At 63.1% G+C, this 115,343-nt stretch carries 100 protein-coding genes, 1 pseudogene and 1 riboswitch (2 of these 102 cut by a window edge); of the genes and pseudogenes, 36 read left to right on the top strand and 65 right to left on the bottom strand.

What is annotated here, in order from left to right; genetic code table 11:
• The 3 genes in view from NY08_RS00250 to NY08_RS00260 are tightly spaced (at most 16 nt apart) and all read left to right on the top strand, a layout consistent with a single transcriptional unit that may run on beyond the window.
• Window positions 1-1,360: the 3' portion of an Eco57I restriction-modification methylase domain-containing protein gene (locus NY08_RS00250; RefSeq protein WP_045194211.1), read on the top strand. 3,395 nt of this gene lie to the left of the window's left edge; only the last 1,360 of its 4,755 coding nucleotides appear in the window; its start codon lies off the left edge, out of view; its stop codon occupies window positions 1,358-1,360.
• Window positions 1,360-7,743: a DEAD/DEAH box helicase gene (locus NY08_RS00255; RefSeq protein ID WP_045194213.1), complete on the top strand. Its 6,384-nt coding sequence runs from the start codon at window positions 1,360-1,362 to the stop codon at window positions 7,741-7,743. The genes NY08_RS00250 and NY08_RS00255 overlap by 1 nt, the downstream gene beginning before the upstream one ends.
• A gap of 16 nt (window positions 7,744-7,759) precedes the next feature.
• A complete protein-coding gene (locus NY08_RS00260; protein WP_235387038.1) occupies window positions 7,760-10,000 on the top strand; it encodes a 3'-5' exonuclease in 2,241 nt (746 codons plus the stop codon).
• 185 nt (window positions 10,001-10,185) lie between these two features.
• Here NY08_RS00260 and NY08_RS00265 read toward each other — a convergent pair.
• Window positions 10,186-11,339, bottom strand: a protein-coding gene (locus NY08_RS00265) for an IS3 family transposase (protein WP_144407431.1) whose coding sequence is annotated in 2 segments (ribosomal slippage) — window positions 10,186-11,057 and window positions 11,057-11,339 — 1,155 coding nt in all. Because the reading frame shifts where the segments join, the coding sequence is not laid out codon by codon here.
• A 74-nt stretch (window positions 11,340-11,413) separates the two neighbouring features.
• On the opposite strand from NY08_RS00265, the gene NY08_RS25385 reads away from it, so the two are divergent.
• Window positions 11,414-13,297: an AAA family ATPase gene (locus NY08_RS25385; RefSeq protein WP_144407286.1), complete on the top strand. Its 1,884-nt coding sequence runs from the start codon at window positions 11,414-11,416 to the stop codon at window positions 13,295-13,297.
• 624 nt (window positions 13,298-13,921) lie between these two features.
• Here NY08_RS25385 and NY08_RS00280 read toward each other — a convergent pair.
• Window positions 13,922-14,185 (bottom strand): hypothetical protein, encoded by a 264-nt coding sequence (locus NY08_RS00280; protein ID WP_045194223.1) that lies wholly within the window; start codon window positions 14,183-14,185, stop codon window positions 13,922-13,924.
• A 181-nt stretch (window positions 14,186-14,366) separates the two neighbouring features.
• Here NY08_RS00280 and NY08_RS00285 point away from each other — a divergent pair, with 181 nt between their 5' ends.
• A complete protein-coding gene (locus tag NY08_RS00285; protein ID WP_144407287.1) occupies window positions 14,367-14,969 on the top strand; it encodes a hypothetical protein in 603 nt (200 codons plus the stop codon).
• A 498-nt stretch (window positions 14,970-15,467) separates the two neighbouring features.
• Here NY08_RS00285 and NY08_RS00290 read toward each other — a convergent pair whose 3' ends face one another.
• The 7 genes and pseudogenes from NY08_RS00290 to NY08_RS00320 all read right to left on the bottom strand — a co-directional run bounded on the left by NY08_RS00290 (window position 15,468) and on the right by NY08_RS00320 (window position 24,239).
• On the bottom strand, window positions 15,468-16,289 hold the full coding sequence (locus tag NY08_RS00290; protein ID WP_045194227.1) for an ABC transporter permease: 822 nt from the start codon (window positions 16,287-16,289) through the stop codon (window positions 15,468-15,470).
• Window positions 16,289-17,113, bottom strand: a complete 825-nt coding sequence (locus NY08_RS00295; RefSeq protein WP_045194229.1) for an ABC transporter permease — start codon at window positions 17,111-17,113, stop codon at window positions 16,289-16,291. Before NY08_RS00295 ends, NY08_RS00290 begins: the two co-directional genes overlap by 1 nt.
• The gene (locus NY08_RS00300; protein WP_045199442.1) at window positions 17,110-17,874 is read right to left on the bottom strand and encodes an ABC transporter ATP-binding protein; all 765 of its coding nucleotides are present in this window, start codon (window positions 17,872-17,874) and stop codon (window positions 17,110-17,112) included. Before NY08_RS00300 ends, NY08_RS00295 begins: the two co-directional genes overlap by 4 nt.
• Window positions 17,875-17,949: 75 nt before the next feature.
• Entirely contained in the window at window positions 17,950-18,939 is a 990-nt protein-coding gene (locus tag NY08_RS00305) for an ABC transporter substrate-binding protein (protein WP_235387039.1), read from the bottom strand.
• A complete protein-coding gene (locus tag NY08_RS00310) occupies window positions 18,936-20,399 on the bottom strand; it encodes an amidase (protein WP_235387041.1) in 1,464 nt (487 codons plus the stop codon). The genes NY08_RS00305 and NY08_RS00310 overlap by 4 nt, the downstream gene beginning before the upstream one ends.
• Window positions 20,345-22,161 (bottom strand): annotated as a pseudogene (locus tag NY08_RS26675) (hydantoinase B/oxoprolinase family protein). The gene NY08_RS00310 and the pseudogene NY08_RS26675 overlap by 55 nt, the downstream one beginning before the upstream one ends.
• Window positions 22,158-24,239 carry a hydantoinase/oxoprolinase family protein gene (locus NY08_RS00320; RefSeq protein ID WP_045194233.1) on the bottom strand — a complete coding sequence of 694 codons (2,082 nt, stop codon included), beginning with the start codon at window positions 24,237-24,239 and terminating at the stop codon, window positions 22,158-22,160. Before NY08_RS00320 ends, NY08_RS26675 begins: the two are co-directional and overlap by 4 nt.
• Window positions 24,240-24,552: 313 nt before the next feature.
• On the opposite strand from NY08_RS00320, the gene NY08_RS00325 reads away from it, so the two are divergent.
• The 6 genes from NY08_RS00325 to NY08_RS00350 all read left to right on the top strand — a co-directional run bounded on the left by NY08_RS00325 (window position 24,553) and on the right by NY08_RS00350 (window position 30,593).
• On the top strand, window positions 24,553-25,287 hold the full coding sequence (locus NY08_RS00325; protein WP_045194235.1) for a FadR/GntR family transcriptional regulator: 735 nt from the start codon (window positions 24,553-24,555) through the stop codon (window positions 25,285-25,287).
• Window positions 25,288-25,418: 131 nt separating this feature from the next.
• Window positions 25,419-25,982, top strand: coding sequence for a MaoC family dehydratase (locus NY08_RS00330; protein ID WP_045194237.1), 564 nt, complete (start codon window positions 25,419-25,421; stop codon window positions 25,980-25,982).
• On the top strand, window positions 25,979-27,196 hold the full coding sequence (locus NY08_RS00335; RefSeq protein ID WP_045194239.1) for a CaiB/BaiF CoA transferase family protein: 1,218 nt from the start codon (window positions 25,979-25,981) through the stop codon (window positions 27,194-27,196). The genes NY08_RS00330 and NY08_RS00335 overlap by 4 nt, the downstream gene beginning before the upstream one ends.
• Window positions 27,193-28,563 (top strand): MmgE/PrpD family protein, encoded by a 1,371-nt coding sequence (locus NY08_RS00340; RefSeq protein WP_045194241.1) that lies wholly within the window; start codon window positions 27,193-27,195, stop codon window positions 28,561-28,563. The genes NY08_RS00335 and NY08_RS00340 overlap by 4 nt, the downstream gene beginning before the upstream one ends.
• Before the next feature lie 39 nt (window positions 28,564-28,602).
• Entirely contained in the window at window positions 28,603-29,766 is a 1,164-nt protein-coding gene (locus NY08_RS00345) for an acyl-CoA dehydrogenase family protein (RefSeq protein WP_045194243.1), read from the top strand.
• Window positions 29,763-30,593 (top strand): HpcH/HpaI aldolase/citrate lyase family protein, encoded by an 831-nt coding sequence (locus NY08_RS00350; RefSeq protein WP_045194245.1) that lies wholly within the window; start codon window positions 29,763-29,765, stop codon window positions 30,591-30,593. The genes NY08_RS00345 and NY08_RS00350 overlap by 4 nt, the downstream gene beginning before the upstream one ends.
• A 65-nt stretch (window positions 30,594-30,658) precedes the next feature.
• Here NY08_RS00350 and NY08_RS00355 read toward each other — a convergent pair whose 3' ends face one another.
• Complete coding sequence (locus NY08_RS00355; RefSeq protein WP_235387045.1) at window positions 30,659-31,351, bottom strand: SDR family oxidoreductase; 693 nt, start codon at window positions 31,349-31,351, stop codon at window positions 30,659-30,661.
• Window positions 31,352-31,441: 90 nt separating this feature from the next.
• Here NY08_RS00355 and NY08_RS00360 point away from each other — a divergent pair, with 90 nt between their 5' ends.
• Complete coding sequence (locus NY08_RS00360) at window positions 31,442-32,281, top strand: LysR family transcriptional regulator (protein WP_045199444.1); 840 nt, start codon at window positions 31,442-31,444, stop codon at window positions 32,279-32,281.
• Between the two features lie 49 nt (window positions 32,282-32,330).
• Here the strand turns inward: NY08_RS00360 and NY08_RS00365 are convergent, their stop codons facing one another.
• Both NY08_RS00365 and NY08_RS00370 read right to left on the bottom strand, forming a co-directional pair.
• The gene (locus NY08_RS00365; RefSeq protein ID WP_045194249.1) at window positions 32,331-32,708 is read right to left on the bottom strand and encodes a DUF6941 family protein; all 378 of its coding nucleotides are present in this window, start codon (window positions 32,706-32,708) and stop codon (window positions 32,331-32,333) included.
• Complete coding sequence (locus tag NY08_RS00370) at window positions 32,705-33,526, bottom strand: hypothetical protein (protein ID WP_144407289.1); 822 nt, start codon at window positions 33,524-33,526, stop codon at window positions 32,705-32,707. Before NY08_RS00370 ends, NY08_RS00365 begins: the two co-directional genes overlap by 4 nt.
• 273 nt (window positions 33,527-33,799) lie before the next feature.
• A riboswitch (SAM riboswitch) is annotated at window positions 33,800-33,918 on the top strand.
• Between the two features lie 151 nt (window positions 33,919-34,069).
• On the opposite strand from NY08_RS00370, the gene NY08_RS00375 reads away from it, so the two are divergent.
• Window positions 34,070-34,375 (top strand): mandelate racemase/muconate lactonizing protein, encoded by a 306-nt coding sequence (locus NY08_RS00375; protein WP_235387047.1) that lies wholly within the window; start codon window positions 34,070-34,072, stop codon window positions 34,373-34,375.
• A gap of 39 nt (window positions 34,376-34,414) precedes the next feature.
• Here the strand turns inward: NY08_RS00375 and NY08_RS00380 are convergent, their stop codons facing one another.
• Window positions 34,415-34,879, bottom strand: coding sequence for a nucleoside deaminase (locus NY08_RS00380; protein WP_045194251.1), 465 nt, complete (start codon window positions 34,877-34,879; stop codon window positions 34,415-34,417).
• Between the two features lie 93 nt (window positions 34,880-34,972).
• Here NY08_RS00380 and NY08_RS00385 point away from each other — a divergent pair, with 93 nt between their 5' ends.
• A complete protein-coding gene (locus NY08_RS00385) occupies window positions 34,973-35,374 on the top strand; it encodes a PPOX class F420-dependent oxidoreductase (protein WP_045199450.1) in 402 nt (133 codons plus the stop codon).
• A gap of 43 nt (window positions 35,375-35,417) precedes the next feature.
• Here the strand turns inward: NY08_RS00385 and NY08_RS00390 are convergent, their stop codons facing one another.
• The 13 genes from NY08_RS00390 to NY08_RS00450 all read right to left on the bottom strand — a co-directional run bounded on the left by NY08_RS00390 (window position 35,418) and on the right by NY08_RS00450 (window position 47,734).
• A complete protein-coding gene (locus NY08_RS00390; RefSeq protein ID WP_045194252.1) occupies window positions 35,418-36,641 on the bottom strand; it encodes a type II toxin-antitoxin system HipA family toxin in 1,224 nt (407 codons plus the stop codon).
• Window positions 36,638-36,898, bottom strand: coding sequence for a helix-turn-helix domain-containing protein (locus NY08_RS00395; protein ID WP_032395135.1), 261 nt, complete (start codon window positions 36,896-36,898; stop codon window positions 36,638-36,640). Before NY08_RS00395 ends, NY08_RS00390 begins: the two co-directional genes overlap by 4 nt.
• A gap of 259 nt (window positions 36,899-37,157) precedes the next feature.
• The gene (locus NY08_RS00400) at window positions 37,158-38,261 is read right to left on the bottom strand and encodes an alcohol dehydrogenase catalytic domain-containing protein (RefSeq protein ID WP_045194253.1); all 1,104 of its coding nucleotides are present in this window, start codon (window positions 38,259-38,261) and stop codon (window positions 37,158-37,160) included.
• A gap of 10 nt (window positions 38,262-38,271) precedes the next feature.
• The gene (locus NY08_RS00405; protein WP_045194255.1) at window positions 38,272-39,231 is read right to left on the bottom strand and encodes an ROK family protein; all 960 of its coding nucleotides are present in this window, start codon (window positions 39,229-39,231) and stop codon (window positions 38,272-38,274) included.
• On the bottom strand, window positions 39,228-39,896 hold the full coding sequence (locus NY08_RS00410) for an HAD-IA family hydrolase (protein ID WP_045194257.1): 669 nt from the start codon (window positions 39,894-39,896) through the stop codon (window positions 39,228-39,230). Before NY08_RS00410 ends, NY08_RS00405 begins: the two co-directional genes overlap by 4 nt.
• Window positions 39,893-40,780 carry a TIGR03619 family F420-dependent LLM class oxidoreductase gene (locus NY08_RS00415; protein ID WP_045194259.1) on the bottom strand — a complete coding sequence of 296 codons (888 nt, stop codon included), beginning with the start codon at window positions 40,778-40,780 and terminating at the stop codon, window positions 39,893-39,895. The genes NY08_RS00410 and NY08_RS00415 overlap by 4 nt, the downstream gene beginning before the upstream one ends.
• Window positions 40,777-41,574, bottom strand: a complete 798-nt coding sequence (locus NY08_RS00420; RefSeq protein ID WP_045194261.1) for a VOC family protein — start codon at window positions 41,572-41,574, stop codon at window positions 40,777-40,779. The genes NY08_RS00415 and NY08_RS00420 overlap by 4 nt, the downstream gene beginning before the upstream one ends.
• The gene (locus NY08_RS00425) at window positions 41,571-42,470 is read right to left on the bottom strand and encodes an NADP-dependent oxidoreductase (protein ID WP_045194263.1); all 900 of its coding nucleotides are present in this window, start codon (window positions 42,468-42,470) and stop codon (window positions 41,571-41,573) included. The genes NY08_RS00420 and NY08_RS00425 overlap by 4 nt, the downstream gene beginning before the upstream one ends.
• Complete coding sequence (locus NY08_RS00430) at window positions 42,467-43,285, bottom strand: SDR family NAD(P)-dependent oxidoreductase (protein WP_045194265.1); 819 nt, start codon at window positions 43,283-43,285, stop codon at window positions 42,467-42,469. Before NY08_RS00430 ends, NY08_RS00425 begins: the two co-directional genes overlap by 4 nt.
• Window positions 43,278-44,273 carry a zinc-dependent alcohol dehydrogenase gene (locus NY08_RS00435; RefSeq protein ID WP_045194268.1) on the bottom strand — a complete coding sequence of 332 codons (996 nt, stop codon included), beginning with the start codon at window positions 44,271-44,273 and terminating at the stop codon, window positions 43,278-43,280. Before NY08_RS00435 ends, NY08_RS00430 begins: the two co-directional genes overlap by 8 nt.
• Entirely contained in the window at window positions 44,270-45,460 is a 1,191-nt protein-coding gene (locus tag NY08_RS00440; RefSeq protein WP_045194270.1) for an MFS transporter, read from the bottom strand. The genes NY08_RS00435 and NY08_RS00440 overlap by 4 nt, the downstream gene beginning before the upstream one ends.
• 4 nt (window positions 45,461-45,464) lie before the next feature.
• Window positions 45,465-46,502, bottom strand: coding sequence for a ketoacyl-ACP synthase III family protein (locus NY08_RS00445; protein ID WP_032395031.1), 1,038 nt, complete (start codon window positions 46,500-46,502; stop codon window positions 45,465-45,467).
• Window positions 46,499-47,734, bottom strand: a complete 1,236-nt coding sequence (locus NY08_RS00450; protein ID WP_045194274.1) for a sedoheptulose 7-phosphate cyclase — start codon at window positions 47,732-47,734, stop codon at window positions 46,499-46,501. Before NY08_RS00450 ends, NY08_RS00445 begins: the two co-directional genes overlap by 4 nt.
• A 169-nt stretch (window positions 47,735-47,903) precedes the next feature.
• Here NY08_RS00450 and NY08_RS00455 point away from each other — a divergent pair, with 169 nt between their 5' ends.
• Window positions 47,904-48,509, top strand: a complete 606-nt coding sequence (locus NY08_RS00455; RefSeq protein WP_045194280.1) for a TetR/AcrR family transcriptional regulator — start codon at window positions 47,904-47,906, stop codon at window positions 48,507-48,509.
• Window positions 48,510-48,521: 12 nt separating this feature from the next.
• On the opposite strand, the gene NY08_RS00460 is transcribed toward NY08_RS00455, so the two are convergent.
• The 9 genes from NY08_RS00460 to NY08_RS00500 are packed head-to-tail and all read right to left on the bottom strand — an operon-like array spanning window position 48,522 to window position 57,841.
• A complete protein-coding gene (locus NY08_RS00460) occupies window positions 48,522-49,850 on the bottom strand; it encodes an aspartate aminotransferase family protein (RefSeq protein ID WP_052683679.1) in 1,329 nt (442 codons plus the stop codon).
• 1 nt (window position 49,851) lies between these two features.
• Complete coding sequence (locus tag NY08_RS00465) at window positions 49,852-50,796, bottom strand: choline kinase family protein (RefSeq protein ID WP_045199454.1); 945 nt, start codon at window positions 50,794-50,796, stop codon at window positions 49,852-49,854.
• 7 nt (window positions 50,797-50,803) lie between these two features.
• On the bottom strand, window positions 50,804-51,739 hold the full coding sequence (locus NY08_RS00470) for a phosphotransferase family protein (protein WP_045194282.1): 936 nt from the start codon (window positions 51,737-51,739) through the stop codon (window positions 50,804-50,806).
• A complete protein-coding gene (locus NY08_RS00475; protein WP_045194284.1) occupies window positions 51,736-53,145 on the bottom strand; it encodes an amidase in 1,410 nt (469 codons plus the stop codon). The genes NY08_RS00470 and NY08_RS00475 overlap by 4 nt, the downstream gene beginning before the upstream one ends.
• 10 nt (window positions 53,146-53,155) lie before the next feature.
• A complete protein-coding gene (locus NY08_RS00480; protein ID WP_045194285.1) occupies window positions 53,156-53,947 on the bottom strand; it encodes an SDR family NAD(P)-dependent oxidoreductase in 792 nt (263 codons plus the stop codon).
• 13 nt (window positions 53,948-53,960) lie between these two features.
• Window positions 53,961-55,229, bottom strand: a complete 1,269-nt coding sequence (locus tag NY08_RS00485; RefSeq protein ID WP_045194286.1) for a M20 family metallo-hydrolase — start codon at window positions 55,227-55,229, stop codon at window positions 53,961-53,963.
• Complete coding sequence (locus NY08_RS00490) at window positions 55,229-56,791, bottom strand: sodium:solute symporter family protein (protein ID WP_045194288.1); 1,563 nt, start codon at window positions 56,789-56,791, stop codon at window positions 55,229-55,231. Before NY08_RS00490 ends, NY08_RS00485 begins: the two co-directional genes overlap by 1 nt.
• A 1-nt stretch (window position 56,792) precedes the next feature.
• Window positions 56,793-57,071, bottom strand: a complete 279-nt coding sequence (locus NY08_RS00495) for a hypothetical protein (RefSeq protein WP_045199456.1) — start codon at window positions 57,069-57,071, stop codon at window positions 56,793-56,795.
• Window positions 57,072-57,076: 5 nt separating this feature from the next.
• Complete coding sequence (locus NY08_RS00500) at window positions 57,077-57,841, bottom strand: inositol monophosphatase family protein (protein ID WP_045194289.1); 765 nt, start codon at window positions 57,839-57,841, stop codon at window positions 57,077-57,079.
• 244 nt (window positions 57,842-58,085) lie between these two features.
• Between NY08_RS00500 and NY08_RS00505 the strand changes: the two genes are divergently transcribed.
• A complete protein-coding gene (locus tag NY08_RS00505) occupies window positions 58,086-58,856 on the top strand; it encodes a GntR family transcriptional regulator (protein ID WP_045199458.1) in 771 nt (256 codons plus the stop codon).
• 46 nt (window positions 58,857-58,902) lie between these two features.
• On the opposite strand, the gene NY08_RS00510 is transcribed toward NY08_RS00505, so the two are convergent.
• The 7 genes from NY08_RS00510 to NY08_RS00540 form a co-directional block, all read right to left on the bottom strand.
• The gene (locus NY08_RS00510) at window positions 58,903-60,852 is read right to left on the bottom strand and encodes a primary-amine oxidase (protein ID WP_045194291.1); all 1,950 of its coding nucleotides are present in this window, start codon (window positions 60,850-60,852) and stop codon (window positions 58,903-58,905) included.
• Complete coding sequence (locus NY08_RS00515; RefSeq protein ID WP_045194292.1) at window positions 60,849-61,226, bottom strand: hypothetical protein; 378 nt, start codon at window positions 61,224-61,226, stop codon at window positions 60,849-60,851. The genes NY08_RS00510 and NY08_RS00515 overlap by 4 nt, the downstream gene beginning before the upstream one ends.
• Window positions 61,227-61,326: 100 nt before the next feature.
• On the bottom strand, window positions 61,327-62,952 hold the full coding sequence (locus NY08_RS00520; protein ID WP_045194294.1) for a long-chain fatty acid--CoA ligase: 1,626 nt from the start codon (window positions 62,950-62,952) through the stop codon (window positions 61,327-61,329).
• A 68-nt stretch (window positions 62,953-63,020) separates the two neighbouring features.
• Window positions 63,021-64,100: an alpha/beta hydrolase gene (locus tag NY08_RS00525; protein WP_045194295.1), complete on the bottom strand. Its 1,080-nt coding sequence runs from the start codon at window positions 64,098-64,100 to the stop codon at window positions 63,021-63,023.
• An 87-nt stretch (window positions 64,101-64,187) separates the two neighbouring features.
• The gene (locus NY08_RS00530) at window positions 64,188-65,072 is read right to left on the bottom strand and encodes a tagatose-bisphosphate aldolase (RefSeq protein ID WP_032395041.1); all 885 of its coding nucleotides are present in this window, start codon (window positions 65,070-65,072) and stop codon (window positions 64,188-64,190) included.
• A 71-nt stretch (window positions 65,073-65,143) separates the two neighbouring features.
• Window positions 65,144-66,499, bottom strand: coding sequence for an FGGY-family carbohydrate kinase (locus NY08_RS00535; protein WP_052683681.1), 1,356 nt, complete (start codon window positions 66,497-66,499; stop codon window positions 65,144-65,146).
• Window positions 66,500-66,509: 10 nt separating this feature from the next.
• The gene (locus NY08_RS00540) at window positions 66,510-67,514 is read right to left on the bottom strand and encodes a LacI family DNA-binding transcriptional regulator (RefSeq protein WP_045194299.1); all 1,005 of its coding nucleotides are present in this window, start codon (window positions 67,512-67,514) and stop codon (window positions 66,510-66,512) included.
• A gap of 102 nt (window positions 67,515-67,616) precedes the next feature.
• Between NY08_RS00540 and NY08_RS25025 the strand changes: the two genes are divergently transcribed.
• Window positions 67,617-68,171 carry an AAA family ATPase gene (locus tag NY08_RS25025; RefSeq protein WP_052683682.1) on the top strand — a complete coding sequence of 185 codons (555 nt, stop codon included), beginning with the start codon at window positions 67,617-67,619 and terminating at the stop codon, window positions 68,169-68,171.
• Here NY08_RS25025 and NY08_RS00550 read toward each other — a convergent pair.
• On the bottom strand, window positions 68,156-69,163 hold the full coding sequence (locus tag NY08_RS00550) for a LacI family DNA-binding transcriptional regulator (protein WP_045194301.1): 1,008 nt from the start codon (window positions 69,161-69,163) through the stop codon (window positions 68,156-68,158). The two genes, NY08_RS25025 and NY08_RS00550, sit on opposite strands and share 16 nt — an antisense overlap.
• Before the next feature lie 31 nt (window positions 69,164-69,194).
• Complete coding sequence (locus NY08_RS00555) at window positions 69,195-69,920, bottom strand: SDR family oxidoreductase (protein ID WP_032395045.1); 726 nt, start codon at window positions 69,918-69,920, stop codon at window positions 69,195-69,197.
• Window positions 69,921-70,325: 405 nt separating this feature from the next.
• Here NY08_RS00555 and NY08_RS00560 point away from each other — a divergent pair, with 405 nt between their 5' ends.
• The 4 genes from NY08_RS00560 to NY08_RS00575 all read left to right on the top strand — a co-directional run bounded on the left by NY08_RS00560 (window position 70,326) and on the right by NY08_RS00575 (window position 74,804).
• Window positions 70,326-71,105 (top strand): ATP-binding cassette domain-containing protein, encoded by a 780-nt coding sequence (locus NY08_RS00560; protein WP_032395046.1) that lies wholly within the window; start codon window positions 70,326-70,328, stop codon window positions 71,103-71,105.
• A complete protein-coding gene (locus NY08_RS00565; RefSeq protein WP_082073654.1) occupies window positions 71,102-72,199 on the top strand; it encodes an ABC transporter permease in 1,098 nt (365 codons plus the stop codon). Before NY08_RS00560 ends, NY08_RS00565 begins: the two co-directional genes overlap by 4 nt.
• A 53-nt stretch (window positions 72,200-72,252) precedes the next feature.
• Window positions 72,253-73,224: an ABC transporter substrate-binding protein gene (locus NY08_RS00570; protein ID WP_032395047.1), complete on the top strand. Its 972-nt coding sequence runs from the start codon at window positions 72,253-72,255 to the stop codon at window positions 73,222-73,224.
• Window positions 73,225-73,328: 104 nt separating this feature from the next.
• Window positions 73,329-74,804 (top strand): mannitol dehydrogenase family protein, encoded by a 1,476-nt coding sequence (locus NY08_RS00575; RefSeq protein ID WP_045194303.1) that lies wholly within the window; start codon window positions 73,329-73,331, stop codon window positions 74,802-74,804.
• Here the strand turns inward: NY08_RS00575 and NY08_RS00580 are convergent.
• Both NY08_RS00580 and NY08_RS00585 read right to left on the bottom strand, forming a co-directional pair.
• Window positions 74,792-75,583 carry an acyl-CoA thioesterase gene (locus NY08_RS00580; protein ID WP_045194305.1) on the bottom strand — a complete coding sequence of 264 codons (792 nt, stop codon included), beginning with the start codon at window positions 75,581-75,583 and terminating at the stop codon, window positions 74,792-74,794. The genes NY08_RS00575 and NY08_RS00580 overlap by 13 nt on opposite strands.
• Before the next feature lie 79 nt (window positions 75,584-75,662).
• Complete coding sequence (locus NY08_RS00585; RefSeq protein ID WP_045194306.1) at window positions 75,663-76,712, bottom strand: SDR family oxidoreductase; 1,050 nt, start codon at window positions 76,710-76,712, stop codon at window positions 75,663-75,665.
• An 88-nt stretch (window positions 76,713-76,800) separates the two neighbouring features.
• Here NY08_RS00585 and NY08_RS00590 point away from each other — a divergent pair, with 88 nt between their 5' ends.
• On the top strand, window positions 76,801-77,118 hold the full coding sequence (locus NY08_RS00590) for an ArsR/SmtB family transcription factor (RefSeq protein WP_045194308.1): 318 nt from the start codon (window positions 76,801-76,803) through the stop codon (window positions 77,116-77,118).
• On the opposite strand, the gene NY08_RS00595 is transcribed toward NY08_RS00590, so the two are convergent.
• Complete coding sequence (locus NY08_RS00595; protein WP_045199465.1) at window positions 77,102-78,583, bottom strand: restriction endonuclease subunit M; 1,482 nt, start codon at window positions 78,581-78,583, stop codon at window positions 77,102-77,104. The two genes, NY08_RS00590 and NY08_RS00595, sit on opposite strands and share 17 nt — an antisense overlap.
• An 82-nt stretch (window positions 78,584-78,665) precedes the next feature.
• Here NY08_RS00595 and NY08_RS00600 point away from each other — a divergent pair, with 82 nt between their 5' ends.
• On the top strand, window positions 78,666-79,169 hold the full coding sequence (locus tag NY08_RS00600) for a DUF1648 domain-containing protein (RefSeq protein WP_045194310.1): 504 nt from the start codon (window positions 78,666-78,668) through the stop codon (window positions 79,167-79,169).
• A 1-nt stretch (window position 79,170) separates the two neighbouring features.
• Here NY08_RS00600 and NY08_RS00605 read toward each other — a convergent pair whose 3' ends face one another.
• From NY08_RS00605 to NY08_RS00615, 3 genes are all read right to left on the bottom strand, one after another.
• Complete coding sequence (locus NY08_RS00605) at window positions 79,171-80,562, bottom strand: outer membrane protein assembly factor BamB family protein (protein ID WP_082073655.1); 1,392 nt, start codon at window positions 80,560-80,562, stop codon at window positions 79,171-79,173.
• On the bottom strand, window positions 80,559-81,794 hold the full coding sequence (locus tag NY08_RS00610) for a hypothetical protein (RefSeq protein WP_052683683.1): 1,236 nt from the start codon (window positions 81,792-81,794) through the stop codon (window positions 80,559-80,561). The genes NY08_RS00605 and NY08_RS00610 overlap by 4 nt, the downstream gene beginning before the upstream one ends.
• A gap of 161 nt (window positions 81,795-81,955) precedes the next feature.
• Window positions 81,956-83,203, bottom strand: a complete 1,248-nt coding sequence (locus NY08_RS00615; protein WP_032395055.1) for a TetR family transcriptional regulator C-terminal domain-containing protein — start codon at window positions 83,201-83,203, stop codon at window positions 81,956-81,958.
• A gap of 173 nt (window positions 83,204-83,376) precedes the next feature.
• Between NY08_RS00615 and NY08_RS00620 the strand changes: the two genes are divergently transcribed.
• Window positions 83,377-83,637, top strand: a complete 261-nt coding sequence (locus tag NY08_RS00620; RefSeq protein ID WP_045194314.1) for a LuxR C-terminal-related transcriptional regulator — start codon at window positions 83,377-83,379, stop codon at window positions 83,635-83,637.
• A 4-nt stretch (window positions 83,638-83,641) separates the two neighbouring features.
• Here NY08_RS00620 and NY08_RS00625 read toward each other — a convergent pair whose 3' ends face one another.
• Window positions 83,642-84,295, bottom strand: coding sequence for a DedA family protein (locus tag NY08_RS00625; RefSeq protein WP_032395057.1), 654 nt, complete (start codon window positions 84,293-84,295; stop codon window positions 83,642-83,644).
• Window positions 84,296-84,382: 87 nt separating this feature from the next.
• Here NY08_RS00625 and NY08_RS00630 point away from each other — a divergent pair, with 87 nt between their 5' ends.
• The gene (locus NY08_RS00630) at window positions 84,383-85,402 is read left to right on the top strand and encodes an SMP-30/gluconolactonase/LRE family protein (protein WP_045194316.1); all 1,020 of its coding nucleotides are present in this window, start codon (window positions 84,383-84,385) and stop codon (window positions 85,400-85,402) included.
• Between the two features lie 61 nt (window positions 85,403-85,463).
• Here NY08_RS00630 and NY08_RS00635 read toward each other — a convergent pair whose 3' ends face one another.
• From NY08_RS00635 to NY08_RS00645, 3 genes are read right to left on the bottom strand one after another with little or no spacing between them, the layout of a single operon-like run.
• On the bottom strand, window positions 85,464-85,949 hold the full coding sequence (locus NY08_RS00635; RefSeq protein WP_045194318.1) for an SRPBCC family protein: 486 nt from the start codon (window positions 85,947-85,949) through the stop codon (window positions 85,464-85,466).
• A 4-nt stretch (window positions 85,950-85,953) separates the two neighbouring features.
• On the bottom strand, window positions 85,954-86,295 hold the full coding sequence (locus tag NY08_RS00640; protein ID WP_032395060.1) for an ArsR/SmtB family transcription factor: 342 nt from the start codon (window positions 86,293-86,295) through the stop codon (window positions 85,954-85,956).
• Window positions 86,296-86,328: 33 nt separating this feature from the next.
• Window positions 86,329-86,958 (bottom strand): TetR/AcrR family transcriptional regulator, encoded by a 630-nt coding sequence (locus tag NY08_RS00645; RefSeq protein WP_045194320.1) that lies wholly within the window; start codon window positions 86,956-86,958, stop codon window positions 86,329-86,331.
• Window positions 86,959-87,056: 98 nt separating this feature from the next.
• Here NY08_RS00645 and NY08_RS00650 point away from each other — a divergent pair, with 98 nt between their 5' ends.
• The 4 genes from NY08_RS00650 to NY08_RS00665 all read left to right on the top strand — a co-directional run bounded on the left by NY08_RS00650 (window position 87,057) and on the right by NY08_RS00665 (window position 90,234).
• Window positions 87,057-88,391, top strand: coding sequence for an alpha/beta hydrolase family protein (locus tag NY08_RS00650; protein ID WP_235387050.1), 1,335 nt, complete (start codon window positions 87,057-87,059; stop codon window positions 88,389-88,391).
• A gap of 109 nt (window positions 88,392-88,500) precedes the next feature.
• Window positions 88,501-89,190 carry a DUF998 domain-containing protein gene (locus tag NY08_RS00655; RefSeq protein WP_082073946.1) on the top strand — a complete coding sequence of 230 codons (690 nt, stop codon included), beginning with the start codon at window positions 88,501-88,503 and terminating at the stop codon, window positions 89,188-89,190.
• Between the two features lie 65 nt (window positions 89,191-89,255).
• Window positions 89,256-89,825: a DUF3558 domain-containing protein gene (locus tag NY08_RS25030; RefSeq protein WP_052683684.1), complete on the top strand. Its 570-nt coding sequence runs from the start codon at window positions 89,256-89,258 to the stop codon at window positions 89,823-89,825.
• Between the two features lie 13 nt (window positions 89,826-89,838).
• Entirely contained in the window at window positions 89,839-90,234 is a 396-nt protein-coding gene (locus tag NY08_RS00665; protein ID WP_158462492.1) for a hypothetical protein, read from the top strand.
• 60 nt (window positions 90,235-90,294) lie between these two features.
• Here the strand turns inward: NY08_RS00665 and NY08_RS00670 are convergent, their stop codons facing one another.
• The gene (locus NY08_RS00670; protein ID WP_045194324.1) at window positions 90,295-91,668 is read right to left on the bottom strand and encodes a dicarboxylate/amino acid:cation symporter; all 1,374 of its coding nucleotides are present in this window, start codon (window positions 91,666-91,668) and stop codon (window positions 90,295-90,297) included.
• A 320-nt stretch (window positions 91,669-91,988) separates the two neighbouring features.
• Between NY08_RS00670 and NY08_RS00675 the strand changes: the two genes are divergently transcribed.
• Window positions 91,989-92,666 (top strand): SanA/YdcF family protein, encoded by a 678-nt coding sequence (locus NY08_RS00675; RefSeq protein ID WP_045194325.1) that lies wholly within the window; start codon window positions 91,989-91,991, stop codon window positions 92,664-92,666.
• 188 nt (window positions 92,667-92,854) lie between these two features.
• Window positions 92,855-94,450, top strand: coding sequence for an ABC-F family ATP-binding cassette domain-containing protein (locus tag NY08_RS00680; protein WP_045194327.1), 1,596 nt, complete (start codon window positions 92,855-92,857; stop codon window positions 94,448-94,450).
• A gap of 9 nt (window positions 94,451-94,459) precedes the next feature.
• On the opposite strand, the gene NY08_RS00685 is transcribed toward NY08_RS00680, so the two are convergent.
• The 8 genes from NY08_RS00685 to NY08_RS00720 all read right to left on the bottom strand — a co-directional run bounded on the left by NY08_RS00685 (window position 94,460) and on the right by NY08_RS00720 (window position 104,522).
• Entirely contained in the window at window positions 94,460-96,076 is a 1,617-nt protein-coding gene (locus NY08_RS00685; RefSeq protein WP_045194329.1) for an AMP-binding protein, read from the bottom strand.
• A 20-nt stretch (window positions 96,077-96,096) separates the two neighbouring features.
• Window positions 96,097-97,209, bottom strand: coding sequence for a DUF2786 domain-containing protein (locus NY08_RS00690; RefSeq protein ID WP_144407292.1), 1,113 nt, complete (start codon window positions 97,207-97,209; stop codon window positions 96,097-96,099).
• 277 nt (window positions 97,210-97,486) lie between these two features.
• The gene (locus NY08_RS00695) at window positions 97,487-98,296 is read right to left on the bottom strand and encodes a hypothetical protein (RefSeq protein ID WP_045194332.1); all 810 of its coding nucleotides are present in this window, start codon (window positions 98,294-98,296) and stop codon (window positions 97,487-97,489) included.
• A 184-nt stretch (window positions 98,297-98,480) separates the two neighbouring features.
• Window positions 98,481-100,079 carry an FAD-dependent oxidoreductase gene (locus NY08_RS00700; RefSeq protein WP_052683686.1) on the bottom strand — a complete coding sequence of 533 codons (1,599 nt, stop codon included), beginning with the start codon at window positions 100,077-100,079 and terminating at the stop codon, window positions 98,481-98,483.
• Window positions 100,080-100,126: 47 nt separating this feature from the next.
• The gene (locus NY08_RS00705; RefSeq protein ID WP_045194336.1) at window positions 100,127-101,146 is read right to left on the bottom strand and encodes an AurF N-oxygenase family protein; all 1,020 of its coding nucleotides are present in this window, start codon (window positions 101,144-101,146) and stop codon (window positions 100,127-100,129) included.
• A 93-nt stretch (window positions 101,147-101,239) separates the two neighbouring features.
• The gene (locus NY08_RS00710; RefSeq protein ID WP_052683687.1) at window positions 101,240-102,541 is read right to left on the bottom strand and encodes a T3SS (YopN, CesT) and YbjN peptide-binding chaperone 1; all 1,302 of its coding nucleotides are present in this window, start codon (window positions 102,539-102,541) and stop codon (window positions 101,240-101,242) included.
• A 91-nt stretch (window positions 102,542-102,632) separates the two neighbouring features.
• On the bottom strand, window positions 102,633-103,799 hold the full coding sequence (locus NY08_RS00715; RefSeq protein WP_052683688.1) for a hypothetical protein: 1,167 nt from the start codon (window positions 103,797-103,799) through the stop codon (window positions 102,633-102,635).
• A gap of 48 nt (window positions 103,800-103,847) precedes the next feature.
• A complete protein-coding gene (locus NY08_RS00720) occupies window positions 103,848-104,522 on the bottom strand; it encodes an NUDIX hydrolase (protein WP_094647322.1) in 675 nt (224 codons plus the stop codon).
• A gap of 61 nt (window positions 104,523-104,583) precedes the next feature.
• Between NY08_RS00720 and NY08_RS00725 the strand changes: the two genes are divergently transcribed.
• Together NY08_RS00725 and NY08_RS00730 are read left to right on the top strand one after the other, a co-directional pair.
• Entirely contained in the window at window positions 104,584-105,510 is a 927-nt protein-coding gene (locus NY08_RS00725; RefSeq protein ID WP_045194339.1) for an ADP-ribosylglycohydrolase family protein, read from the top strand.
• Window positions 105,507-106,016 carry an O-acetyl-ADP-ribose deacetylase gene (locus NY08_RS00730; protein ID WP_045194341.1) on the top strand — a complete coding sequence of 170 codons (510 nt, stop codon included), beginning with the start codon at window positions 105,507-105,509 and terminating at the stop codon, window positions 106,014-106,016. The genes NY08_RS00725 and NY08_RS00730 overlap by 4 nt, the downstream gene beginning before the upstream one ends.
• 6 nt (window positions 106,017-106,022) lie before the next feature.
• Here the strand turns inward: NY08_RS00730 and NY08_RS00735 are convergent, their stop codons facing one another.
• Both NY08_RS00735 and NY08_RS00740 read right to left on the bottom strand, forming a co-directional pair.
• Window positions 106,023-106,598: an excalibur calcium-binding domain-containing protein gene (locus NY08_RS00735; protein ID WP_052683689.1), complete on the bottom strand. Its 576-nt coding sequence runs from the start codon at window positions 106,596-106,598 to the stop codon at window positions 106,023-106,025.
• 301 nt (window positions 106,599-106,899) lie between these two features.
• Complete coding sequence (locus NY08_RS00740; RefSeq protein WP_045194344.1) at window positions 106,900-107,250, bottom strand: VOC family protein; 351 nt, start codon at window positions 107,248-107,250, stop codon at window positions 106,900-106,902.
• Between the two features lie 146 nt (window positions 107,251-107,396).
• Between NY08_RS00740 and recC the strand changes: the two genes are divergently transcribed.
• The 3 genes in view from recC to recD are tightly spaced (each overlapping or abutting the next) and all read left to right on the top strand, a layout consistent with a single transcriptional unit that may run on beyond the window.
• Window positions 107,397-110,672, top strand: coding sequence for an exodeoxyribonuclease V subunit gamma (recC, locus tag NY08_RS00745; RefSeq protein WP_045194346.1), 3,276 nt, complete (start codon window positions 107,397-107,399; stop codon window positions 110,670-110,672).
• Window positions 110,669-114,010, top strand: coding sequence for a UvrD-helicase domain-containing protein (locus NY08_RS00750; protein ID WP_045194348.1), 3,342 nt, complete (start codon window positions 110,669-110,671; stop codon window positions 114,008-114,010). The genes recC and NY08_RS00750 overlap by 4 nt, the downstream gene beginning before the upstream one ends.
• A protein-coding gene (gene recD / locus NY08_RS00755) for an exodeoxyribonuclease V subunit alpha (protein ID WP_045194350.1) crosses the window boundary here: on the top strand, window positions 114,007-115,343 show its 5' portion. The gene runs 526 nt beyond the window's last position; only the first 1,337 of its 1,863 coding nucleotides appear in the window; its start codon is at window positions 114,007-114,009; its stop codon lies off the right edge, out of view. Before NY08_RS00750 ends, recD begins: the two co-directional genes overlap by 4 nt.

Here is a 115,343-nt window from a genome sequence, read left to right on the forward strand (position 1 = left end):
AAAAGACGAGGACGGCAAGTGGGAGTTGCGTCCTCATGCGGGACGCATTGTAACTGTCGACACGACCGTTCTGTCCTCATGGAAAGATGTTCTGGAGGATTCTGATACGCCTGTGCTTGAAACGCGGATGGTCTATACAGTAAACCGTTCGGCCGCGAGTGTCTTGCGTAAGATTGCCGAATCAAAACGGGTTGGCGAAGTAGGGCTCCATTTTTCCAGGGGGTGGGACGAGTCAATTGACCGCAAGAAGGGATACTTTGACTCGAAGTGGGGCGCTCCTGCGTCTTGGGATGACGTAATTCTTCAAGGTCCTCACATTCATGTGGCGGTCCCGTTCTACAAATCGCCAAATTCGACAATGCGATCTAAAGGAGACTGGTCGGATGTCGATTTAGAGGCGCTTCCGGTCGACTCGATTCCGGTCACTTCCTATAAGCCAAAAGGTGAAAAGGGGCGATACGACTTGGCCTATTCCTCTTGGCAGATGAACAGTAGCGACGGTGTTGTGGAATCGGTGTCAGCTCGCGATTGTTATCGTCTGGCATGGCGGGCAATGGCCGCGAATCCTGGTGAAAGAACTCTCATAAGTTCCTTAATACCTCCGGGTGCTGCGCACATAAATGCCGTGTTTAGCGTCGGAATATCGAAACACAGGATCGCGGACTTAGTCTTAGTCGCGGCGGCAATGTCGTCTCTGATTGCCGACTTCGGCGTGAGGGTTGCTCCAAAGTCGGGAATTTATCAAAGTGTGTTCTATAGACTCCCATTCGTCCGCGATGAGCGGTTCGCAACCGCACTACGAGTGCGTGCGCTGCGGCTAAACTGCCTGACGGAAAGCTACAAAGGCTTGTGGGAAGGCTGTTTTCAGGAGTCCATGTTGAGCGAAGAATGGACTGGTGGCTTTCGGTATAGTGGAAGAGCGCCGCTTGGCGAAGTTCCGAGGATTTGGACAGCGTCTATACCACTTCGCAATGCCGCCGACCGCCGTCAGGCGTTGATCGAAATCGACGCCCTAGTCGGTCTAGGATTGGGAATTTCGGCAGATGAGTTGTGCACAATTTATCGAACGCAGTTTCCGGTGCTTTTTGCAAACGACCGGGGCCGAGGGCCGAAGACCCAGTACTATAAAGTGTTCGACGCGAAGGGTCGAGCAGTGCCACTCAAGGTGCACGCACTCTGGAGGAAGAATGGAAATGAGCTTTCATCTGATGAGCGCACCGCAACTAACCCGTCCGGCAATACCTACACATACGAGCTGCCGTTCCAATTCCTCGACCGCGAAGCAGGCATGCGCGAGGCGTACGCAGAATTCGAGCGGCGGCTCGGAATTCAAGGCGGAACACGCTTGGAGACACACTGATGGCTTCAGAACTTCTGCCCCTCGCTCAGGCGGAGCGCATCACGGCGAGCTTACTGGACTACCTCGGTACTACCTTTGCTCTCGCTGACCCTGACGCCCGTCGCGCCCTCGATACTTTTCTCGCGCATACAACAACCGGAATGTTCCGAGGGCCTTATCTGCGTCTCCGGATGCCGTTTCGACCAGCTGAACCCGGCTGGCAGCAGTCGTTGGCGTGGGTCGGCGGTCTGACACCCTATGGCCACCAGGCCGCGGCCTTCGAGCGACTCAGCAGCGCAAATCTCGGACCGGACAAGTTGCGGCCGCTACCGACGCTCGTCACCACGGGCACCGGATCTGGCAAAACCGAAGCATTTCTCTACCCAATTCTCGATCACGTTCTTCGCTCGAAGCGACAGGGCGTCACAGGTACCAAGGCAATCATCCTGTACCCGATGAATGCTCTTGCCAACGACCAGGCGCAACGCCTCGCCGCATTGATCACGCAACACAAGGAGCTCGGTGGCATCACTGCCGCGCTGTATACCGGTGAAAAAGGCTCGACCAGAACAATTGTGAGCAGTGACGGACTTATCACCGACCGCGACGTGATTCGTAGCGTAGCGCCGGATGTTCTACTCACCAACTACAAGATGCTCGACCAACTACTCCTACGGCATGCCGATGCCGACTTGTGGCGTCAGAGTGCAACCAGCCTGCAGTATCTGGTTCTGGACGAGTTTCATACTTATGACGGTGCTCAGGGCACCGATGTGTCGATGCTTCTTCGCCGCCTGGGCATGACGCTGAAGAGCCATTGGTCTGACGATGATCCGGAAGTATCCCCCGAGGATCGCGCCCGCCCGCTGGGGCGAGTTACGCCTGTCGCTACGTCGGCGACACTCGGTGACGGTAATGATCCGTCGACGATGCTCGAATTTGCACGCACGGTTTTCGGCGACGAGTTCAGCGATGACGCTGTGGTCACCGAATCCCGCGAAATTCTGTCCGAGTGGGCTGCGGGCGCGGAATCGAGGCTCGCCGACCTTGAGATCAGCCCGGCCGCAATCGACGAGGATCGCGTTCTGCGGCTCGCGGTCGCTTCACCCGGTGACGATAAAGATCCCGCCGAGGTTGCACGCGCGGTATTTCGTGCGTTGTTCACGCACCCTTATAGCCTGACCGACAATCAGATCGATGAAGCGAGTCTGGATCTAGTCAAGGCGCATCCAGTTTTTAGCCGTTTGATCCAACGATGTGAAGCCGCTGTTGTTATTGCTGAGCTGGCAGACCCGGAACTGTTCGCCGAAAACGATGTTGCTGCGTCAACTGATCTGGCTCGTGTCGATCCACATGTACTTACCAACGCGCTTCGCTCGCTAGTGACCACCTTGAGCCACGTTCGTGCCGTGTCCGGTCGCACTGCTCCGTCTGTGGATGTACACCTGTGGATACGAGAGCTCACCCGGCTCGACCGCGCAGCGTCCGGTGCACCCCACTTCGCCTGGGGTGATGACGGTCTGGTCATAGACGATGCAGATGCCGAGGGACCGACGGCACCCTTCCTGCCGGCGTTGTATTGTCGGCACTGCAACAGGTCGGGCTGGGGCGTCTTGCTTGCTCCCACCGGTTCGGACCTCGACGTGGACGACACCACTATCCGTCGCCGGAAGCTAGGAGACGACGACAGATTCCGGGCACTGATTCACGCCCCTTCTGAGGGAGATGACGTCGCCGAATCAGCGTCTCCGTCAACATCTTCGACCACCAAGCCGGTCTCTGGTTCCGAGCTGAACTGGCTTGCGGTCGATGATCGCTGCCTCTCGTCGCAGCGTCCAGCCGAATCAGTGGTGGCGGAGGGGGGCGCGTTGCCGGTTTTGGTCAACGTCGGCGATACCGCCGGTGAGGACTCGGTGCGCGACGTCTGCCCGTCCTGCCGGCAGCGCGATGGGATTCGATTCCTCGGATCCGCGATAGCGACGATGCTGTCCGTCTCGCTGTCCACGTTGTTCGGGACGCCGGGGCTGGACCCGCGGGAGAAGCGAGCACTTGTGTTCACCGACAGCGTGCAAGACGCCGCGCACCGCGCCGGATTCGTTCAGGCACGGTCGAGGGCGCTCACGCTGCGCACGCTGATCCGGCAAGCGCTCGCCGACGGCGATATGAGCCTCGACGCGCTCGCTCACAAAATGGTGACCATGGCCGGTAACGATCGCGCAAAACGTTACCGGCTACTCCCGCCTGAACTGGCGGATCGCGACGACTTCTCGAAGTTCTGGAGCACGGCACGGTTGGGACGATCGTCGACGACATTGACTGGCTTCGTCACTCAGCGACTGCAACTCGACATCGAGATGGAATTCGGCCTTCGCTCCGGCGTCGGTCGAACGTTGACGAGAACCGGCACAGCTGTTGCTGAAGTGGACATCTCGCGCGCCGTTCTTTTGTCGTGCGCCAAAGAAGTTCTCGATGGGCAGGACGTCCAGCTGACTACCGACACCATCGGCGATGCGCAGCTGATCAGGTGGGTTCGAGGGACTGTCGAGCGAATGCGGAACCGAGGCGCGATCGCCCACGAGTGGTTCGAGAAATACCGAACGGACGACGGCAACCGGTGGTGGATCACCGGTGGTCGCAAGCGGAGTCAAGGAATGCCGGGCTTCGGTCGTGGGACATCGGCCCCGGGGTTCCCGATGCTGGGGACCACGAACCGTCGAGACAGCGATTTCGAGCCGATCGCGTCGGCGCGAGGTTGGTATGCGAGTTGGGCGGCCAAGACTCTTGAGGTCACACCTGCCGAAGGCGCAGTGCTGAGTCGCCTACTGTTCGAGCGGTTACGCCACCGCGACGTGATCGGCGAACTACCGGGTGGTGCTTCGACTCGGACGTTCCATCTATCGCCGGCATCGATAGTGGCCCGTGCAGTTATCAGCGCTGATGCCGTCGCGTTGGTGTGCTCGCATTGCGGCGATTCCATTGTGAGCGGGCAGGAAACCATCGACCAGCTCAAGGGCGGCCCGTGCCTGACTGTCAACTGCACCGGCAAGCTGGAGCAGTCGCTAATAGCCGCGAACTTCTATCAACAGATGTACGCCGTCAACGACATCCGCCGAGTCGTTGCCCGCGAACACACGTCCCTGCTGCCGGATGAGAAAAGGTTGGAGTACGAGTCTCAGTTCAAGGAGACGAATCCGCCTCCGAACGCGCCGAATGTCCTTGTCGCCACCCCCACGCTCGAGATGGGCATCGATATCGGCGATCTGTCCGCCGTGATGCTTTCCTCACTCCCGCGGACGGTAGCGTCGTACCTCCAACGGGTGGGCCGCGCCGGCCGACTCACCGGAAATGCGTTGGCGCTGGCCTACGTCACCGCACGCGGAGATCAGTTGCCCCGCTTCGCCGATCCCAATGCCACCATCAACGGAGCGGTACGTCCGCCCGCCACTTACCTCGACGCGGAGGAGATTCTTCGACGCCAGTTCCTGGCATCGGTCGCCGACCGTCTTGCTCGTCAAAAGAACGCACCTCATCCGAGGACGACACCAGACGCTTTGGCTGCCGCCGGACCAACCACCTACCTGGGCACGCTGATCGCCGATGCCGAGGTCAATTCGGCACTGTACGTCGACGAATTCGTCGCTGGTTTCTCCACGCTTGCCTCTGATGTAGCCGAGCGGTTGCGCGCTTTCACTACGCCGCAGAGTGGTTCCGAGAGCAGTGAATTGGCATCTCGTTGCCATGCAGCGTCAGTGGAGTGGACGCACCGGGTTGAGACGTTGCAGCATCGTCTGAAGGCTGTCGAAGCTGCTATCCCAGAGTTGCTGACGGCCTTCAACACTACGGTTGCGACCGAGGAAGACAAGGTGGCGTACCGGACCGCGCTCGCGGCGCAACGACTGGTGCGTAACCAACTCGCAGAACTCCGGTCCGAGTACTGGATCAGCGCACTCGAATCGTTCGGACTCTTCCCCAATTACACGCTGCTGGACGACTCTGTGACCCTGTCGGTATCGGTCAACTGGATTCACCCTGAGACCCAGGAGTTCGAACACACCGAGTTCGAGTTGAGCCGAGGTTCAGCTCAGGCACTGCGAGACTTCGCACCCGGATCAACCTTCTACGCAAGCGGATTCGCCATCGCTATCGATGCAGTGGACCTCGGTGCGGATGGAGACGCCGTTCGCGAGTGGGCATGCTGTCCCGAATGCGGTTTCGTCGCCGATCTCGGAGAAGGCGGCGTCGCGCCGTCGCAGTGCCCCCGGTGTGGAACTGTTGCGATAGCCGACATCGGCCAACGGTTACCCGTTGTCGAGCTGTCGAGCGTCTCGGCTGTCATTCGTCGCGAAGAGGCATCCATCGACGACGGGCGAGAAGAGCGGCTACGTACCCCGTACACCATCATCACCGCAGCCGATATCGACCCGAAGTCGTTCACCCGGCGCTGGTTCGTCGACGGTCTCGGCTTCGGCGCAACTCACCGTCGTTCGATGACGATCCGATGGATCAATACTGGTGGGAGCCGGGGTGGCGGTTCGTCGCGGTTGCTGGCCGGAGGTGAAATCGAATCCGCAATGTTCCGTGTGTGCTCCGAATGCGGGAAGCTCGACACTGATACTCGACGAAACTCGGCCGGCGAGCACCGACCTTGGTGCTCGTATAGAAAGGCGCTCGAAGAGTCGACTGTCTCGGTCGCACTGGCGCGCTCGTTGACCACGGAAGGCCTTGTCCTTCGGCTGCCGCCCTCGGTGACGTGGGGAGATTCTTTTGCTATCCCCTCACTGTCTGCCGCGGTGCTACTCGGGTTACGAGAACGGATCGGTGGAGATCCTGATCATCTGCAGATTGTTTCTGTCAGCGACCCATCTCTCAACGGGGACAACCGGCCCGGTCTCTTACTGCATGACATAGTTCCTGGTGGAACGGGTTATCTGTCGGATCTCGCTGATCCACAAGCGATCTGGGACGTACTTCGGCTCGCACATGATGTCGTAGCTTCGTGCGAGTGCCAGTACGCCGGGAAGCTGGCCTGCGAAAAATGCTTGCTGCCCTTCGCATCGTTCCCCGATGTGAAGTTCACGTCGCGAAGCGCTGCCGTACGCCATCTACGAACTCTGTTGCTGGGTCGCGAACTGCCTAGCGACGACGAGTCACCGATCCCGGACACAATGCCATGGCCGATCACGGCCGACGAGCCTCCGTCAATCGACCACGAGTCCAATCTGGAACGTCGGTTCCGGGTGGTCTTCGCCGAAAGGCTGAAAGCTCTGGGCGCGACCATCGTGGAGAAACCAACCGATAGGGGAGTCGCTTGGGACGTCGCGCTCGGGTCGTCCAACAGGTGGAGTCTGCGGCCTCAAGAGAACATCCTGGGCAGTAAACCCGACTTCGTTCTGACATCGGCGACACCCGATGTCCCGCCAACTGCAATATTCACGGACGGTTGGCAATTCCATGCCAGCCCGGCGACGAACCGACTGGCGGACGACGCCGAGAAGCGACGCAATCTCCGCGATGGCGGATATCAGGTAGTCGCTATCACTCACCAGGACTTGGAGGGGAACCCGTCGACGTCCACGGTTCTGAACGCGGATCACATTCCGAACCTCTTGAAGATGGCGGGCGATCAACTCGCGAAAGGCTCGATAGACCTGGTCTTTGCGACGAGCATCGACCTTCTCCTGGCGTGGATGCAGAGCCCGCAAGCCCACCCTCGTCGAAACCTTGCTCATTGGCTGCCGGTCATGGCAATCATGGGGATGGGTACTTCTGCGACACGCACCGGCGGTGCGGCACCGGCAGAACTTGCACTGAGTCTCATCGACGGGAACGTCGTCGAGAAACCTGCGGGCGACACGCTCGTATGGCGTGACCAGGGCTTCGCAGTGTCGGTGCGAGTCCCAGAAGGCAAGTCACTCGGCGAGGCCGAAATTGCCATCGTCATCGACGACAATGACGCGGCATTGTCAGTGGAGACGCGCGATCAGTGGAGAGAGTGGCTTCGTTGGTCCAACCTGCTCGAACTGCGTCCACTCACCGCCGTTGTTACCACACGGCGGCACCTGAGCTCGGCGTCGATGAGCATCGCACCTGCCGATACGCCCGTTCAACCTGTTGCGGCCGATAGTGATGCATTGAGTGGACCATGGCGCGAGGTCTACGACGGAGTGATCGGCCCCGTACAGGCGTTGGTGACTGCCCTTGCAAAGTTGGGTGTTCCGGTGCCGGAGGTTGGGGAAGAAGTGTCGGGGCTGCCGGTGGAGATTTCGTGGCCAACGTTGCGCATAGCAGTCGATCCCACGCTCGACGGGACAGATCAGCAGGAATTGTCGGAGGCAGGGTGGACACTGTGTGCGGCTGATGCCGAGTCAGTAGCAGAAGCGATTCAAGCTGCAGCGTTGCGCTAGAGCTCATAGTTCACCGTTGGTTCAGAAGGAAGGCGACTCAGTGCCCCAGATTGTGATCGGTCGTGGGCTGGACAAGATCGATGGAAGTCTTCACAAAGCGACCTACGCATTCCTTGCGAAGTTGTCAGCGAACGACGACAACAAGAGTCTGCACATCGAGCCGATCAACAACTCAGCTGATCCTCGCGCGCGAACTGGCCGCGTGGACCTGTCCAACCGAGCAGTGTTGTTCAAACTTCAGGGGAGTGGACAGGAGGCGTCCTACGTCTTCATCGGAACGTTTCAGCACGACGAGGCAATCAAGATTGCTCAAACTCGCCGAATGACGATCAACCCGCGCAACGGTGTGGCTGAACTGTTGCCGGTAGAAGAGCTTCCGCCCGTTTTCGTCGCTCCCACGGTGACGGCTGCACGGGCGGAAGCGCTGGAGCTTCCTGACTCCCACGCAGAAAAAACGTTGCGGGAAAGGGAATTCACGGTAGAGCATCTGGCCGATCTGGGGATGGATCACGATTTTGCCGCGGGTGCATTGGACATCAACGACCCGGACGCGCTACTGGAGTATGCCGAGTCGGCACCCGCGACCTGGCAAGGCACCGCCCTCGTGGATATCTTCACGGGTACGTCTCTGACCGACATCAAAGACAAGTACACACTCGACACCGATACTTCGGACGAGGGCACCGATGACGACAAGCTGCTCAAGGCACTGCGGCATCCCGCCGCACAGATGGAGTTTGCCTTCATCGAGGACAACGACGAGCTTCGCGAAGCGATCGAGCGGCCGGATTTCGCGGCGTGGCGTATCTTCCTACACCCGGAACAGCGAACCTACGCGGGCCGTGACACCAACGGGCCATTCCGCCTGACGGGTGGAGCAGGAACTGGCAAGACTGTCGTCCTCCTGCATCGCGCACGTGAGCTCTATCGAAAGAACCCGGCAGCGCGGATTGTGCTCACCACCTACGGTTCAACCCTTGCCGAAAGCCTGCGAACACAATTTGGTCAACTGGATGCGTCGGTTCCTCTAACAACCGATTTGGGTCAGTCCGGCGTGTTCATCTCGGGAGTCGACTCCATCGCGACCCGCGTGCTCCACAAGTACGAGGCCGCGCTCGGAGGCAAAGCCTCCGGGAACGGTGCAGTCGCAGGGGTTCTCGGCCCCCGCACTGCGGAGGTCTTCAAGAGCCAGGCCCAGGATGCGTGGAAGCAGGCGATCGCGACATACGGCGTCGATCTGCCAAGCGATCTCAAAGTGGACTGGTTCTTCGAGGCCGAGTACAGCCTCATCGTGCTGCCGAACCTTGTGACCACTCGCGACGACTATCTACGTGTGAAGCGAGCAGGACGAGGGGTGTCTCTGAACCGAGCGAAGCGAAATGCTGTGTGGGACGTCATCGCTGGTTACCGAGCATCCTCCGCCGCGTCGGGTTCGACTGATTACGAGGAGCGCGCCGCGATTGCTTCGACTGTGTTGCGCGACGACACGAATGATTTGGCGGACCACGTACTCGTCGACGAAGCGCAAGATCTGAGCCCAAGTAGGTTTCTGCTACTGAGAGCTCTCGTACCCGAGGGCAAGAACGACCTCTTCTTTGCCGAGGACACTCACCAGCGAATCTACGGGCAGCGGGTAGTTCTCGGGCGTTACGGAATCAATATCGTGGGCCGCTCGCGGCGGCTGACGCTGAACTACCGCACCACTGAGCAGAACCTGCATTTTGCGCTGGGAATCCTTGCGGGATCTGAGTTCACGGACCTCGGGGACCAGATCGAGTCGTCGGAGGGGTACCGGTCGGCCCGCACCGGGCCGAAGCCGAACCGACTGGAGGTCTCCAACCTCACCGAGCAGTATCAGGTTGTTGCCGAGCTCGTCGAGGACTGGATCGAGACCGGTACAGATCCGGAGTCGATCGGACTCCTCGTATCGACAAAGAAGGAAGGGCAGTCGCTTCCGCGTGCACTCGGTGAACGAAACGTGCGGGCTACCTTCGTCGATCGGGGTTCCGCCTCTGCGAAGGGAACTCCCCAGGTCATGACAATGCACCGCGCCAAGGGCATGGAGTTCGCAAAGGTAGTCCTGGTGGGAGTCGGCGAGAACTCGGTTCCTCGTTCTTACATCATCGACTCCTTGCCCGAGGGGGAGCGAGAGGATGCCTTGCAGCGTGAGAGGTCTTTGCTCTACGTCGCAGCTACTCGCGCGAGAGACGAGTTGGTCGTGGTGTGGACCGGTAAAGCAAGTTCACTGTTGCCCTGAGCAGTAACGGTGTTCGAGCAGTAGGGATTAGCCGTGTGCACTTGCTTGCGGGTGGCTCCAGGATGCGAACCTTCGTGTGGCGGTGCCGAACGTCCGCGATACCTTCTGCTATCTTGGCTGTCAAGCTGCCGAACTTAGGGGATCGGGACTGCCCCGACTTCAGTTGACTAGTGGGGTTGAGCGATTCAGGCCGCGTGTGCGGTCCGGTTGATTGTCTCAAACTCGATAGGGGTGAGCTTGCCGAGGCGCCGTTGACGGCGTTTGCGGTGATAGGTCTTTTCGATCCATGTCACGATCGCCAGCCGTAGTTGCTCGCGGGTCGACCACCGCTGGCGGTCGAGGACGTTCTTCTGCACGAGTGCGAAGAACGACTCCATCGCGGCGTTGTCACCGCACGCCCCGACCCGCCCCATAGAACCTCGTAACCCATTGCGCGACAGTGCATGTACGAACTTCCTGGATCGGAATTGGCTACCGCGATCCGAATGCACGATAGTCCCCTCCGAGCCTCTTTGCGCCACAGCATTATCCAATGCTGACACCGCTAACGAGGCCTTCATCCTGGAGTCGATCGAGTAGCCGACGATCCTGTTCGACCAGACGTCCTTGATCGCGCAGAGATACAGTTTGCCCTCGTCGGTGCGGTGTTCGGTGATGTCGGTCAGCCACAGCTCGTCCGCGGCCCGTGCGGTGAACTGACGGTCGACGAGGTCGTCGTGAACCGGCGGGCCGGCCTTCCTGTTCAGGCCTCGCTTCTTCGAGAACACCGACCAGATGCGTTCTTGTGAGCACAACCGCGCGACCCGGTTCTCGCTGGCGGTGATCCCGCGGTCGGGTAGTTCGTCTGCGATGAAGCGGTAGCCGAATGCGGGGTCGTCGTCGTGGATCTCACGAGCAATGTTGATCAGATGCGCATCATCCCAATCTCGTTGCGTGACTGGCTGTTTCTTCCATTTGTAGAACGCTTGGGTTGAGAAACCGAGAACCCGGCAGGTCACTGTGACGGGTACTCCGTCGCCAGCAAGGTCGAGGACCAGCGGGTAGATCATTTTGGGAGTATGTCTCGACTCAGATAGGCGGCGGCTCGCCGCAGAACGTCGTTTTCCTGCTCGAGCAGCCGGTTGCGCTTTTTTAGCTCCCGCAGCTCAGCGGACTCGTCACCAGGGTTCTGCCGGCCGTCACGGACGACGCCGTCTTCACGATCGGCAATCTTGAGCCAGCGGTGCAGGCAACCTTCGGAGATTCCGAAGTCCTTCGCGATCTGACGCAACGGGGCCTCGCCCTTGCGTGCGACGGCGATGACGTCGCGGCGGAACTCCTCGGGAAATGCTTTCGGCATGGTGAACATCCTTCCACCGTGAGGAGCGATCCTCACAGATCAGATGTCAACCAAAGCTGGGGCAGTCCCATCTGTTGTCAGAAGATGCTGGTCTTGAGGACACTCCTTCAGAGGTCCTATTTAAGAAGTTCGGCCACAAATCGGTCGAACCGGTACTAACAGAAATGCGCTTTCCTCACTACAAGTCACTCGCTGCGGACTTGACGATTAGTTTTTCGTTTCCGATAACAGCATTGGTTGGCGCAAACGGTACAAACAAGTCCTCGATTCTCCATGCAATCCAGGCGGCTCCAGAAGGCCGCAGCGTTGGCGATTTTTGGTTCTCAACTGCGGTGGATAAAATTGAGCGAAGGCGTCTTATAGGATCCGACAGGCATCGCTTTATCTACAAGTATCGGACCCGCGTAGGAAATAAATTAGTCCAACCCGAATGCAGAAAATCTCGCGTAACCCGCGACTATCGGTCGACTGTTCCGAAATCGTTGGAGGGTCAGCGAGACCCCGACGTATGGGAGCCTACTAAACTTGCCTTCAAAGCGGACCGGATGACCCCGCCGCCACCAGAAGGCGGCCCCGCAGATGATCTATTATACGATTCGCGACAGCGATGGAAGCTTATAGACAAGCCGGTCGTGTACTTAGACTTTAGGTCTGAATTGTCGGCTTTCGACAAATTTTTCTACCACTCTCCGTTTACGCAATGGTCACCGAACCGCGCCCGGAAGAAGCTTACTCTGGTCGTACGGTCCAACGGTTTGGCGACAGCTTTTAATAGCGAGAAGCCTAAAAAGGTCGACGAAGGCAAGGTGAAGGAGCGGCGCGAGCTATCGGCGGAATCAATTCTGGCTGTGAGCAAAATTCTTGGCAAAAATTTCACTGAGATTCATCTAATCCGTCACCAATTCTACTCCGCGGTTGGGTTCTCGGCTCGAATGACCCTAAAGGGGCGTACTTACTCAGAAGCGCACGCAGGCAGTGGTGAATTCGCGATAGTCAGGCTTGTGGACGAAGTGGTTGAAGCAAGACCAAAATCGTTGATAATTCTCGACGAACCAGAAGTATCGCTACATCCCGGCGCTCAAAGGAACCTGATCAGATTTCTAAAAAAGCAGTGTCTTGCAAACGGGCACCAGATTGTGATGTCTACCCATTCCCCTACCATCATCAGCGAGCTTCCGCCCGATGCTGTCAAGCTGCTTGGCACCCGAACCGGTGAGGGTGAAGTGCGGTTGCTATCTGACAGGACATTGCCGGGAGAGGCATTTTTCCATTTAGGTCACTTCACTGACGGTCCGGGACAAAAAATCGTTGTCGAAGATGAGCTGGCGGCGGAAATAGTCTCGCGCGCAATCCGTGTTTTCCATCCCGAGTACTTATCTGTTATTAGGCCATCAATATTTCCTGGTGGCGGTGATGGAATTCTTAAGAATCTTCTGCCAGCACAGGCGCTCGTTGCATCGACGGACGTAACTATATTGCTCGACGGGGATAAATGTCAGTGGGACGCCGACTGGACGCAAAATGCAGTTACAAATCCAGAGCAGGCCGAAATTGATTGGGTTGGGCACCTGAAGCGGAATCTGGGATTGGAGCCAGAGCTGTTTCCTGATGGAGCCGGAGGAAAAGCCGACAATCTTAGCAGATCCCGAAACGCCAAGATCGTCGCTAAGTGGGCTAAATCTGAGCTATTTCATCTGCACGGTTTGTCGCCTGAGTCGGCACTGCTCTATGAGATGCAGGCGGCAGAATTTTTGGTTGGGCCTTTCGTCAGTGCAGAGGTTGGTAAGCGATACTTCATTAGTCAAACCCGGAAATTTCACGGCAAAATCGACTCCGAACCGGTGACAGCCGCAGAAATCTTTGGATATCAGAAACACGAGATTTCTAAGCTCGATTCTAGGAGTGCCTTGATCTGTTCGGCGAACCGCGCAGTTGAGCGTGCGATATCCAAGATGTAGCGGCGTTAGCGAGTCATTCAATGAAACTAATCGCTGACTCTGCTTCAAATCTCTACAAGCTTCGGATCCCACACTGTACTTTCTCCAGGCCTAATTTATGTCAGGTGCCGGTATGGCTGCAGAGGGTTTCATTAACGCTGTCCCATTCGGAGCGCACTCAACGGTGACCGGGCTCTTTAGCGTCAGTCAGAATCTCACTCTGAACTGGAGAAGCCTGCGAGTCTTTGCGTCCACGCGGCACCCTTTCGTCGCGGTCCAGTCCTTGAGCGGCGCTGGCGTCGCGAACTGCGAACCGCAAGCGCCCGGTAAACCGCCCAGCTTGCGTGGCCCCAACTGAGACTAGAAGCGGCTGATCCGACCCCGCGGTCATCGGCAGTCCCTGGGCGGCTACTTGGTCGACGCCCGATGACATCGCTTTGGCAGCGTGATGGGGGTCGAAAACTACGAGACGAACGAGAAGGCGCTGATGGGGTTGGCCATTTCGACGTTTTCAGTCTGGACATCCGGTCTATGGCTTTCTTGTCGCAATCGGTGAATGTTCCTCCGGACCGGATGTGCTCGCTGCCGAAGAGAGGCTCCGGAGATCAGCCCGATGGGATCCACGCTCGCCACTTACACCGGATTCTAATGCAGCGATGCGGTATCGACTGCGTCGGCGCGATCATCTACGTCCTTTCGATCTATGATTGCGCCGCGCAGAGACCGGGTGAAACGCGTTCTTAGCGGCGGTGCGAGGAAGCTCATGTTTGCCCCTGTCATCGCTGCTTGTTCGAGAGCGTAGATGTGGCCGTGGTCGCGGGCCATCGCACCGATCGCGTCGGCCGCGGTGTGATGACAAGCGATGGTGATGACGATGTCGGTGGCATCTGTCCTATGAACCTGAGCCATGCCCCTCGCAGCACAATGGAGTTCGGGCGGGGACCGAGGAGCAGGTGCCGTGATATAAGATCGGCGCTTGTCGGCAGATGACCGGGGTCAGTGGGGAGTTTCGATGAGCGCCGTCGTCCTCGCCACCAGATGATGTAGCTTGCGGTGGCGTGCAACCCTTCTTATCTGGAAGGATGAAATTGTGGCCAACCAAACGCTCGATATACAGATACTTAGCTGTGGCGGAATGACCGATCTGATGAGTGAGCAAGAGGCGACGTTCTTAAACAATTGTTTGCCTCTGTTTCGCAATGAGGTCAGTTTTGGACGGGCGACGCCTAGGGCGCGCACTAGTATGGTCAGGGCTTACAAACCTGACCACCTGCTCACTGCGGTCGGCGACCACTATGATCTACTCCATCTGATCGCCCACGCAGATCAAACGAGTCTGCAGGTGGGCAAGAATCACGTAGATGCGAGTACTCTATATGGGCTCGCATCTCAGGGGAAGAGATTTCCAAAAATTGTAGTCTCGACCGCTTGTAAATTTGACAGCGCGACTTGGCGAAAGACGCTTGCTGAGTTGGGGGTCGAAATTCTGATCGCGGCCAAGGCTGATGTGACTCCCGCTAATTTAGCGGCATTCGACATGGCGTTCTACTCTGCGCTCCTATGTCGGGTATATAAAGGAAAGTCTGATATCGAGCGCGCGATCTTGGCGTTCGAGCAGGCCGATTCGTACTATCGATCGATACACGCAATGGGCGCAACGTTTGCCAAGTTCTCGTGTACGCCTCTGCTCTAGCTCTATCCAGAGACGTTTCGGATATGGGCGATAGTGGGTTTCGGGTCATGCACGAAAAAAGACGGAGTAGTGAAGTCATAACGTAGAATTTTAGAATCGGGAGAGGACGTGGGTAGATACTGCGTCCCGGGTTTTGTCTGTTGTTGAGATTTTACAGGTCGATGCATACACTGGTAACGCCTAATTGAACTGTCGTTGACGGCTTCTTGTGGCTCGGTCGGATTTCGGTGTTCAAGTGAAAAGGTGGAACGGTGATTGCAGTTTTCCTCAGCCTTGGGATCCGATCGACCTGCCGGGGATTAGTCTACGAGATCTCGACAATCTCTTCAGTATCCGCGCTCGTGCCGATCTAACTATATCGGAGGCGAGCGTAGGATGTTCACTCGTCAGCCGGTTGCTGCTTAAAATTGTATCGTTAAGACTTGGTCATTCTTGGGTAGGAATGTAAAATGTACTTGATTGCGCTGCGCAGTTATTTAGCCTTTCGATTTTTAATGTTCACCGACCACCGTATTTCGAGTTGATGCGAGTTTCCAACCACTGCAGGGCGATGGTGGGCGGCAGTGCCATCACGAGGATCAATACAACCGTGCCCATGATGTTTTCCATCCGTACCAGGCTGACGTTGCGCAGAAGTTCGTATCCGATGCCGCTGGAGGACGAGAACATCTCGGCCAGAAGCAGACCCAGGAATGCCAGGCCGAACGTCATGCGCATTCCCGTCGCCAATGCCGGGAGCACTGCGGGGATGACTATCTGACGGATCAACCTGGGCCAGCTCACCTGCAATGATGCCGCCATCTTGAGGTGGATTCGTTGGACCGATGCGGTGGCCTCGATGGCGACGAGGAACATCGGGATGAAGGCGGCGTAGAAGGAGAAGCCGAATCGGCTCAGTGCACCGATCCCGAGGAAGGACAGAAAGATCGGGTACAGCACGATTTTCGGGATGCTGTTGATCGAGTAGACGATCGGGGCGATGGTTCGGGTCCAGAACGGACTCAGTCCCAGCGTCAGACCCAGCAGGGAACCCACGACGGTGCTGGCGAGGAACGCGAGCACGAGGATGCGGAGCGAATCACCGACGTTGGCTCGGAAGTCTGCCTTGCCCAGGTCGTCGGCGAGTGAGGCCATGGCCTCGGCGGGCGTCGGGAAGATGAGACTGTCGACGAGGACGGCCGCGACCCACCAGATCAGGACCGCGACGATGGCCACGACGACGGGAGGGAGGAACCGTCGGGCGTTGGTGCGGCCCGCGGACGATGTCACCTTCGGGGGAGTGGTGGGGACGGTGGCTACTCTGTCCAAGGTGCTGCTCATCAGCGGCGCCTCCAATCGAATCGGTTGAGCGCGAGCGAGATCAGCGAGGTCGAGAGCAGAGCGATCGCCGCCACGATGAGGATTCCGGCGTACATGTCGGCGATGTCGAACCCGTCGTAGGCGATCGAGATGAAGTGCCCGAGTCCTTGCGTCGAGAGGATGAACTCACTGGCCAACACCGAGATGACGGCGTACGAGAGCCCGAGTTTGAGTCCGGTCACGATGCTCGGAAGGGCATACGGAAGCAGCACCGATCGGAAGTACTGCCACCGCGTGAGCATCAGTGTGGTTCCGAGCTTGGTGACGATCGGCGATACCGAGTTGAAGCCGGTGCGTGCGTTCAACGCGACCACACCGAACGCGAAGATGGTGGACAGAATGGCGATCGGGGCGACGCCGGCACCGAACAGCACGACCATGATGGGGTAGAGCGCAAACGTCGGGACGGCATAGTAGACGTTGAGGTACGGCTGAAACGCCCTGTCCCACAACTCGTACCGCCACAGAACGTAGGCGGCAGCGACGCCGAGTACGGAACTCAGCACGAAGGCGAGGACGATGATCCCCAGCGTTCGGCCCAACTCGTCGATCAGGAAGTCCGGGTCGGTCAGCAGGCTCAGCGCCGTCGAGACCATGTCGGTCACCGGAACGATGTCGAGCGGTGAGGCGAAGAATCTGGCCGCGATGTCGATGGCCACCAGTGCCGCGACGAGAATCAGTACGGTCCATCCCCATGCCGGGAGACCGAGTTGGGTAGCGGGGGCAGGCCGGATGTATCCCGGAACTACGGAGGTGCGCGTGCTCTCGCGCGTGGGCGCACTCATGGTTCGATGCTCATCGTCTTCTTGGCCTCGTCGCGCAGACTGGACCAGATACGTTCGTGCAGAGCCGTCGCCGCCGGGCTCGCGAGAACGTCTTCGGAGCGTGGGCGGGGCAGGTCGATCTCCATCTCGTCGATGAAGCGTCCCGGCCGCGCGCTCATCACCAGAACGCGATGGGACAGCAGGACCGCTTCCTGGATGCTGTGGGTGATGAACAGGACTCCACACGTGAGCTTTTCGACGATTTTCAGGAGCTCGTACGACATCACGAGTCGCGTCTGCTCGTCGAGTGCGCCGAACGGCTCGTCCGCGAGAATGAGGTCGGGCTCCATGGACAGGCACCGCGCGATGGCAACACGCTGACGCATACCACCGGACAATTGGGTGGGGTAGTGGTCGCCGAACTTGCTCAGCCCCACGGTGTTCAGCAGCTCGTCGGCACGAGCTCGTCTCTCCCGCTTGCCGACACCCCGAACTTCGAGAGCGAACGCGACGTTGTCACGGACGGTCCGCCAGGGCAGCGTCGCCGATTCCTGGAAGATCACCGCAGTCTTGGACCGAGGGCCGGTCAGTGGTTGGCCGTCGACGTGCACGGTGCCGCCGTCGTGATCCTGAAGTCCGGCGAACACCTCGAGCAGAGTGGACTTGCCACAGCCACTGGGCCCGACGACGGAGACGAATTCGCCCCGGTCGATGGACAAGTCGATCTCCTGCAAGGCGGTGACCTCACCGAATCGTCGGGAGACCGAGGATGCAACGGCGATGGCGGAGGTGGTGTCGGGTCGGGGTCGAGTCGCTGCGTGAGTCACGTCGCTACCTTCTGGTGGGGGGATTTGATGTCAAGAGTCGCAGTCACCGGGCAAGTCGTCTGCGACCCCCTCGGCGAGGAATTCCGGGTCGAACAGGGTGCAGAAATCGGGTTCGCGATCGCTACCCGACGCTTCGACACCGTCCTGCGCGGACAGGACGGATGCGGGATCGAACCCGCCGCCCCACGTGCCGACCGAGGATGCACGCTTGACCACCGCGGTGGCCGATTCCACGTCGAACCCGGTGTAGTTCGCGTAGATCCGCGCGGCTGCGACGGGATCGGCCTCGATCGATGCCACCGCCTCGGTGTAGCCGGCGTTGATCGCGCGCACGACGCCGGGGTTGCTTGCGGCGTAGTCCTTGGTCGTGGTGATCGTCGACTGCAGGAACCGCGACATGTAGTCGGGACTACTGACGATCAGCTTGAAATCCTCGGGTCGCTGTTCGGCGACGATCGAGGGGACGAGGGCGATGTCGACGTTGCCGGCTTCGAGTAGTGCGAAGCCTTCACCGATTCCGCCGGAGGCAACCCGCTCGATCTGGCTCGGGTCGACGCCCGCGAGAGAGGGAATGAGGCGGGTGAGGGCGTCGGAGGCCGAGTTGGGGCGGGTGTAGGCCCACCGGCGGACGTCCTCGATGGAGTTGATGTTGGGGTTCGAGGCGAGCGCATAAAAATTCATCGGGTACGGCCCCTGAGTGCCACCGCCGACGATGCGCAGTTCGGAGCCGGCCGCGTCCGCCTGCACGATCGACGGGTAGCTGACCTCACCGATGGGGATGTTGCCGTCTAGCAGCGTGCGCATGGTCGCGCTGCCGCCCTTACCCGGCACGATGTTCTCCACGATCACACCGTGCTTCTCGAACAGTCCCTGCTTCTGCGCGACAAGCCAAGGGATGCTGTAGATTTCGGCCGCTGCCGAGACGGTGACGTCGATCGTGACCGGGTTGGCAGGGTCCGCGTCGGGGCCGGGATTCGATCCGCACGCCACCAGCGCGCCCGACAGCGCCGCAGCTGTCATGATCGAGGTGATTCGGCGTAAATGCATCTGCGTCCTCGCTTACTGATCGGCGTGACGATGCCGAAGTGGGAGTGTCGGCTGTCGCACGCCCACCCGTGGTGAGACGTACGTAACAGCTGGCTCCTAGCTAAACATAAGATGTTTAGGGCGTCAAGACGAGGTAAATCGAGACAAATAGCGAATAGGCTTTGCCGAATGTCGTTAAAGATCTGATGTATGCGGCGGTTTCGCTCGATGCCAGCTGGTCGTCGACTGATAGTGCTCGCCCAGGTCGAACAAGGCACCCTCACGGTGCGCCGCAGCGGTGAGTTGCGCTCCCACCGGCATGCCCGAGGCCGGGTGGAAGCCGACCGGCAGAGCCAGCGTCGGGCCGTCGTGCAACGACCACGGGTATGTGAACTGTCCCATCCGTCGCGAGAGAGCGACCACGTCGTCGCCTCCGTCCCTCGGGGAACATCGACCGGCATTGCCGGGGTCAGCACCACGTCCACTGCATCGAACGTGGCGGTCATCGCCCCGAGGAATCGTTCGCGGCCACCGAATGCACGGGCACGGTCGGACTCGGAGATGTTCAGCCCCAGCGCTATTCGCTCGTAGGTCGCGGGTTGGAAGCGGGAAGGCTCGGTGTCGAGCCGGTGCCGATGGCAGCGAGCGAGGTCGCTGTAGACGATCGTGTAGACGATGTCCTGAGCATCGGCTGCATGCCCCAGTTCGATGGGGACGATCTCGTACCCCAGGTCGGCGAACGTGCCCACGGCACGCGCGACGGTCTGCGCGACGCCGGGGTCCACGTCGGCGGTGAGGAACACGCTGGGCACCCCGATGCGTGTCACAGCCAGCGATTCGGACGGGCTGGAGGACAGGACGTCGAACAGAGCCCTGACCTCTACGACCGACCGCGCCATCGGGCCGACGGTGTCGAACTGCTCGCTCACCGGAAACACACCGTCGTTGCTGATCGATCCCCAACTCGGCCGCAGACCGGTGATTCCGCACGCCGCGGAGGGGAGGCGCACCGACCCGCCGGTGTCGGTGCCCAGGGACCCGTCGACCGATCCGGCGGCCACGGCAATCCCTGAGCCGCCACTCGATCCGCCGGGCACCCGAGTGCGATCCCAGGGGTTGAACGACGGCCCGGCGGCCGAGTTCTGCGAGGTGACGCCGACGGCGAACTCCGCCATGTTCAGTTTCGCGACCACCGACCCGCCTGCGTACCGCAGGCGGGTGACTACCTCGGCATCAGCGTCGGCGATGTTGCCTGCGAGGAACTCCGACGCGCAGCTGGTCTCGACACCGGCCACGTCGATGTTGTCCTTGACGCCGATGCGTAGGCCGGACAGGGGCCCCGGGGTGTCGTTCCGGTCGTTGATCCACCGCACGACACCGCCGAAGGTCCCGTCCTCGGTCAGGCCGCGCTCCCGGCGCGCAGCTCGGCCGTCGCGTCCTCGTCGACCGTCCACGAATCGGTGTTCACGACCACACCGTAGTCGCGTCGAGCATCGTCCTCGGTGAGGTACTCGTCCCAGACGTCGCTGAGCACCTGGAAGGGATCGCGCTCGAACGGGTTTCCGAAGCCACCGCCCGAGGGCAGCTTGATCTCCAGCGTCTCACCGGAACGAATCGTCTCCTGAGTCACTTTGGAGTACAACACTTCCTCGCGGTCGGTGCCGGCGTTCCTGGTGAACGAGCCGGACACACCGTCGTGGCCACCGAGCGCACCGGCCGGGGGATCCGATCGGTTGTCGGCCTCGGAACCGAGGAACGTATCGGTCTCCATCAACCACTTACGCACACTGCCGATACCGCCGCGCCACTTGCCCGGCGCTGGAGCTTCGTCGCGCAATTCGTAGCGCAACGCGCGCATGGCGTGATTGAGTTCGAGTTCCTCGATCGGGTTGTTGCGGGTGTTGGCCATCAGGGCATCGACGGCATCCATCCCGTCCTTGCCGTTGCGGCCGCCGTACGATCCCTCGTTGATCTCGATGTAGACCCAATAGGATTCGCCGTCCGGCGCGATGCCGGAGTAGGCGATGGCGCACAGCGCGGCGGACGACCCCGCGATGGCGTGATCCGGAAGCACCGGGGCCAGAGCCAGATTGATCGAGTCGAACACTCGGTTGACCTGAGAGAACCGCGCAAAGCACGACGCGGGGAAGTCCGGATTGAAGATCGTTCCCTCGGGGCATAGGCCTTGACGGGCCGGAAGCACCCGTCGTTCTGGGGAACGAACTCCTCGGTCAGGTCCTCGTCGAGCAGAATCGTCCGAATGGCCGAGACGGCCACCGGCAGAACCGAACCCTCGAAGGGGACGTTGAATGCGGTCGGCACCTGGCTGTTCGAGCCGGTGAGGTCGATGAGAATGTCCTCGCCCTCGACCTGCACCCGCACGGCCACCTTCAACGGCTCGCCGCGGTTCTTGCCATCGTCGTCGAGGTATCCGATGGGGGCGGTGTAGCTGCCGTCCGGAATCTCGCGAATCTTGTTGCGCAGCATGGACTCGGAGTAGTCCATCCACCGCTCACCCGCACTCATGACGGTATCGAGGCCGTACTTCTCGAGCAGTTCGGTGAATCGCTTCTCGCCGATGCGCGAGCAGGCGATCAACGCTTCGAGGTCGCCGCGGTTCTGCTCGGGGGTCCGGACGTTGTCGAGGATGTGCTGAATGAGGTAGTCGTTGCGGACTCCGGCCTCGTAGATCTTCATCGAGTCCATCAGCTTGCCCTCGGCCCAGACGTCGACGACGTCCATGCACAGGCCGGGGAAGTTGCCGCCGACATCGGACACGTGCCCGGTGCATCCGGCGAAGCCGATGTGTTCGCCCTGCCAGAAGATAGGGATGATCACGCCGTAATCGGGGGAGTGCGCCGCTCCGTGGTACGGATGGTTGTGCAGCACCACGTCACCGGGCTTGTACGTTCCGGCCAGGCGACGGTTGACGCCCTTGATGTACGCCGGGATCGAACCGCAGTGCATCGGAGTCGAATCCGACTCGCACAACTCGCGTCCGTTGATGTCGAAGATGCCCGCGCCGAGGTCCTCGGACTCGCGGATGAGCGAGGAGTACGCCATCCGGTAGAGCACCTGGGCCATCTCCTTGGCCATCGACTGCAGTGCTCCGCCGATGACGCGCAGTGTGATGGGGTCGACCTCGACGTCGTTCCAGGTTCGAGTGGACTCGCCCGCCAGTGACACTCCGGTGGTGGGCATCAGCGCCTTGCTCATGCGGGGTTCCTCTCGATGATGATGTGGCCGACGGCGTCGACGGTGGCGTGCTGATTCATGCCGATGATGGTGGTGGAATCGAACTGCTCGACGATCGCAGGGCCGTGAATCTCGTTGTTCGCCAGCAACAGCGACCGCTCGAAGACCGGAGTCTCCACCCACTGGGGCGCGGACGTGTCGTCCTGCCAGAACAGCGCCTGCGTGGTCGCCTTGATCGCAGCCGAGGAGTCGGCGGTGCCCACCTCGATGTCGGCGATCTGGACGTGGGGGACCGCGCCGACGCCGGTGACGCGCACGTTGATCAGCTGAACGGGCTTGTCGTCGAACCGCTGCGAGTAGGTGCGTCCGTGCACGTCGTGGAATGCCTCGGCGACGGTCTTGACCCACACGTCGTCGATCTCACCGTCCGGTGCGGCGACGCGCAATTCGTAACCCTGACCGACGTAGCGGCAGTCGACGCTGCGTTCGAGCGAAATGTTCTCCGCCGCAACACCGTCCTTCTCGAGCTGCGCGACGGCGAGCGCCGACAGGCGCTCGATCTGCTCCTGCAGCAGTTCGATGTTCGGATCGGCGGACGACGTCCACACCGTCGTCGGCTCCTCGTAGCGGATGTCGGTGGTGAGCAGGCCCACGGCGGAGGTGATGCCGGGGTGACCGGGCACTATCACGCGAGGAATGCCGAGCTGGTCCGCGATCTGCCAGGCGAACAGCGGACCGGCCCCACCTTCGGCGATCAGTGAGAAATCGCGCGGGTCATAGCCTTTGCGCACCGAGTGCAGGCTGATGGCCTCGGTCATAGAATGGGCGAGGATCTTGAAGATGCCCATCGCGGCGTCGTCGAGCGGGGTGTCGAGCTTGTCGGCGATATGGGTCTGAATGGCTTCGCGCGCCAATTCCGGCTGTACTTCCATTGTTCCGGACAGGAAGCTCTTCTCGCGTAGCCATCCCATCATCACCATGGCGTCGGTGGATGTCGGTTCGGTGCCGCCGTGTCCGTAACAGGCCGGGCCGGGAATGGCTCCCGCACTGCGTGGTCCGACGCGGAACATGCCGCCGTCGTCGACCACGGCGATGGATCCGCCTCCGGCACCGATGGTGTCGACCTCGGCCATCGGCACCATCGCGTGGTAGTCACCGATTCGGGTGTCGAGGAGATGCTTCATGCGTAGCGCGCCGTCCGGTGCCACTCCGACGTCCGCGGAGGTTCCGCCGACGTCGAGGGTGATGACACTGGGGTATCCGGACGCCCTACCGATGGCGCAACCACCGAGCAGTCCGGCGACCACGCCACTGGTGAGCAGCGAGACCGGGATTTCGCTGGCGCTGCGCGACGTGACGAGTCCGCCGGCGGAGGTCATGAGGTGGACGTCCTCCCCGACCTGTGCCGCCTTCGCCTTGCCGGCCAGATTCTCGATGTACTTCGAGGTCTTCGGTCCGATGAAGGCGTTCAGTGCTGCGGTCGAAAAGCGTTCGTACTCGCGATATTGCGGCGCGACCTCGCTGGAGAGGGAGATGAAGACGCCGGGGAACTCCTCCTCGATGATGGCTCGGACGCGCTGCTCGTGCGTGGGGTTGCGGTACGCGTGCAGGAACGCGACGGCGATGGCCTGCACACCGCGCTCACGCAGCAGTCGAACCTGTTCGCGCACAGCATCGTCGTCGAGCGGGGTCAGGACATTGCCTGCGGCGTCGATGCGTTCCGGGACCACACGACGGTTGCGACGCGGAACCAGCTGCCATTTCTGCCACGGAAGATCCTGGTAGTTCGAGTAATTGAGGGGACGCTTCTTGCGCGCGATGTGCAGCAGGTCGCGGAAACCCTCGGTGGTGATCATGCCGACGTCGCAGCCGTTGTGCTCGAGCACGATGTTGGTGGCCACGGTGGTGCCGTGGAAGAACATGTCGATCTCGGACGGGTCGATCCCGGCCCGTTCGGCGAGGACTTTGATTCCGTCCATCGTGCCGATCGAGGGGTCGTGGTTGGTGGACGGGGTCTTGTGGACGACGACCGTGCCGTCGTCGTCCCACAGGACGAGGTCGGTGAACGTGCCGCCGACGTCGACTCCAATGCGTTTCATGCTGCGTCCGTTCTGTCGGTGCCCGAGTGGAGTGGGAAGGCGTGCTCCGCCTGTCCTACGAAGTCGTTGTGGTCACGTCTGAGGTGACATGAGTCATAGTGCTGATGATCGACCGGAAAAGCAATACCTCTGATGTATCGGGTCGGCTTTGTCTGAATATCCGGTCTGTTGCGCGTCGATACGGTCGGTTCCCTGCTAAAAAGCGGATGTATCGAGGGTTGAGATCTCTGTATCTCAGAGCATCGGCCAGGCTAAGCTCGAGCCGACCGGTACCCACTGGTCAGGAACAGTCGACCAACAGCAGGGGGAAGACGTGGCCCAATCGGCTCCGCTCAAGGCCACCGCCAAGAGCGTCCCCGCGTATGCGGTCCTCGCCGGCCATCTGCGCAGCCGCATTCTGTCCGGTGAGCTGCAACCAGGGGAACGACTCCCCGGCGAGGCCGAGCTCACTGCCGAATTCGGCGTCGGGCGCAGCACCATCCGTGAAGCCCTTCGCTCCCTGGCCAGCCAGAATCTGATCGAGACCACCAGGGGAGTGACCGGGGGAAGCTTCGTCGCTGTCCCCAGTGTCGGACACATCAGCGAGCACCTGGAAACCGGTGTGGCGCTGATGGCCGCCGCCGAGACCGTCACCGTCGATCAGCTCATGGAAGTGCGCAACCTCATGGAGGTGCCCGCAGCCGGCATCGCCGCGTTCCGCCGCACCGACGAGCATCTCGAGCAGCTCAACGCGACGATCTTCGACCCCAACGACGTGCAGGGACCCGAGACCTTCGCGAAGAACCAAGAATTCCACCTCGTCTTGCTTCGCGCAGCCCACAACCCGCTGCTCGAGCTCATCACCGCTCCCGTCTTCCGTGTCCTGTCCGGCCGATTCGGTCGCGATCACGCACCCGAGGGCTTCTGGCAGTGCGTCGACAGCGATCACCGGGGACTGCTCGACGTGGTCGAAGCCGGTGATTCGATGGCGGCCATGGACCTGATGCGTAAGCACCTCGGCCACCTCGGTGACTCGTACCGACAGATGGACCGACTCCGAAACCCATAAACATCTGCTCTTTATCGAGTCGATTCAGGTGATGTCTGCCGATTACCGGTTTCCGCGAACCCTTGACGCCGTAAACATCTGATGTTTATGGTCTAGGTAAGGCACTCGCCAAACCGACACGAGGAGACACGGTGGCAATCCATCCGGCCGTTCTGGGGCGCTTCTTCGACGACTACACCGTGGGGGACGTCTACCAGCACCCCTTCGGACGGACGATCTCGGAGACCGACAACACCTGGGTGACGCTGCTGTCGCTCAACACGAACCAGAACCACTTCAACGCGCATCTGGCATCACAGAACCCGATCACCGATGGGAAGGTCATCGTCAACTCGGGCCTGACCGTGTCTGTGGTACTGGGTCTTTCGGTGATCGACATGAGTCAGAACGCGATCTCGAACCTCGCCTTCACCGACATCAAGATGTCCCACCCGGTCTACGCCGGCGACACCCTGTACGCCGAGAGCATCTGCACGGGGCTGCGCAAGTCCAAGTCTCGGCCCTACGCCGGCATCGTCTCGATGATCACCCGAGGCCTCAATCAAGATGGTGCCGAGGTCATTTCGTGGAAGCGCTCGGTCATGGTCGCCACCCGCGACAGTGGCATCGGGCAGAACTACTTCCCCGAAGCACAGAACGGCCCGCTCGAACTCCCGGCGGACATCGAACTACAGGCGAAGGATTCAGACGCATGAGGCCACTGGAAGACGTCCGCATCATCTCCCTCGAGCAGTACGGTGCCGGCCCGTTCGGCAGCCTGCATCTGGCCGACCTCGGCGCGGATGTCATCAAGATCGAGGACCCCAGTGTGGGCGGCGACGTCGGCCGCTACGTCCCTCCGTACAACGAGGGCGAGGACTCGCTGTTCTTCGAGAGCTTCAATCGCAACAAACGATCTCTCTCGCTCGATCTTTCGACCCCGAGCGGGCGAGCGGTGTTCGAAGACCTCGTCCGCACCAGCGACGCTGTGTACTCCAACTTGCGCGGTGATGTGCCCGAGAAGATCGGCATCACCTACGACCAGCTCAAGCATCTCAACCCCGCGATCGTGTGCTGCAGCCTCACCGGCTTCGGCATGACCGGCCCGCGCGCGAAAGAGCCTGGCTACGACTACATCCTGCAAGGACTCGCCGGTTGGATGAGCGTCACCGGCGACCCCGACGGCCCGCCCACCAAATCCGGCCTGTCGCTGGTCGACTACTCCGGTGGTTTCGTCGCCGCCATTTCACTGCTATCGGGATTGCACGCTGCCCGACGCGACGGCATCGGTGGTGACTGCGACGTCTCGCTGTACGACACTGCGATGTCGCTGCTCACGTATCCCGCGACGTGGCATCTCAACGCCGGCTTCGAGCCAATCCGCACGAAGAATTCCGCTCACCCGTCCTTGGTGCCGTTCCAGGCCTTCGAGGCAACGGACGGATGGCTCATCGTCGGCTGCGCCAAAGAGAAGTTCTGGGACAGGCTCGTCGTGGCCATCGATCGCCCGGACCTCGGTGCCGATCCGCGGTTCACCAACTTCTCGTTGCGTGGCAAGAACCAGGACGTGCTCCTGCCGATCCTGGAAGAGGTGTTCGCCACGAACACCGTCGAGCACTGGCTCTCGAAGCTCGGCCCGGCCGGGGTGCCTACCGGGCCGATCAACGACGTCGAGCACGCACTGACCGAACCCCACACGCTCGCACGCAATCTCGTCGTCGAGACCGAGCATCCGGTGTACGACACGGTGCGTCAGGTCGCGTCCCCGGTGAACTTCGGTTCCGAGGCCAAGCAGTACCGCCGAGCGCCGCAGCGCAACGAGCATTTCGACGACATCGTGCGCGATCAGTTGGGCTACGACGACGAACGCGTCGCGAAACTGAAGGCGGAGGGAGCCTTCGGAACGGCGAAAGACGAGGTGCGGGCGTGAGCTCGACCGTCCTGGCGGAGTGGGCGTCGGCTGTCACCGTTGCCGACCTGTCCGAGGACGTCCGGCACGCCGCCGCGCGTCACCTGCTCGACGGCGTCGGCAATGCCATTGCAGCGCAACGGTTGGGCTACGGCCGGGCCGGTTGGACGGTGGCCGATGCTCTCGGCGGGCCGCCGGAAGCCCGTCCGCTCACCGGTGCACGCGGGTTGTCGGCACCGGCGGCAGCGTTCGCGACCGGAGTGATGGTGCACGCCCTGGACTTCGACGACACGCACGCGGGCGCTCTGGTCCATGCGACGGCCGTCTCTCTTCCCGCGGCCTTCGCCGTGGGGCAGCAGGTGTCGGCCTCGGGAGCCGACGTGCTGACTGCCGCCGCGCTGGGCCTGGAAACCGCCTGTCGTCTCGGTGAAGTCAGTCCACACGGATTTCATGCCCGGGGAGTGCACGCCACGGCAGCGGTGGGTCCGTTGACGGCCGCACTCGTTGCCGGTCACCTCTCGAAGTTCGACACCGAGACGTTAGTCAATGCCCTGGGGATCGCCGGGTCGTCGAGTTCGGGACTGCTCGAGTTCCTCGATACCGATGCCGACACCAAGGCTCTGCATCCGGGATCGGCGAGCATGAACGGTGTTCTGGCCGCGCGACTCGCCGCCGCCGGTGCAACCGGGCCCTCGTCGGTTCTGGAAGGTCGACGCGGAATCTACGCTGCGTTGACCGACCGGCCGACGAATTTCGCGGCACTGACCGAGGGGCTCGGCTCGCGATGGGAAGCGACTCGAATCGGCATCAAGCCGTACCCGAGTTGCCAGCTGATGCACGTCACACTCGATGCAGTGTCGAAGGCGCTCGGGGACAGTGCGGTTCAAGCAAGCGACGTGGCCGACATCGAGGTGTTCGTCCATCCCGATTCGAGCCCGTTCGTTTGTGGACCGAACACCGGCGTCGCCTCACCGCGTAGTACCTACGACGGCAAGTTCGACCTGCCGTGGAGTGTGGCGGCGTTGCTGCACGACGGAGCCATCACCGTCTCGACCTACACCGACGACTCCATCGCACGTGGCGACGTCCTCATCACCGCCCGCAAGGTGCGGGTGACTAACCTCGCGTCCGAGGTTCCCGCAGCCGCCGCGTCGGGCAGGGCGGTTCTCACGCTCACCGACGGACGAGTGCTCGACGCCTCCGTCGGCGGCAGTCAGGGATCCGCCGGTTTCCCGCTGAGCGACGACCGTCTGCTGGAGAAGTTTCTCGCCAACTGTGGCAACGACTCTCGTGCCACCGAGCTCTCCGACCGCATTGTCGGATTGGTCGACGAAACCGACTTGACCGCCATCCTCGACCTCGCCGCAGCCATCGCGCCGGCACCGTGACACTTCGATCGACGACACCCCAATCGACAGGACATCATCATGGACTTCACGTACGATGAGCAGCAGACGGCCTTCCGCAAAGCATTGCGCACCTTCGTCGACAAGGAAATCATCCCGGTCGCTAACGAGTGGGAGAAGACGGGCCGATACCCCACCGAGATCGTCGAGCACATGAAGGCCATGGGCCTGTTCGGCATCACGACACCGGAGGAGTACGGCGGCCTCGACCTCGACAAGGTCTCGTTCACTTTGGTGTACGAGGAGCTCGCCCGGGGATGGATGGGTGTCGCCGGAATTCTCGGCAGCCACAACCTCTCGTGCTGGATGATCGGCAAGCACGGTACCGACGAGCAGAAGAAGACACTGCTGCCCAAGCTTGCGACCGGTGAATGGCGTACGGGAGTCGGCCTGACCGAGCCCGGTGCCGGAACCGACCTGCAGGGCATCAAGACCACCGCCAAGCGCGACGGCGACCACTACGTCGTCAACGGTGCGAAGACCTGGATCACCAATGCCCGACACGCGAATGTGCTTCCGGTACTGGTCAAGACCGACACCACAACGACGCCTGCACACAAGGGCATGTCGCTGCTACTGATCGACACCACGACCGACGGGTTCGAGGTCCAGCGCGACATGGGCAAGCTCGGCTACAAGGGAACCGAATCGTGTGAGATCACGTTCACCGACGTACGGGTCCCCGTCGACGCAGTGCTCGGTGGCGTCGAGGGCCGCGGTCTGCAGCAGGCACTGTCGGGTCTCGAGATCGGTCGTCTCAACATTGCCGGACGCAGCGTCGGAATCGCTCAGGCTGCGTACGACGCTGCCCTCGAATACGCGAAGCAGCGCACCGCATTCGGTCAGCCCATCGCCGAGTTCCAGGCGATCCAGCTCAAGATCGCGGACGTAGCGACCCAGCTGCAGGCTGCACGTCTGATGACGTACTGGGCTGCATCGCAGGCAGATTCGGGTAAGCGAGTGGACATGGAAGCGGGCATGGCGAAGTACTTCGCCTCCGAAGCAGCCATCACCGCCAGCCTCGAAGCCATGCGTATTCACGGTGGCTACGGCTACTCCACCGAGTTCGTCGTCGAGCGCCTCTACCGGGACGCCCCTCTGATGGCTATCGGTGAGGGCACCAACGACATCATGCGTACCGTCATCGCGAAGTCCCTCGTCGCGGGTACAGGAGTGATCGGGTGAGGTCAGCTCTGACGTACCTCTACGTTCCCGGGGACGTGCCGGAACGCTTCGACAAGGCACTGGCATCGGGCACCGACGCAGTGGTGCTCGATCTCGAGGACGCAGTCACCGCAGCGAACAAGGATCATGCCCGTGCGACGGTGGCCGAGTGGGTCGCGTCCTGCGATCCTGGTGACGTGCAGATCTGGGTGCGTGTGAACCCAGAGCTGTTGCAGGAGGACGACATTCGCGCGGTGCTGCACCCGAACCTGACCGGTATCTGGCTGCCGAAGGTGTCTTCTGCTCGCGAGATCGAGCAAGCTGACGCTCTACTGAGTGGCAGTAGCGCGGTGGTCTCGCCCCTCATCGAGACGGCCGCCGGAGTGTTCGCCGCACTCGAGATCGCTCGCGCACCTCGGGTCAAGTTTCTTCAGATCGGGGAAGTGGACCTGGCTGCCGATCTGGGCGTCGACGGCTCCGCGGAGTCACTGTCGTTCGTCCGGGCTCAGGTGGTGGCAGCCAGCGTGGCGGCTGGAATCGATCCGCCGCCGGCCGCGGTGTCGCGAAACTTCCGCGACGCCGATGCCTTCGAGGCCGATACTCGAACGCTGGCCGGTCTCGGTTTTGTCGGTCGTGCGTGTATTCATCCGGCTCAACTTGCCCCTGTCCGAACGGTATTCGTGCCGTCGGAGACCGAGGTCCGCGAGGCCGAGGAACTGTTGTCCGACCTGGATCGGGCTACCTCGGGCGTGGCCGTCGACAGCAAGGGATTCCTGATCGACGAGGCCGTGGCTCGAACCGCTCGTCGAGTGGTGGAGCGGGGTGCGCGGGAGTCGATCAGCACCTGACGTCAGCCGAGTCTCGCAGCGCCGAGTCGGCCACTCGATGCCTGGCCTCGGGTAATCGGCCGTGTTCACCAGGCCACGGATCCTGCGTCGTCGAAGAATCCGCCCCGCGGGCCGTCGTCGGGCAGGGTGGCGAGCTTCATCGCGATGCGCGCACCCTCCTCCGGCGTGCGTGTGGATGCAAATCCGGTGAAATCCGTTGCCACATAGCCCGGGCAGCATGCGTTCACGATCACCGCAGTGTCCACGAGCTGTCTCGCGTACTGCACGGTCATCGCGTTCACCATGGTCTTGGATGGAGCATATGCCGCCATTATCGGGCCGGTCTGTAGCGCGAGCGAGCCCATATTGCTCGAGACGTTGACAATGCGTGGCGATGCGGATCGAAGAAGCGCCGGGAGTAGTGCGTTCGTCACTCTGATGACCCCGAATACGTTGGTATCGAGGGTAGTCCGCAGTACGTCGATATCCAGCGTCGTCGGATTCTGCTGGTCGCCGCCGGAAATGCCTGCGTTGTTCACCAGTATGTCGAGGTCGTGGATCGAGTCGGCGGCGGCCGCAACGCTGTCGTCGGAGGTGACATCGAGGGGGACTCCGAACGCGTCGATGCCCTCAGCGCGAAGCTTGTCGACCGCGTCCTGGCGTCGTGCATCGTTGCGGGCCCCGACTCCTACTCTGATTCCCTGCATTCCGAGTCCGTGCGCGATGGCAAAGCCGATCCCTTTGTTGGCGCCGGTGATCAGCGCGGTCTTCGTTGTCATGCAGTCCATGGTCGGCGTCTGGCGCAGGTGCGTCCAATACCGATCGACCAACCAGTGATACTCAACGGGTATCACAACTATGCTGTCGGAGTGGACGATCTCGAAACGCGCGAACTCCGGTACTTCGTTGCCGTTGCCGAGGAGCTGCACTTCGGACGCGCTGCGCAGCGCTTGGGGATTGCCCAGCCACCGCTCTCGCGGGCGATCAGCAGGATGGAGCGCCGACTCGGCGTCGCCCTCCTGGATCGGAATCGTCGCGGAGTCGCACTCACTGCTGCCGGTTCCGTGCTCCTAAGGGACGCTGCGACTGCGCTCGACGCCGTCGCAGCAGCAGCGCAGCGAGCGCGAAGCGCTGGGAACGTCATCAAACTGGTGACCAAAGCCGGTGCGTCCCACGAGCTTTTACGACGCGTGCTCGACGCGCACCCCACGAAGGTGGACATCGTATTGTGCGAAGTCGGTGAGCAGGCCGAATATCTCCGCCGCGGTGACGCCGACGTGGCGTTGATGCATCGCCCCGTCGATGACCTCGTCGGGTTCGACTTCGAGGACCTCCTCACCGAGGGGCAGGTCGCGATCGTTCCGCGTGATCACCCCTTGGCCTCCAAAAGTGAAGTGGCCATGGATGATATCCGCGATGTGCCGGACCTACCGATGGCCCGATGGCCGCAGCTCGACGGGACCTATCCGGAGGGACCCGGGCCTGAGGTGCGCGCTCAATCGCAGATCGCCCAACTGGTCGCGCTGGGTCAGGCGCTGCTGGTGATCCCAGCGTCGAGTCGCGCGTGGCAGTGGCCCGACCATGTGGCCGTACCTGTGGCCGATGCGCCGATGATCACGACGGTTATCGCGTGGCCGGCCGGAGTCCGATCGCCCGAGGTATCGGCATTGGTCCGGTCGGCTGTCAGTGCATCTTTGATGACGAACTGAATCCGTCGGCGGTGCCGAAACGCCAACTGCCGTCGTACTGACCGAGGCGTCAGCCGAAGACAATGCGAAGCCCGACGCTCGCTGTGGCCCCACCGGCGCTGAGGATGAAGTTGTGCCGTCCTTCGGCGCGGAATACCATCTGCATCGGCAGGAACCAGAATCGATTCTCGCCGGTGAAGCCGGCACCGGGGATCTGCAGGCCACGCTGATTCACGATGTGTTCGCCTTGTGCGTCGAGCACTTCGAGAGTCGCTTGAAAATCCTTACCGATGTCGTCGGGTCCCGTCTGCAGCAGTGCGACCAGTCGGCATTCGAGCATACGGGTCTGGCGGGGAACCGTGCAGGTATCCCAGACGCCGCCGAGGATGTCGAGCATGTCGTTGGAGGCTCGCGCATACTCGGCGAAGAACAATCCGGTGATGATCATCGGTTGAGGTCATCCGTTTCGTAGTATCGAAGTGACTTCATGGCGTCCAGGACGGTTGGGCGCAAGGGTGCCGGCACCTCGTATGTCCCGTCGCAGACCAGCCACCCGTCGGCGATGAATTGGTCCAGTAGGCCGCGGAGCATCAACGCAATGATGTGTTCGTACAGATCCCCGGAGTGGGCCGAACCGACTTCCGGGAGCCGCTTCCGTGGAGTGCTCGTCATCGCGGCGAGAACTATCTGTCCGGCAACGACATCGGGGGCTTGCGACTGGCGGAGTGGGTCCTCGCTGAGGAAGTACCGGCGGATGACGTGCGAGAGAGCCGTCCGGTGGGCGGCCAGCGAGCCGGGAAGTGAGTGGGCGAACTCGTCGGCCCAGGGACCGCGTATCGCTTTGGTGGATGTCAACTCGATCAATCCGGCCGCCGTTGCCGCGTCCCACAATGTCATCAAGTTGCGGATGTCGCGCATGGATCGTGAATTCCGCGCACGTGCGTCCAGATCCACCCCGACGGCCTTCGCCAGCTCGCTGACCGACCCGGGCCGGGGAACACCTGTGCCGGTGATCGGTCGTGACGTACCGAGCCAGTCGAGGAGCGAACGAAGCTGCGCTATCGGCTTCGATGCGGTCAGCGCTGCGAATTCGTCCTCGGCGGTCGGTGGTGTGAGCTCGATATCGTGGGGCGTCCGTTGTTCGACCGGGGACTCGACTGCTGGCTTGATGTCGTCGGCGAATTCCGTGGTGGTGGTACGGGATCCTCGGCGACCGAACAGTGGAATCACGCGAGCGAGGTTGCTGTCTGTTCGGTCGGAGGGCACGAACACAGCATAGGAAAAATGTGGGCCCTTCGACGGTACGAGCCGAACCGCAGGTCGTCTTCTGGACACGTTCATGCTGGTCGCGATGGACGGCAACGATGAATACGACGAGCGCGATACCGCAGCCCTCAACGTCCCACGGGAGCTCGGCCCGAGGCCTGCACCGAAGCGGTCATGACAATCCAGTGCACGACCTCGGTGCACGGGTGCGTGCAGTGGCTGCCGCTTTCGGCCGATGGTGCGTGTCGTACCTCTCGGCTATGGTCGGGAGAGGTTCATGAGTGGCAGTTGTCGGTACCTGGCCGGCTGTCCGGCAACCCCGTCTCCATCGACAGGGTGCCCCAGGGGAAGAACCGGCGCGTCCCGCAATCGCAGGCGCGCAAGTCGATGGAGGGTTGCACCTCCAGAATGAGGCGAACAGTGTCCGGCAGTGACGAACTCGAAGCAGCGCAGGCGAAGTGGGAACTTATTCCGCCGGAACGCCGTCGTACTTGGTGCCAAACCCTACTGAGTTACCCGCCGATCTGGTACGGCGTGTTCCCGATGATCGAGACTCGGAGCCGGGTGCTCGAAGGCGGATACGCCAATGCGGAAGCCTGGATCGACCTTGCGAAACGTGCTGAGGCAGTGGGTTTCACGCCGCAGACGTGGTTGATCTTTCGGCAGAGTCTCGAGCCCGCGTATCTGAAGGATCGGTTCCCGTCCCATCCCGAGAACATGCCGAAGCGGCGCGGTAACGGCGGTGTCGAGACGGTGGTGGTCGATCCCGAGGACTTCTCCGAATGGCCATGGCTGTTCGAGGCGGGGTATCGCGCGGGCGAGGCGACCTGGCAGGCGCTGGCTCGCTGACTTACTCGAGCTCGGACAGGACCGGTTGGTCGGTGCCGCCTATGCGTCCTCCCCGATGTCCTCGAACCACAGGCTCGGGCGCTCGGCGAGCATGCGTTCCATCAGCTGCACGCATTCGACGTTGTCGACGACGTCGACCTGCACGCCGTGCGCGCGTAGCAAGCTCTCCGATGTCTCGAACGAGCGGTTCTCACCTACGACGATCCGAGGAATCTCGTACAGCAAAGCGGTTCCCGCGCACATGAAGCACGGAGACAACGTGGTGTAGAGCACCGACTTTCGGTACACCGAGGCGGGGAGTCGGCCTGCTCGTTCGATGCACTCGGTTTCACCGTGACGGATTGCGCTGTCCATCTGGACTCGGCGGTTTCGACCCACCGCAAGAACTTTGCCATCGTGGACGAGTGCCGCGCCTATCGGAACGCCGCCTTCATCCCAGCCGATCTGGGCCTGTTCGATTGCAAGTCCGAGGAAGTACTCGTCGGTGCGTGCAGGATCGGTCATGGGTCCTCCTCGGCGTCTATGAATTGTAAGAGTGATCCTTTCAGTCGACCAGGCATCGAACAGATTGCCAAGCGGGTGAGTAGCGTGGTGACCATGACTTCTTCGGACAAACCGATTCACTCGCTGGGCGACGAGGCCTTCGTCTCGCTCACCACGTTTCGCCGGTCCGATGAACCCGTGTCCACGGCCGTGTGGATTGCTCGTGACGGAGATGACCTGGTCGTCATCACCCCCGCCGAGAGTGGCAAGGTCAAACGCATCAAGAATTCGGGGCGTGTCGAGCTACGGCCGTGCAACAGGGGAGGGAAAGTGCCCGACGGCGCGACAGCAGTGGCTGCAGAGGCACGAATCGTCACGGGCTCGGCTGCGGATCGCGCCACTGCGAAACTGAAGAAGAAGTACGGGTTTCAGTACCGACTGGTGATGTTGATCGAGCGAGTCATCGCCCGCCGTCACAAGCCGCGCGTCATACTCGCCATCAGTGCTGCCGAGTAGCCGAGTCCGTTGCAGCACTGACGAACATGAATGGTGCTCGAGGTCAGGACAGCTCTGTGCAGCGTTCATCGAGCAGTCGTTTCAACTGCCGCGTTTGCTTGTCATCGAATCCGATCGTGTCGACTTCATCGATTCCGCTTCGAACACCTGCGCAGACGTCGTCGAGGATTCGTCGAGTCGCTCGCTCGGGCATGCCCAACCGGCCGGCGGACTCGACGAAATGCTCACGTGTCCAACGGTTCGCGCGCCCGTAGAAGCTCAACGCCATCGGATCGCTCCACGACGCGTAGGGCTGCGTGCACAGGAGGTCGTAGGCAGGTGTGATCGACCAAATTCCGCGAGTGTTGTTGTGTATCGAATAGTTCTTTCCGTGCAGATCGCCGTTCCCGATCGCATACGAATAGGCCGTCAAGCGAAGAAGTTCGGCAGTGGCCTGGCGCGCGGAACCGCCGCCGCGCTCGACAGTGTCGGCGAGCAGCGCAATCACCGCTTCGGTCTTCATTCGGTACTTGGACGCGGGATAGAGCCCGGCTACTTGGCACGCATCCTCTTGCGGTAGCCGTTGTTCACCGATCCGATCGAATCGCGCCACCAGCAGACCGCTGACTCCCTTGTCGTCCTCGATCACCCGGTGATCCGGCACCGAAAGCCCGCATCCACGTGCCAGATTCATGAAGAAGCTCTCGTTATCCACCAGTCGCGGGAGTCGCGCGGGCGGGGCCAGTTTCAAGATGGCAGGCCCGGCCGTAGTCGATACCGGGGTCGAGTACATCTGCGCGGACACTTTGCCCTGAACGCCCGGCAGGGCGGACGGATCCTGACTCACCGACTCACCCGTGGCCAAGGAATCGAACAGGCGACGAAGATCGGGAACACGATGTCTCGAATCGAATGCAGTGCCCACCAACGACATCTCTTGACCGCGTGGCAGCACACGAACGTCTCCGACGGTGTCCGATCCGACCGCCAGCAGCAGAGTGAAGTGATCGTCCTCGGATGTCTTGGTAGCCGTTACCACTCCGGTGAGACGGACGCCTTCGGGCAGTAGGCCCGCGAAAAAGGCAGGGACGCTACCGCCCGATGCCCGCGTCTCTGCGGACGACTTCGGAATCGACCACGCGAGATTCGGCGCAGAAGCGCTGTCGAGGTAATCGCTGTCGTACAGAAACTCGACGTCGTTGCCCACACGCGTCAGTGAGCCGGCGAGAAGGTCGCCTTTGTAGACATCGGCTACATCGACATCCCGCAGCTCGGATACCGGGATCATGTCGCGTCCAGTGGCGGCACGGGCGATCCGGCGCGCGTGAGCAACGTGATCTCACAGCCCAGCGCTTGCGCGACAGCAACCGCGCCGTCGAGCTGCACCGTGTCTTTTCCAGCTTCGAGTGCCTGGACTGTCGAGCGCCCCACGCCGGCGAGCAACGCCAACTCGGCCTGAGTCATGCTCAACTGATGCCGACGCGCGACGAAGGCTTCGGCCAGCTCGCTGGGATGCTTCCTGACTCGTCGTCGTGGTTCGGCCATCATCTCTCCTTGTGCTTGCGAAAGCATGCATATCGGAGCTTACATCGCGAAACACGCGGTGAACAGCCTTATGCTTGTCAACATAGGCATATAAGAGCTGGACGAGCTTGCTGACACGTTTTACCTAGCTTATGCATGCTTTCTCATGCGTAAGCATGATCTTACGGATGAGCAAGGGACGCGGTACGGACTTGGGCCTGCAAGCAGCAGCCGCGCGTTGAGGGGCGGAGGTCGACGAGTAGTCCGAAGCGAGCGGCGGTCAGTCGTGGCTGTTGAGGTCCACGACCAATCGGATCACGAGTTCGTCGTCGACGATTCGCGTTCGTTGCTCGCAGATGGTGTTCATCAATGCCGTGCCCTCGTCTATCCCGCGTCGGTGGGTGAGAAGTCCATCGATCGAGTCCTCGGCGAATGTCAGTGCCGTTGCTGCTGCGGTGAGTTGACCGTTCGTGACGCCCCGGTTGCCCGTCAGCGCCACGCGCTGAGAGCCGCGCGTGAACGTGGTCACCGCAGGCGGAGTCGGGCCGCCGGTATTGGCCTGCCGCACGCCGGCGATATCCACGCCGGGGAGCAGATCGGAGGTGGCCTTGGCAGGCACCCCGCCGATCGGGTGTACCGCCACCACTCGATCGCCGAGACGTCGCAAAGCCGCGTCGATGGACGCCACCGTCCCGGCGCGATGGGTGGCAACGAGTACTGCGACCGATCCGGTGAGGTGTCGCTCCCACTCGTCATCGACGGCGAAGTTCTTCACGTACGGGAGATGGTTCGCAGTCCACTTCGTACCCAGTTCGGTACGGTGCACCATCGCGACGTCCACGGTGGGGAACAGGACGGACCGAGCGAGTGTGGCTGCGAGATTGCCGATCAAGCCGTCCCCGAAGATCAGCAGTGTCTCTGGGGTCTCCCGCGCCAGGCACGAGAGTGCATAGCGCACGACGGCGTACGGTTCGACGAGAGTCGCCCGGGCACTGGACAAATCAGTCGGAAGTAGCGACACCAATCCGCCGCCGACAGCGGACGCGCCGATGACGACGCGCTGCTGGAACAACCCCTCGACGTTGTGGCCGAGGAGGAACGACGAGTCGTGGGGGTGCGTCGGATTGACGACAACACGATCGCCGACGGCGAACCCCGACACCCCGGTACCGACCTCCATAACACGGGCAGCTCCCTCGTGCCCGACGATCGGGGACGGATCGTCTCGGTCACCGCGCACGATCTGAATGTCCGTCCCGCACAACGACACCGACTCCGGGGCAATCAGAAGCTCTCCCGGCCCGGGCGTCGGCGTCCGACGCTCTTCGACGGTCGAGTGGCTGCCCTGTCGAACGATGGCGCGATGAGTCGATTGCGTTGTCATGGAGCCTCTTTCAGATCTTGGTGGCGCGCAGATAGCCGTCGGCTATGGCGTCGGCTCCGGCCAGAGTGTCGATGTCGCCGGGCCTGCAGAGGTGGATGATCTCGGCGACACGCTCCGAGGTGAGGGAGTCGGCGTACGAGCGTGTCTCCGCGAGTTGTTCCTCGAGCTCACGTCCGTAGAATTCGCACAGTCCCTCCGCGACGCCACCGCCGATGCCGATTCGGTCCAAGCGCGGGTCGAGGGTGATCATGGTCCTGATCAGTTCGGCGATCGGTTCCACCACAATCCGTAGCAACCTGGCCGCGTCTGCGTGTCCGGCCGTAAGCGACGCCGCGAAGGTATCGACGTCGTAGCCAATGCCGAGTACCTCCGCGACCGCCTCTACTCCGGGGCCGGACGAGATGGACGAAACGTGCCCGATGCCGCCGCATGCGCAGGGCAACGTCCGCACTGCCTCCGGGGCTGAACTCGTTGCCCGCAGATGGCCGATCTCACCCTGTAGACCTCGGTGGTCGACCGGGATGGTTCTGTCGGTGAGAACTGCAGTGCGCGCGGCGATTCCGCTGCTGATCGTGAGGTAGGCGATGTGACGGTCGGTAGGTCGAGCGAACCCGAGTGCGAACGACGCCAGCCCAGCCGTCACGTCGTTGACGAGCCGCCATCGCACATCGGGGCGTCGAGAGGTCAGGACGTCGAGCAGGGGAATCTCACCGGTCGGCGCGCCTCCCCACAGGGGCCCGGAACCGAGGGCAACACCGTTCTGCTCGTCGAGCGCAGCGCCACACGAAATGTTGGCCGCGGCACCCTGTGGAACATGGAGATCGAGGGTATCGACCAGTTGCTCCAACAGCTCGTCGGACGGTGTGCCGGGCTGCCTGATCGAGCTGGGAGACGGTAGCCGCTCGGTGGCATCGCCGTGTCGGATGCGCAACCACGTCCCGCCGAGATCGACCGAGACGGTGGTGCTCACGTCACCCCGTCCACGTCGATCACCAGACCGCCGTCGCTTACCGCCACCCGCATCGATTCGAAGTCGTGTACGCGGGCAACCTGTGGACCGGACTCGTTGCCGATCGCGATGCACCGCGCGCCGGCGGCATGAGCTGCGGCAATCCCGGCGTCGGCATCCTCGAAAACGATGCACGACTCGATCGCCACACCCAATTGCTCTGCGGCATACTGAAATCCCTCGGGATCAGGCTTGCCGACGGCGACGTCCTCGGCGCACACGGCAACACGCGGCGTCGGAAGTCCGGCCGCGGTGAGGCGTCGCACCATCATCGAACGCGACGCTGACGTCACCACCGCCCATCGGTCCGGTGGCACCGCGTCGAGAAACTTCTCCGCACCGGCGATGGGCCGAACCGGCACCAGGTTCTGGTGTTCGCGTTCTCGAATCCATCGGAGCGCGGCACGGAGGTCTGCAGTGGGGCCGAGTACACGCAGAACGATGTCGGCGGCCAGTCGCCCCGGCAGGGCCTTGGCCATCACGGCCTTGTCGACGCCGTGGCGTTCGGCGAACTCGAACCACACCGCCTCGATCGACTCGTGGGAATCGACGAGTGTGCCGTCCATGTCGAACAGGAATGCAGCTGCCGTGATGGATCCGCGAAGCGGGCCGGGCTGCAGACTCATACCGTAGCCTCCGCTCGCATCCCCAAGGCGTCGCCTGCGTAGCTGACGAGCTCGAGATCGTCTGCGGTGGAGCGGCGTAGTCGTTGGTCGCCCGGGTCGGTATCGAGAACCACGGTGCCGGCACCCAATTCGCTGAGAAATCCGATGTCGGTACGGATCTGATCCACGGTCCCGTACCCGAGAGGACGATTGGGCGACTGCACCGGAGTGTCGGTGGGCAGAAAGTAGATTCTCGGGACGAACTCCTTGTCCTCGTGCAGGGCTCGCGATCCTGCGATGCACAGTTGTCTCGACGGGTGCAATGGATGCCAACCGGTGCCGCGGGTATTGGTCCGGTCGATCGCAGCCGGGCCGTTGCCACCGATCCACAGCGGCGGATGTGGCGACTGCACCGGCATCGGTCCACCGTGGATACGGCGGGATGTGCCGCTGGCACCGGGGGATTCGTAGGTCTCCGACGCCCAGGCGGCTGCCAGGGTGTCGAGTGTGGTGTCGGTCAGCCTGCCCCGGCGGTGGAACGGAACACCCAGAACGTCGAACGCTTGCGCCGTCCAACCCACGCCGACTCCGACGATGAGTCGTCCGGCGCTGAGCCGGTCGATCGTTGCGGTGGCATGCGCGAGGTATGCCGGATGGCGATGGCTTCCGATCAGCACTCCGCTACCGAGACGGATCGAGTCGGTCTGCCCGGCAAGCCACGACAGCGTCGTCAGGCATTCGTAGAACGGCGCGGGGGAGCGGCGATTCGCATCGTCGGTCAGTACCACGTGATCCGAGAGCAGGATGTTGTCGAATCCGGCCGATTCGGCAGTGCGTGCCCACCCGAGGAGCCCGTCCGGATCGATCTGTGGCCCGAAGTTCGGCAGATTGAGTCCGTACTTCACAGCGCACCCGGAAACAGTCGACGTGCGCCGGTGTTCCGATCACTGGTGGGCAGGGTGAGGAAATTGCCACCGTTGGCCGTCAGCGGCCGGGCACCGTGCTTGCGTCCGATGTGATGCTCGAACAGTTCCACATTGAGCTCACCGACCGAGACCATTGCCATCCTGGAAGTACCTTCCACATCGAGATCGAATTGCGCTCGCATGAAACCGCGGTCTGCTTCGATCTCGGTGCGCAGTACCTCGGTTGCGGAGTGCGAGGCCACCAGCTGCGCGATGGTCGCATCGAGATCCGCCACGCTGTACCCGGAATGGTCGAGCCCTCGGCAGGTCGGCAGCAGCGCCGAGGGGATATCGTCACGTCGATGATGCAGCCGGGCGTCGGTGTGGCCGAAGTAGCCCGGGGTCTCGGGCCACTGCTGCAGCTCGAACAACGTGCCCCACGGCGATCTGAAGTAGATCCACTTGTTGCCGGCAATCGGACCCTTGGGGACGGTGATCACATCGCCGAGCAACGAAACATCCTGCTGTTCATCGAGGTAACCCGCTGCAGCATCGATGTCTCCGACGGTGAAGCACAGGTGATTGGTTCCCACATCGACTATTCGCGGCGGGGTCTGTTCGGCCGAAGCCGATGACGTGAACTCGACGGTGACGCTGCCCGAGACCGGCACCGAGGCACCGTCGGTGGCAGTCGCGCCGACGAGCGACGCGACGAAGTCAGCGGCCTGGTGGGCGTCCGGGACGGTGATACCTATTGTAGTGAGCGATGTTTCGATTCTTTCGGTCGTGGTCATGGGATCAGCAGTACCTTTCCTCGGGTTCCACCGGCTGCAAGGAGCGCATGCGCCTGCGAGGCCTCGTCGAATCCGAATTCGCGGGCAACGGGGACAGTGAGCGTGCCCGCCGAGACGAGCGCGGAGATCTCCGCCAGTCCCGGTCCGTCCTCGTTCACATAGCTCTTGCCCGGGGTGATCCCGCGTTGTGGTTGTGGTTGGTCGCCGTCCTCGATCGAGACGTACGCGCCGCCGTCGCGCACGGAGTCGATGGTCTCGACCACGCCTGCGGTGTCGACGACGGCGTCGTACTCACCGGCCTGCAGGTCGACGGGTTTCGCGAACACTCGGCGTGCGCCGAGCGCGAGCAGATCTTCGGTGTCGGACTCTCGCGCGAGGGCGTCCACTCGGTGGCCGCGGCCGATCAGAATCGCCGACGCGATGCGTCCCACCGCGCCCGCAGCCCCAGTCACCAAGACTGTCGAGTGCGCTGCGAGGGTAATCTTGTCGAGTTGCTGCACGGCGGTGAGAGATGCGAGCGGGATCGCTGCCGCATGCGCCAGGCCGACGCCGGTGGGCGCGTGTGCGAACAGAGATTCGTCGGCGACCACACGCTCGGCATAGGTACCGAAACGATGTGCCGGCTGCGCAACCATCCCGATCACGGTGTCGCCCGGTGCAAATCGAGTCACCGACTGTCCGACGGCGACGACGGTGCCCGACACATCCCAACCGAGGACCGCGGGGTACGTCAGTTCGATCGGTAGAAATCCCGAGCGGGTCTTGAGGTCGACCGGATTGACGGCGGCCGCAGCCACCGACACCGTGATGTCTCCCGGTCCGGCGACGGGTTCGTCCACGTCGGCGACAGTCAGTACTTCGGGTTCACCTTTGGCGGTGATGACAACGGCCTTCATGCGATCTCCTCTCGTTCGGCTGCGGGCACCAACTCGCCCGCGTACCGTGCGTTTTCCTCCGCTGCGGTCAGCACGAGGCCGCCGTCGACGGTGATGGTGGTACCGGTGAGGTAACTCGATGCCGGTCCGGCGAGAAAGACTGCGGCTGCGGCAACCTCGTTCACCCCGGCGGGCCTGCCGAGGGGAATGGCCGGCCTCGAAATATCCGCGTATGCGGATTCGTCGACAACTCCGTTCATCGCGGTTGCTGTCTCCCCGGGAGCCACCGAATTGACGCGAACACCGTGCCGCGCGAACTCGAGCGCGAGTACCTTCCCCGACGCAGCCAACGCTGCCTTGCTGGCGCAGTAGATCGCGCCGCCGGTGATGGGCACCGAATCGTGAACCGAGGTGATGTTGACGATCGAGCCCGCGATGCCGTCCGAGATCATGCGACGACCGACAGCCGATGCCAACGTAAGTGGCGTGACGGTGTTGATCGCCAGGACATCCTCGATCCGTTGGACATCGAGACCGTCGGCCGAGGACCGGTCGTTGACGCCGGCGTTGTTGACAAGGCATCGGATCTCGCCGAACGTGCCGATCGCGCCCTCGACTGCGGCGACCGTGGCCCGCGCGTCGCGCAGATCGAGCTGGAGCGCAGTCGCGTCGACGGGATACGACGCTCGAATATCGTCGATCAGTCGACTGACTCGGTCGGTGCCGTTGCCGTATCCGAGGATCAGGTTGTGTCCCTCGCGTGCGAGGGCCACGGCGATCGCGCGTCCGATTCCGCTACTGGCACCGGTGACAACGGTGTAGCCGGGTCTACTCAACTGCGATCACCACCTTCGGGCGTGTCCTGTGGCTTTCGAGACGATCGAAGGCCGCCTTGGCGTCGGACAACGGGACCACGCTGTCGATGAGCGCCGCCAGGGCGGGACGAATGAGCGGGAAGAGCGCCGCAGCACGGCGATAGTGATCGACACCGTGACGAATCCCGATGATCGAGATACCCGCCAGCGCAACCGCTCCGGGGTCGATGGACTCGCAGTGCGCAGCCACGCCGACGAGAATGCACTTTCCACCGGGGCGCAGAACCCCGATTGCGGTGCTCAGTGCGCCGACGCCGCCCGATGCCTCCACGACGATGTCGTAGGGCCCGGTCAGAGCGTCGGCCTCGGTGAAGGTCCGAGCCACCGCGCTTGGGTCGAGGTGCTCGATGCATCGTGGTTCGAGAATGTCGACGGTGACGGGGTAGCGGGAGAGCATGGCCACGGCGAGACTGCCGATGGTTCCCGCCCCGACGACGAGGACCCGATCGCCCGGCGACACCGATGCCGCGTCGACAGCTTCGAGTACGGTCACCAGCGGTTCGATGAGGACATGTTCGGGTTCGGCTGTCACCCGTCCCAGCGAGACCACGGCGCGCCGCGGCATGACGAGGAATTGTGCTGCAGCCCCGCCGTGTTCGTAGAGGCCGACCTCGCGAAGATCCGAACACTGGTTTCGTTTACCCGATCCGCAGGCCGTGCAGGACTGACAGAAGAGCATGGTGCTTCCGGTGACCGCGTCACCGGCATCGAGATCGCGGACGCCGCTGCCCGTCCGTTCGACCACGCCGACCCACTCGTGGCCGAAGTGGTGCGGAAAGGACGTCTTCCCGTCGGTCAGGTACGAGGACGTGCCGTGCAACAGTTCCAGATCCGTACCGCACAGCCCGACGTACGAGACAGCGACCACGACGTCGTCCGGACCGCAGACCGGTGCGTCGAGCTCGACGATCGAAACGGAATGCGGCGCGTCGATCACCGCGGCTCTCATGCGGCCACCTGTGACGCGCGACGACTGACGAACAGCAGCACCACCGCGCCGACGGCGAGGACCGCTCCGATGGCAGGCAGGACCGAGACGCTGCTGCCTCCCGACAGGGCGATGGAACCGATCCAGGCACCCGCTGCGTTGGCGAGTTGGAACCCGGCGATGTTGACGGTGGCCGCGAGGTGGGGCGCTTCACTGGCCGCGCCGATCAACTTCGAGGCCAGTGGCGGGATGATCGAGAAGCCCGCGGCACCGAGAACGAACATCCACGCGAACGCGAACCATGCTGTGCCGCCGAAGAGGAACAGGACGACGAGTGCGCCCGCGAGTGCCGTCAGCGCCGTGTACAGCGTTTTGTTCAGTGCTTTGTCTGCGAAGTATCCGCCGAGCTGGTTGCCGACCACCGAGCCGACGCCGAAGACGAACAGCACGATGGTGACGGTCGATGCGGAGATGCCGGCGTGATCGGTCAGGTAGGGCGCGATGTAGGTGAACACCACGAACAGCGCGGCCTGGCTCAGCGCCGTGAGACCGATTGCCCACAACACCGGTCCGCGGGTGAACACGCTCAGTTCCGAAGTGACACTGCCGGTCTGATGCGACGGTGCTGCTCGTCGGGTCGAGGCGATCAAGGCGGCGGTGACCAACAATTGGAAGAGCGCGACGATGGCGAACGACCAACGCCAACCGAGCTGCGAGCCGATCAGCGTCCCCAACGGAACTCCGAGGACGGTGGCGAGGTTGAGCCCCAGCGTCACGCGTGCGATGACGCGGCCCTGAAATTCCGGTTCCACCAGCGATGTTGCCAACACCAGGCACAGTGCGAAGAACGTCGCGTGGGGGAGCGCGGTGATGATTCGGAAGACCACGAGGGTCGCGAAGTTCGGGGCCAGCGCGGTGCCGATGTTGCCGATGACGAACAAGGCCATCAAAGCGGCGATGAGCGGGGTGCGAGGGACTTTGGTGGTGGCGATGGTGAGAAGGGGGCCGCCGATGACCACCGTGACGGCGTAGATCGTGATCAGCAGGCCCGCAGTCGAATCACTCACACCGACATCGGAGGAGATGTCCTGTAGAACTCCGGCGACGAGGTATTCGACGGTCCCCACCCCGAACACTGCGAGCAGCATCCAGATGATGGCCGCGTTCGCGTTGACCGCGGGCGCTTCGTGACGTGTCTCGGTGACCATTGGTCTATCCCTTCGTGGTGTTGTCGTGGCCGGTGTACTCGACGACTGCGCATCCCCAGGTGAACCCGACGCCGATGCCGGTGAGCATGATTCGGTCACCGGGCTGCAGGGTTTCGGTGTGCCGGAGCAGGTCGAGGCCGAGCAACGGGTCGGCAGCGCCGGTGTGGCCGATCTCGCGCCCGAGTTCGACCAGCGTCTGGTCGGGCTTGATCTTGAGAGGCTCGAAACACTGCTTGCGCAGCAGAACGTTGCCGAAGTTCGGGACGATCCACCTGCCGATCTCGCCGTGATGGGTCGCCGAGTCACCCAGTGCCGTTTCGGCACAACGGGACAGAGCCGCTGCGTTGCGGGACCAGAACTCGTCGATGGAGTGCGTCGCGGTGAAGCCCGCGACGCGTGCTCTCAGGTCGATGGGCCCGTCGGTGTCGTAGACCGGCATGTCCAGGCTGTCGAAGCCGCGGTGCATCTGTTCGAGGTGCGCATCGCTGACCACGGATGTCGACAGGATGCGGAACGGGCCGAGATCGGGGCCGACGACGGCGGCGGCCGCACCGTCGCCGTAGACGAGTCCGCTGTCGGACTTCCACCGGTCGAACAGTGGCATTCGCCATGCGTCGGACGCGGTCACCAATCCCTTGCCGCGTCCGTCGAACCAACGACCGATCATCTCCATGCCCACGATCGCGCCGGCACATGCGGTGCGGATCTCGATGGGCAGACAGTCGTCGATGCCGAGTTCGTTCTGGATGTACGCACCGCAGTTCCAGGCCTCCAGACCGTTGTGCAGAACGACAGCGTGTACCAGAAGATCGATCTCGTCAGTGTTGATTCCGCTGTCCTGCAACGCGGCTCGGCCCGCGAGGACGGCCATGTCCGGCGCGGACTCGCCGAGGTCGGGATTCGAGACCGCGACCGACGTCTGCCCGGTCTTCTGGTGCTCGACCGAGTCGAATCGCCCCGCCGCGACCATATCGGCCGCCTGCACTCGGCTTTCGGGTAGATAGGACCCGAAGCCCTCGATGTACAGGCTGTCCCACTTCATGACGCGACCTTCGTCACCGAGACTTCACCGTTGGCCAGCCCGGTGTTCTTGCGCGCGAGAAGAGTCAGCGCGGACGCGATCTCCTCGTTGGTCACATCGTTGGCGAAATGGTGTCCGCCGATACCGACGGGCAGCGGCAGTCGCTGACGTCCGTCTCGATGGCGGACGGTGTCTGCGAGTGCGGCGTCGAGCACGCCTGCGGTGGACAACACGTCGTTCCAGACGGGGAGGCCGAGCCGTTTCATCACCGTGAGAATTCGGTCCAGATCCTCTCTGCTGAGGCTTCCGCGCAGGAAACCCAGCGCTGAGGTGAGCGCCATGTCGATGCTGACGGCCTCGCCGTGCAGCAGAGCGGGCAGAGCCTCCATCTCGAGTGTGGGCGAGAACGTGTGGCCGTAGTCCACGCATCGTTCGAGGCAGGACTCCCACAGGTTGGGTTGAAGCTCCTCGAGCATGAGGTGGATCGATTCGGCAATGACCTGCGTTGCAGCAGTGTCGAGTTCGCTGGACGTACCTTGAAAATTGTCGGCGATCAGGCATTGACCGTAGGTTTCGAGCAGCTCGAACAGGTCGACCGACTTGATCAACGCCATCTTCAGGATCTCGGCGAGACCGTTGGACAGGTGTCGGTCGTCGAGGGTGCGCAGGAATGAGCGGTCCACGTAGGTGGCGATGGCGGGGGCGTACGTTCCGAGGCGGTTCTTGCCCATGCCGTAGTTGACACCCGTCTTGACGCCCACTCCGGCGTCGACGAGACCGATCAAGGTGGTGGGAATTCTGATGTACGGAGTGCCGCGCCGATAGACACTCGCGGCGAATCCGACGACGTCGAGCAGCACGCCACCGCCGACGGCGATGACCGGCTCGCGTCGTCGGTCGATACCGAATCCGTTCATCGCGTCGACGACGCGGATGACCGAGCTCCATTCCTTCACCGTTTCGTCGGCGCGCATCGGCACGAACGATGCGGCCACCCCGTGGTGCTCGAAGTATCTCCTGATGCGGTCGCCGTGGATGCGATCGACATTGGAGTCGATCACGACGAGGCGTCTGTCTCCCCGGGTCAGCGGTGCTGCGCTGCAGCCTTTCAACAGCTGGGCGTTTTCCGTCTCGAACAGGTTCCGTGCGGCGATGACGTGGTACTCGACCTGCTTCACCGCCTCGACCTTCCACGCCGAGTCGGTGTCTGCGCTGTGACTGAGTCCGAGTTTGAATGAAGCGGCACTACGCATTTCGATCCCCCTGGACGGTGATATGCACTCTCGGGCTGTATTCGCTCTCTTCCGTGCGGCGCCGAACCGAAGTTCTTGCAGAAGCGTAAGGGATTCGCTTAGTGATCGCTACAGGAGTAGAGTAGATCACAGCTGAATAGAACTGTTGCGATGTGACACAGGAGGGCCTATGGCCGGCGTGCGAGGGCAGGGGCGCAAGTTCGATGTCGACTCTGCGCTGGACAAGGCGATGTTCGCCTTCTGGGAGCACGGGTACGAGGGCACCTCGGTGTCGATGCTGACCGGTGCCATGGGCATCAACCCGCCCAGTCTCTACAGTGCATTCGGCGGCAAGGAGGGGCTGTTCTTCGCAGCGGTGGACCGCTACCTCGCTACGCGCGGGGACTTCATGGCCCGGGCGTTCGCCGAGGAGCCGCAGGCCGCCAAGCTCATCTCACGGCTGCTGTACGACGCGGCTGTGCACTACACCGACGATTCGTGTCCGGGGGGCTGTCTGATCATCAGCTCGGCCGTCGGCGTCACCGACGCCAACAAAGGGATAGCAGATCGGTTGCGGGACATGCGCAATGCCAACGTCGCGCTGCTGTCGGAGCGCATTTCGGAGAACATCGCCGACGGCATCCTGCCCCCGTCATGGGAGCCCGTCGACATAGCGGAATTGATCGGTGTGATCATTCAGGGCATGTCCCAGCGCGCCCGGGACGGCGCAACGCGGGGTCAACTCGAACGAGTGGCCGACAGAACCTTGGCGTCGCTGGGCCCGACCGACGCCTGACAGACATTCGTATCAGGCCACGACCGCCGCAAACATGTCCAGGAACAGGTCGACGTCTCCTGACTCGATGGTCAACGGCGGTCTGATCTTCAATGTGTTTCCGTACAAGCCGGTGGCCGAGATCAACACCCCGCGTTCCTTCATCGCGTTGACCACGCGCAATGCCTCGGCCGGATCCGGTTCACCTACCGGGCCGATGAATTCGACTCCGACGAACAACCCCGCACCACGGATGTCACCGATGGAATCGATACCAGGGGCAAGTCCTCGCAGGCCCGTCAGCATGCGCGAACCCATCGAGGCGGAGTTGGCGACCAATTCCTCGTCGCGGATCACGTCGAGAACTGCTTGCGCCGCAGCAACGGTCACCGGATTGCCACCGAAGGTGTTGAAGTAGCGCAGGTCTCGTCCGAACGACTCGGCCAACGAACTCTGCATGACCAGTCCGGCAATGGGCATCCCGTTACCCATCGGTTTGCCCATCGTCACGATGTCGGGCAGCAAGCCGTGCCGCTCGAAGCCCCACATCGAGGCGCCAAGGCGGCCGAATCCCGGCTGCACCTCGTCGGCGATCAACAGCCCACCTGCGGCGTGAACGACGTCCGCTGCAGGCTTCAGGAACGGTGTCGGCTCCGGCAAGATCCCGTCGGAGGCGAAGATCGAATCGACCATCAGCGCAGCGAAACCGACACCACTGCAGACCAAGTCGTCGATCTGTGCCTGCACCTTCTCGGCGAACCACGTGCCCGGATCGCCGTCCACCCGGTACGCATCCGGTGCCGGAACCGTCCGCACCCACTCCGCGTCGCGGACGGACGCCGGACCCATCGACGGCGAACACGCCGCCACATCTACGGTTCCACCGTGATATGCGCTTTCGGTGACGATGATGCCCTGACGGCCGGTCGCGTGCCGTGCGATCCGGAGAGCGAGGTCGTTCGCCTCGGACCCGGTACACGTGAACATCGCCGTGCTCAGGTTTTCCGGGAAAGTGCCGACCAGATCTTCTGCGTAGCCGATCACGGCCTCGTGCAGGTACCGCGTGTGCGTGTTGATCCTCGACATCTGCCGGGTGACGGCGTCGACAACCCGGGGATGGCAATGCCCCACGCTGGCGACGTTGTTGTACATGTCGAGGTATCGAGTGCCGTCGGCGTCGTAGACGTACGCACCCTCTCCGCGGACCAGCTCGAGCGGAGACTCGTACATCAGGTGGTAGGCGGGCCCGAGGACGCGCCTCCGGCGTTCGACCAGATCGAGCGTGCGAGTGCTGAGTCCCACGGTCGAGGATGCATCGAATCCGTTGACGCTCAGGGCTCCGACGCGATCGAGAGTGGTCACCTCACAACCCCTGCAGCCAGAACGCCCAACGCGGATCCGCCATCTTCATCCTCGCGCGGGCGAGCTTCCAGGTTCCGTACTTGTGGTAGTCGAAATCCCATGCGGTGCTGAGCTTGTGGTTCATGCAACCCCACAGGCCCCACTTCACGTCCGCGAGCGCGCTGCACACCTGCACGCGAGAGATCATCGACCACTCGGCCTTGCCGTAGAACTCCTCGATCAATTCCATCGTCTGCTGCTCGCCGTAGAACATCTCGGTGATCATGACGGCGAGCTCGTAGGCGCGGTCGTTGTTGGATGCGAACTCGTAGTCCACCAGTTTCATCGGCAGGCCGTCGCCGATGAGGATGTTTCCTGGCATCGGGTCGTTGTGACATGCGACCAGATCCAGGCCGGACGCCATCATCGCGTTCTTCGCCTGCCCGTACTCGGCGAGGATCAGCTCTGCGTCGCGCGGCAACCGCACACCGAGTTCGGCAACCTGATCGAGGTGTTCGTCGATCATGTCGAAGATCGTCTTCGTGATGCTGAGCTTGCTTCCCGAATGAAGCACGCGATACACATCGATCATGCCCATCGGGATCTCGGGACGCTTGAGGTCGCCGTTGGTGCACGCCCGGTAGCCTTCCAGGAATTCGATCACCTCCACTCCGGTCACCGGATCGAACAGCACCACCTCCGGCCCGATGTCCAGAGCGCCTGCCCGGCGAGCGGCTTCGTTGGCCAGTGACCGGTCGATGAACGAATCCGTCCCGGCGCCGGGGAGTTTCATGAAGTAGCGCTTGGGTTTCCCTTCGACGGTGATGCGCCAATTGCTGTTCATCAACCCTCCGGGTACCGGAGCGTAGGTGATGTTCAGGCCCTCCCACTCCGCAACAGCGGCCAGAGCCTTCTCCACCTGCCGTTCGGGCTCGGTTCGGGCAGATCCCAGTGCGATCTCGTTCATGGCCACCTCAGATATTCCGTACTCGGTCGTCGAAATGGGGGTCGCGCAATCCAGCCCGCGCTCTCAGGAACTGCCAGTCGGAGAACTTCGAATACTCCTGCGTGCCTGGCCTCATCGCGTCGGCATACGAGCCGATGAGGGCCCACCGCAGGGAGTCGGCGATGCCGTATATACGGGCGCGATCGAACAGCGCACTGTCGAACGATCCCCACATCATCTCGAACACCTCGCGTGCGTCGGTGTCGAACGGACGGATCTCCGCGAGCAAGGCACCGATGTCCTGCAACGGATCCATCAGCGCCGCAACGTCCCAGTCCACGAGCCGCATACCGCCGTCGTCGAGCATCAGGACATTGGAGACGTTGCCGTCGCCGTGGCAGGGGACCGCGTCGAACCCGGCACCGTCGATGCGGACTCGAGCAGGCGCGAGAGTCCGCAGCATCCAATCGAAGTCGGCCGGGAACAACCCCCCGACCTTCTCGACCAAACCGATCACGTGCGCCAGGTCCTCGAACACCGACGCACGTCTGGTGATTCCGCTGAGCCGGTGAACGGATGTCCGCAGCGCCACCAGCTTCTCCACATTCGCGTCCTCGTCGAACAGATCGAGCGTTGCGGTCGAACACCGTCCGGTGAAGTCCTCCATCACCAGCACACCGGAGGCTGCGTCGGAGAAGAAGACTTTCGGTCCGATGCCCGCGTCGCCGGCCGCGGTCGCCGCCGAGAACGTCGCTGCGACATCGATGTAGTCGCGAGCGTGCGGTTCCGTCACTTTCACGTATGCGGCCGAGCCCGCGCCGGAGTCCGCAACCTCGGCCCGCGCCGAGTACCGCTCGGAGTCCGCGCCCCACCAACTGGGGCTCGCCATGGTGGTACCTGGGTCCAACGTCAGGTCACCCGTTGCCCAGATACCCAACTCGCTCAGTGTCTGCCGCACAGTCATCCCAGCACTCCGATCTTGTCAGCGGCCACAGCCGTCGGCCAGTTCATCTCGTATCCGCGTGCACCTTCGAGCCATTTCGTCAGCCTCAGCACCGCCTGGTCGGCGAACCGAGGTCCGACGACCTGTATCCCGACAGGCATGTGTCCGGCGAAGCCGAAACAGAGCGCCGAGGCCGGTTGCGCGGTCTGGTTGAACCATGCGGTGAAACTGCAGTGGCCCAACGGTTGTGCCGGGTCGAGCCCGACTTCCTCGGCACCGAAGCCCACTGTGGGAACGACCGGAGAAATGACGAAGTCGAATTCGGACGTCTGCGCCCGAACAGACTCCTGCGAGCGCATCACCGCATCGGTATCTCGCGTGAACTGAGCGGCCGAATACTCCGCCGCCTCCGAGGCCCAATCCGCGACCGCGGGCAGTACCTGCGATCGACGACTCTCGGGAATGGCCTCCCACTCCGTGCGCGCACGAACCTGGAACAGGCGATCCAACGCCGGGTACGGATCCACGCCGAAGATCGGCGGCATGTCGGTGACCACGGCACCCGCTGCACTCAGTTGCATTGCGGCAGAACGCACCACGGCCTGTACGTCGTCGGAAACGGTGGGACCGTAGCCCATGTCGAGCATGACGCCGATGCGAAGCCCGGCAGGAGCGAGAACCGCGTGTATCTCGTTGGTGTCCTCGTACGGCAGACTCCACGTGTCGCGTGGATCGGGCCTCGAGACAACGCCGTAGAGGTCGATGAGATCGTCGACGGTGCGCGCCATCGGACCGGCCGATCGCATGGTCGACGGAGCAGTGTGCGGAATGCGGCCCTGCGTCGGCTTCAATGCAACGAGCCCGCAGTGTCCCGCAGGCAACCGCACCGACCCGGCGATATCGGAACCGACAGAACCGAACCCGATGCCCGACGCCAGCGACGCACCTGCACCGGCACTGGATCCACCGGTGTTGCGCGAAGGGTCCCAAGGATTACGGGTGATTCCGTACAGCGAGCTGACGCCGGCTGCCATCATCCCCATGTCCGGCATCGTGGTCTTGCCGACGATGACGGCACCCGCTTCCTTCAGCCGGGCGGCCGGCGGCGCGTCGACCGTGGACATCGGCAGGTCCGCATTCGCGGCGACGCCGTGCCGCCACGGCATCCCGATCGCATGGACGCTGTCCTTGATCGTCACCGGAATCCCGTCCAGGCCTCCTCGGGCACGGCCGGATACGAGTCGGTCGGTCGCGGCCGCCGCGGCTGCACGGGCACCCGACTCGTCCACGTACGCCATCGCATTGATCACGGGGTCGGTCGCCGACAGATGTTCCAGCGTGGCGTCGAGCAACTGCACGGGAGTGAGCTCACCGGTGCCGAATGCCGCACGTATCTCGGCGACGGTTTTGGTCAACAGGGGATTCATCGCGTGCCTTTCATGCCGATACCGCGGTTACCGCCGGTATGACCGGAGTGCCGACGAGCCAGCCGCCGTCCACGGCCACGATCTCTCCGCAGATGTGGTCCGAGAGCGACGAGGCCAGGAACAGCACGGTGTCGGCGATGTGCTGCGGATCTGCCCACTTGCCGTTGGGCGTCTGCCCCTCCAGAGCAGCGCGGATGGACGCGTCGTAGATCGCGGTCATGTCGGTCTCGACGAAGCCGGGCGCAACGCCGTCGACGTTGATTCCCATCGGTGCATAGTCGATGCCGACCTGCCGAGTGAAGTTGACCATCGCTCCCTTCGCCGCGCAATACCCGGCAAATCCTGGATTGGCCCGCAGGCCGCTGATCGATGCGACGTTGACGACCTTGCCGCCCCGCCCGGCGTCGACCATGTGCCGTATCGCCGCTCGGGTGCAGAAGAACGTCCTGTCCACGTTCACTGCGAAAAGTGACCGCCACGCATCGTCGGTCGTGTCGAGGACCGTTCCGGCACTGAGCACTCCGGCGTTGTTGACGAGGATGTCGATGCCCGATCGGCCCGCGACGTCCGCGAAGACCGCGTCGACCTGCCGGGAATCGGAGATGTCCAGCAGGACGGACTCGGCGGTGCCTCCCGCAGCGCAGATCAGATTCGATGTCGATGCGCCGTCGGTGCGGAGTGCATCGCTGCGGTCGGCGATCACCACGTGCGCGCCGGCCGCCGCCAAAGTGGTCGCGACTGCTCGTCCGATGCCGCGGGACCCGCCTGTGACCATTGCAGTCTTGCCGCTCAAATCGATCATCTGGCTCTGCTTTCTATGCTCGAGTGCGGCTGGTGCCGGCGAGTTCGGAAGATCGGCCGACTCCGATATCGCCGCGGACCATGCGCGCGACCGTCTCGGCGAGCATTTTCACGCCGTCGAGCAGGTCGCTGTCGTGGGTCAGTTCTTTCTCGCTGTGCGAGATTCCGTCGACGCTGGGGACGAACAGCATCACCGTCGGGACGACGTCCTTGAGGTTCACCGAGTCGTGGCCGGCCATCGTGAGCATCCGTCGGGACGACAATCCGAGTGCCTCGGCTGCCTCCTCCGCCAGTTCGACGCCGTCGATCTGGTAGCTCGTGGACGGCCGTAGCGCCGAGGTGTCGACGCTGACCCGCACCTCCCCGTCGGTGTTGACGGAATCGATTGCTGCAAGGAGCTTCTCGTGGGCCTGCTCGAGAACGTCGGGATCGGAGGACCGGATGTCGATGGCCATGGTGACCTTCGACGGCACGACGATGGGGGAGTTGGGTTCGACATCGAACTCGCCGACCGAGGCCAGCAGCGCCTCCTGCGGGAACTGCGTGGTGAGTTCGCGGGTGGCGAGCACGATGCGCGATGCGCCGACCAACGCGTCGTGACGCTGGGCCATATGAGTTGCTCCGGTGTGCGACTGCTCACCGTGAACGGTGATCAAGTACTTCCGTGCGGCCCAGTTGGCGGTGACGATGCCGATCGTCGTGCCCGTGTCCGCGAGAATGGGGCCCTGTTCGATGTGGATTTCGGCGTAGGACGCGGCCTCGGGTGCATCGTCGTTGCCGTGGAATCCGATATCGGACAGAGCATCCCGCACGCTGACGCCATTGCGATCGGTGACCTTCAGGATGTTCTCGGCGTCGAACTTGCCGATGAAGACCCCGCTTCCCATGAGGCTGGGCGAGAAACGGGACCCTTCCTCGTTGAACCAGTTCACCACCGCGAGGTTGAATTGTGGAGCGACCGAGCCCCGTTCGACGCATTTCGAGACCTCGTACGCGGCGTGTGCCGCGGCGAGGACCCCGTAGGCCCCGTCGTACTTTCCGGCCGTCGGCTGACTGTCGAGATGCGAGCCGACGAGGACGTACGGAGCGCCGGGAACCAACTCGACGGTGCCGTACATGTTTCCCACCGCGTCGACGGTGGTGGTGAAGCCGTGCCGGTCGAACCAGTCGGCAAGGAACCGCCTGGTTCGACCGTCGTCCGCGGTCGCTGCCTCGCGGTGCACGCCGCCGGCGGCGGTGGCACCGAACTGCGACATCGCGGCGAAATCGTCGAGAAAAGTCACTAGATCTTCTCCGGTGCGGGGTTGGCAGCGAGTTCGTCGATCCGGTCCTCGAAGGACAGGTCGACCGGTGCTGTGCGGGTAGGACGCTTGCCGACCGCGAACATCTCGTCGACGCGTGCCTTCTCCTCGGCCGTGATTCCGGTGACCTTGGAGACGATGAGGAAGACGGCCAGGTTGACGGCCATGCCGACGACTCCACCGGTGAGGCTGCCCAGTCCGACGATGTCGTCGGGGAAGATCACGGTGAGCACCAGGGCGACGGTGAAGCCGGAGATCATTCCGGCGACTGCGCCCTTACCGTTGCCGCCTCGCCAGAAGATGCCGAGGAACAGCGGAATGGCAAGCTGCACAACGCCTTGGTACGAGATCTGCGCGAGGAGTTGCAGACGCGTCATGTTGAAGGTGGCGTAGGCGACGATGGCCGCCGCTGCCATGAACGCGAGCATGCTCGTCTTGGCCACCTTGGTGAGCTGGCTGTCGGAGAGTTTGCGCTTGTCGGAGTTGACGATGTCGTTGGCGATCTGCAGTCCGCAGACCTGCACGCTGCCGTCGATGTGGCCCATGGATGCGGCGAACACCATGGTGGCGGCGAGTCCCAGAAGCCACGTCCCACCGTAGCTCTCGGCAATGGTGAACCAGCCGGTCTGCGGTGAATCGGCGACGGCGCGAATGACCGTGCCTGCGATACCGACGAGCATGAGCAGTGAGTAGAAGACGCCGGAGATCAGCACGGTGCGGATGGTGCCGGACTTGACTGCCCGGACGCTGGATGCGGTGTAGATCCGCTGAAAACTCGTCGGCCAGCAGAGGGATCCGACGACACCGGTGAAGATGAGGGCGAAGAGGTAGAACGGGCCGTAGGAGTCGCCGTCGCCGGGGACGCGGAGATACTGGTCGGCCACGTCTCCCAGAGTCGAGAAGCTGATCGGGCCGCCGGCGACACCGGAGAGGAGGATCAGGCACAGTGCCGCGGAGAAGACATACGCGACGATGCCTTGGAACATGTCGGTCATGATCAACCCGCGCATGCCCATCTTGACGGTCCAGTACTGACGGATGACGATGACGGCCAGGCCGACGAACAGGCACGTGGTGACCGACCATGCTCCGGCACTGGCGATCTGGAAGACCTCGCCGAGTGCCTGCATACCGAGCACCACCCAGGGGAAGAGCGAGACGATACCGATGACGCTGGCGACGATCTTGGTGCCGCGCGAGTTGAAGCGCAGGCCGAGCAGGTCGGGCTGTGAGCGGAGGTTGTACTTCGCTCCCCATCGCCAGGCGCGGGTGGCCATGAAGTACATCATGGCGACACCGAGGCTGGAGTAGGCGAGGCCGTACATACCGAATACGCCTGCGCCGCTGGCGAGTCCGAAGAACGCGATGAATACCGAGCCCGGCCACCACGAGTTGACGTAGCTCATCGCGACGTACCAGGGGCCGTAGCTGCGACCACCCACCGAGTACTCGTCGAACGTCGGGGAGGTCTTCTGTTGGGTGGTGTACAGAATGAAGATGACGACGGCGTAGAAGACGCCGAGCATTCCCAGCATGATCAACATGTCATTCTCCAGTCAGCGGTGCGGTAGCGGGGAGGAGGTCCTCGTCGAGTTCGCCTCGGATGTCCTCGACGATGTAGAGGCCCCACAGGGTCAGTCCGAGCACGACCCCGTTGATCAGCCAGTACATGATGGCGAACGGGATACCGAGGATTTCGTAGCGAATTCCGCTGCCCCACATGTAGAGCGGTGGGAACAGTGCGAAGAGCAGAGCGAGAGCGTAGGTACCGCCGAAGAACGTCATGATGCTCTTTCGGCTCAGGCCGCGAATGTACTCTTTCATGTGCGTCATCCTTGGTTGACTATTTTGAGAACCGAGTCGTGAATTACGCCGTTGGTCGCAATCCCGTTGCCTTTGTCGAAGTCTCGCGCTCCGTCGAGCGAGGTGAAGGTGCCGCCGGCTTCCTCGATGATCACCGGCATGGGGGCAAGATCGTAGATCTGCGTCGTGTAGTCGACCACGGCATCGGCCTGGCCGCTCGCGACCATCATGTAGCCGTAGGCGTCGCCCCAGGTGCGTAGTACGGCACCCGTGGCGTGGAGGTCGACGATGGTATCCGGGTGCCAGTCCTCGAGCCAGGTTGCCATCACGTAGGCACCGTCGAGATCGGTCCTGCTCGAAACATGCACCTGCTCACCATTTTTCCAGCACCCTTTGCCGCGCTCGGCGTGCATGAGGATGTCGACGCTGGGTAGGTTGATGGCACCGAAGACGATCTCGTCGCCTTCCTCGATCGCAATCAGGTTGGCGTACAGAGGAACTCCGTGCACGAACGATTTGGTGCCGTCGATCGGGTCGACGATCCAGCGGTAGTCGGAGGTGCCGTCGGTTTCACCGAACTCCTCTCCGAGAAAGCCGTCGGTGGGGAAGTGCTCGGCGACGCCGGCTCTGATGTGCGTCTCGATATCGCGATCCGCCTGTGTAACAGGGGAACCGTCCTGTTTCTGCTCGACGGTGAGGCCTGAGGTGTCGAACCAGCGACGAGCGATCTCGCCCGCCGAGCGGGCGAGCTCCACGCCGAGAGCGGCGCGTGCCGACCTGGAATCCTCCACTGTGTTGCACCCTTCGGTAGATGTTGCGTTCTCGGGTAGATGCAACGATGGGCGTAGACCATTTCTGGTTTTCTCGTCGATACGTGAACGTCGTGTAACGCATGACCTGGTTGCGGGTCATAGGACACCCGCCGTGTTAATCGTGCGTTAATGCCCAGGTCGAGGGGTGTTGCGCGGGCCTGATTGAAGATTGAATGGACACTGCAGTCATTCCAGGAGAAATCGAGGTGGTCCGGTGCTGTTGATGGAACAGACGCACGCGGCGCTTCTTCGGCTGGCGGCCGAGCTCGAATCGCGCTCCGTTGCCCGGTTGCCTCCCGAACGCGAACTGGCCGAGCGGCTCGGCACGTCGCGGACGACACTGCGCAAAGCGCTGGATCTCCTCGAACGCGACGGTGTCATCCGACGGACGAAGGGCAGGGCAGGCGGTGCCTTCCTGACCTCGGTGACACCTGGTTCGTCGTCTCCAGAAAGTGCGCAGTCCCTCTGTCAGAGCCGGCGACTGCTCCGAAGCCTCAACACCGTCAAGGGCGTCCCACAGATGCTGCACGAGCAGGGATTTCGAGACGGGACCAAAGTCATCTCGGCGCGCATCGCCGAGCCGAGCCCGGAGGCGGCGCAGGTCCTGGGAGACGGACCGGTGGTATCGCTGCTGCGCCTGCGCTTCGCCGACGGTGACACGCTGTCGCTGGAGCAGATGTATCTCAGCGACAGCATCTGTGGCCGAGTTCTGGAGACTCCGTTGGACTCGGTGTACGAGGCTCTGCGTACCCGGCTCGGCGTATCGGTGTGTATGGCAGACGAATCCATCGAACTGGCGACGATCAGTGCGCCCGCGGGCTCGCTGCTCCGCCAACCCGAGGGAACACCCATCCTGAAACTCGAACGCATCGGATACGACCAGTCCGAACGACCCGTCGAATATTCCGTCGACCTGTTCCGAGCCGATCGAACGCGATTGAGTGTGCGCACCTCGTCGCTGGTGAGTGCCTCGGTCACCGAGACTGCGACCTAGACGCGTAGGCCCGGAGACCGCGGTCCCCGGGCCTGGACGCGGACAATTACTCGTTGCAGCAATGCGCGGCGGGCTTCGGCGTGTCCGGTGCCAGATCCAGCATCGGATTGCCGTCGAAGAACCCGGTGGGCTTGAGGTGCAGACTCACATGACTGACCGGCATCACCGGCCAATCCTCGGGGCGCACCACATGGTGTGCGGCGATCGTGGGCCAGATGACCAGGTCGGCGTTCTCGAGGGAACGGTCACCGCTCGTGTACTTCACCAGCCCGTCGGGTCCCGGATTCTGGGCCACGTACTCACCGGCCGCATAGCGCTCCCGTTCTGCGTACGGCGTCGCCCACAGGTGCTTGGTGGCGAACCCGCCTCGGCGCGCCTGCTGCGAACCTGGCTGTGCCAGAGGCAGAGCGACCGCACCGGACGGCTCGATCTTGTACCCGATGTGCCCACCGAGCTTGTTCTTCTTGTCCGCGTTGGCAATCAACCAGGAACGAGCCCGGAGTGGATCGGCGACGCGTTGCGCTTCTGATTCGCGGGTGAGCTGTCGTTTGGTCTGACGCCAGGCGTTGCCGTGGGGATTGTCCGGCCCGGCGGGGACGGCCTCGGCTTCGAGCTCGTAGAGGTTGTTGCGTGCCCCATCCACGTTCATGTCCAGACGAACACTGAAGAAGTGTTGATGATGCGGTCCGTAGAGACCGGGCGCGACGAGGGTCCCGAACTCGGGGACCGTGCCCGGCTCGATGGCACCGGTGGAGATGATGCCGGTCAGCTTGATCTCGAACTCGATGGACCCGTCGAGATACAGATGCCAGTAGAAGCCGTAGTCGTAATTGCCCACGGTGGCGAAGAACGAGACGACGAGACGACGGTTGCGTCGGACCTGGCCTACGTTGTCGCGAAAGTCGGTGTGTTTCCAACCGATGCTGTAGTCCTCCTCGTGCATGCAGATCGCATTCGGAAGTTCGATCGGCTGACCGTCCTGATCGTTGACGTACGCGTCGAAGTAGTGGATCTCGCCGAGGCAATCACAGCCCAGCTGAAGCGAATTGGCGAGAACGCCGAGCCCGTACTCGCCCTCGTCGAACACGTTCTTGTTCCACTGGCTGTCACCCGGATCGCCGTAGGGTACATACATCTCCGACAGGGATGCTCGATGGATGACCGGGCGTAGAGTTCCCCGATCGACGTATCCGACATCGTGCAGCACGAGACCCTCCCGCGGCGTGAAGCCAACGCGCAAGCGCCAATTCGCCCACTCGACGTAATGGCCGTCCACCGTGAACGACGGACCGTCGGGTTGAGTGATCTCGATCTTCTTCATCGATGCCCGCTGCTGCGCGAACTCCGGGACGTTGCCGGGACGTTCGTAGAATCCGGGTAGGTAGTTGCCTGGCGTGTGTGGGATGGGGACGACGCCGGTGTCTGCGACGTCGACGACCTCCATCGTGTCCATATCGACCGTCACGACGAGGTTCTCGACGGGCCGCGCGTAGCCGTTCTCCTGCGCTTCGCTTCGTACGAACGTCAGTGGCCGGGCGAGGCGTCGACCGCCGGGGTTGTCGCCCTCCATGGTGTGGCCGCTGGCCCACTTGTCCACCATTGCCAGCGAGAAGTCGGTGACGCCGCGTGCAGTCATCGCCGCCTGCCAGCGCGGGTCGGCCTTGATGACATCCTCGCAGCGAAGGAATTCCTCCAGCGTGATGGGCGGCTGGGCGTCGAAGATCTCGGTGTAGCTGATCAGGGCGTCGTGGGTGAGCGAGACAACTGCCTCGAAAGTGGCATGGGCGTCACGGTCACGCAGGACGACGAATGCTCGACGGTCCGTATTCGATTGCTGCAGCTCCGTTTTCGTCGGCTCCAGCAGTTCGATGTAGACGAAGCGTGCAGCGGAGGTCAGGTTCCGCTCGCGAACGACTATCGCCGACGTCCTCGAAATCTCCTGCGGGCTCAGCGGTGCGAGGGGATGAACTACAACGGGCGCAAAGGTATCGGTCATCGTGGCTCCTGCAGTGGGTAGTGGAGAAGTTCTGGCGGAATGCGGCGCGTGCGAAGGAACACGACGACGGTGGCGAGCACGAGTTCGAGCACCGCGACGATCGAGGCCGCCGACACGTCGCTGACACCGCCGACAACAACGGCCTGATGATGTCCTGTCGGACCGGAGGCATGCGCAAGCAGCATCACGGCGCTCACCGCCGCCATGACCACCCACGGGCGATTGTTGTTCGACCGCCACAGATCGGCAGCACACAGCAGGCACACCACGGCCATGGCGGCGACCACAACACCGATCGCGCTGCCGATCCCCATCCTCAGGTGGAGAACGGCCGAGATCACCGCAAGTGCTGCTGCACAACGGTTGATCAACACAGTTCGCCACTTCCCGCCGTCGCTGTCCGTTACGACGTTAGGGGTAGACCATTACTGGTATTCGCAGTTCGCGTGAGGAACGTGTAACTCACCGAACGGATCAGACCAGCTCGATGACCTCCAACGCACCGGCGGCATGGGAGCTCCGCAGCCTCTTCTTGTCGTATTTGCCGACACTGGTTTTCGGGACCTCGTCGATGAATGTCCACCGCTCCGGCAGCTGCCAGTGCGCCACTCGGCTGTCGAGGAATTCCTTGAGTTCCTCGGCAGTGACCGATGCCCCCTCGCGAACGACGACGGCTACCAAGGGCCGCTCGTCCCACTTCGGGTCAGGCACGCCGATGACCGCGGCCTCCCGCACGGCCGGATGTCCCATCACCTGGTTCTCGAGCTCGACCGAGGAGATCCATTCGCCACCGGACTTGATGATGTCCTTGGAGCGATCGGTCAGGCGCAGGTACCCGCCCTCGGAGATCGTTCCCACGTCACCGGTGCGCAGCCAACCGTCGTCGAACTTGTCGTCGGCGTCGGCGCGGTAGTAGCTGCCGGTGATCCACGGGCCACGCACTTCGAGTTCCCCGACGGTCGCACCGTCCCATGGCAACACCGTGCCTGCATCGTCGACGAGTCGCGCCCGGACTCCGGCGACGAATCTGCCTTGCGTACAGCGCAAGTCGAATTCGTCCTCCGGCGACAGGCCCGCATCGGGCTTGCCCGAGGTGCCCAGTGGGGAGGTTTCGGTCATGCCCCACGCCTGAGAGATGTGCACTCCGTACTTCTCGTGGAACGCCCGCATCAGGCTCGGGGGGCACGCAGCGCCGCCGACCACCACGTCACGCAGGCTCGACAGATCGGCCGGGTGCTCGTCGAGGTGAGCGAGCAGGGCCTGCCAGATGGTCGGAACCGCTGCTGCGGCCGTCGGACGCAGCGTCGACATCATCTCCGCCAGCGGTGCCGGCTGCAGAAACCTGTCGGGCATGATCAGCGACGCACCGACCATCAGCGCCGCATACGGCAAGCCCCAGGACATCGCGTGGAACATCGGCACGATGGCCAACACCTTGTCGGACTGCGCAATCGCCATCGCGTCGGTCATACACGCTTGCATCGAGTGCAGGTAGATGGAGCGGTGCGAGTACACCACGCCCTTGGGATCACCGGTGGTGCCCGAGGTGTAACACATTGCGGCAGCCGATCGTTCGTCGAGCTCCGGCCAGTCGAACTCCTCCGGCTTGCCTCCGAGCAGGTCCTCGTAGCCGAGCACCTCGATACTGTCTGGTGCGGTGACCTGTGCCGGGTCGACGCCGACGACGATGAGGTGCCGCACGGTCTCGAACGTCGGCAGCAACGGCGTCAACAGGGGGAGCAGACTTGCGTCGGCGATGATGACCTGGTCCTCGGCATGGTTGACGATGTAGGTGAGCTGCTCGGGAAAGAGCCGAATGTTCAGTGTGTGCAGCACAGCGCCCATCGCGGGAATCGCCATGTAGGCCTCCATGTGCGGGGCGTTGTTCCACATGAACGTTCCGACGCGCTGATCGTCGTCGATGCCGATCGACCGCAGACCGTGCGCCAGTTGCGCTGCCCGCCTGCCCAATTCCCCGAAGGTCACCGTGGTCGGACCGGTGTCGGTCCAGGTGGTGATCTCGGCCGAGGAGTGAATGGACGTCCCGAATCGAACCAGCTGGCCGATGGACAATGGGGTGTCCTGCATGGTGCTCTTCATCGATCTCGCTCCTGAAGTCTCGGCATACACATCGTTGTGCTGCGCGTCACACCATGCACGATACGGACTTACTCGGACGCGTGGTCTCGGGTACCTCGGATTCGTGCGTCGACCTCGCGAACGATGTCCTGAAAGATCTCCGACGCGGGGTCGATGACGGCGAAATGGCCCCCGGGTCCTTCGATCGAGGCGACCGAATCCGGGCCGGCCGACGCGGCGGCGTAGTACGCCCGGCTGATCTCGAGCAGGTTGGGGTCGTCGTCGAGTGCACTCACCACAAGCTGCGGGACGCCGAGCGGAAGCCTCGAGATGGGCGACGATTTCTCGTACGTCTCCTGCGCACCGGCGAATCGTGCGCCGATCGCGTTCGACACTGCCCCTTCGCCGAGCCACCGCTCGTCTCCGACCCGCAGATCGAGTACCCCGGCCAGACTCACTGCGAGAGCGGGTGTCCCTGGCTTTCCTGCGGAATCGGCCGCAAGCTGCAGCGCGAGTTGACCGCCGGCCGAGTGGCCGAAGAGAACTGTTCGAGACAGGTCCAGATCACCGGGCGCAGTGTTCAGCGCAGCGAGGGCCGCGGCCACGTCCCCGGTCATCGTGTCCCAGCCGTGTTCGTCGGGTCGACGATATTCGACGTTCCAGGTGGCATAGCCACGTGCCGTCAGATCGACGGCCATCGCGTCCATCAGATCGAATTCCCATCGCGAACGCCAATACCCACCGTGGATCAGCACGGCGACAGGGAACGGACCGTCGCTCTCGGGCACCCGCAGCTCGACGCGTTGTTCCGGGTGATCCCCGTAGGACAGGATCGTTCCGGGGTGGAAGCGGTGGAAATACACGCTGTCGATCGCGAATCGCAGACCGTCGAGTCCACGGCCGCGAATATGAGTGCGTATGCCCGGTGATCTGTCCGGAGTGCACTGACCCAGATCGACCCGAACTGCACTGCTGTACGGCGACGTATCGATCGGGATTCCGTCACCTGGAACGACGATCGCCTCGTCGGAACTGGTTGCGGCATCGACGATGTCACCGGTCAGGCCACGAGCAGCTAGAGCCCGGTTCGCCAGTTCCTCCGCCGTCGCGAGATCGGCGAAGACTCCGGGAGCGGCAACGATATGGATGTGTCTCGAAACGTCCGTCATGGGTTCACGCTACCCAGAACGGCGTCGACCGAGCCCGGGACGGTGCGTCCGGACTCGGTCGAAGAACGTGCAGTCGAAGAATGCGGATCAGTTGTCGACGGCCTCGTTCAGTTCGCGCAGGCGGGGAAGTGCACGGTTGGTGAGCAGGTCCTCGCGGGTCGCGGCGGAGACGGCCATGCTGTCCTTCCACAGTGACCGGCCGGCCATCGCGCCGCGCGCGCCGTTCGCTACAGCGATGCGTACCTGCTCGATGAACGTCTCGTGGTCGACGCCTGCCGAGAGCACTGCCCACGGAACACCCTGTGCCGCTTCGGTAACGGCGGCGCAGGCCTCGGCGGAGCCGGGGTAGGGGAGCTTGAGGACCTTGGCACCGCATTCGACCGAGATGCGGGTGGAGTCGGCGATGATCTTGCCGAAGCCTGCCTTGTAGTCCTCGTCCGATTCGCCCTCGAGCTTGTAGGTCAGGATTTCGACGATGAGTAGCAGGCCCTCGGCGGAGCACGCCTTGACCAGGTCGCGAATCTCCTCGGCGACACGGGAATCGACGCCCTGCCGTTCGGGACGCATGTAGAAGAGCATCTTGGCGACATCGCCACCCAGGTCGCGTACGACGCGCGGGGTGACGCCGTCGACGTACCGGGTGTAGCGCAGGCCGTCGGTCTCCTCGAAGCCCGAGGCGTCCATGCCGACCACCAGCGCGGTGCCCCGCGAGAGCACACCCTCGTCGACGATCTTGGGCAGTGCGACCTCCGGGTCGAGCAGGATCGCCGGGGCGTGATTGCCGAGGTAGCGAACCAGATCGGCCTTGGCGTCGGCGAGCTGCTCGAACGTGACCGAACCGGGCCCGTCGGGAGCGTCCGTCATGACCGCCTTCATGCCGTTGCGTTGATCTCCTGCGACGATGAGCATGTTGCCGTCGGCGGTGGAGATGGCGGCCATTCCGCGACGTTCGAGTGTGGTCAGTTCGTTCATTGTTTTCTCCTGGTGCTGGGTTGGGGTCGAGAGCGAGCGAGACAACGTTGTCTCACTGCAGAAATGTGGGCTCAGATCTCTATGAGCGTCAGTAGTCGCGCCGCGAACAACGCTGCGCCGTAGGCGGTGTCCTGGGCGCGGGTGGAGACCGAGACATCGGGGAGCACCTGCGCGCGGGCATCTCGAACGCTGGCCATGCTCGCCCAGCCGCCGGTGAGCAGCGTGGAACGGGCCGGGGCAACCTCCGCGTCGAGGGCGGCGATGAGCCGCGCGATCTCGTCGTTGCCGTGCAACAGAATCGAACGGAACAACTCCGCCGCGTTCACCCCGTCCGTCCGCACGGTGATCGACAGAACCCCGTCGTCGTTGCGGGCTCCGGCGATGTCGATACCGCCGTCGGTGGACGGTCCACCGGCAGGCAATGCGCACACCCGCTGATCGAGCAGGTCACGCCCGGCGCGGTCGGTGATGTCGCACAACTGCAACGCCCGTCGCATCAACAGCCCGGTCTTGACTCCGGCGACGAGTACGTGTTGGCCCGGAACCACATGCCGCACCGAATTGATCAGATGATCGGCCAGACGGCTTCGTGCATCGGGCGTCAGCGGAGCGTCGAGCACTCGCAGCAGCACCTCGGCGGTTCCCATCGACACGTGATAGCGGTCGTTGGGGATTGCCCCACCCGATACGGCGGAGACGAGGTGGTCATGGCCGGCCACGGTCAACCGTGCCCCCGCGATGGCGTCGGGGAGGGCGGGTCCGGTTGCCGTTCCCAGATCCGTGCCCGCATCGACGAGAGGCGGGATGAATTCGGCCCCGACGCCCAAGTGCGTCAACATCTCCGACCACGGCTCGCCGGTGTCCTGATCGAGCAGGCCGGTTCGGGAACCGAGCGAGTAATCGGCCACCGCGCGGCCACCGAGGGACAGCACGACGAACTCGGGAAGGTTGAACCATCGCAGTCCGGCCAGCTTCAGTCCGTTGTCGCGCAGGTGCGCGATCTTGACCACCGACACCTGGACGCCGACGGGAAGGCCTGTCTTCCCGGCGAACCGGTCACGTAGATCCTGGGGTAGTGCGTCGACCTGCTGTTGCCCTCGGGGATCGAACCACGCGAATGCCGGCGCTCGGACAACGTTGTCTTGATCCAGAAGAAAGCCCGTCTCACCCATTCCGGACACCGCGATCGCATCGATGCGCGACGCGGGATCGCCGGTCACCTCGGGCAGTCGGCGCGCGACGGCCTCGAGCAGATTCGCGATGGTGGCGAGCAAGTCCTCGGCCGCGAGATCGGTGGTACCGCCCGGGCCGTGACGCCACGGTGTCGGACTCTGCTCGATGAGCATTTCGGTGCCGGCATCGTCGGTGACGAGTACTTTGACGCCGGTGCTCCCGAGGTCCAGTCCCGCAACAAGTCTGGGGTTCACGGAGTTGGTCTCATTTCTGTACGGGTAGGGGGAGTGCATGCGAGAGTCTTTCCACCAACGTGGTGGGCGCGACCTGCTGCTCCGGTTCGAGGTAGGGATCGTCGAAACGCTGCACCAGCCGATCGAACGCGAGTGTGCCGATGCGATACGGGTCTTGGTCGATGCATGTCACCGATGGACTGACGGCATCGGCGAGCGAGAAATTACCGAACGAGACCATCGCCACGTCGGTGCGATCCATTTCGTGCAGCACCGATACCACGGCCGTCGCATGACGTGCGTTGGCGACGAAGAAGGCGGTCGGCGGATTGCGTAGTGCCAGTAGCTTCTTCACCACGGGCCGTACCGAATCGGCGGCGTGCGACACCGGGGGAGCAAGTGCCACGTCCGGCTTCTGGCCGAGGTTCGCGAGAACATCGAAATACGCCTCACGGCGCAACTGCGCGGTCTGCAGTCGATCGTCGAAGCCGAGCAACGCAATTCGGGTGTGCCCGCCCTCCACCAGTTTCTCGACGGCTCGTTTGGCAGCGCCGTAATCGTCGACGATGACCGAATCGAGTCCCGGGATGGAACGGTCGATGGTCACCGTGGGCAATGTCCGACGCCGAGGCACGAGGAAGTCGCTGTGATCGCCGACCGGCGCGAGAATGATGCCGCGCACGTGTTGACCGGCCAGCAGTGCCAGCTGGTCACGTTCGCGCTGGGCGTCGAACCCGGTGCTGCCGACGATGACGGCGAGTCCGTGTTCGAGAGCTCGATCCTCGACGGCACTGACCAGGGAAGCGAAGAACACGTCGTCGATGGAGTCGACGACGATGCCGATGGTGTTGCCCGATCCCGATTTCAACGAGCGCGCAGCCGAATTGGGGACGTAGTTCAGCGTCTGCACCGCGGCCTCGACGCGTTCGCGCAACTCGGGCAAGACGGTGTCCACGCCATTGACGACGCGGGAGACGGTCTTGAAGCTGACGCCTGCCAATGCGGCGACGTCTTTGATGCTTGCGCGCTCGGTCACGTGAACTCTCGATCGGAGGGATTGCGTTTCGCTGTAGCAAGGTGCGAGACAACGTTGTCTTGTATGATTCCCGCTATGCCTCATGTCTGTCAAGACGTTTCCGTGATCGATCGGGATCGACTGCCGGTCCTTCTCGTCGCGGGTGCTGCCGGGAGTGGAAAGACCACCCTGGGACGCGAGCTGGCGCGCCGTTTCCGCATCCCCTTGCTCGACCTCGACACCCTGACGAATCCGCTTCTCGATCAGCTGGATTCGGTGTCGGTCGGCCCGCACTGGAACAGTCCAGGGCCGCACTCGGAGCAGATTCGAGCCGGCCGATATGCAGTATTGCTCGCCGCTGCCACCGATCTCGTGGACATCGGTCAGCGGCCGGTCCTCGTGGCTCCGTTCACTCGTGAGCTGACCGGTGGCGCGGAATGGGAGCAGCTGATCGCGCAATTGGCACCGGCCACAACGTCGGTCGTGCACGTGGACGGCTCGCCGGAACTTCTGGCGCGTCGACGGGCGGCCCGTGGGGCGGAGCGCGACGCACATCGGCCGTCGGATACTCCGGCGGAGAAGCCGCGTGTTCCTCATCTGCGGGTCGATGCCGAGCTGTCCACCGAGCAGCAGGTCGAGCTGGTCGCGGGAACTCTCGAGGGCTACGTGCAGCGATGATCGCTTCCGGGCGTGCACGATCGACGTTCGATCAGCTCGACCTCGAGTATGTTTCGCCGCTTGAAGCGCTTGCCGGGATTCTCGATTCGGCCCAGTAGTCGCTCGATGGCCAACCGGCCCAGCCGAGCAGGATTCTGGTCGATCACCGTCACCGGTGGCATCACGGCATCGGCAAGGGGAAAGTCGCCGAATCCGACGAACGCCAGATGCAGCAAGTTCATCTGCTGCAGAACGGGGACACATGCCATGGCCACGCGTGCGTTGGAGAGGAACAGCGCTGTCGGTGGATCGTCGAGCGCGGTCAGTGCGGTCAGGGCGCTGCGTGCATCGTCGCGGCCCATGACGCCGAGCGCAACGAGGGATTCGTCGAACTCGATTCCTCGGGCCTGCAACGACTCTCGATACCCCTTCAGCCGATTTCGGCTGGTAGGAATGTTGGCACTGTCGCCGATGACCGCGATCCGAGTGTGGCCGAGTCGAAGCAGATGATCGGTGGCCAGCACCGCCCCACCGTGATCGTCGTCGACGAAGCTGTCGGCCTTGAGGCCATCGGGTCCGCGATCGACGAAGACCGTGGGAGTCTTGTCGATCCACCGCTCCAGATAGCCGTGGTCGGCACCCGTGGGTGCAATGATCAAGCCGCTCAACTGCCTCCGCAGCAGTGACTCGACCAGCGCCTGCTCCTGATCACCGTCGTGGCCCAGGCTGGTGATCAGCACGGCCATGTCGTCCTCACGGGCACGCTCCTCCACCGCGCGTGCGATGGAGGAGAAGAATGGATCGTCGATGTCGGGCACGGCCACACCGATTGCCGCGGCTTGACCGTTGCGAAACGACGTCGCCATCGTGTTCGGAACGTAATTGAGCGAGTTCAGGGCATCGGTGACGCGAGCGCGCGTGTCGGGGTCGACGTGCGGGTCGTTGTTGTACACCCGTGAGACGGTCTTGGCGCTGACTCTGGCCAGCGCCGCGACATCCTGCATCGTGGTCATGATCTACCCCCGTCTGCTCGTCGTCCGCTCGTCATCGACTGGTGTAGCCGCCGTCCACCGGCAACGACACTCCCGTCACCATGGAAGCATCATCGCTCAACAAGAAGGCAATTGGCGCGGCAATCTCGTCCTCGGTGGCCCAGCGACCCAACGGCATCTGTGCCAGGAACGGCTCCTCGATCTCCGGACGACCCCAGTAGAACGCGGACATCTCCGTCATCACGACGGTCGGATTGACTCCGTTGACCCGGATTCCGTGGCGGCCGAGTTCGAGGGCCGAGACGCGAGTGATGTTGTCCAGGGCTGCTTTCGAGGAACCGTAGGAGACGTGTCCTGTCAGCGCGACGAGACTGGCCTGGCTCGAGACGTTGACGATCGATCCGACGCCGGCGGCGATCATCGCGGGGACGGTGTACTTGATGACGAGCAGAGCGCCGCGCGCGTTGATGGCGATGACCTTGTCGAAGATCGAGATGTCGGTGTCCTGAGGCGTCGCGATCTCGCCGCCGAAGCCCGCGCAGTTCACCACCCCGTACAGCTCCAAGCCGGAGACGGCGTCACGCACGCTGTCTTCCGACGTCAGGTCGAAGGCCAGGGGTTGTGCGCCGGTCTCGTCGGCGAGCTTGTCCAATGCATCCACCGACTGGCCCGCGGCAACGACATCGGCACCGTCGGCCACGAGCCGTCGCACCGTCGCCGAGCCGATACCTCCGCTGGCACCGGTCACCAAGATCGTCCGGCCGTCGAACTTCGCCATGGGGTCTACCTCTGCTGTTCCGAATGGATATGTCATCGATGTCATCGGCTCGCTGAGCGCACGCGATGTCATCGGTGTCATGGACGGTACCTCAGGACACGTCCGACGGCTCGAAAATCGAACAGATCGAGTATTTCTGCAGCTGAGAGACGGTACCGTCCGGTCCGATAGTGGTTCGACAGTGCGCCACCTTCCATGTGCATCGTTTGTGTCATGTCACCGGTGACATGAATTTTCGCGAAACACGTGACAACGCGGGTTGCGTGGGTCACACTCGTTTACACAACGAGCCCCGCGGGGAGCTCGACCCGCCTCGCAGATCACGTTCACCGACCGAGCTGCACGGGCACCGGTGGGGGTGTCCATCCCGCACCCGAAGGTTTTCGATCCGACCTAGGAGTACCCATGGCCAGCGTTGCACCTGTTGCGACACCGATCCTCGAAGCGAGGGGATTGTCGAGGAGCTTCGGAAACGTGCGCGCCCTCGACGACGCCGATTTCGACATCTACCCCGGCGAGGTCGTCGCCCTCATCGGCGACAACGGTGCCGGCAAGTCGACGTTGGTCAAGGCGCTCTCGGGAAGCCTTGCCGTCGACACCGGCGAGATCCTGTTCGACGGCACCGCCGTCGATCTCGACAGCCCAACGGTGGCAGCGGAACTCGGCATCGAGACGGTGTTCCAGGATCTAGCGCTCGCGCCGCACCTCAACGCCCAGCAGAACATGTTCCTCGGCCGGGAGCTGCCGGCGAGAGGCCCGCTCGGCCGACTCGGTTTCCTCGACGTGTCCACGATGCGCAAGCAATCGCAGGCCGCTCTCGACGAACTGGGAGCCACCGTTCGCAGTCTGACCGTCCCGGTCGGCTCGATGTCCGGTGGACAGCAGCAGGCCATCGCCATCGCACGTGCCGTCGCATGGGCCAAGGGGGTTGTGTTCCTCGACGAACCGACCGCTGCGCTCGGCGTGGTGCAGACCCGCAACGTACTCGACACCATTCGTCGGGTGGCAGATCGGGGAGTGGCAGTGGTCTTCATCAGTCACTCGATGCCACACGTCATCGAGGTCGCGGACCGCGTGCAGGTGCTGCGGATGGGCAGACGCGTCGCCACTCTCGACGCCAAGAACACGACCATGGAAGAACTCGTCGGTGCGATGACCGGCGCGACCACCGGAGCCACACGATGAGCAATCAGATCATCACCCCATCCATCGAACCGTTGCCGCCGAGCGAGAAGCCGTCGAAGCACACGTTCGACCTCGTCGAATCGCTCCGTAACCTCGCTCGCGTCCAGGTCTTCCAGATCGTCCTGGTGTTGGCAGCCATCTGCATCGTGTTCTCGATCATGGCTCCCGGGAGTTTCCCCGAGTGGGGCAACATTCGGCAGATCATCCAGAACGTCTCCATCCTGGCCGTCCTCGGGATCGGCATGACGTTCGTGATCGTCACCAGCGGCATCGACCTTTCCGTCGGGTCGGTTCTCGTCTTCTCCGGTGTCGTCTCGGCCAAGACCATGGCAGCCATCGGTGGCGACGGATGGGGAGTCGCCGCCGTCGGGATCGTGGTGGCCCTGGGATGCGGCCTCTGCTGGGGATTGCTCAACGGATTTCTGATCGGCAAGGCCAATGTGCCTCCACTGATCGTCACGCTCGGTACCCTGGGCGGCGCACTCGGGCTCTCGCAGGTCATCACCGGCGGCGTCGACATCCGAGACGTTCCACCGGTACTGGTCGACACGATCGGGTACGGAAATCTACCGGCCACCACCATCCCGCTGATCTCGAGCATCGCCCTGGTGCTGGTGGTCATCTTCGGAATCGTGCTGCATCGCACCAAGTTCGGTCTCTACACGTTCGCCGTCGGCTCGAAGGAACAGTCCGCTCGTCGAGTCGGCATCAAGGTGGACATGCACCTGGTCAAGATCTACGCACTCTCGGGCACCCTCGCCGGACTCGCAGGAATTCTGTCGCTCTCGCAGTACGGCACCACCGCCATCGCGGGTCAGTCGCAGACCAACCTCAATGTCATTGCGGCCGTTGTCATCGGCGGAACGAGCCTGTTCGGTGGCATCGGCACGATGTTCGGCACCGTCGTCGGACTCTTCATTCCCGCGGTGCTGCAGAACGGATTCGTCATCGTCGGCGTTCAGCCGTTCTGGCAGCAGGTCGCCGTCGGCGCCGTCCTCATCGCCGCCGTGTACTTCGATCAGCGTCGTCGTGACGCAGCGAGTCGAGGTCAGTCGCCCAGTTCGCTCAAGAAACTCTGGTCCCGAAGTCCGTAGCTCGGGCCGGCCCACAACTCCCTCTCGCACAATCCCTTACAAGAAAGTCGACCATGATCACATCACGCACCGCCGTCGTTGCACTGAGTGTCGCTTCGGTCTCCGCCATGTTTCTGGCGGGCTGCTCGTCCGACTCCGGAAGCGGTGACGGCAGCGGCAAGATCGCCTTCATCCAGGGCGTGAGCGGCGACGAGTTCTACATCAGCATGCAGTGCGGAATCGAAGCTGCAGCCGAGGCCGCCGGCGTCACCGTCGACACTCAGGGCCCGGTCAAGTTCGATCCAACGCTGCAGAAGCCGATCGTCGATTCAGTCGTCGCATCGCGGCCGTCGGCCATCCTGATCGCGCCCACCGACGTCGCGGCGATGCAGGCACCGTTGGCGGCTGCGGCGAACGCGGGCATCAAGGTCGTCCTCGTCGACACCACCCTCGAAGATCCGTCCATCGCGGTGTCGTCGATCTCCTCGGACAACAAGGGCGGTGGAGCGGAAGCATTCAACGCCATCCAGGAGCTCAACCCCTCCGGCGGCAAGGTTCTGGTCATCTCCACCGACCCCGGTATCTCCACCGCAGATGCGCGTGTCGAAGGCTTCGAAGAGGCCGTAGGAGCCAATTCGGCATTCGACTACCTCGGAGTGCAGTACAGCCACAACGACCCGGCCGAAGCTGCCCGTCTGGTCTCGGCCGCTCTGGCCAAGGACCCCGACATCGTCGGCATCTTCGCCGCCAACACCTTTGCAGCCGAGGGCACCGCGACGGGCGTCCGGCAGGCAGGCAAGCAGGACCAGGTCAAGATCGTCGGATTCGATGCCGGTCCCGCACAGGTCAAGCAGCTGCGTGAAGGAACAGTGCAGGCACTGATCGCCCAGCAGCCCGACACGATCGGCACCGACGGCGTCGAGCAGGCCATGGCTGCGATCGACAACAAGCCGGTCACGTCCGAGATCTCCACCGGCTTCCACGTCATCACGGCCGACAACATCGACGGCGACGGTGCGCAGTACGTCTACAAGTCGTCCTGCTGACCTGTAGCACCTCGAACTGCGGTGGTGCTCCTGGTGGCAGCACATGCCCGGGAGCGCCACCGCTCACCAATTCCATCCGAATCGTTCGATCCGAGGAACCTGTCATGACCATGCTTCGCCGCGCGACGTTGGAAGAGCTGCCCGCGACCGTCACGAAGCCGGCCTACGACTTGGACGAACTGCACTGCGGTGTGGTGCATTTCGGCGTCGGCGCGTTTCATCGCGCACATCAGGCGGTGTACTTCGACCGGCTGCTCGCGGCCGGGCATCTCGACTGGGCTCTGTGCGGAGTGGGAGTGTTGCCGGGAGACAGGAAGATCGGGGACGTCCTCGACTCGCAGGACCACCTCTACACCCTCGTCACGGTGGATCCGGACGGTCGACGGGACGCCCGGGTGATCGGTTCGGTCGCCGACTTCGTCTACGCGCCCGACGATCCGCAGGGCGTACTCGATGTGCTCAGCTCACCCGCCACGATGATCGTGTCCTTGACCATCACCGAGTCCGGTTACGGCGTCGACGACGCCACCGGAGCGTTCACGCCCACCGATCCCGCAGTGCTGCACGACCTGGGGGATATCTCGGTACCGTCGAGTGTCTTCGGCTTCCTCACCGTTGCCCTCGCCACCCGCCGGTACCACGGGATTCCGCCCTTCACCGTGATGTCGTGCGACAACATCGTTCACAACGGGTCGGTGACCCGAACGGCGTTGACCTCGTTCGCCCGCCATCACGACGCCGATCTCGCCGACTGGATCGATACCACGGTCGCGTTTCCCAACTCGATGGTCGACCGCATCACCCCCGCTACGACGACCGCCGTCGTCGACGACGTGCGCAACGACTTCGGAATCGACGACGGCTGGCCGGTACGGTCGGAATCGTTCTCGCAGTGGGTGGTCGAAGACACGTTCTCGTTCGGGCGGCCGCCCTTCGACGAGGTCGGAGTGCAACTCGTCGCCGACGTCGCGCCGTACGAACACATGAAACTGCGGCTGCTCAACGGCTCCCATCAGGCGATGAGCTACCTCGGCATACTCGCCGAGTACACCCACGTGCACGAGGTGATGGCCAGCCCAGACCTGCACGAATTCGTGGCGTCGTACATGCGGAACGAGGCCGCACCCACCCTCGCCCCTGTACCGGGAATCGACATCGACGGCTACATAGACCAACTGCTGCAACGCTTTTCCAGCCTTGCCGTTCGCGACACGCTCGAACGGCAGATCGTCGACGCGTCCGCCCGCATTCCGAAGTTCGTACTACCGGTGATTCGCGACCTGCTGGCCCGGGATCGATGCGTCGACCACTGCGCGTTGATACTCGCAGCGTGGTGCGGTGTCTACGAGCGCGGAGACGTGCCGATGCTCGACGCGGATGCCGAACATCTTCAGCGGCTGTCCTGGGAAGACCACGACAACCCCGGTGCCTTCGTGGCGAATCCTGCTGTGTTCGGGGACCTCTCGACCAGTCCTCGGCTGCGCGGCGCGTACCAGAGGGCCAAACGGTCGCTTCAGGACAGCGGAGCGCGCGGAGCCGTACGGCGCGTGCTGGAACAGTCGGTCGGTCAGGCCTTGTAATAGACCACCTGGTGACTCGTCGCCAGCAATGTCCCGCCCTCGGTCCACAGTTCGGCCGTCTGGTCGAAGTAACCCCGGTGGAAGCGGCGCGCTCGGGCAGTGCCGAGGATGTACCCGTCGGAGTGGCTGACGAGATCCTCGGGCGTCGCGAAGAAGTGGGTCGTCAGTGAGATGGTGCCCGCCGGAACGTAGCGACCGAGACGCTGAAAGATCCTGGGATAGAACACATCGCTGAGCGATGTCAGTGCCGGGAAGTCCAACGGACGCGGCGGTGTGTCTCGAATCCACAGGGTTTCGGTCGAGTCCGCGGATTCCTGGTCGCTCAGAGCGCCTGCCACGAAACGCATCTCGTAGTTCTGTGCCCAGGCGATCGCATCGGGAAAGGTGCCTCGGGGCGTCTCGGCGGGGGAGGGAACGGTCGGTGCCACTGCCTCGATGGTGTCCCACGTCTCGCGCCTCGTACCGAACACTGCTGTTGCGGTAGTGGCGACGTCGCCACCCTGAGTCAGTTCGAGATACCAGTGTTGATTGCTTCGGTTGGTGCGCACGGCACGCGCCGAGATATCGAACTCACCCTCGGCGACGGGGCCGGCGAAGTTCACCGTCAGCGAGACCGGTGAACCCAGACATTCGGGATGCAGCTCGATGGCACGGACGAACGTTGCGGCGGTGAGACCACCGAACGGGCCGACCATGTTGTTGTACGGTGCCGACGTCTTACCGCGGTAAGTGCCGTCGGCGACGGTCTCGAGTGCCACTGCTGTGTCGAACGGATGCATTGTTCTCCCGTAGGTCTCGATCGGCGTTGGTGCCGATTCAAACTATCCGGCTCACCTACACGCCACGCAGGGTGGCTCCTCACGGAATGATTCGCCGGCTGCGTAGCTCGGCGAAGATCCCGGCGAACATGGCCTCGGTGTCGACGAAGCGGTGAAATCCCATGCGACGGGCCTTGGAACCGTCGGCGATGACGTCGTAATCCCAGGAGAACACGAAATCACCGAATGCCCAGGAAGAGACGTCGGAATACGGAGTCGACTGCAGTCCGTGCTCGGCGACGATGGAATCCCACAGCGGCTCCTTGTCTGCCATGGCGTCCGCCAGGGACATCGGTAACGGAGTTGCGGTGTCGAGGTCGAACAGACCCGCGATGCGCGGCCACATCTCGCTCCAGCGAAACAGGTCGCCGTTGGTGATGTTGAACGCCTGATTGGCGCAGGTCGGCGTGGTGGCCGCCCATACCGTCGCCTCGGCGAGCAACGATGCGTCGGTCATCTCGAGCAACGAGCCGAAGGCACCGGGCTTTCCCGGAAACCGCATGGGGACGCCCAGTTTCGCGCATATGGTGGCGTACACGGCGATCACCGTGGCCAGGTTCATCGGGTTTCCGAGAGCGACACCGCACACCACCGATGGCCGGATGGCCGACCAGGTCCACCGCTTGCCGAATTGCCGCGCCTCGAGAAACTGCTGCTGATCGACGTTGAACTCGGGCGGCATGTGGGGCGGATCGGATTCTCGCGCCGGGGTTTTGAAGGGCCCCAGGTGTGCGCCGTACACCTTGTATCCCTGCATCAGACTCACGTGCTCGAGGTCCGGTGAACTGTCCTCGATGGCCGTGACCACGTTGACGAGCATCGAGAGATTGGGGGCGACGAGTTCGGCCCAGCTCGGTCTCTCCTGATACGCGGCGTAGAAGATGTGCGTGACGTCGGTGAGCTCGGCCAGTCTGCGGTGCGTCTCGTCGGCGTCGAGCAGATCCACCGCGATGTGCCGGACGCGTCCGTCGTCGATACCGCCGCGGCGTGAGAGCCCGACGATGTCCCAATTACCTGTTCGCTGCAGGTGATCGACCAAGTTGCCGCCGATCACTCCGTTGGCTCCCACTACCACTGCTACGCGTGACATGAACTTCTCCTATCTGGATATCGCGATATTGCGATGTCTTTAGTAGACCACATATCGGGATATTGCGATATTGGAGTAGGCTTCGAGGGTGGCTGACGAACTGGACCCCGCAGAGCTCGCGGCGGTGTTCGGTGCGCTGAGCAATCCCGCGCGATTGGCGATCATGCGGTGGCTCAAGGATCCCAGTGACTTTCCGCCCCAGCTCGAGCCCGCCGAGGACGTGGGAGTGTGCCTCAAGCACATTCGATCGCGGGCGGGTGTTTCGCAGTCCACAGCCTCGCAGTACATGGCCGTGCTGCAACGCGCGCAGCTGGTGACAAGCACCAAGATCGGCCCCTGGGTGCATTACAAACGCAACGACGAATTCCTCGACCGACTGGCCGAGACAATCAAGTCCGATCTGTGAAGTCGTCGATCGCCTGATCGATCGAACTGCTGTCCGTGTGCACATCTCGCGCCCGGTCCCGCAGTGTGCGCCGGTCGGTTGTACGTGCGATGGCGCTCAGGTCGATGCGTTGGAGCAGCTTCTTCGTCACCGGTCGCTTGCTGTCCCAGAATGCGAGGGCCGCGATGAGATCAGTCGCTTCCGGTCCGGTCAACAGTGCATGGGCGACGGCGCATGCCGCTGGGTCCTCGAATGGCAGTAGATAGGTGGCGTCGTCGAACACCGCAGGTTTTCCGTCGTAGGGGCCGACCATCCTGAACTGCGGAATCTTGTGGAATCCGGAGATCGCGATCTTGTAGGGCGCAAACGTGTACGGCCCGACACCGAAGATGCAGAACCGGGCGCGATTTCGGTAGATCGACGACTTCCGGCCATCGAGAGCTGTCGCGTTGTCGGTCAGGTACTTCCACAACTTCGGTGCGCTGTCCGCCAACTGTGCGGTGTCGTCACCGGTGTGGGATTGCGGCACGATCATCCATCGCGAGACCACGCTCAACTTGTCGCGATAGACGTCGGTGCATTTGAACAGAGGAAACAGGAAGTCTGTCTCGACGTCGACCGCAGCTCCGAGTTTGGTTCGCGGGCCGTCGTTCTCGGCCAGTTCCATGACGGCAGACGCATCGTGTTTGATGCCCTGACGCCATATCAGTGGACTGATGCCATCGAACTGCTTGCTTCGCTCGTAGGCGTCGACGTCCGCGACGAGTTGTCCGTCGACCACTCCGATCCTGCTGCTGGGGTGCAGTGCGTCCATGCTCGAATACATCTGCGCGGTGTGGTCGGTTGCATCGGTTCCGAGTTCGACCACGAACCAGCAGGCATCGACTCCGGCGTCGAACCACTTCTTGGCGTCGATGGGGCGCAGACTCGAACCGGTGATCGGAAGGCCGTGCCGGGCGCAGTGCAACAGGACGTTTCGAGCTACCTGGGTTTTGCAGATCATCGCAACGGTGACCGGGCGATCTGCGAACTCGGCGAGCAACTTGATCCAGATGAACTCCGCAACATCGAAATTCGAGCTTCCGGTGATCGCATCGATGCCGCGCACGTTCCCGGTGTTCGCACGAGCCGGTCTGTTGCTGGAACCCAGAACCGACAGCTGTGAGTTGGTCACCCACGGTGGGTTGCCGACGACGAGGGTCGGGCCCGACTCCGACGTCCATGCGATGTCGCGCGCCAGGTCGAAATCGAAGATCGATGCTGTGATCACCCTGCCGAATATCGATGCTGCCGCGGCGTACTCGGGCTGCACTTCGATTCCGACCCGTTCTGTGTCGGGGTGACGCTCACCGATGACCGACAAGAAGTTCCCGACACCACACGTGGGTTCCAGGACACGAGTCCACTGCCGTCGAGGCAGGGTGTTCACCAACGCACGTGCCAACTCGATCGGGGTCTGGAAGTCCCCGAACTCGTTGTTGGGCATCGATGCCTCCGGCGGTGGTGCGAACAAGTTCCTTCTACGGCACTCAACCACACCACTGCCGAAGGCATTAAAGTCGACTGGGATGAAGCTCTCGCGTGCGGCCCTACTGCTGTCAACTCTGGCGTTCATCGTCGCTCTGATCTGGGTCGCCGTCACTGCGGGGGATCAAGTGCCCGCGCACTTCGACGGGTCCGGTCAGGTCGATCGCATGGAGTCGAAGCTGTCCTTCCTGCTCACGATGGGCGGCATCGGATTCGCGATCATCGGGTTGTTCGCGAGCATCGGGTGGTGGTTCCCCAAGGTTCCGGGGTCCATGGTGAATCTGCCGAGCCGGACGATGCACGAGTATTGGACTGCCGCCGAGAACCGACCCGAGCTGAACCGAAAGATGGCCGAGGACCTCGAGTGGATCGGTGCGGCAACGGCATTGCTGTTCGCCTGGATCACCGTCGTTGCGGGTGCAACGACGGGCGACTCGGTCAGCGTCTGGGTTCTCGCCGTCCCGACGGCGCTGTACCTGCTGGCCATTCTGGGATACGTGGTGTTCGTCGTCAAAGGCGGCCGGTACCGCGTACCGAAGAACTGAATCAGGGGAGTGGTTGCAGCATCGCCAATTTCGATCCGGACTGCACCAGATATCCGCCCTCGGTTGCGTCGACCAACAGCTCGAAGCTCATCGACTCGTCGTCCGGAAACATCATCGACGTCGATGCAGTCCACTCGGTCCCACCGGTGGTCACGTCGACCGCGGAGAGATCTGTTCCGGCCGAGGTCAACACCAGATCGTTGTCGCGCCCGATGATGCTGCCGTTCAGCTCGGCCTGCCACAGGTGCTCGCCGTCTCGCAGGTCGATCGCGGTGGTGCCATTGGATGCCTGCAGCAACCCGACATGGCCGATGACATGCGTCAGGGTGGCGTACGTGCGGGGCTCGTTGAGTTCGTCGCCGGGAAAGTCGTACGACAGGGCGTCGTCGCGCCACAGTTCCTCGCCTGTGTTGCGGTCGAAGGCCGTTTCACCGAGAACGATCGGTATCGCCGTGTCGGTGGGCTCGTCCAGCGAAGGTTGTTGTACGACAGGGCTGTCCGATCGTGCGAGGACCGTGCCGTCCGAACGGAAGGCGGCGGACCCTTTCGATTCCGTACTCGTACCCTCACAATCTCTCAACGACGCAATGGCCAGGTCGCCTGCGGTGCGTCCCACGGCTCCGAGACAATCCTCGAGGCTGTCCGTCTTCCAGAGTTGCCGTCCGGTCGAGGCGTCGAACGTGGAGAAACCGCCCCCGACGTCGAATGTTCCGATGTCGTCACCGACCTTCAATGCGGTGGCGTAATCGTCCTCCCAGCCGGCCGACGCGTGCAGCGGAACCGTCCAGTCGGCGCTCGGATTCTCCAATGTTCCGCGGTGCAACAGAATGTCACCGGCTTCGAGGTCGCCCGATGTCGTGTACACGCGATCGTTCGCAACCGTGACGGCGAACAGGTCGAGATCGGTGGGGTAGTTCCGCGATTCGCCGGTGATCGGATCGAAGGTGACGTAGCCCGGCGTCGCACCCCAGATCGGTTGATGGCACACGAGTCGGCCGCCGAGCGGCTCGTCGGCGCACGCGGCCAGGTCCGGAGCGGGGGTCTTCCACAGAACGCTGCCGTTCGCGGTGTCGATTCCGACCATGACTGCCTCGTCGTTGCCGGATTCCGAGGACACGACAGCCAGTGTCAGAGCGGTGTGGTCGATCAGAATCGAGCCGGCCTGCCATGCGTACATCGAACCTGTCCTCGGAGAGGCGAAGGTGGCTCCCTCCAGTCCGATGTCCGCCGCATCGACGGACCACGCCAACCCCGGTGCGTCGTCCGAGGAGTCGGTGATCTTCTTGATGGTCGTCGATCGGTCCTGGGTCACAACGGCTATCGAGGCACCGACCGACAGTGTTGCGACGATCGCCGCAACGACCAGTGTGGTGTTCTGGTTCCATCGCATCATCGAAGGTCCAATCCTGCTGTGTTCGCCAGGTTCTCGAGCAGTGCCGGATCCTGCACCGGTTGTGTCGTAGACACCGTGATCTCGAGCCCCGACGGCGTGGCGACGGAGACCGAAGAACCCGGCCCGTATTCGTTCGGTGAGACCAGCTGGGGCTCCTCCGTTGTCGCCGAATCGGATTCGAGGTCGGGCGTGGCCCGAGCAACGCTGATCGTGAGTTGCCCGGCAGTGCTGTTCACTGCCTGACACAGCCCGGAACCGAATTCGTTGGTGTGCAACGCACCCAACGGTGGTGTCGGAGCGAGCGCCGCCGCGTCTGCCCGACGGAGAGCGTCGTTGAGCGTTCGAATCTCTTCGCGGGAGAACGACGGCGTCGGTGAGTCGTCCCAGCCGACACCCCAGCCTGCGTAGCAGTCGGCGGCATTGCCCGGTGTTCCGGCAGGGATGGGAGCAGTGATCCTGAGGGCAGGGTCGGCGGCTATTCGGACCAGGTCGTCGAGCGTCAGTTTCAACGTGTCCGGGTCGTTCCCGCCGGAAACCGAGGCGGAGACGACGGACCCGTCCGGCGTGTACGCGGTGGCCGTCCGGGAGTAGGACCTCTGACCGTTGGTTTCGCGCCACGTGTCGTCGGTGTCCAGCACCGTTCCGTCCGGCAGACTCCGTCGCTCATCCACTTGGCCTGCCACGCACGGTGGTGGTTCGGCCGAGTCTGCCGGGCCGACACCGACACTGAGATAGTCGGACTCGCTACCCGAGGCCAGTGGGGTGGATGCGTGCGCCGAATCGAGGACGAAATCCTCGGATTCGCTCGACGCGGGTATCGGGCCGAAGTACATGGACGTGGTCGACGAGATCGCGGAGGGAAGTGCTGCCATCAACGCCTCGGACATGAGGTGCGCTCGGGGTCCGCTGTACCAGGGGGCCGCAGGATTGTCGTACGATTCATCGCCCGTGGTCAAGAAGGCGAGGGATGAGGATTCGCTCGGAGGCTCGACGGTGTCGCACCCCGGAATGCTTGCCGACGCGTCGACCTCCGGGGTGACCACCACGTATTCCTGCTGCGGAGGCTCCGGAACGGGTGTCGCCGATGTCGTTGGTAACGAGGTCAATTCGGGCTCCTCGGCCGGAGCGGTCAGTCCCGCTGCGACTACACCGAGTGCCACTATCGATACGAGGACGAGTGTGTTCAGCAGCGCGGAACGATTGCGTTCGGTGGGCTGCGTGTCCCCGTTCATGACCCTCGCTTCGTTCGCCGCATTCGCGACGAATGTCGCGCAACATTCATACCATTCGTTTTGCTAATCGTGCCGGGTGTAGCAGCCAGATGACATCCTGGCAGCCCCCGATCACCTCGCCGGCGGGATCCGGCGTTCGATGACACACTGCCGGTCGATGTTCAGTGCGTACCGAGTCCGTCGAGGAGAAGTTCACCGACGAACGTCGCGTTGTCCTGCGGGCTGTTCTGTCGTCGGGTGAAGCATCGCATCAACAGAGTGTTGGTGATTCCGGCAGCGAGATCCACTGGGCTCGAGCTCGTTCGGAAAATGCCGGTGTCCTGTCCTCGCGCGATGACCGGTGCAATGATCGCCGGCAGGTTGAGCTTCTCCTTGATCGAGATCAGCCCCTCCGGCTCGCCGTAGGTGTCGTGTGCGACGGCGACGAGGAGAGCGTCCATGAACTCGAGTTCGTCGGCGGCAAGTTGCGCGCACCGCAGCATGTGATTCCGCAGAATCGTGAGCTCGTCGAGGCCCAGCAACTGGTCGTCGGCCACCGACTCGCGAAGACGATCGACTCGACTCTGCAGTGCTGCAACGATGACGGACGGTTTGGTCGGAAACAGTGTCTTGCACGCCGCCCTCGGCACTCCCGCGATATCGGCGACGTCGTCCATTCGCGTCATGAAGTAGCCTCGCTTTCCGAACTCGTCGCGCGCAGCGGTGACGATCGCAGCACGCGGATCGCGGGGCAGCGGCCGCTCTTCGCCCGAGACACCGACTTCCCCCACGACGTCATCGAGGTGCTGATGATGCCCCGACGTGTCGACGACGGCCCCTAGGAAGGCGAGCAGCGCATCGGACAACACATCGGCCGATACGGAAGCGGCGTCAACCTGACTGCGGATGCGAAAGCCGTCCACGACGGCATTGACCGTCACGGCGAACGATCGGGCCGTGAAGGGACGGCGAAAGGCTCCACCGTCGGGAGCGAACAGAACCTCGAATGCGTCGAGCACGGCGTCGTCTCGCAGGCGGTACTCAGCGGCGAGTGCCGCGGAAGCGGGTCCGCGGAAAACATGGTCGAGAAGAGACGCGGTGGTGCTCTTCCGGTCGACGATTGCCGGGAAGTGGTCCGCGACGAGCGCCGACACCGATGCGCGAATCGACGCGCCGCTGTTCGTCATCTGCGCGCGAACGATGTCGTGGATGTCGACCGGTGGAGGAGTACGGGACAAATGTTCGACGACCGCGGTGAGGAAGTCGGATTTGGTCTTGAACTTGCGGAAGAACGTCGCCGTCGACGAGTCGGTCTCGTGGACGACGTCCTCGATGCGCAGTCCGCGTTCGAGGATCTTGCGCGGATGTGCGATCAGCAATGACACACCCGCCTCGACGAAGTGGGCGGCGGTCGCGTCGAGCTCGGTCATAGAGGCGGACTTTACCCAGGTGGGGACAAGATCGAGGTCGCGGGCGACAGTATTCACTCTCAGGTGAGAGCGACCTCGGTCATTCCTCGGAGTGACCCAGCGGAGCGGTTGCGGTGTCATTGGCCGTGTTCGCGCCACCGGGACAGCGGCGGTGCCCGACACCAAGGACCTCCATGACAGTGCTCGATATCCGCGTCGGCGACGCACCCGACCCCCGGCTCAGCGCTCGTGAAATCGAAGTACTCACGGCCTGGCTCATCTCGGATTCCAAAGCGGAGGCGTCGCGTTCGCTCTATCTGTCGATGGGAACCGTCAATACACATCTGACTCGCATCAGAGCGAAATACACGGCGGTGGGGCGAACTGCACCGACCAAGGCGACGTTGCTGGTGCGTGCGCTGCAGGACGGGTTCATCGACATCGACGATCGTTGAGCGGCTATTGCACCTCGACGCGTCTGGACTTGATCTTCTTCACCACGAACCAGGCGATCAGCGCGACGACTATGCCGATGACGACGTACTGGAACACCGAGGCGTAGTTCTCCACGTAATGCCAGTTCTCGCCGAGGAAGTAGCCGGCGAGTACGAAGATCGAGTTCCAGATCAGGCTGCCGAGAGTGGTGTACAGGGTGAATTGCAGAATCGGCATCCGGGACACGCCGGCCGGGATGGATATGCCCGAACGGACGACCGGGATCATGCGGCCGAAGAACACTGCCGACCGACCGTGACGGGTGAACCAGTCCTCTGCCTTGGTCAGATCCTCGGTGCCGACGAACGGCATCTTCTCGACGATGGCATACATCCGATCGCGGCCGAGCTTGATGCCGAGCCAGTACAGGACGAGTGCGCCGAGCACCGAGCCTGCCGTCGTCCAGAACAACGCACTCAGCAGCGTCATGCCGCCCTGCGACGCGGTGAACCCGGCGAGAGGGAGGATGATCTCGCTGGGAAGGGGTGGGAAGAAGTTCTCCGCGGCGACGGCGATTCCGGCCCCAGGGCCGCCGATGGCCTCCATCAAACTCACTGCCCATCCGGCGATCCCTCCGAGGTCGCTGTCGGCTGCGGCAAGGGAGGAAAGGGCACTCATGGCAACGACTGTACGAAACCGACGCCAGGAAAATCTGCTCACCAGGACAAATGCCCGAGAATTGAGACATATGGAACACTCGACGGTGTGAACCGAGTCTCCCGAGTAGTCCCCGCTGTTGCCGTTGCCACACTCCTGCTGAGTGCCTGCGGGTCGTCGGATTCGGCCGAGCCGGCACCGAGCACCCCGAGCGGTTCCTCCTCGTCGGCGGCAACGTCATCGAGTTCGAGCACCGCAACGGTCTACGACCTGCCCGGTAGCGGAGTGTTCCCCGAGGGCATCACCGCCGCGGACGACACGTTCTACGTGACGTCGACGTCCGACGGAGCGGTGTTCCGCGGAACCGTCGGATCTCCCGATGTGTCGGTGTTCCTACCCGGCGGCGCGGACGGACGCACCGGTGCTGCGGGTATCGATGTGACCGATGACGACGATCGCGCCGACTACCTGGTGATCGCCGGTGGAGCCACCGGCAAGGTGTGGGTGTACGACGCCGAATCCGGTGACCTGGTGGCCACGTTCACCAACGGTCTCGGTGCGGACGCGACATTTCTCAACGACGTCGCCATTGCCGACAACGGCGATGCCTACGTCACGGATTCGCGCAGCCCGGCGTTGTACCGCATTCCCGCCGAACAGATGACCGCCGGAATGCAGGACGGACCGTTGGAAACGTTCGTGAGCTTCGACGGCACTCCGTTCGCGTACGGGGAGGGGTTCAACGCCAACGGCATCGTGGAGAACGACGACGAATCTGCGTTGATCGTCGTGCAGTCGAGCACCGGCAACCTGTATCGGATCGACAAGACTTCCAAGGAGGTCACACAGGTCGATCTCGGGGGAGCGACACTCATGAACGGCGACGGGATGGAGATGGACGACGACACGCTGTACGTCGTTCGCAATCGCGACGGTCTCATCGCGAAGGTGGATCTCGACGACGACGGAAGAACCGGCGCGGTCACCGGCGAGATCACCGACGCATCGTTCGCGTATCCGACAACCGTTGCAGCGATGGACGATCGGCTGTACGTGGTGAACAGTCAGTTCGACAAGCGTGGGGGAGAGCCCGTCGAGCCGTTCACCGTCAGCTCGGTTCCGGAGTAGAGCGGCTGCGCCGCACGTGCATGAAAGTTCGTAGCAGAGACCGAGTTTCCGTTCACAACGATCAGTCGGCGACGATGGCGTCGATCTGACCGAGTGCCAGTGCCATGCCCTCGTCCATGCCCATCTCGACGAGTTCTTCGAGCTGGCTGAGGCTGTCGAATCGCGAACGTATGGTCATACGTGTTGTGCCACCGACGTCTTCGAGGGTAGCGGTGGCGTGGGTGACGGGCATCGTCGACGACGGGTTGCCGGAGTCGTCGGCGAAACCGTCATCGAAGGACAGTGTGGTCGGCGCGGAGATCTCGGTGAAAAGCCACCAGCCGGCGGCTTTTTCGCCCTCAGGGCCGGTCATGTAGTACGACGCCCTTCCGCCCGGAACGAAGTCGTGGCTCTCGAAGGTCGCGGGCCACGTTGGCGGTCCCCACCAGCGCTCGAGTTGTCGTGGGTCCTCCCAGATCTGCCACACCCGTTCGACCTTCGCGTCGAACTCGGCGACCATCGTCATGGTCAACGTCTCCGCATCCTTGTGGGAGCTGATGAACGGCATGGATTCAGCCTTTCTCGTCGTGGGAAAGTAGTTCGTCGATCCGGTCGACTCGACGTCGCCAGATCTCTTCGTATGCGTCGAGCAGTGCGCGGGCTCGTGCGATGGTGTCCAATCGAACTCGCACGATCTGCTCCCTGCCACGCTTGTGTTTCGTGATCACGTCGGCGCGTTCGAGAACGGCGACGTGCTTCTGCACAGCGGCAAAACTCATGGCGTAGTGAGCCGCCAATTCCGACACCGACTGTTCGCCGACAGTGACCCTCGCGACGATGTCACGCCGGGTCTTGTCGGCGAACGCCTGGAACAGGCGATCGACCTCGTCGTCACTCAACTCATCTACAACCATTTGGTTGTAGATTATTCCGGGATTCAGGTCTCGTCAAGAGTGTTCGGCGTCGGTCGTCGGCGTTCGCCGTAAAGAACCGATCGCAGCCGAGACCACGGTGTCGATGAATTCCGCGTCGCACGGAAGTCGGGTGAGGAGATGGCGAAAATGGATAGGAGCGATGAGTAGCTCTATCGCGGTGCGGGCGTGTGCGTCGGCACCGGCGGGGATCTCACCACGTGCGATTGCATGCCTGATCATCACTTGGTTCACCTCGAAACGCTTATGCCAGAATGTTTTCCGTGCCAGTTCGATCTCGGGGGAGTCGGTGACGAAGGCGAGCGCTCGAACCAGGCCATGGCCCAGGGGTGAGTTCAGATACGCGCTCAAAGTGGTGGCAAGCGCCGTCAGATCCCCGCGTAGCGAACCGGTATCGGGCCGTGGGAGGGTGTGCTCGCTGGCGGCGAGCATCGCCTCGAGTACAAGATTTTCTCGAGTGACCCACCGTCGGTAGACAGTGCTGTCGCGTACGCCAGCGCGGCGAGCGATGTCCGGTATTCCGACCTTGTCGACGCCGCCCTCGATCACGGCGTCCAGCACAGCCTGGTGTACCGCGGCTCTGACCTGAGCCGTCCGCCCCCCGGGCCGTCGGCGTGGTGCAACGTGCGCGGTGTCGTCATCCATTCGTGAATGCTATTGCAGTGTTCCTTGCTTTAGTCGATCGAGCCGCCTACCGTGCGTTAACGCAGAACTTTCTGCTTTGAGCGGCGGGGGAGCAGCCAGTGACATCGTTGACTGATTGGGGACGACGGATAGCGGTCAGCGTGAGGGCACTGACCCACAGGACGGAGAGTGCAGCACACAGGCGAGGTGTCGCGCCGTTTCTGCCACGGCTGTTCGTCGACCGCTTCACGCATCTCGGCGGAATATCGGATGCCGAGTTCCGGCGTCAGTTGTCGGAATGTCGTTCGTTCGATGATGACCGGTGGGCTCCCTATTGGTCGACTTTCGCCGACCGATACCTCGCGCGCGCAGACGAGGCCTTGTCCCGATTGGGTGCCCCCGCGAGTGCCCGGCTGCTCGACGCCCCCGACCCCTCAGCGCTGACGGCTCTGGGTGAGGCACTGGAATCAGCGGCGACGATTCTTGCCGATCGTGGCACGGTTGCGGATCCGGAGGCACCGGCACGTTTCGTCGTAGAGCACCCCGAGGCATCCGATGCGGTTGTTGCGATGGACGGATTTATCAAAGCAGTGGTGTACGACTTCGTCGCCGCGTGGCCTGGCGGGAGTCCACAACGCCAGCGTGCCTATCGGCGCTCGTCGCGCCTGTCGGAGGCGTTGTTGCAGGCCATGGCGCCGACGATGGGGTACGACGTCGAAGTGCTCGACATCGTCCTGCCCGGCACCACCGATCGAGTCCACGGCGTTCTCGCGTTGCCGATCGGTGCGACGAACATGCCGACGGTTCTGGTCTCGAACGGATTGGAAGGCACCATCGCCGAGACTCTCTTTCCTCTCCTGGCACAGCGCGACGCCGGTCTCGCGACCTTCGTCATGGAGATGCCCGGCACATACTCGTACAGCGAACCCATGACGGTGGCGTCCGAGAACGTGTACAGCGCGGTGATCGACTTTCTCGCTGCCGATGAGCGCATCGACGCCGAGCGGCTCGGCATCATGGGTTTCAGCTTCGGCGGCTACTGGGCGGCGCGCATGGCCGCAGTGGACCCTCGTCTGAAAGCGGTGGTGTCCAATGGGCCGCTAACGCATCGCAGTTTCGGTGTCCTCAATGCGATCGGCATGCCAGAGGTGATGCTGTCGACACTGAGTCGGACGCTCGGTGCCACCAGCACTGCCGGCCTGTTGCGCAAGGTGTTGAAACTCTCTCTGCAACAACTCTATCGGGAGATCGGCATCCCCCTGTTGGTGATCAACGGGGCCCGGGACACGCTGGCCAGTACCCGCGACTCGATCGACCTCGCAGTCGCTGCACCTAACGCCCAGCTGGTGCTCTACGCCGACGACGACCACTGTGCCATGGGCAATGCCGAGCACTGGTCGTTGCTCTCGACGCGCTTCCTCTGCGAGCATCTTCTGGCCCCGTCGACGAAATAGCTTTGGCGGCCCTGAAAGCCGGTGTCCGGGTGACGTCATCGAACAAGGGCAATCGTTCAGGCACCATGGAGTGTGGGCAGCCGACCGTGCCGTCCTGGAGGAGAGCGACGTGCAGATTCGACCGGCCATGATCGGAGCACTGACGATCGTGCTGGGCGCACTCGTGGTGCTGGTTCTCGATCTGCTCACCGCATGGCAGACGCCCTCCCATCTGCGCCGGACGATCAGCGAATACGGACTCGGCGCGCAGCAGTGGGTGTTCTCGATCGGCGTCGTACTGCTCGCATTCGGTTCTGCACTCACCCTCGCGTCCGCGATTCGACATCGTCTCACTCGGCCCGGTGCAGCCGCCTCGATCTTCCTCACGCTGTGGACCGTGGGGCTCATTGCCGTCGTCGCTGTGCCGAAGCAGGACTGGTCGAACGACGCCTCCCTGAGCCTCGGCGGGACGATCCACAGGTTGGGGGCTGCCGTGGCGTTCGTCAGCATCCCGGTCGCGGTGTTCGCGTTCTCGCGGCCCTGGCTTCGGGACACCGTGTGGGCAGTGCGCGCCCGCGTGACCATGGGACTCAGCGTGCTCTCCGTCGTGACACTGATGCCCATCGTCTACGCGCTGGCAGTGGGAGCAACCGGCTCGCGGCCTTGGTACCGCGTCGTCACACTCGGCTACGTGGAGCGGGTGCTCGTCGTCGCCGAAGTGATCGCATTGATATCGCTGGCGCTGTGGGTGTGGGCGGCAGAACGTAGGAGCCTCACCTCGAAGCCGACTCGGGAGCTGCGAGCCTCGCAGACCGTCTGAGGGAACCGATCGAGCACGCGTCGCGTCCAACCGTTCAGTGACGTCTGTGTCGAGAGGTTGAACGAATGCGGCTGGTGGGTGGGCGTTTGCTCGCGGTGGTTTGTGCTTCGGCGCTGGTGCTGACGGGGTGTGGGGGCTCGACGCAGGGCAGCCCGGTCGCGAGTGGGGACGCCTCGACGGAATCGACGACGATGGCGGCCGGTCCGGAGCCATTCGATCCATGCACCATTCCGAAATCTGCCGTGACGGCAAGTGGATTGGACGTGAGTACCGAGAGATCGGACTTCGCGGGAATCGGGACTTACCCCGGCTGGAAGAACTGCACGTGGGACGGGCCGTCTGGAAAACCTTGGTACTACTTGGCGGTTATGTCATCGAAGAACTCCATTGACGAGTACCTGAACAGCCCGCAAAACGACCGACAGGTTCCCGTACGCGTCGGTTCACGCGATGCCGTTCGATACCACGCTCCTTACCAGAGCGACTTGCCTGACGGGTGCGACATTGCCCTCGACGCAGGCGGCAACTTGATCATCTTCAAGCTCGACACAATCGGATCTGAAGAGACCGTGGGAGACCCGTGCAGGGAAGTCAGCAGACACGCAAGCGATCTCGAAGCGTTTCTACCGAAGTGAGTTGGTGATTCTGGTGACTGGCAATACGCAGGGCTTTACGGACAATCTCCTCTACTGGCAATCGGTGCGCGACCAGGCTGCTGCGGGTGAACTGCACGTCGAGACTGAAATTGCGCAGGAATGCGACAAAGTCTGCGCGGACTACCTTGTGGATCTGAGCAAGCAACTCGAGTTCACGCAGATGCTGTCATCTCCCGAAGCATTCGGCGACTTGCCTTCGGCCCAGATGCTCGGTGCCAAGTTCCATCGTCTCGCGGTCGGCGAAGAACGCTCTGCGCGCTTCGCGATCAAGCAGCAGATCGAGATCATCAAGACGATGCGGGAGTTCTTTCGACACTATTTCGCCAGTGTCGAGGCGACCGATACAGACACCGCTTCCGCGGTCGAAGCCCTGTCACCACCGCGATAGACGCCGAATCCCGACGACCCAGGTGCTCGGTCGTCGGGAATCGCAGATCGAATTGCTCTGTCAGCGAGCGAGTTCCACGTCCGCTTCCTCATCGACGAAGGGGTCACCGTTTCGCGGAGCGTTGTAGCGCTCGAGGTCGAGAATTCCCTCACGCTTGGCGACGATGGTCGGCACCAATGCCTGACCGGTCACGTTGACTGCGGTGCGTCCCATGTCGACGATCGGTTCCACCGCAAGCAACAGACCGACACCGGCCAATGGCAATCCGAGTGTCGACAGCGTGAGGGTGAGCATGACCGTCGCACCCGTTGTTCCTGCCGTTGCAGCAGAACCGATTACGGATACCACGATGATCAGCAGGTAGTCGGTGATGGTGAGATCGATGCCGTAGAACTGAGCAACAAACAGTGCTGCGATTGCGGGATAGATTGCCGCGCAACCATCCATCTTCGTCGTCGCACCGAGTGGCACCGCGAACGACGCATACTCACGCGGCACGCCGAGGTTGCGTTCGGTCACCCGCTCGGTGAGCGGCAGAGTTCCGATCGACGAGCGCGACACGAAGCCCAGCTGCGTGGCCGGCCACACTCCCGAATAGAAGTTGCGCACCGAAAGGCCATGGGCGCGAACGATCAACGGGTACACGACGAAGAACACCACAGCCAGGCCGATGTAGATCGACACGGTGAACACGCCCAGCGAACCGATCGCGTCCCAGCCATAGGTTGCGACTGCGTTGCCGATGAGGGCGGCGGTGCCGATCGGTGCCAGGCGAATGATCCACCACAGCACCTTCTGCACGATCGCCAGCAACGAGGCGTTGAACGCGAGGAAGGGCTCGGCCTTCTTGCCGACCTTGAGTGCCGCGATGCCGATAGCCGCGGCGATCACCAGCAACTGCAAGATGTTGAAGCTCAATGATGTGGTTGCGGTACCGCTCTCGGCGACCGTGGTTTTGGCACCGAGAGCGAAGAAGTTGCTCGGCACCAAGCCGGTGAGGAACGACCACCACGACCCGACACTCGACGGATCTCCTGCCGAGCCGGCTCCCGCGCTGGTTCGCGATCCGGGCTGCGCGACCAGTCCGATGACGATGCCGATGATCACAGCGATGAAGGCCGTGATGGCGAACCACCACAGCGTCTGAATGGCGAGGCGGGCAGCATTCGTGACTTCACGGAGGTTGGCGATGGAGCTGACGATTGCCGTGAAGACCAGCGGAATGACCGCGACGGTAAGTAGCTTGACGTAGCTCGAACCGATGGTCGAGAGGGTGCCGACCAACCAGTTGTCGTTGCCGTCGGCCGCGTCGGGCATGGATCGAGCGATCAGCCCGAACACGACACCGAGCACGAGACCGGCAACGATTTGTGGACCGAACGCGGTTGCCCAGGTGGGGACACGGCGCGTACGGGTAGCGCTGGGCGCAGACATGGATATGCCTTTCGAAAAGGAGAGGTGTCGCCAGGGATGGGAGACAGAAGTGCTGGTCGGCCGATGGGCCGAACTTCAGGGGGTTGCGGTCTGGAGTTCCGTCAACAGGTAGCGCTGGCTTGCAGACGCAAGTCGACATACCGTCGAGAGGTCAGCAGCGGATTCACTGATCGAACGGTACTCCGCCTCCGAACTGCGCAATCAAGCAGGGGCGGGCTCTGAGGGATCACTGTGGAATCGGTATGGGTGCGCTGCGGCGATCCTCGGTCGCCGTATTCGTGGGTTAGCTTGAGGTTTCCTGACGACGACGAAACGAGATCATGAGTACCGAATCGAAGCCCCGAGGATTGGGCCGGCGACTCGTCGGTGCCTTCTGCGCGGTCGTCGCGGCCCTGGTTGCCGTCGTTCTGGCATCGGCCGGTTGGGTGGCGTATGCGACGGCGGGGAAGGTCTACGACGTCGACGATGCGCCGGACGCGCCGGTGGCCATCGTCCTCGGTGCACAGGTACGCGACGGCAAGCCGATGCGATTTCTGGCCGGACGGCTCGACACGGCGATTGCCTTGATGGCAGCGGGGAAGATCAAGGCAATCCTGGTCTCCGGTGACGCGGACGGCAACTCCGGCAATGAGATTCAAGCCATGACCGACTACCTGATCGAGCACGGAATCGACCCCAGTGTGATCATCGGAGACGATCACGGCATCGACACCTACGACACCTGCGCCCGCGCAAAGGAGACGTTCGGCGTCGAACGGGGACTGATCATCAGCCAACCCCTCCACGTGTCGCGAGCAGTAGCGTTGTGTGAGGATATGGACCTCGACGTCGACGGAGTCACGGCCGAGTGCATCGACTGCAATACCCTTGCAGTGGTGCGTAACTACGCGCGAGAGTTGCTGGCGCGCCCCAAAGCGGTACTGGATCTGTGGTCGGGTCGCGACCCCGTGGTGGTGTCTCCGCCCGTCGATTCTCTTGCGAACATCACCGATCGATGAGTGTTCCGAGCGCGCATATGCGATCCGCTCCTCAGTTTTGAATATGTGCCGCCGATCGGCGTCGGTTATCCGAAACTGGGGAGCCGATCAGAACCGTCGACGTGGGAAGACGCAGGCTGAAGCGCGGCTAGAGTGAGCGAGCCCGGTTCGACGACTCAGCGGACCCGTGTTTCAGGAGAAGTGAACGCTTGAGCTGGATTCGCTTGAACGGCGTTGCCAAGGGATACGACCAGAAGGTGATGCTGCGCGAGGTGTTCTTTCGTCTCGCCGACGGTGATCGCATCGGGCTGATCGGGCGCAACGGAACGGGCAAGACCACCCTGCTGCAGCTTCTTCTCGGGCGTGAGACACCCGATTCCGGAACCGTCGACGTCACCGAGGGCGCACGAATCGGATACTTCTCGCAGTTCTCCGAACTGGACGGCGATCGCAGCATTCAAGCGGAGCTCGAATCGCTGTTCGGCGCTGTCCACGCTATCGAGACCGAATTGGCCGAGGTCGAGGCCGCAATCGGAGGTGACCTCGACGAGAAGCAGATGTACAAGCTCGTCGATCGCCAAGCTGAACTGCTCGATGCCATGGAGAACAGTGGCGGCTGGACCTATCACCAACAGATCGACACGGTGCTGTCCATGCTCGGATTCAACGCCGAACGCCGCGAACTACCCGTCGATCGACTTTCCGGCGGCTGGCGCAACCGCGCAGCGCTGGCCAAGATCCTCATCGAGGCGCCCGACGTTCTGCTACTCGACGAGCCGACGAACTTCCTCGACGTGGCCGGCATCGCGTGGCTCGAGCGCTGGCTGCGCGACTTCCGCGGAGCCCTTCTCGTCGTCTCGCACGACCGCGCATTCCTCGAACAGGTCGTCACCAGCATCGTCGAAATCGAGAATCATCACCTCCAGACGTACGACGGTAGCTACTCGGAATACGTTCAGCAGAAACAGTTTCGACTCAAGAACCTCGAACGCGAGTTCAGCAACGAGCAACAGTTGCTGGCATACGAGCAGGAGGCGATCAGCGATCGCAAGGAAGCGGTGAAGAACCCCAGCGGGGTGCTCAAGCGTCGGCTCGCGAACATCAAGAAGAGCAAGAGTCCGCGTCCGGTCGATACGGTGGTCACTGCGATCTACGGCGGACTGCACGTCCACGACAACCTGGCCGAGATCACGGGCATCTCCAAAAGCTATGGCGAGCAACGACTTTTCGAGAACATCTCGTTCACCGTGCATCGCGGCGACCGTATCGCCATCACCGGACCGAACGGATGCGGCAAGACGACCCTCGTCGACATCCTCGTCGGTGCCGAGCAACCGGACAGCGGCAAGATCAAATGGAAGACCAAAGCGCCCTCGTTCATCTACTACAACCAGGTGCTCGCCGATCTCGATCTCGATGACACGGTGTCGCACTCGGTGAACGCGATGCCGGGTAGTCTCGCTCTGACGGCGACGAAGAAGGAAGTCCACCGCTTTCTCACGTTGCTGCAGTTCTCCGAGATGGACCTCAAATCGAAGATCGGCGTTCTGTCCGGTGGCCAGAAGGCGCGAGTGGCTCTGGCTCAGTGCCTCCTGTTCGGTGCGGGCGTCATTGTGCTCGACGAGCCCACCAACCACCTCGACCTACAGAGCACCCAGGTTCTCGAACGTGCCCTGATGGCGTTTCCCGGCGCGGTGATCCTGGTGAGCCACGACAGATTCTTCGTCGAAAAAGTGGCGTTCCGGCAGCTGTCGTTCGACGGCAAGGGCGGCGTCACCGAAATCGCGGGCGTGCAGATGGCGTAACGGTGTTGGCTACCCGTTGATCTTCGACGCGGACGTGCCCCACTCGGCGTCGCGCAGCTCCTTTTTTCTGATCTTGCCGGTCGATGTCTTCGGCAGGTCGACGATGAATTCGACGTTGCGCGGGGCTTTGTACGACGCGATGGCCGATTTCACGTGCGCCACGAGCTCGGCTTCCGAGGCGTCCGCGCCGGGCACCAGCACCACGAACGCCTTCGGTCGCTCTCCCCACTTGTCGTCGGGAACCCCGATGACCGCAACATCGGCGACGGCAGGATGGCTCGCCAGCGCCTGCTCCACCTCGATCGTCGAAATGTTCTCGCCGCCGGATATGACGACATCCTTGGCGCGATCGAGTAACTGAACATAGCCGTCGGGATGCATCACCCCGAGGTCACCGGAATGGAACCAGCCGCCCGCGAAAGCCTTCGTCGTTCCGGCGGTGTCGTTGTAATACCCCTTCATGACGTTGTTGCCGCGCATGACGATCTCGCCCATTTCGCCGCCGTCGGGTTCGACGTCGATCAACACTCCACCGGGACCGGGCTTGTCGCGTACCACGCGCAGACGGTCCGCAGTGAGCATGCCGACTCCCTGTCTGGCCAAACGACGAGCCTGTTCGTCGGCGTCCAGTTCGAGCCACTCCTGCTTTGCCTCGCACACCGAATAGGGACCGTAGGTTTCGGTGAGGCCGTAGACGTGTACGAGCGTTGCTCCCAATGCTCGGATCTTGGCGATGATCGTCGGGCTCGGAGGAGCTCCCGCTGTGACGATGGTCAGCGGTCGATCGAGTGAATGTGCCTCTGCAGCAGTGGCGAGAGTGGTCAACACGGTCGGCGCACCGGCAAGGTGATCGACGCCGTTGTCGATGGCCGACCAGATGGCGTCGCCGCGCACTCCGCGAAGGCATACGTGTGTGCCGGACGCGGCTGTGACCGCCCACGTGGTGCACCACCCGTTGCAGTGGAACATCGGCAGCGTCCATAGATAGCGGGTGTCGATACCGAATCCCTGGTGGTGCAGTTCGCCCAGGGAATTGAGGTAAGCACCGCGGTGGGTGTACATCACGCCCTTGGGCCGACCGGTGGTGCCCGAGGTGTAGTTGATCGTGATGGTCGAGGTCTCGTCGTCGACCTCCCACTCGAGCGAATCGTCGGAGCCTCGCTCGAGGAAAGCGTCGTATCGAGTGGTGTGCGGCAGCTTGGCGTATGTGCCGTCGACGGCGGGTGTTTCGACGATCTCACGGACCGAGTCGGCGATCGGATCCGTTCCGAGTCCGGTCAGCAGCTCCGAATCACCTACCAGCAGAACCGAACCGGAGTGATCGCAGATGTAGCGAACCTCGGCGGGCGACAGTCTGGTGTTGATCGCGACCAGAACGGCACCGGCCAGCGGCACCGCATAGTGCGCGAACAGTAGCTCCGCCGAGTTCGATGCGATGTAGGCCACCCGATCTCCATGGCCGACACCCGACGCGCGCAGTGCGTGCGCGAGCCGAGTGACAGTGGCGGCGAACTCCTCGTAGGTGAATGTCCTCGGCCCGTCCACCACGGCGGTCTTGTGGGGGTGGACCTCCGTTGCGCGTTCGAGAAAGCGCAGGGGCGTCAAGGGAGTATCGAGACCGGTCATGGCAGTCAATGTAGCGCGCACTACGAGGCCAGATCGGATTTGTCGATACGTTCGCGCCCACCGGTAAGGTCGGCGCGTTCGGCGGCAGCGCGGCCGGCATACGATCCCGCCGCATTGTTGCTGCTGAACCTGATCGTTTTCGTCGCCGGATACCGGGCGGCGTACACACGATCCACGGCATCGGATCGCTTCGCCAGGATGGGCACCAGAGCCGATCCGTGTTGCTGTGTTGCCGCCGCCGTGGCTCGCTTACGTGCGTCCTGGAGTCGTTCGCCGACTCGATGGGCGTATGCGATCAAGAATGCGTTGCGGAAGCTGCATGTGCGCGTAGTCGGAGATTCGGCGACCTCGTCGAGTGCACGTGCCGACTGGACCAGCAGCGAGGTGTACAGCAGCTCGCACAGATCGAGATCGACGGGCATGCCGATGACGCTGGCGAGCAAGTACTTCTTCTTCCATACCGTCCTGGTGCCATTTGCATGACATACGCAGTGCAGCAGAAGCAGTTTGGCTTTGGAGTACGGATTGCTCACCATGATGCGACGGGTGACGACATCGTCGACCAGGCTGCGATGGTTCCCCGCGTCGAGAAGCGCGCTGTCGATCGCGCAGCGGGTCATCAGATCCTGGGCCTTGGCCGATAATGCCTCGGCCTCAGCGGGGAATTGCGTCGACTCGGCTTTGGCCAGCAGCCCTCGTATCCTGCCGAGCATCTTCGAGTCCACGGCCTGCCGCGGACCGGCAGGTGTGGTGCGTGTTGTCCATCGAGTGGGAGGGGGTAGGAGTGTCTCGAGGGGCAACAGCCATGTTGCGCAGCCGAGTACGAGTAAAAGGGTGTACCACGACTGCGCCGACGATCGTCGGTTGTACGACCGCCACCGCCGAAGGCGCTCGGCCGTCGTGCCCCCTGCGTAGTCGATGTGCAGCTCGGACAATTCATCACGCCAGGAACCCGGAGCGAGGCGCTCCGCCGAGCTTCGCGCCGCGTGTGCGCCGATAGCCTCGACCATGACCACAGTGGCGTCGCCTCCGGCGCACTGGCGGGTTACGTGCACCAGTTCGGCCGGCTGCCAACCATTCTCGAAAGCAGCGTCGAGAGCCTCGTCGAGTGTTCGCGCTGCGCGGTCGTGCACCGGACGACTCTGTTGCTCGCCCACAGCGGCCAAGCGTTCTGCAACCAGCCGGACCCTGTCTCTCCCGGCTGATCCGAGTTGAGCGAAACCGATTCCGCTGTCGAGCAATTCGCTCGGGTCGGCATCCTCCCGCGCGTTCGTCGCGCGCGTGTACTTGAAAAAAACTGTCCAGATCGATACGACTCATCGTCGTCCCCTCCACGTCCCCCGGTGTGGTCCCCGAACTGTTCGGTGAGACGCAGAGTAAGGGAGGGGTCCGACAAACTATTCGAGCGTGTCAGCGAGGAGCGAGCATCTGCAGTAGTTCCTCGACGGACGGCAGGCCGGGTATCACGGGAAGGTTCGGAACAGGAGCGGCGGCGGGCAGTGCCGTCAATTCGATGCCGCCGAGGCCCGCCATGACGTCGTCGGTGTTGGATCGGGTCGGTCCGTATGTATTGGATGCAATGACGAAGTCATCGCCGATCGACGCGGACGCCACCACACTCGATCGGTCGTCGGCCCATCCCCACTTGGTCCCGGTCACGCCGGGCAACTGCTCGGTGCCCCAGTCCTGAACCATTCCATCGCGTGCCACAGGAGCCGCGGTGTTCATCCATGCGAGGACGGGGCTGGCGGGATCGGTGCGCTTCTTCGCCGCCAGGAATCGAACGGTGTCGGCTGTGCTCGTGGACGAGTTGCCCCAGAAACCGCCCCGCGAGGTAGAGGTGAGTCCGTATTCCGCGGCGGTTGCCGAAATCGCCTGTGGGTATTTGTTGTCGAGCGTCGAAGCGGCACCGTCGTCGCTGACCTGGACCATCCTGGCGGCCAGGTCGAGGTCTCTGGGCGAACCGTCGCCGAAGCGGACGACGTAGTCGGCCATGTAGAGCTTTACCGTCGACAGTCCTGGGCGCGCCGAGTTGTCCTCCGCGCTGCCCACGTAGGTCCCCGTCGGGATGTGTTCGTACGAGATCGAGGTTCGGGCCGGGACATTTGCGAGGTCACCGGGCGTCGGCAGAGCCTGGGCCGGTACCGCGCACACCAACGCCACGGCAATACCGACAATTGGGACAGCGGTCCTGGTGAAGATGCGTCGCAGGGCCGTCATCTCGTACTCCTCGAGGTGTTGGCCCGCCGCGAATCGGTGGCCGATGCTTCGGTTTACCCCGATGGTCGACGCTTCAACCTCGACACTGTTTCCCTGGTTCTGCGGCCTTCGTCACCCGGATGAATGTGGCTTTCTTGCAGTTGGAGTGACCGAAAGGCGCATTGATCCCAACCGAGGTGAGCAATCAGGAGCGGCGCAGGGCCAGCAGCCTGTCTTTCGAGCGTCGTAGCGTGCCCCGGTTCGCCCCGGCAGGCCAGGTGTCGGGCAGCTCGATCGGATCCGTCAGGCGACCGGCGTTGAAGTCGTCGACCAAATGGCCGACGGTTTCCTGAGCGCAGGATTTGTTGGTGCCGATGAATCCCGAGGGACCCCGCTTGATCCACCCGGTGACGTAGCTGCCGACCGAAGTCTGCCCGCCGGATTCGTCCAGCACACGGCCGCCGGTGTTGGGAATGATGCCCGCCCGGTCGTCGAACGGAACTCCCGGAAGCGCGACACCGCGGTAGCCGATGGAGGTGAGGACGAGTCCGGCATCGATGCTCTCCACGTCGCCGGTCGGAGTGCTGCGAACCACGTCGTCGCCGTCCGCGGAGAGGCCCATTCGGTCGAACTCGATTCCCGTCACGCGGTCGGTGCCCAGGATTCTGGTGGGAGAGAGAAGGTAGCGCAGAGTGATTCGCTTGCGGCCGTCGCTGTGCTCGGGGGATTCGTCGACGTGGCGAAGCAGTTGCAGCTTCTGTGCCACGGCGTGGGGTAGGTCGTCGGTCGCGGCGAGTCGGACGGTGACGGGATCGAGTGCGAGTTCGCTGCGATCGATGGCCAGGTCGATATCGGGGACGGTCAACAATCCGGCGAACTCGGGCACCGTGAAGGCGGACTGAGCAACTCCGCGTCTGCCGACGACGACAACTTCACGAACTGCGCTGTGGCGCAGGGCGTCCAAGGCATACGGTGCGATGTCGGTCGGGGCGAGCGAATCCGGATTCATCGTCAGAATGCGCGCGACGTCGAGTGCAACGTTGCCATTACCGATGATGACGGCACGTTCGTGCGAAAGGTCGAAGGTGCGGTGCGCGTGATCGGGGTGGCCGTTGTACCAGGCGACGAAGTCGGTCGCCGAACTGCGCCCGGGCAATTCGGCTCCTGGAATGCGGAGCTCGCGATCCGATGATGCCCCGACGGCGTAGATCACGGCATGGTGGGTGTCCATCAACTCGTCGTGGGTGACGTCCTTGCCGACCTCCACGCCGAGGTGGTAGGTGAATCCCTCTTGCGCGGAGATGGTTTCGAACAACCGGGACACCTGACGTGTCTTCTGATGATCGGGTGCGACGCCGAGTCGGGCGAGGCCGTGAGGCCGCGGAAGTCGATCGTAGACATCGACGCGAACGCCGGGTTGGGTGAGCAGCTCGTCCGCTGCGTACATGGCCGACGGTCCCGATCCGACGATTGCGACTCGTAGCGGCTGACGATCCCTCGATACCGAGGCTGCAGGGGTGACCGGTGCCAGGATGGGCCGCGGCGGGCGCTCCTGCTTGTAGAAATCTGCATTGATCGTCAGGAACGGCAGTTGGGCCTCGGTCAGTTTTGCTTGCGGCACAATGGCGTCGACGGGACAGGCCGAAACGCACGCGCCACAGTCGACACACGATTGCGGGTCGATGTGCAACATTTCCGCCGTCAGGAAGTCCGGCTCGTCTGGAGTGGGATGAATGCAGTTGACGGGACACGCGTAGACGCACGATGCGTCGCTGCAACATGACTGGGTGACGACGTGGGGCATGAGGGGTTCCTGACGGCAGAGGCAAGAATGGCTGAGCGGCGAGAGGGCTATGCGGCGAACTGGCTCGAGCTGCGGTCGGGTTCGCTACGGAAACGCGACGCTTTGCCGTCGATTCCGCACAGCTTCCACACCAGGCGAGCAGCGCGGTTCATCATGCCGGTGTCGGTGGCCAGCATGCGCACATCTCCGAAGTAGTCCTGGAGCGCGTGCTGTGATTCCTCGGTGCCCCAGAACAGGTCCTTCTTCACCTGCTTGGGAATGTCGAACTTGGTCCAGAACTTCTTCGGCGGAATGACGATGACGTCGCACAGGATGCGCATCGTGACCGGGAAGGCCAGCGAGAGCAGGAACCGCCCGGCCTTGGACATCTTGGGAACGCGACGTCGCAGCAACTGGTGCGCGAACGAGATGTGTCGTGCTTCCTCGGCGACGTGAATTGCCATGACGCTTTGCATGATCGGATGAATGTCTTCACCGGACCGCAGGACCGACTTCTGAATGTGGTCGATGGGTTCCTCGCCTGCGAGAACGCCGACGAAGAACAGTTCGGGCAGCAGCGTGGCGAACAGGGGAATGAACGGCGAGAGCATCTTCATGGGCCGACTCATGCCCGGAGCGTCGGAATCGACGCGGTTGACCATCTCCTGGAACATCAGGGTGTGGTTGCACTCTTCGATGGATTCGTGAGTGCAGTAGCGGGCCTCGGCCGAGCCGTTGGGCAGCGCGAACACGTACTGCATCATGCCGCGGATCAGGATGTTCTCGAACTGAAGACCGACCTTGGCGACGTTGGCCTGGCGCCACATGCCGATCTCGATCTGCTTCTCGAGCGGTAGTGCGCGGTACCAGTCGTGGCCGCCGATCGGGTCCGTCTTGGCGGGGAGTACCCAGCGGGGATCGTTCGCAGGTACCGCGAACTTCTCTGACTCCCAGTCGATGTCGACGTACGGATCGAAGTGCTTGTGCACAGAACCCTCGGACAGCAAAGTGAGCGTCTCGTTGTACTGCTGTTCGTCCGTGGTGTCGGTATCGACCGAAACGGACGTGGTGCCTGTCGTCAGTGTCATGGCTTCTCCAAACGAGGTGCGAACATAGGGTTAATGTAACCCCAGTTAACATGAAAGGGAAGCGCGTAGAAGAAAATCCTGTTGGGTCGCCGCCTACTGTTCCTCCGAACGCTCGTCGGAGATCTCTGCCACCTCGTCGGTCTCGAACAGCTGCAACTGGATCGCCGACGGATCGACCACCGGCGTGACCTGCTCGGGTGTGCTGCGCAGTACCTCGCGCAGAGCGGTAACCGCGCGGCCCCACTTGCCGGCTTCTCGGTCTGCCTCGTCGACGTCGCAGTGTTCGTCACCGAGATCTGCAGCGACGGCCATACCCCGCCACGACGCCTCCTGCTCGGCGCTGATGCGCAGGTAGGAGACGACGACATCGCGATCGGAGGAGCAACGACCGAGGACGGCGTCGAGGTCGAGGGATTCGTCGGACCGGTCGAGAAGCTCGACCAGTTCGAGCAGCCCGTCCGGAAAGTCGTCCGCGTCGATCGGCGGCGGAGTCGGTTCCCCGAGTGCGCCGCCGAAATCCTCGGCGAACTTCTCGTCGACCTGCTCCCACACGTGGCTGAGCATTCGCACCGCCCACAGCAGGTGATCGGCGACGAAGGGGGACCCGCTCACTCGCACCTGCGCGACGATGCAGTCCTGCACCAGGTGCAGCATCACGTCGGGGAGTTGCAGATTGAGATCGACCAGCAACTCGGCTGCGCGGGTTCGTCCGGATACGGCGTGCACCAGCGTCGAATTGATCTCGACCACCGGTTCGGTGGGCTTGACCGACACGTACGCGGTACCGCCCGCGAACCGCAGGGGGATGTCGCCGTCGGGGTCGTGATCCGGCGGGAAGCCGAACCATGGCTCGAGGGCGCGGTCGACGAGTTGCTGTAGGTGCTCCTTGCCCTTCGGTTGCACGCACAGTGGGACGACGGCCGTGTCGGTGTCGGCGGTGGTGGCGTCGAAACTCGGGACGTCGTAGCGACCGGTGGCGCGTGAGCCCAAGAAGGACGGGTGGGGCAGACCCCAGATGTCGCGAAACACCGCGACGGTCTTCTTCGCCAGATCATCGGACCACGAGCGATTTCGGTCCACGTGTGGTGCCGTGGGCTCCGAATCGACCGACGTGCGAAATCCGATATGGCTGAGCGCATCTCGCTGCTCGACGGTGATGGCGCGGCTACTGTGCAGATACTCGTTAGCGGGAATTTCACAGCGGACCATATCCAGATCCCAGGCATAGAACTGCACACAGGCGGCGGTGTCGGGCACGCCGTCGGTGGTGTCGTAACGCGACTCGATCACCAGCGCATCGCCGTCGCGCATCGCGCTGACGTAATCGCCGAGCTTGCGCTGGAAGTGCATCCAGGCAGCATCGACGTCGAAGTCGAACTCGAGTGAATCGCTCATGTCGGCTCCTTACCCAGATCGCGTCGACGTAACGCGCAGTCGGTGACGCTAGCGGCGACCACCGACAGGGTCTCGGCGCTCGCGTGGGCTGTCACGACGATGCCGAATCCTCGACCGAGCCGTAGAGCGGGTCGTCCTGCGACTCCTCGTCGATCACACCGAACGGCTGCGCCTCGGCCACACCGTCCAGCACTGCCGGACGCAACGCGTGCGGAACGGCGAGTACTTCCTCGATCCTGACGAGGATGCCCTGCTCGATGAGTGATCGAACGCGGTGGTCGATCAGCTGCGCCGTACGGAGATCCTCACCTTCGAGCTCGGCGTAGTCCTCGCCCTCGTTGTTGATCGGCAGCTCGTCGGTCATGGCAGCCAGCAGCGTCTGCACCGCGAACGTGTTGGCCAGCGACCGTGACACGTCGGGGTCGTCGGCGTCTCCCGACAGCTGCACGCGAACGTGTTCGGCAACCAGCTCGTGCACGGTCTCGGCTCCACGGCCGGCCAGCGAATGGGCGTTGTCTCCCGGCCGGGCGGTGTCTCCATCGATGCGAATCAATTCGGTGGCGATGGCCGTCGACCAGTAATCGGCCGCGGCACCCACATCGAGCCGAGCAGGATCGACCAGGGTCGAGCCGACGGCCTCCTGCAGGTCGGCGTTGTCGGCCACCGGCAATCCGTCGGCCACACGCGCGACGATGTCATCGAGGGCGGGCAGCAGCGGAAGCGCCGAGATCGCGGCGAGTTCCTGGGCCAGGGAAACGTCTGGCAGGTCGATGTCGTCGGCATCGAGCATGTCGGGCTCGTCGCCCTCGAGGAAGTCCGAGAGGTCTTCCATGCAGTGCGCGTAGTCCTCGGGGCTGCCGTCCCAGAGATCGGTCTCGTCGAGGAATGTCAGGTATTGCAGCGAGGTGAGAACGAGATTGACCGCGGTGTCCTCCGCAGTGTCGGACTCTTCCTGCAGGATCCGTTCGGCCGCATCCACCAGCAGGTGCGCGTCTGCGGGAAGCCAGGCGCTGGGCGAGAATCCCTGACGCGCACCGGCCAGTTGGGTCAGTGTCGACGACACGAGCCGAGAGATGGCCTCCGACTGTTCCGACATCTCGCTCTCGTCGAGCCATTCGACGAAACCGTCGATCAGGTCGGCGATGCGTTCGGTGACGGCACCGGTCGGGGCCGGTCGGGATTGCTGGTGACGCCGTTGCCGGGCCTTGGTCTTTTCTGCGCGTTTCTGTCCGCGGTTGGCAGGCCGCTTCGATCCCATGACTCCCAGCTTATCTGTTGGCATGTCCGGTTTCGCCGATCCGTGCCCTCAGCGAAGAAGGAACGATCCCGCAGCCGCGGGAAGAGCTGGATCCGCGGCACGGCGATACAGCTCTGCGGGGCGGCCGCCACCTGCGGTCGAGGTTGCGCCCGTCCCTTGCAACGAGCCGATGACGTGGCGTCGGAAAGTGTCTTTCGGCAGCGGGCGATCGAACACGATCTCGTACAGCTCACGGAGTTCGAGAAGGGTGAATCGAGCGTCCGTCAACAGCGCGGGATCGACCTCACGCGCGTAGCGGTGACGGAGGTCGAGCACCGCCTCGGTCACCATGTCGCCGTGATCGAAGGCCAGCGACGAGACCGGTTCCGAGCCGTCGATCGGCATCGATTCTGTTGTGGGAGCAAGTGATCGAGCCGATATCGCTGCGCTGTGCGCCATCGACAGTACCCATCCGCGGTCGTCGCGATCAGGACCGTCGAACATCCTCAGCTGATGAAAGGAGAGATCGATCAGGCCTGCCTTCGTCCTCAACGCGCGGTCGGCCGCGTCGGCGAGAGTCTCCGACGGCCGCAGGAAAGTGCCCGGTAACGCGAGGCCGCGGTCCGACCGAACGACGACGACGTGCAGTCGCCGTTCGCGGATGGTCAGTACTGCGACGTCGACGGCCACCGAGGGGCGCGGATAGTCGGTCAGAGCCTTGCCGTCTTTGTCTCGCCACGTCATGCCTTGCATCTTAGCGCCGATGTGATCTATGGTTAGCGCAATATCAATCTAAGGGGTAGAGATGCGGTTGACCGACATTCAGCACGATCGGGCGCGAGGGGTTCTGCTCGGAACCGCGGTGGGCGATGCGTTGGGCGCAGGATACGAATTCGGGTATCCCACGTCCGAGGAGACCATCGCCATGATCGGCGGCGGGCCATCCGACTGGGCTCCGGGCGAATGGACCGACGACACCTCGATGGCGCTTTGCATCGCGCGCGCACTCGAGCAGGGCGGCGACGTCGACGAGATCGCCGGGTACTTTCGCGACTGGTTCGACCAGAACCCTCCGGACGTGGGGAACCAGACTCGGCTGGTGCTGTCGCAGCCGACACTCGACGGTGCCGATATGACTGCGGCGGCAGCGTCGTTGGCCGGTAGAACCGGCGGCAACGGATCACTCATGCGAACGGCACCGGTTGCCCTGGCCTACCTCGACGACCCGGCCGGTTGTCGAGATGCTGCGGCGCGAATCAGTGCCCTCACCCACTCCGATCCCCGTGCCGGTCAAGCGTGTCAATTGTGGAGTCACGCAATTCGATACGCGATTGTGAACTCCACCTACGACGGCGTGACCGAGTTCTTGAACGAGGCCGAGGCCGACGTCCGCGAGTTCTGGCAGCCCCTGCTTCGTCAGGCACAGGAGGGGCAGCCGTCCGACTTCCCGAACAACGGCTGGGTGGTCCACGCTCTGCAAACGGCGTGGTGGGCAATCCACCGATCTGCCGACGCGGAGCAGCCCCTGCCCGCCGCTCTCGTACTGTGCGTCCGCGCCGGCGGCGACACCGACACCACGGCGGCCATAGCCGGAGGACTCCTGGGAGCGCGTTGGGGCGCATCGGCGGTGCCGAGCGAATGGCGCGACATCGTCCACGGCTACCCGGGATTGCGCGCCGACGACCTCGACCGAATCACCTCGAACATCATTGCAGCGAAGGAGCCTTCATGACAGTCATCGACGTCGTCCAGAGCGACATCACGGACGTGGCGGCAGACGCGATCGTCAACGCTGCCAACACGCGATTGCTCGGCGGCGGGGGAGTGGACGGTGCCATCCATCGAGCCGGTGGACCCGAGATCCTCGCAGAATGCAAGGCGCTGCGGGCCACCACCCTGCCCCACGGCCTCGACATCGGGGCAGCCGTCGCCACCACCGCGGGCCGACTTCGAGCCGGCTGTGTCATCCACACCGTCGGCCCGCGCTACTCCCCGCACGAGGACAGATCGGAGCTGCTGCGACTGTGCTACGCCCGGAGTCTGGCGCTGGCAGCGTCGATGAACATGAAGTCCATCGCATTTCCACTGGTTTCCGGCGGCTCCTATGGATGGCCGATGCAGGATGCAGTCACCCAACAAGTCCTGGCAGTCAAAGCTGCCCGACCGTCGGTCGACCTCGTCATGCTCGTCGCCTACTCCCACGAAGCCGCGGACCTGACACGGCGGTTGGTGGGTTGACTGTCATCAGTTCTCGCAGCCGACGCCATCTTCGTCACGGTCCAGTTTGATGCTGTAGCCCGGATCCCCGGAGTAGATCGGGGCTGCACCCGCCGCACGGACCGCATCGCAATTGGCGTACGAGACAGCGGAAGGCACTGCGGCCAACGGCGCGGGAGCGGTGTAGACGGGCTCGGGTGTGTACACCGGTTCCGGCGTGTAGACGGGCTCCGGGATGTACACAGGTTCGGGCTCGGGCAACGGGATGTATTCCGTGGTCGTCGGTATCTCGACGGCGGCGGCGACCGGCTCGGTGGTCGGAGCCGCGTTCGTCGTGGTCGGGGCCGGTTTTGTGGTCGACGGCGGTGCGGTGGTCGTCGTGACGGTCGGCAACGCGGGCACGGCCGCGACCGGTGCGATGGCGGTCGGGGTCTCGCTTTCGGTCGTGGTGGTCAGCCCGATCACGAACAGGGCGGGGAGGACGGCGATGGCCGGTACCGCCCAGACCTTGCGACCCCGCGCGGGCGACGAGCGGAGGTACGTGACTCCGCTGCCGACCAGCAACGCGCCGACGAGTAGCGCACCGAACTCGAACGAGACCACTGCCCCGATCAGAAAAAGTGCACCGAAAACAATTGCGACCCAAGCGAATATCTTCCCGAACAGGGGGCGGCGAGGCGTCTGTGGCTCGGGTGCCGGGCGCTGAAAGGGTGGTGGGTAGGCACTGGTCATGTCGAGGGTCCGTTCGGGTCGCGAGGGGTGTCGATGCCGCGGCCGAGATGTCACCCGCGAGACCGGAAGCAACCGTCTCGTTCTGTCCGAACCGGTCGGTCGCATTTCCGTTCACCATGTCGCACCGACCGGGCTCCTCGTTACATCCCGTGTGAGAACGCCAACCGCCCGATCAGTAGTGCTCGCGAAAGCCGCCGATCGCAGTGATGGAATTGCCGTCGGGATCGGAGACGGTCGTCAGTCTGACCCCCTTGTTCGCGTCGACGATGGTGCCGAAGTCGATGCCGCGGGAACGAGCGGCATCGACGAACACCTCGATGTCTCCGACGGCAACGTTGAACAACGACGAGCCTGCCCGCTCGGGATCGACGGTCACCTGCAGCCACGCAGCCGAAGCAAGCCGCCACTCCACCAGACTCGGCATCGGATTGTTGTCGGGGCGGCGGTCGAACAGCTGCTCGTACCACTGTCGTGCCGAGTCGATATCGCGCACCGCCACCACGGCAAGCACATGTTCGATCATTGCGTTCTCCTCACAATCGTTCGGGTTCGCAGATATGGACCGGATCCGGCGGCCCGACTCATCGCGCAGAATCTGTCGGTGGCTCGAGTAGGGTCGTCACGAGTCCGAAATCGGGCACCGATACGAGCAGGCAGGGGACCGCAACGGTGTTGACGCTCCACCGCGCCGAACGCGCCGGAACACTCGCGGCTGCACTCGCCGAGATCTTGTCCGTTCCGTTGGACGATCCGTTCGTACCCGAGATCGTGTCGGTCCCGGCGAAGGGCGTCGAGCGTTGGCTCACCCAGCGACTGTCGAGCACCCTGGGCGGTTCGCACGGCGACGGCATCGCAGCGAACGTCGACTTCCCGAGCCCGACGCGATTGGTATCGCGCGCCATCGCGGCGGTCGACGACATCGACCCCGACGATGATCCGTGGGCTCCTGGCCGGGTTCTCTGGACGGCGCTGGAGGTGATCGACGAGTGCCGCACCGAGACCTGGGCGGCCGTCCTGTTCAAGCACCTCGGTGCCGGTTCCGAGGATCACCGGGTGGGACGCCGCTGGTCGACGGCTTCGCATGTGGCAGAACTGTTTCGCACTTACGGATCACAACGTCCTCAGATGCTGCGCGACTGGTTCGACGGGCGTTTCACCGACGGCCACGGCGGCGATCTCGACGAGGACCTGCTGTGGCAACCGCGGGTGTGGGCCGCGATGCGCGAGCGGATCGGCAGCCCGAGCCCGGCCGAACGACTGCCGCAGACCTGCGCGCGACTCAGGGATGCACCGGAGTCGGTGGACCTACCGAGCCGGTTGTCGGTGTTCGGTCCGACCCGGCTAACCACCGATCAGCTCGAGATACTGAGTGCACTGTCGCAGGCTCGGGATGTGCACGTCTGGGTTCCGCATCCCAGCCCGTCGATGTGGCGCACCCTCGCCGAGATTCCGGCGGTGACGCGCCGACGAGACGATACGACGGCTCTGGCCGTCGAGCACCCACTGCTGGCCGGCCTCTCGCGAGACGTGCGAGAACTCCAGGCCACCATCGCGTCGGTGGCGACGAACACCGTGCATCACCAGGGCCCGGAAGCGGCGAACACCCTGCTCGGTCGAATTCAAGCCGACATCACCGCCGATTCGCCTCCGTCTCCCGAATTCGACGACGGCACAACGTTCGTCGACGGATCGGTGCAGATTCACGCCTGTCACGGACCTGCTCGACAGGTCGAAGTGCTGCGCGAGTCGTTGTTGCATCTGTTCGCCGGCGACCCGACGCTCGAACCACGGGACGTGCTGGTCATGTGTCCGGATGTCGAGACCTATGCGCCGCTGATTCGCGCGAACTTCGGGCAGGCGGCGCTGGTGCATCCTGGACACCGGTTGCGGGTGCGCCTGGCCGATCGAGGCCTGCGCCGCACCAACCCCGTCCTCGATGTCATCGCCACGGTGCTGGATTTCTCGGAGGGGCGGGTGACGGCGAGCGAGCTGTTGGACTTCGCTGCGAGCGGCCCGGTGCGGGAGAAGTTCTCGTTCACCGACGACGATCTCGAGCGCCTGCGCGAGTGGGTGGCGAGCTCCGGTGCTCGCTGGGGACTGACGGTTCGGCAACGAGAAGAATACGGCTTGAACGGTTTTCGCCAGAACACATTCAAATCTGCGCTCGACCGCATCCTGCTGGGAGTGGCCGCGGACGAGACTCGTAACGAATACCTCGACCTCGCGCTGCCCCTCGACGACGTCGACAGCAACGACATCACCCTCGCCGGCCGCTTCGCCGAGCTCGTCGATCGGCTTGCCTCGGTGCTCCGCGCACTTGCCGGTCCGGCATCGGTGACCGAGTGGACCCGGCAGCTCGGGCGCGCCCTCGATCTCCTCGCAGACGTGCCCACCGCCGACGAATGGCAACTGGCACAGGCACATCGAGAGATCTCCGACGCCACCGAACACGGTGGCACCGCCGAGCTACGGCTCGCGGACGTGCGCGCCATGTTGGCCGGCAGACTGGCCGGTCGACCCACCCGTGCGAACTTTCGCACCGGCGAGCTGACCGTGTGCACCATGGTGCCGATGCGCTCGGTGCCGCACCGAGTGGTGGTGTTGCTCGGGCTCGACGACGAGGTGTTCCCCCGAGTGGGCAGTATCGACGGAGACGACATCCTCGCCCGTGATCCGGCTGTCGGCGAACGAGATATTCGCAGTGAGGACCGACAACTCCTCCTCGACGCGGTGATGTCCGCCGAGGAGAAGCTGCTCTTGTTCTACACCGGAGCAGACCCCGTCGACGGGTCGATCAAGCCGCCCGCGATCCCGCTGCGAGAGTTGATGGACGTGCTCGAGGTGACGGCGGGCGCAAGCGTCGAACACCGGCATCCGCTACAGCCGTTCGATCCGCACAACTTCGAAGCCGAGCACCCGTTCAGCTTCGACACCGTTGCCCTGGCCGGAGCGGTCTCCCAGCAGCGGACGCCCGATCCGGTGGCACCGTTTCTGCTCCACGCACTACCTCCGACCGATCGCGGGGACGTCGAGCTCGCCGAACTGATCGCATTCGTCGAGAACCCGGTGCAGGCATTTCTACGGCAACGGCTCGGATTTCGAGTTCCGGAGCTCGAGGACGACCTGGCGGACAGTCTGGACATCGAGCTGGATCCGTTGTCCCGGTGGAACATCGGTGATCGGATGCTCGCGGCAGTGCTCGCCGGTGGGGACATCGGGGAATTCGCGGACGCCGAGTGGCGGCGCGGCACCCTCCCTCCGTTCCATCAGGGCCGCAGAGAGATGTCCGACATCCGGCAGATCGTCGGAATCATCGCCGACGCGGCCGCTCCCTTTCACGAGGGTCCGGCCGAGACCGTCGACGTCGCGGTCGATCTCGGTGACGGACGCCGCCTGACCGGCACCGTCACCGGAATTCACGGCCGTACGCTGGCGAGATCGTCCTACTCGCGCCTGGCCGCCAAACATCGACTGGCCGCGTGGGTGAGGTTGCTGGCGGTGGCCGCATCCCAGCCAGGGGAGTGGAGCGCCGTCACCATCGGCCGGGCGAGCGGGATGCGCCCGCCTCGTCGCTCTCGGTTGACCGCCCCGCGGGACCCCGCAGCCGTGCTGCGTGACCTGGTGGACCTGCGTGATCGCGGAATGACCTCGCCGCTGCCGATATCGACCGGTACCGCGTCGGCCTACGCGGAGAAGCGCTTCGGTGGCGGAACCATCGAGGACGGCTACGAGTCGGCCACGTGGGCGTGGCGGGGTGACTTCGGCGACGGGACCGACCGGTCGCTGCGCTACGTCCATGGGTCGACACTGTCGTTCCAGACGTTGCTCGCCGCGACCCCGCATGCCGACGAGACCGAGCCGTCGAACGAGAAGAGCCGTTTCGGAATTCTCGCTCGAAAGCTGTGGGACCCGTTGCTGACCGCCGAGAACATGGGGAACGCATGACTGCCGCCCGCGGTTTCGACCTGCTCGGTCCGATGCCGACCGGAACTACCGTCCTCGAAGCCAGCGCCGGGACCGGCAAGACGTACGCGATCGTGGGATTGGCCGCGCGCTACATCGCCGAAGGGATCGCCGAGATCTCGGACCTGCTTCTGGTGACGTTCAGTCGGGCCGCGACCCAGGAACTCCGAGACCGCACCCGCAGCAGGTTCGCCTCGATCGCCCGGGACCTGGCAGATCCGGACACCGCTCGCGCATCTCGGGATCCACTCGTGGCGTTTCTGGCAGAAGTCGACGACGCCGAAGTGGACCGGCGGCGTCGCCGGTTGCGACGGGCACTGTCGGACTTCGACGCCGGAACCATCGTCACCACTCACAGTTTCTGCCAGCGCATGCTCGACGGGCTCGGCATCGCGGGCGAACGCGAACCGGAATCGGCCTTCGTCGAATCGGTTTCGGACCTGCTCGAACAGGTCGTGGACGACCTGTATCTGCAGATGTTCAGCGGTGACGACGAGGCGCCTGCATTCGGTAGGCGGGACGCTCAGCAGTTGGCGTTGGCGGCCGTGGGTGACCCGCAGTCGATTCTGTACCCCGACATCGAGGACCTGGACGACAGCAACCGCGAGCCTGGACTGCGTGTGCGGTTCGCCAGGGAAGCGCGCCGGGAAATCGAACGTCGCAAACGCCTGCTCGGGGTGCGTGACTACAACGATCTGCTGGGACTTCTGCATTCGGTGTTGTCCGACCCCGTCCACGGCGAGGCCGCTTGCGCCCGAGTGAGAGACCGATTCCGCGTCGTGCTCATCGACGAATTCCAGGACACCGACCCCATGCAATGGGACATTCTGCGGCGGGCGTTTCACGGATTCACCACGCTCATCCTCGTCGGCGATCCGAAGCAGGCCATCTACGCGTTCCGTGGAGCCGAGGTACTGAGTTACCTCGACGCGGTGCAGACCGCGGACCACCTCTACGAGCTCACTGCCAACTGGCGTAGTGATTCGGGGCTGCTCGACGCCCTGCATCATCTGTACGGGGGCGCAGCCCTCGGTCACGACGACATCGTGGTGCACCGAGTCGAGGCTCGAAACCCTCTCTCGCGCATGGTCGGACATTCTCCCCTGCGGTTGCGATATCTTCCCCGAACCGGCGCTGGTCCACTGCGGCAGGGTTTTCCCGCGGTCGACCGCCTCCGATCCCGGGTTGCGGCGGACGTTGCGGCGGACATCGTCGAGCTGCTGTCCGGACATGCCGTGATCGAGCGTCCCGACGGCCCTCGGGTGATCGAACCGCGGGACATTGCCGTGTTGACACGAACGACCAAGCAGGTGGCGTTGATTCGAGACGCGCTCGACGCGGTCGGGGTGCCGTCCGTCGTATCGAGCAGCACCAGCGTGTTCGGCACCGAGAGTGCCCGACACTGGCTGTGGTTGCTGCAGGCGATCGAGCAACCTCATCGCACCGATCGCGTACGTCTGGCCGCTTTGACTCCGCTGCTCGGGTGGACCGCCGCGCAACTCGACTCCGGAGCCGAGGACGCGCTGTCCCAGGTCAGCAGTCGTCTGCGCGAGTATTCGGTGCTGTTCGACGAGGCGGGGTTCGCGGCAGTCTTCGAGCGGGTGTCGGCCCAGTCCGGACTCGATGCAAGGCTGCTCGCGGTCGAATCCGGTGAGCGCACGATGACCGATCTGCGACACATCGCCCAATTACTCAATCGCGCAGCGGTATCCGAGTCCTACGGAATCACCGCCCTCACTCGCTGGCTGACCGACCGCATCAAGGAACCGGCAGCGGGCGGGTCGACCGACCGGAGCCGTCGACTGGACAGTGATTCTGCAGCGGTGCAGATCATGACGACACACGGAAGCAAAGGGCTCGAATTCCCTGTCGTCTACCTGCCTTACGCCTGGGACACGTTGTTCTTCAGCAAGCCGTCGACGCTGTTGCTGCACGAGAACGGCAAGCGAATCCGAGACGTCGGCGGACCGTCCGGGGCGGGGTATGCGGCCAGGAAGATCCTCAACGATCAGGAGGAGGCAGGCGAGGAACTGCGATTGCTCTACGTCGGTCTCACCCGCGCCGAGTGCCGGATCGTGCTGTGGTGGGCACCGGGCCGAAACACCGCGACCTCCTCGCTGCACCGCGTGCTGTTCGGACGCATCCCCGGAATCGCTCTGCCCGAGCCGTCGTACAAGGTTCTCGACGACGTGACGACTGCGAACCGGCTCCAATCCTGGGTCGGGTCGGCAGCCGGGCTCATCTCGGTCGAACCGGTGGGGCCCGGTGAGCCGTCCACTGCACACTGGATTCGTCCCGAGCAACCGCACCTCGACGTTGCCGCCGCACGCTTCGATCGAACCCTCGACCTACTGTGGCGTCGGACGTCATACTCCGCGTTGACAGCTCATGCTCACGACGCCGCGCCCGGCGCGCTCGAAGTAGGAGTGACCAGTGAGGCCGAGCATCCCGAGAAGACGGACGAGCCCGCCGAGACGTCGGTCGGTGGCGACTATCCAGGAAGCGAGTACATCGACGAACAGCTGGACGGAATCGCGTCACCGATGAACGGCATGCCTGCCGGTGCGGCGTTCGGAACGCTCGTCCACGAGGCTCTCGAACACGTCGACACGTCCGCACCGGACCTGCTCGCGGAACTCGAAGGTCGCTGCGCTGCGGCGGTCGCGTCGCGAATGGCGGAGGTCGATCCGATGGCGTTGGCCCAGGCTCTGTTGCCGGTGATGCAGACGCCGTTGGGTTTCGGGACGCTGGCCGACGTAGCGCCGTGCGACCATCTGGCCGAGCTCGACTTCGAGCTGCCCTTGGCCGGCGGAGACGATCCGGTGGCGGACACGGTCACGCTGAAGTCCGTGGCGCGCCTGTTGCGTCGCCATCTCGAACCGACGGACGTGCTCGCGTCCTACGCAGATCTGCTCGACGATCTCGAGGCAACACCGCTTCGCGGCTTCCTCACCGGGAGCATCGATTCGGTTCTGCGCGTGGCCGGACCTCGATACGTCGTGGTGGACTACAAGACGAATCGAATCGCGAGAGGCGATCTGACCACCGGCAACTTCACCCGCGAGAAGATGGCCCAGGAAATGATCCGCTCGCATTATCCGCTGCAGGCAATCCTGTATGCCGTTGCGCTGCATCGATATCTACGATGGCGTCAATCGAACTACGACCCGCAACTACATCTCGGCGGCATCCGATACCTGTTCGTGCGGGGCATGGTCGGACCGCAGACTCCCGCCGGATGCGGAGTGTTCGACTGGGATCCGCCCGCAGCTCTGGTGGTCGAGCTGTCGGATCTGCTCGCGGGCAGGGCGAGCCGATGACCGGTGTCTCGATTGCGCTGCGCGGCAGTGGAATTCTACGTACGTTCAACGACGTGGGTGTGCTGTCGGCATCCGACGTGCACGTTGCGTTGCGGCTCGGTGCCCTGGCCGGGGAATCGTCGGAGCACGTGCTGCTCGCCACCGCTCTGACGGTGCGCTCGGTGCGATCCGGCTCGGTGTGCCTGGATCTGCGACGACTGCAAGACGTCACCGTCGACGAGGATTCGGACGTCGATCCGAGCGCACTCCCGTGGCCCGAGCTCGACGACGTGCTCCGAGCGCTGAGGGTGAGTCCACTGGTGGTCGGCAGCTCGAATGGGCCGTTGAGGCCGCTGAAACTGGTCGACACCGATCAGGGTGAGCTGCTGTATCTGGACCGATACCATCTGCAGGAGAGCACCGTTCGGGATCTCCTCGACGTGCGTTCGCAATCCCACCCGCCCGCCGATGCCGTCGAGATCGGCGGGGCCTTGGCCGCGCTGTTCGTGGATGGATCGGGTGCACCCACGGCCGCCCCCGATCGGCAGCGAATAGCGGCGGCTCTGGCAGCGACGCAATGGACCACGGTCATCGCCGGCGGACCCGGAACCGGAAAGACCCACACCGTAGCGAGAATTCTGGCGCTCCTCGTACGCGAACACGGCAGCGATCTGCGCATCGGACTGGCCGCACCCACCGGTAAGGCCGCAGCCCGACTGCAGGAATCCGTGTCCGAACAAGCCGGGCTCCTCGGACTTCCTGCGGACCTGAAAGCAATGACGCTGCACCGACTTCTGGGATGGAAGCCCGGAAGCAAGACGCGGTTCCGGCACGATGCGGAGAATCGGCTGCCCTACGACGTCGTCGTCGTCGACGAAACCTCGATGGTGTCTCTGACGATGATGTGTCGGCTGCTCGAAGCCGTACGTCCCGAGTCTCGGTTGATTCTCGTCGGCGACCCGGACCAGCTGACGTCGGTCGATGCAGGCGCGGTGCTGGCCGATCTGGTGGCCAGGCCCGTCACCGGCACGGAGAACCCGGTTCTGGCTCAGCTCGTCGACGCGGACTTCGCCGCCGCCGAGGATCCCGAAGAAGCGGCGCTGAGCGCGTTCGAGCGAGACCGATTGCGCGGCGGCGTCGTTCGGCTCAGTCGTGGCCGACGCTTCGGCGGAGCCATCGCTCGCTTGGCCGTGGCCGTCAGGGACGGTCGGGCCGACGATGTGATGGCGTTGCTCGAATCCGGCGCGGAGGAGATTTCGTTTCAGAGCCCCGACGACGTCGACGCTCTACGTTCGGACGTGATCGACACCGCAGCCGAGGTCACCGCCGCCGCCGTACGCGGGGATGCCACCGA

This window comes from Rhodococcus sp. B7740, from assembly GCF_000954115.1.
Taxonomy (GTDB): Bacteria; Actinomycetota; Actinomycetes; order Mycobacteriales; family Mycobacteriaceae; genus Rhodococcoides.

Excerpts from the sequence above, each read along its gene's own strand:
- NY08_RS00495 (WP_045199456.1), bottom strand. The coding sequence starts at position 57,071 with ATGAAAGAGTACATTCGCGGCCTGAGCCGAAAGAGCATCATGACGTTC.
- NY08_RS00525 (WP_045194295.1), bottom strand. The coding sequence starts at position 64,100 with ATGACGGACGTTTCGAGACACATCCATATCGTTGCCGCTCCCGGAGTC.
- NY08_RS00615 (WP_032395055.1), bottom strand. The coding sequence starts at position 83,203 with ATGACCGAGCTCGACGCGACCGCCGCCCACTTCGTCGAGGCGGGTGTG.
- NY08_RS00625 (WP_032395057.1), bottom strand. The coding sequence starts at position 84,295 with ATGAGTGCCCTTTCCTCCCTTGCCGCAGCCGACAGCGACCTCGGAGGG.
- NY08_RS00715 (WP_052683688.1), bottom strand. The coding sequence starts at position 103,799 with ATGGGATCGAAGCGGCCTGCCAACCGCGGACAGAAACGCGCAGAAAAG.
- NY08_RS00380 (WP_045194251.1), bottom strand. The coding sequence starts at position 34,879 with ATGACCGATCCTGCACGCACCGACGAGTACTTCCTCGGACTTGCAATC.
- NY08_RS00620 (WP_045194314.1), top strand. The coding sequence starts at position 83,377 with ATGACAGTGCTCGATATCCGCGTCGGCGACGCACCCGACCCCCGGCTC.
- NY08_RS00705 (WP_045194336.1), bottom strand. The coding sequence starts at position 101,146 with ATGACACTGACGACAGGCACCACGTCCGTTTCGGTCGATACCGACACC.
- NY08_RS00335 (WP_045194239.1), top strand. The coding sequence starts at position 25,979 with ATGAGGCCACTGGAAGACGTCCGCATCATCTCCCTCGAGCAGTACGGT.
- NY08_RS00570 (WP_032395047.1), top strand. The coding sequence starts at position 72,253 with ATGATCACATCACGCACCGCCGTCGTTGCACTGAGTGTCGCTTCGGTC.
- NY08_RS00445 (WP_032395031.1), bottom strand. The coding sequence starts at position 46,502 with ATGAAGTGGGACAGCCTGTACATCGAGGGCTTCGGGTCCTATCTACCC.
- NY08_RS00575 (WP_045194303.1), top strand. The coding sequence starts at position 73,329 with ATGACCATGCTTCGCCGCGCGACGTTGGAAGAGCTGCCCGCGACCGTC.
- NY08_RS00645 (WP_045194320.1), bottom strand. The coding sequence starts at position 86,958 with ATGGATGACGACACCGCGCACGTTGCACCACGCCGACGGCCCGGGGGG.
- NY08_RS00710 (WP_052683687.1), bottom strand. The coding sequence starts at position 102,541 with ATGAGCGATTCACTCGAGTTCGACTTCGACGTCGATGCTGCCTGGATG.
- NY08_RS00685 (WP_045194329.1), bottom strand. The coding sequence starts at position 96,076 with ATGACCGGTCTCGATACTCCCTTGACGCCCCTGCGCTTTCTCGAACGC.
- NY08_RS00560 (WP_032395046.1), top strand. The coding sequence starts at position 70,326 with ATGGCCAGCGTTGCACCTGTTGCGACACCGATCCTCGAAGCGAGGGGA.
- NY08_RS00465 (WP_045199454.1), bottom strand. The coding sequence starts at position 50,796 with ATGAACGAGATCGCACTGGGATCTGCCCGAACCGAGCCCGAACGGCAG.
- NY08_RS00750 (WP_045194348.1), top strand. The coding sequence starts at position 110,669 with ATGACTGCCGCCCGCGGTTTCGACCTGCTCGGTCCGATGCCGACCGGA.
- NY08_RS00390 (WP_045194252.1), bottom strand. The coding sequence starts at position 36,641 with ATGATCCCGGTATCCGAGCTGCGGGATGTCGATGTAGCCGATGTCTAC.
- NY08_RS00420 (WP_045194261.1), bottom strand. The coding sequence starts at position 41,574 with ATGACCACGACCGAAAGAATCGAAACATCGCTCACTACAATAGGTATC.
- NY08_RS00455 (WP_045194280.1), top strand. The coding sequence starts at position 47,904 with ATGGCCGGCGTGCGAGGGCAGGGGCGCAAGTTCGATGTCGACTCTGCG.
- NY08_RS00635 (WP_045194318.1), bottom strand. The coding sequence starts at position 85,949 with ATGCCGTTCATCAGCTCCCACAAGGATGCGGAGACGTTGACCATGACG.
- NY08_RS00470 (WP_045194282.1), bottom strand. The coding sequence starts at position 51,739 with ATGACTGTGCGGCAGACACTGAGCGAGTTGGGTATCTGGGCAACGGGT.
- NY08_RS00320 (WP_045194233.1), bottom strand. The coding sequence starts at position 24,239 with ATGAAACGCATTGGAGTCGACGTCGGCGGCACGTTCACCGACCTCGTC.
- NY08_RS00400 (WP_045194253.1), bottom strand. The coding sequence starts at position 38,261 with ATGACAACGCAATCGACTCATCGCGCCATCGTTCGACAGGGCAGCCAC.
- NY08_RS00550 (WP_045194301.1), bottom strand. The coding sequence starts at position 69,163 with ATGACCACGATGCAGGATGTCGCGGCGCTGGCCAGAGTCAGCGCCAAG.
- NY08_RS00505 (WP_045199458.1), top strand. The coding sequence starts at position 58,086 with ATGGAACAGACGCACGCGGCGCTTCTTCGGCTGGCGGCCGAGCTCGAA.
- NY08_RS00595 (WP_045199465.1), bottom strand. The coding sequence starts at position 78,583 with ATGCCCAACAACGAGTTCGGGGACTTCCAGACCCCGATCGAGTTGGCA.
- NY08_RS00720 (WP_094647322.1), bottom strand. The coding sequence starts at position 104,522 with ATGACGTGGCGAGACAAAGACGGCAAGGCTCTGACCGACTATCCGCGC.
- NY08_RS00435 (WP_045194268.1), bottom strand. The coding sequence starts at position 44,273 with ATGAGAGCCGCGGTGATCGACGCGCCGCATTCCGTTTCGATCGTCGAG.
- NY08_RS00355 (WP_235387045.1), bottom strand. The coding sequence starts at position 31,351 with ATGACAACGAAGACCGCGCTGATCACCGGCGCCAACAAAGGGATCGGC.
- NY08_RS00530 (WP_032395041.1), bottom strand. The coding sequence starts at position 65,072 with ATGAACGAACTGACCACACTCGAACGTCGCGGAATGGCCGCCATCTCC.
- NY08_RS00255 (WP_045194213.1), top strand. The coding sequence starts at position 1,360 with ATGGCTTCAGAACTTCTGCCCCTCGCTCAGGCGGAGCGCATCACGGCG.
- NY08_RS00725 (WP_045194339.1), top strand. The coding sequence starts at position 104,584 with ATGCGGTTGACCGACATTCAGCACGATCGGGCGCGAGGGGTTCTGCTC.
- NY08_RS00280 (WP_045194223.1), bottom strand. The coding sequence starts at position 14,185 with ATGGCTCAGGTTCATAGGACAGATGCCACCGACATCGTCATCACCATC.
- NY08_RS00425 (WP_045194263.1), bottom strand. The coding sequence starts at position 42,470 with ATGAAGGCCGTTGTCATCACCGCCAAAGGTGAACCCGAAGTACTGACT.
- NY08_RS00375 (WP_235387047.1), top strand. The coding sequence starts at position 34,070 with ATGATCGAGACTCGGAGCCGGGTGCTCGAAGGCGGATACGCCAATGCG.
- NY08_RS00450 (WP_045194274.1), bottom strand. The coding sequence starts at position 47,734 with ATGCGTAGTGCCGCTTCATTCAAACTCGGACTCAGTCACAGCGCAGAC.
- NY08_RS00410 (WP_045194257.1), bottom strand. The coding sequence starts at position 39,896 with ATGAGTCTGCAGCCCGGCCCGCTTCGCGGATCCATCACGGCAGCTGCA.
- NY08_RS25030 (WP_052683684.1), top strand. The coding sequence starts at position 89,256 with ATGCGGCTGGTGGGTGGGCGTTTGCTCGCGGTGGTTTGTGCTTCGGCG.
- NY08_RS00695 (WP_045194332.1), bottom strand. The coding sequence starts at position 98,296 with ATGACGGCCCTGCGACGCATCTTCACCAGGACCGCTGTCCCAATTGTC.
- NY08_RS00565 (WP_082073654.1), top strand. The coding sequence starts at position 71,102 with ATGAGCAATCAGATCATCACCCCATCCATCGAACCGTTGCCGCCGAGC.
- NY08_RS00345 (WP_045194243.1), top strand. The coding sequence starts at position 28,603 with ATGGACTTCACGTACGATGAGCAGCAGACGGCCTTCCGCAAAGCATTG.
- NY08_RS00475 (WP_045194284.1), bottom strand. The coding sequence starts at position 53,145 with ATGAATCCCCTGTTGACCAAAACCGTCGCCGAGATACGTGCGGCATTC.
- NY08_RS00520 (WP_045194294.1), bottom strand. The coding sequence starts at position 62,952 with ATGAAGAGCACCATGCAGGACACCCCATTGTCCATCGGCCAGCTGGTT.
- NY08_RS00740 (WP_045194344.1), bottom strand. The coding sequence starts at position 107,250 with ATGATCGAACATGTGCTTGCCGTGGTGGCGGTGCGCGATATCGACTCG.
- NY08_RS00510 (WP_045194291.1), bottom strand. The coding sequence starts at position 60,852 with ATGACCGATACCTTTGCGCCCGTTGTAGTTCATCCCCTCGCACCGCTG.
- NY08_RS00730 (WP_045194341.1), top strand. The coding sequence starts at position 105,507 with ATGACAGTCATCGACGTCGTCCAGAGCGACATCACGGACGTGGCGGCA.
- NY08_RS00600 (WP_045194310.1), top strand. The coding sequence starts at position 78,666 with ATGAAGCTCTCGCGTGCGGCCCTACTGCTGTCAACTCTGGCGTTCATC.
- NY08_RS00605 (WP_082073655.1), bottom strand. The coding sequence starts at position 80,562 with ATGATGCGATGGAACCAGAACACCACACTGGTCGTTGCGGCGATCGTC.
- NY08_RS00640 (WP_032395060.1), bottom strand. The coding sequence starts at position 86,295 with ATGGTTGTAGATGAGTTGAGTGACGACGAGGTCGATCGCCTGTTCCAG.
- NY08_RS00440 (WP_045194270.1), bottom strand. The coding sequence starts at position 45,460 with ATGGTCACCGAGACACGTCACGAAGCGCCCGCGGTCAACGCGAACGCG.
- NY08_RS00585 (WP_045194306.1), bottom strand. The coding sequence starts at position 76,712 with ATGTCACGCGTAGCAGTGGTAGTGGGAGCCAACGGAGTGATCGGCGGC.
- NY08_RS00670 (WP_045194324.1), bottom strand. The coding sequence starts at position 91,668 with ATGTCTGCGCCCAGCGCTACCCGTACGCGCCGTGTCCCCACCTGGGCA.
- NY08_RS00555 (WP_032395045.1), bottom strand. The coding sequence starts at position 69,920 with ATGGCGAAGTTCGACGGCCGGACGATCTTGGTGACCGGTGCCAGCGGA.
- NY08_RS00290 (WP_045194227.1), bottom strand. The coding sequence starts at position 16,289 with ATGAGCAGCACCTTGGACAGAGTAGCCACCGTCCCCACCACTCCCCCG.
- NY08_RS00385 (WP_045199450.1), top strand. The coding sequence starts at position 34,973 with ATGACTTCTTCGGACAAACCGATTCACTCGCTGGGCGACGAGGCCTTC.
- NY08_RS00395 (WP_032395135.1), bottom strand. The coding sequence starts at position 36,898 with ATGGCCGAACCACGACGACGAGTCAGGAAGCATCCCAGCGAGCTGGCC.
- NY08_RS00610 (WP_052683683.1), bottom strand. The coding sequence starts at position 81,794 with ATGAACGGGGACACGCAGCCCACCGAACGCAATCGTTCCGCGCTGCTG.
- NY08_RS00675 (WP_045194325.1), top strand. The coding sequence starts at position 91,989 with ATGAGTACCGAATCGAAGCCCCGAGGATTGGGCCGGCGACTCGTCGGT.
- NY08_RS00305 (WP_235387039.1), bottom strand. The coding sequence starts at position 18,939 with ATGACAGCTGCGGCGCTGTCGGGCGCGCTGGTGGCGTGCGGATCGAAT.
- NY08_RS00295 (WP_045194229.1), bottom strand. The coding sequence starts at position 17,113 with ATGAGTGCGCCCACGCGCGAGAGCACGCGCACCTCCGTAGTTCCGGGA.
- NY08_RS00580 (WP_045194305.1), bottom strand. The coding sequence starts at position 75,583 with ATGCATCCGTTCGACACAGCAGTGGCACTCGAGACCGTCGCCGACGGC.
- NY08_RS00480 (WP_045194285.1), bottom strand. The coding sequence starts at position 53,947 with ATGATCGATTTGAGCGGCAAGACTGCAATGGTCACAGGCGGGTCCCGC.
- NY08_RS00365 (WP_045194249.1), bottom strand. The coding sequence starts at position 32,708 with ATGATCATCACCGGATTGTTCTTCGCCGAGTATGCGCGAGCCTCCAAC.
- NY08_RS00700 (WP_052683686.1), bottom strand. The coding sequence starts at position 100,079 with ATGCCCCACGTCGTCACCCAGTCATGTTGCAGCGACGCATCGTGCGTC.
- NY08_RS00490 (WP_045194288.1), bottom strand. The coding sequence starts at position 56,791 with ATGTTGATCATGCTGGGAATGCTCGGCGTCTTCTACGCCGTCGTCATC.